General features: G+C 40.8%; 84 protein-coding genes (2 of these 84 only partly in view). 32 read left to right on the top strand and 52 right to left on the bottom strand.

The genetic code is table 11. The features are described from left to right. From LV85_RS01220 to LV85_RS01235, 4 genes are all read left to right on the top strand, one after another. On the top strand, positions 1-402 hold the 3' portion of the coding sequence (locus LV85_RS01220; protein WP_111316351.1) for a hypothetical protein. The gene continues 1,161 nt to the left of window position 1, outside the view; the window shows 402 of its 1,563 coding nt (coding positions 1,162-1,563); its start codon lies off the left edge, out of view; it ends in the stop codon at positions 400-402. A gap of 84 nt (positions 403-486) precedes the next feature. After that, positions 487-1,098, top strand: a complete 612-nt coding sequence (pnuC, locus tag LV85_RS01225) for a nicotinamide riboside transporter PnuC (RefSeq protein ID WP_111316352.1) — start codon at positions 487-489, stop codon at positions 1,096-1,098. Further along, on the top strand, positions 1,091-1,603 hold the full coding sequence (locus LV85_RS01230; protein WP_111316353.1) for an AAA family ATPase: 513 nt from the start codon (positions 1,091-1,093) through the stop codon (positions 1,601-1,603). Before pnuC ends, LV85_RS01230 begins: the two co-directional genes overlap by 8 nt. Positions 1,604-1,628: 25 nt before the next feature. Further along, on the top strand, positions 1,629-3,155 hold the full coding sequence (locus tag LV85_RS01235; RefSeq protein WP_111316354.1) for an arylsulfatase: 1,527 nt from the start codon (positions 1,629-1,631) through the stop codon (positions 3,153-3,155). A 24-nt stretch (positions 3,156-3,179) separates the two neighbouring features. On the opposite strand, the gene LV85_RS01240 is transcribed toward LV85_RS01235, so the two are convergent. The 5 genes from LV85_RS01240 to LV85_RS01260 form a co-directional block, all read right to left on the bottom strand. Then, on the bottom strand, positions 3,180-4,265 hold the full coding sequence (locus LV85_RS01240; protein WP_111316355.1) for a serine hydrolase domain-containing protein: 1,086 nt from the start codon (positions 4,263-4,265) through the stop codon (positions 3,180-3,182). Positions 4,266-4,468: 203 nt separating this feature from the next. Then, on the bottom strand, positions 4,469-6,010 hold the full coding sequence (locus LV85_RS01245; protein WP_111316356.1) for a M20/M25/M40 family metallo-hydrolase: 1,542 nt from the start codon (positions 6,008-6,010) through the stop codon (positions 4,469-4,471). Between the two features lie 178 nt (positions 6,011-6,188). Further along, positions 6,189-6,770, bottom strand: a complete 582-nt coding sequence (locus LV85_RS01250; protein WP_111316357.1) for a sugar O-acetyltransferase — start codon at positions 6,768-6,770, stop codon at positions 6,189-6,191. A gap of 26 nt (positions 6,771-6,796) precedes the next feature. Further along, positions 6,797-7,624: an alpha/beta hydrolase gene (locus tag LV85_RS01255; RefSeq protein WP_111316358.1), complete on the bottom strand. Its 828-nt coding sequence runs from the start codon at positions 7,622-7,624 to the stop codon at positions 6,797-6,799. A 35-nt stretch (positions 7,625-7,659) separates the two neighbouring features. Next, positions 7,660-8,559, bottom strand: a complete 900-nt coding sequence (locus LV85_RS01260) for a sugar phosphate isomerase/epimerase family protein (protein WP_211318356.1) — start codon at positions 8,557-8,559, stop codon at positions 7,660-7,662. Positions 8,560-9,278: 719 nt separating this feature from the next. On the opposite strand from LV85_RS01260, the gene LV85_RS01270 reads away from it, so the two are divergent. The 3 genes from LV85_RS01270 to LV85_RS01280 all read left to right on the top strand — a co-directional run bounded on the left by LV85_RS01270 (position 9,279) and on the right by LV85_RS01280 (position 15,717). Beyond that, on the top strand, positions 9,279-12,611 hold the full coding sequence (locus LV85_RS01270) for a SusC/RagA family TonB-linked outer membrane protein (RefSeq protein ID WP_111316359.1): 3,333 nt from the start codon (positions 9,279-9,281) through the stop codon (positions 12,609-12,611). 16 nt (positions 12,612-12,627) lie between these two features. Next, complete coding sequence (locus LV85_RS01275; RefSeq protein WP_111316360.1) at positions 12,628-14,343, top strand: RagB/SusD family nutrient uptake outer membrane protein; 1,716 nt, start codon at positions 12,628-12,630, stop codon at positions 14,341-14,343. A gap of 120 nt (positions 14,344-14,463) precedes the next feature. Next, on the top strand, positions 14,464-15,717 hold the full coding sequence (locus tag LV85_RS01280; RefSeq protein WP_245942094.1) for a sulfatase-like hydrolase/transferase: 1,254 nt from the start codon (positions 14,464-14,466) through the stop codon (positions 15,715-15,717). A 214-nt stretch (positions 15,718-15,931) separates the two neighbouring features. Here LV85_RS01280 and LV85_RS01285 read toward each other — a convergent pair whose 3' ends face one another. Continuing rightward, the gene (locus LV85_RS01285) at positions 15,932-17,047 is read right to left on the bottom strand and encodes a Fic family protein (protein WP_111316362.1); all 1,116 of its coding nucleotides are present in this window, start codon (positions 17,045-17,047) and stop codon (positions 15,932-15,934) included. Positions 17,048-17,217: 170 nt separating this feature from the next. Between LV85_RS01285 and LV85_RS01290 the strand changes: the two genes are divergently transcribed. Next, positions 17,218-18,249 carry a glycoside hydrolase family 43 protein gene (locus LV85_RS01290; protein ID WP_111316363.1) on the top strand — a complete coding sequence of 344 codons (1,032 nt, stop codon included), beginning with the start codon at positions 17,218-17,220 and terminating at the stop codon, positions 18,247-18,249. A gap of 102 nt (positions 18,250-18,351) precedes the next feature. Here the strand turns inward: LV85_RS01290 and LV85_RS01295 are convergent, their stop codons facing one another. Then, the gene (locus LV85_RS01295) at positions 18,352-19,596 is read right to left on the bottom strand and encodes a M28 family peptidase (protein WP_211318357.1); all 1,245 of its coding nucleotides are present in this window, start codon (positions 19,594-19,596) and stop codon (positions 18,352-18,354) included. Between the two features lie 72 nt (positions 19,597-19,668). On the opposite strand from LV85_RS01295, the gene LV85_RS01300 reads away from it, so the two are divergent. From LV85_RS01300 to LV85_RS01360, 13 genes are all read left to right on the top strand, one after another. Continuing rightward, the gene (locus LV85_RS01300) at positions 19,669-20,778 is read left to right on the top strand and encodes a TolB family protein (RefSeq protein WP_111316364.1); all 1,110 of its coding nucleotides are present in this window, start codon (positions 19,669-19,671) and stop codon (positions 20,776-20,778) included. A 77-nt stretch (positions 20,779-20,855) separates the two neighbouring features. Then, complete coding sequence (locus tag LV85_RS01305; protein ID WP_111316365.1) at positions 20,856-21,206, top strand: hypothetical protein; 351 nt, start codon at positions 20,856-20,858, stop codon at positions 21,204-21,206. Positions 21,207-21,293: 87 nt separating this feature from the next. Further along, on the top strand, positions 21,294-21,764 hold the full coding sequence (locus LV85_RS01310) for a hypothetical protein (protein ID WP_111316366.1): 471 nt from the start codon (positions 21,294-21,296) through the stop codon (positions 21,762-21,764). A 120-nt stretch (positions 21,765-21,884) separates the two neighbouring features. Beyond that, positions 21,885-22,796 carry a mechanosensitive ion channel family protein gene (locus LV85_RS01315; RefSeq protein ID WP_111316367.1) on the top strand — a complete coding sequence of 304 codons (912 nt, stop codon included), beginning with the start codon at positions 21,885-21,887 and terminating at the stop codon, positions 22,794-22,796. Between the two features lie 131 nt (positions 22,797-22,927). After that, positions 22,928-23,440 carry an RNA polymerase sigma factor gene (locus tag LV85_RS01320; protein WP_111316368.1) on the top strand — a complete coding sequence of 171 codons (513 nt, stop codon included), beginning with the start codon at positions 22,928-22,930 and terminating at the stop codon, positions 23,438-23,440. A 1-nt stretch (position 23,441) separates the two neighbouring features. Then, positions 23,442-24,101 carry a hypothetical protein gene (locus LV85_RS01325; RefSeq protein ID WP_111316369.1) on the top strand — a complete coding sequence of 220 codons (660 nt, stop codon included), beginning with the start codon at positions 23,442-23,444 and terminating at the stop codon, positions 24,099-24,101. Between the two features lie 134 nt (positions 24,102-24,235). Then, positions 24,236-24,847 carry a TetR/AcrR family transcriptional regulator gene (locus LV85_RS01330; RefSeq protein ID WP_111316370.1) on the top strand — a complete coding sequence of 204 codons (612 nt, stop codon included), beginning with the start codon at positions 24,236-24,238 and terminating at the stop codon, positions 24,845-24,847. A 48-nt stretch (positions 24,848-24,895) separates the two neighbouring features. Next, positions 24,896-26,185, top strand: coding sequence for a TolC family protein (locus LV85_RS01335; protein WP_111316371.1), 1,290 nt, complete (start codon positions 24,896-24,898; stop codon positions 26,183-26,185). Positions 26,186-26,192: 7 nt separating this feature from the next. Continuing rightward, positions 26,193-27,092 (top strand): HlyD family secretion protein, encoded by a 900-nt coding sequence (locus LV85_RS01340; RefSeq protein ID WP_111316372.1) that lies wholly within the window; start codon positions 26,193-26,195, stop codon positions 27,090-27,092. Positions 27,093-27,097: 5 nt separating this feature from the next. Continuing rightward, positions 27,098-28,009 (top strand): ABC transporter ATP-binding protein, encoded by a 912-nt coding sequence (locus tag LV85_RS01345; protein ID WP_111316373.1) that lies wholly within the window; start codon positions 27,098-27,100, stop codon positions 28,007-28,009. A gap of 1 nt (position 28,010) precedes the next feature. Next, on the top strand, positions 28,011-28,754 hold the full coding sequence (locus LV85_RS01350) for an ABC transporter ATP-binding protein (RefSeq protein ID WP_111316374.1): 744 nt from the start codon (positions 28,011-28,013) through the stop codon (positions 28,752-28,754). A 1-nt stretch (position 28,755) separates the two neighbouring features. Continuing rightward, on the top strand, positions 28,756-29,862 hold the full coding sequence (locus LV85_RS01355) for an ABC transporter permease (protein WP_111316375.1): 1,107 nt from the start codon (positions 28,756-28,758) through the stop codon (positions 29,860-29,862). Then, positions 29,859-30,980 carry an ABC transporter permease gene (locus LV85_RS01360; RefSeq protein ID WP_111316376.1) on the top strand — a complete coding sequence of 374 codons (1,122 nt, stop codon included), beginning with the start codon at positions 29,859-29,861 and terminating at the stop codon, positions 30,978-30,980. The genes LV85_RS01355 and LV85_RS01360 overlap by 4 nt, the downstream gene beginning before the upstream one ends. A gap of 236 nt (positions 30,981-31,216) precedes the next feature. Here the strand turns inward: LV85_RS01360 and LV85_RS01365 are convergent, their stop codons facing one another. From LV85_RS01365 to lysA, 5 genes are all read right to left on the bottom strand, one after another. Next, entirely contained in the window at positions 31,217-32,242 is a 1,026-nt protein-coding gene (locus LV85_RS01365) for a PorP/SprF family type IX secretion system membrane protein (RefSeq protein ID WP_111316377.1), read from the bottom strand. A gap of 4 nt (positions 32,243-32,246) precedes the next feature. After that, positions 32,247-34,286, bottom strand: coding sequence for a T9SS type B sorting domain-containing protein (locus LV85_RS01370; protein WP_158531118.1), 2,040 nt, complete (start codon positions 34,284-34,286; stop codon positions 32,247-32,249). A gap of 361 nt (positions 34,287-34,647) precedes the next feature. Next, the gene (locus tag LV85_RS01375) at positions 34,648-35,679 is read right to left on the bottom strand and encodes a PorP/SprF family type IX secretion system membrane protein (RefSeq protein ID WP_111316379.1); all 1,032 of its coding nucleotides are present in this window, start codon (positions 35,677-35,679) and stop codon (positions 34,648-34,650) included. Then, entirely contained in the window at positions 35,680-41,874 is a 6,195-nt protein-coding gene (locus tag LV85_RS01380; protein WP_211318358.1) for a PKD domain-containing protein, read from the bottom strand. It lies immediately after the preceding gene. A 267-nt stretch (positions 41,875-42,141) separates the two neighbouring features. Beyond that, positions 42,142-43,374, bottom strand: coding sequence for a diaminopimelate decarboxylase (lysA, locus tag LV85_RS01385; RefSeq protein WP_111316381.1), 1,233 nt, complete (start codon positions 43,372-43,374; stop codon positions 42,142-42,144). Between the two features lie 212 nt (positions 43,375-43,586). On the opposite strand from lysA, the gene LV85_RS01390 reads away from it, so the two are divergent. Beyond that, positions 43,587-45,308 carry a sensor histidine kinase gene (locus LV85_RS01390; protein WP_170125593.1) on the top strand — a complete coding sequence of 574 codons (1,722 nt, stop codon included), beginning with the start codon at positions 43,587-43,589 and terminating at the stop codon, positions 45,306-45,308. After that, positions 45,305-46,000 carry a response regulator transcription factor gene (locus LV85_RS01395; RefSeq protein WP_111316382.1) on the top strand — a complete coding sequence of 232 codons (696 nt, stop codon included), beginning with the start codon at positions 45,305-45,307 and terminating at the stop codon, positions 45,998-46,000. Before LV85_RS01390 ends, LV85_RS01395 begins: the two co-directional genes overlap by 4 nt. Before the next feature lie 128 nt (positions 46,001-46,128). On the opposite strand, the gene LV85_RS01400 is transcribed toward LV85_RS01395, so the two are convergent. Next, the gene (locus LV85_RS01400) at positions 46,129-47,142 is read right to left on the bottom strand and encodes a dipeptide epimerase (RefSeq protein ID WP_111316383.1); all 1,014 of its coding nucleotides are present in this window, start codon (positions 47,140-47,142) and stop codon (positions 46,129-46,131) included. A gap of 91 nt (positions 47,143-47,233) precedes the next feature. Here LV85_RS01400 and LV85_RS01405 point away from each other — a divergent pair, with 91 nt between their 5' ends. From LV85_RS01405 to rlmF, 3 genes are all read left to right on the top strand, one after another. Beyond that, the gene (locus LV85_RS01405) at positions 47,234-48,715 is read left to right on the top strand and encodes a M14 family zinc carboxypeptidase (protein ID WP_111316384.1); all 1,482 of its coding nucleotides are present in this window, start codon (positions 47,234-47,236) and stop codon (positions 48,713-48,715) included. Between the two features lie 95 nt (positions 48,716-48,810). Beyond that, positions 48,811-49,542 carry an SIMPL domain-containing protein gene (locus tag LV85_RS01410; RefSeq protein WP_111316385.1) on the top strand — a complete coding sequence of 244 codons (732 nt, stop codon included), beginning with the start codon at positions 48,811-48,813 and terminating at the stop codon, positions 49,540-49,542. Between the two features lies 1 nt (position 49,543). Beyond that, a complete protein-coding gene (gene rlmF, locus LV85_RS01415) occupies positions 49,544-50,503 on the top strand; it encodes a 23S rRNA (adenine(1618)-N(6))-methyltransferase RlmF (protein ID WP_111316386.1) in 960 nt (319 codons plus the stop codon). Between the two features lie 104 nt (positions 50,504-50,607). Here the strand turns inward: rlmF and LV85_RS01420 are convergent, their stop codons facing one another. The 32 genes from LV85_RS01420 to LV85_RS01575 all read right to left on the bottom strand — a co-directional run bounded on the left by LV85_RS01420 (position 50,608) and on the right by LV85_RS01575 (position 99,793). Beyond that, positions 50,608-51,021, bottom strand: a complete 414-nt coding sequence (locus tag LV85_RS01420) for an OsmC family protein (protein ID WP_111316387.1) — start codon at positions 51,019-51,021, stop codon at positions 50,608-50,610. An 82-nt stretch (positions 51,022-51,103) separates the two neighbouring features. After that, entirely contained in the window at positions 51,104-52,279 is a 1,176-nt protein-coding gene (locus LV85_RS01425; RefSeq protein ID WP_170125594.1) for a glycosyltransferase, read from the bottom strand. Further along, entirely contained in the window at positions 52,255-53,403 is a 1,149-nt protein-coding gene (locus tag LV85_RS01430; RefSeq protein ID WP_111316388.1) for a glycosyltransferase family 4 protein, read from the bottom strand. The genes LV85_RS01425 and LV85_RS01430 overlap by 25 nt, the downstream gene beginning before the upstream one ends. Positions 53,404-53,417: 14 nt before the next feature. Further along, positions 53,418-54,536, bottom strand: coding sequence for a glycosyltransferase family 4 protein (locus LV85_RS01435; protein WP_111316389.1), 1,119 nt, complete (start codon positions 54,534-54,536; stop codon positions 53,418-53,420). Between the two features lie 14 nt (positions 54,537-54,550). After that, positions 54,551-55,537 carry a PDDEXK nuclease domain-containing protein gene (locus LV85_RS01440; RefSeq protein ID WP_111316390.1) on the bottom strand — a complete coding sequence of 329 codons (987 nt, stop codon included), beginning with the start codon at positions 55,535-55,537 and terminating at the stop codon, positions 54,551-54,553. A gap of 107 nt (positions 55,538-55,644) precedes the next feature. Beyond that, positions 55,645-56,523: a class I SAM-dependent methyltransferase gene (locus tag LV85_RS01445; RefSeq protein ID WP_111316391.1), complete on the bottom strand. Its 879-nt coding sequence runs from the start codon at positions 56,521-56,523 to the stop codon at positions 55,645-55,647. Positions 56,524-56,575: 52 nt separating this feature from the next. After that, complete coding sequence (locus LV85_RS01450; RefSeq protein ID WP_111316392.1) at positions 56,576-58,003, bottom strand: O-antigen ligase family protein; 1,428 nt, start codon at positions 58,001-58,003, stop codon at positions 56,576-56,578. Further along, complete coding sequence (locus tag LV85_RS01455) at positions 57,994-58,929, bottom strand: glycosyltransferase family 2 protein (RefSeq protein WP_111316393.1); 936 nt, start codon at positions 58,927-58,929, stop codon at positions 57,994-57,996. The genes LV85_RS01450 and LV85_RS01455 overlap by 10 nt, the downstream gene beginning before the upstream one ends. Further along, positions 58,913-60,202 carry an oligosaccharide flippase family protein gene (locus LV85_RS01460; protein ID WP_111316394.1) on the bottom strand — a complete coding sequence of 430 codons (1,290 nt, stop codon included), beginning with the start codon at positions 60,200-60,202 and terminating at the stop codon, positions 58,913-58,915. Before LV85_RS01460 ends, LV85_RS01455 begins: the two co-directional genes overlap by 17 nt. Before the next feature lie 13 nt (positions 60,203-60,215). Next, positions 60,216-61,283: a GumC domain-containing protein gene (locus LV85_RS01465; protein ID WP_111316395.1), complete on the bottom strand. Its 1,068-nt coding sequence runs from the start codon at positions 61,281-61,283 to the stop codon at positions 60,216-60,218. Next, on the bottom strand, positions 61,283-63,862 hold the full coding sequence (locus tag LV85_RS01470; protein WP_111316396.1) for an SLBB domain-containing protein: 2,580 nt from the start codon (positions 63,860-63,862) through the stop codon (positions 61,283-61,285). Before LV85_RS01470 ends, LV85_RS01465 begins: the two co-directional genes overlap by 1 nt. Positions 63,863-63,981: 119 nt before the next feature. Beyond that, positions 63,982-64,986 carry a radical SAM/SPASM domain-containing protein gene (locus LV85_RS01475; protein ID WP_111316517.1) on the bottom strand — a complete coding sequence of 335 codons (1,005 nt, stop codon included), beginning with the start codon at positions 64,984-64,986 and terminating at the stop codon, positions 63,982-63,984. A 45-nt stretch (positions 64,987-65,031) separates the two neighbouring features. Beyond that, the gene (locus LV85_RS01480) at positions 65,032-66,072 is read right to left on the bottom strand and encodes an adenylate/guanylate cyclase domain-containing protein (RefSeq protein WP_111316397.1); all 1,041 of its coding nucleotides are present in this window, start codon (positions 66,070-66,072) and stop codon (positions 65,032-65,034) included. 11 nt (positions 66,073-66,083) lie between these two features. Continuing rightward, positions 66,084-66,467, bottom strand: a complete 384-nt coding sequence (locus LV85_RS01485) for a response regulator (RefSeq protein WP_111316398.1) — start codon at positions 66,465-66,467, stop codon at positions 66,084-66,086. Then, a complete protein-coding gene (locus LV85_RS01490; RefSeq protein ID WP_158531119.1) occupies positions 66,464-67,381 on the bottom strand; it encodes a sensor histidine kinase in 918 nt (305 codons plus the stop codon). The genes LV85_RS01485 and LV85_RS01490 overlap by 4 nt, the downstream gene beginning before the upstream one ends. Position 67,382: 1 nt before the next feature. Further along, complete coding sequence (locus LV85_RS01495) at positions 67,383-71,084, bottom strand: sensor histidine kinase (RefSeq protein WP_111316400.1); 3,702 nt, start codon at positions 71,082-71,084, stop codon at positions 67,383-67,385. Positions 71,085-71,086: 2 nt separating this feature from the next. Further along, a complete protein-coding gene (locus LV85_RS01500; RefSeq protein ID WP_158531120.1) occupies positions 71,087-74,848 on the bottom strand; it encodes a two-component regulator propeller domain-containing protein in 3,762 nt (1,253 codons plus the stop codon). A gap of 248 nt (positions 74,849-75,096) precedes the next feature. Further along, a complete protein-coding gene (locus LV85_RS01505) occupies positions 75,097-76,482 on the bottom strand; it encodes a sensor histidine kinase (RefSeq protein ID WP_111316402.1) in 1,386 nt (461 codons plus the stop codon). A 29-nt stretch (positions 76,483-76,511) separates the two neighbouring features. Beyond that, positions 76,512-80,384, bottom strand: a complete 3,873-nt coding sequence (locus LV85_RS01510; protein WP_158531121.1) for a sensor histidine kinase — start codon at positions 80,382-80,384, stop codon at positions 76,512-76,514. Between the two features lie 243 nt (positions 80,385-80,627). Further along, positions 80,628-80,930, bottom strand: coding sequence for an EthD family reductase (locus LV85_RS01515; RefSeq protein WP_111316404.1), 303 nt, complete (start codon positions 80,928-80,930; stop codon positions 80,628-80,630). A 29-nt stretch (positions 80,931-80,959) separates the two neighbouring features. Continuing rightward, positions 80,960-83,071, bottom strand: coding sequence for a 7TM diverse intracellular signaling domain-containing protein (locus tag LV85_RS01520; protein ID WP_111316405.1), 2,112 nt, complete (start codon positions 83,069-83,071; stop codon positions 80,960-80,962). Further along, entirely contained in the window at positions 83,068-83,736 is a 669-nt protein-coding gene (locus LV85_RS01525; RefSeq protein WP_111316406.1) for a transmembrane-type terpene cyclase, read from the bottom strand. Before LV85_RS01525 ends, LV85_RS01520 begins: the two co-directional genes overlap by 4 nt. Positions 83,737-83,754: 18 nt before the next feature. After that, on the bottom strand, positions 83,755-84,933 hold the full coding sequence (locus LV85_RS01530) for an oxygenase MpaB family protein (RefSeq protein ID WP_158531122.1): 1,179 nt from the start codon (positions 84,931-84,933) through the stop codon (positions 83,755-83,757). An 835-nt stretch (positions 84,934-85,768) separates the two neighbouring features. Then, entirely contained in the window at positions 85,769-89,062 is a 3,294-nt protein-coding gene (locus tag LV85_RS01535; protein ID WP_111316408.1) for a sensor histidine kinase, read from the bottom strand. A 485-nt stretch (positions 89,063-89,547) separates the two neighbouring features. Further along, entirely contained in the window at positions 89,548-89,739 is a 192-nt protein-coding gene (locus LV85_RS01540; RefSeq protein ID WP_111316409.1) for a hypothetical protein, read from the bottom strand. A gap of 18 nt (positions 89,740-89,757) precedes the next feature. Continuing rightward, entirely contained in the window at positions 89,758-91,791 is a 2,034-nt protein-coding gene (locus LV85_RS01545) for an alpha/beta hydrolase family protein (RefSeq protein ID WP_111316410.1), read from the bottom strand. Between the two features lie 182 nt (positions 91,792-91,973). Continuing rightward, positions 91,974-93,278, bottom strand: coding sequence for an APC family permease (locus tag LV85_RS01550; protein WP_111316411.1), 1,305 nt, complete (start codon positions 93,276-93,278; stop codon positions 91,974-91,976). Positions 93,279-93,523: 245 nt separating this feature from the next. After that, positions 93,524-95,221: a gamma-glutamyltransferase gene (gene ggt, locus LV85_RS01555; protein ID WP_245942099.1), complete on the bottom strand. Its 1,698-nt coding sequence runs from the start codon at positions 95,219-95,221 to the stop codon at positions 93,524-93,526. Between the two features lie 138 nt (positions 95,222-95,359). Further along, on the bottom strand, positions 95,360-96,058 hold the full coding sequence (locus LV85_RS01560) for a DUF2490 domain-containing protein (RefSeq protein ID WP_111316412.1): 699 nt from the start codon (positions 96,056-96,058) through the stop codon (positions 95,360-95,362). A gap of 177 nt (positions 96,059-96,235) precedes the next feature. Next, on the bottom strand, positions 96,236-96,595 hold the full coding sequence (locus LV85_RS01565; RefSeq protein ID WP_111316519.1) for a cupin domain-containing protein: 360 nt from the start codon (positions 96,593-96,595) through the stop codon (positions 96,236-96,238). A gap of 80 nt (positions 96,596-96,675) precedes the next feature. Further along, positions 96,676-98,670, bottom strand: a complete 1,995-nt coding sequence (locus LV85_RS01570) for a heavy metal translocating P-type ATPase (RefSeq protein WP_111316413.1) — start codon at positions 98,668-98,670, stop codon at positions 96,676-96,678. A gap of 10 nt (positions 98,671-98,680) precedes the next feature. Then, a complete protein-coding gene (locus tag LV85_RS01575; RefSeq protein ID WP_111316414.1) occupies positions 98,681-99,793 on the bottom strand; it encodes a DmpA family aminopeptidase in 1,113 nt (370 codons plus the stop codon). Between the two features lie 492 nt (positions 99,794-100,285). Between LV85_RS01575 and nth the strand changes: the two genes are divergently transcribed. From nth to LV85_RS01590, 3 genes are read left to right on the top strand one after another with little or no spacing between them, the layout of a single operon-like run. Then, complete coding sequence (gene nth, locus LV85_RS01580) at positions 100,286-100,954, top strand: endonuclease III (RefSeq protein WP_111316415.1); 669 nt, start codon at positions 100,286-100,288, stop codon at positions 100,952-100,954. Between the two features lie 2 nt (positions 100,955-100,956). Further along, positions 100,957-102,732 (top strand): asparagine synthase (glutamine-hydrolyzing), encoded by a 1,776-nt coding sequence (asnB, locus tag LV85_RS01585; RefSeq protein ID WP_111316416.1) that lies wholly within the window; start codon positions 100,957-100,959, stop codon positions 102,730-102,732. Then, positions 102,729-103,952 carry a glycosyltransferase family 4 protein gene (locus LV85_RS01590; RefSeq protein WP_111316520.1) on the top strand — a complete coding sequence of 408 codons (1,224 nt, stop codon included), beginning with the start codon at positions 102,729-102,731 and terminating at the stop codon, positions 103,950-103,952. Before asnB ends, LV85_RS01590 begins: the two co-directional genes overlap by 4 nt. On the opposite strand, the gene gldB is transcribed toward LV85_RS01590, so the two are convergent. The 7 genes from gldB to LV85_RS01625 form a co-directional block, all read right to left on the bottom strand. Beyond that, a complete protein-coding gene (gldB, locus tag LV85_RS01595) occupies positions 103,915-104,925 on the bottom strand; it encodes a gliding motility lipoprotein GldB (RefSeq protein ID WP_111316417.1) in 1,011 nt (336 codons plus the stop codon). The two genes, LV85_RS01590 and gldB, sit on opposite strands and share 38 nt — an antisense overlap. Before the next feature lie 66 nt (positions 104,926-104,991). After that, complete coding sequence (locus LV85_RS01600; protein WP_111316418.1) at positions 104,992-106,365, bottom strand: alkaline phosphatase family protein; 1,374 nt, start codon at positions 106,363-106,365, stop codon at positions 104,992-104,994. Position 106,366: 1 nt separating this feature from the next. After that, positions 106,367-107,578 (bottom strand): metabolite traffic protein EboE, encoded by a 1,212-nt coding sequence (eboE, locus tag LV85_RS01605; RefSeq protein WP_111316419.1) that lies wholly within the window; start codon positions 107,576-107,578, stop codon positions 106,367-106,369. Positions 107,579-107,761: 183 nt separating this feature from the next. Next, positions 107,762-108,916, bottom strand: coding sequence for a 3-dehydroquinate synthase (locus LV85_RS01610; protein ID WP_211318359.1), 1,155 nt, complete (start codon positions 108,914-108,916; stop codon positions 107,762-107,764). A gap of 71 nt (positions 108,917-108,987) precedes the next feature. Next, complete coding sequence (eboC, locus tag LV85_RS01615; RefSeq protein ID WP_111316421.1) at positions 108,988-109,902, bottom strand: UbiA-like protein EboC; 915 nt, start codon at positions 109,900-109,902, stop codon at positions 108,988-108,990. A gap of 2 nt (positions 109,903-109,904) precedes the next feature. Further along, entirely contained in the window at positions 109,905-110,810 is a 906-nt protein-coding gene (locus LV85_RS01620; RefSeq protein ID WP_111316422.1) for a TatD family hydrolase, read from the bottom strand. Between the two features lie 39 nt (positions 110,811-110,849). Further along, positions 110,850-111,731, bottom strand: coding sequence for an EboA domain-containing protein (locus LV85_RS01625; protein WP_111316423.1), 882 nt, complete (start codon positions 111,729-111,731; stop codon positions 110,850-110,852). Positions 111,732-112,019: 288 nt separating this feature from the next. Here LV85_RS01625 and LV85_RS01630 point away from each other — a divergent pair, with 288 nt between their 5' ends. The 3 genes from LV85_RS01630 to LV85_RS01640 all read left to right on the top strand — a co-directional run. Continuing rightward, on the top strand, positions 112,020-112,673 hold the full coding sequence (locus tag LV85_RS01630; RefSeq protein ID WP_111316424.1) for a transmembrane-type terpene cyclase: 654 nt from the start codon (positions 112,020-112,022) through the stop codon (positions 112,671-112,673). A 290-nt stretch (positions 112,674-112,963) separates the two neighbouring features. Beyond that, positions 112,964-114,064, top strand: a complete 1,101-nt coding sequence (locus LV85_RS01635; RefSeq protein WP_111316425.1) for a vWA domain-containing protein — start codon at positions 112,964-112,966, stop codon at positions 114,062-114,064. 5 nt (positions 114,065-114,069) lie between these two features. Continuing rightward, a protein-coding gene (locus LV85_RS01640) for a P-loop NTPase family protein (protein ID WP_111316426.1) crosses the window boundary here: on the top strand, positions 114,070-115,343 show its 5' portion. 250 nt of this gene lie beyond the right edge of the window; only the first 1,274 of its 1,524 coding nucleotides appear in the window; it begins with the start codon at positions 114,070-114,072; the stop codon falls past the right edge of the window.

Here is a 115,343-nt window from a genome sequence, read left to right on the forward strand (position 1 = left end):
AGAAATGATGGACTACCGTTTATTGCAGATATCAGTACTTTTCAGAAATCTAGCACTGGTACTTATCAGGAATTTATTCAGCCAGAGCCGATTGCTGGAAATAGACTCCTTGGCTCAAGTATCACGTTTATTGGAAATAGAAGCTTGGAAGCTGACTTAATGGCTTTTGATAATGGTGTGATTAAACTGAATAAAGTACCTGTCGGGGCTAAAATTTTGGCTGGGTACATCTATGGTGGCATCGAGGCCCAAAATCCTTTTCCAAGTATTCCCAATGAAGGAACCTGGGCTTCCAACACTCTTTTTGCAGTTTATGTGACCAATTCTCCATCAGGAGCTATTCCTGCTAGTTTTGCCACAAAAGCTAGAAATGGAGCACCTCTGACTAGATTGCCTCATTAAATTATGGCCTGCTTGGTATCTACTGAGCAGGCTTCTTTGTGTTTAAACTCTTCTTAATAGCACAAAAATTCGTTATTTCGAGCCATGGAATTACAATACCTGCTAGATGGCTTTGCGGAGGGTCTCCAGAATATGACTTGGCTGGAGGCAGTAGCAGTATTTTTTGGGATTGCCTCAGTGATTTATTCCATGAAGGAAAATATCTGGGTGTACCCTACCGGGATTATTTCCACCCTGATTTATGTCTGGATTTGCCTTCAATACAAGTTATATGCGGACATGGGAATCAATGCCTACTATTTCAGCATGTCGATTTATGGTTGGTATGTGTGGACTCATCCAAAAGAAGGAAAAGCTGAATTGCCCGTGACCTGGCTAAAGGCTCGTGGCTGGGCAGTCTCTCTCGGGATTTTTGCGGCTTCTTATTTTATTTTGGCCTTCGTGCTGGTCAATTTCACGGATAGCGACGTGCCTTATTGGGATTCATTTACCACCGCTTCAGCATTTGTAGGGATGTGGCTGATGGCAAAAAAGAAGGTGGAAAACTGGATATTTTGGATTCTGACTGACTTGGTGGCCGTACCACTCTATTTTTACAAAGGATTGATTTTGACCTCATTCCAATATTTGTTTTTCACCATTTTGGCAATTTTAGGATTAATTGCTTGGATCAAATCTGCGAGAAAAAATGCCTAGCCCAAAACGAATTTTAATCCTCGGTCCAGAATCTACTGGTAAAAGCACTTTAGCCCAGGATTTGTCAGCGTATTATAGAGAGCCATGGGTGCCTGAATACGCGAGAGAATATTTGGATAATTTAGGTAGAGAATACAGCTATGTGGACTTGGCAGAAATAGGGAAAGGACAAGTAGCTCTGGAGGATGAATTGGCTAAAACTGCTGAAAAATACCTTTTTGTTGATACCGATTTGAGAGTTATCCACATCTGGTCAGAGCATAGATTTGGAAAAACTGATCCTTGGGTTTTGGAACAGATCAAGGAAAGAAAGTACGATTTGATTTTGCTTACCGATACTGATTTGCCATGGACTCCAGATCCACAGCGAGAATATCCAGACTTGGAGATGCGCAATTACTTTCTTGACTTATACACAAAATTGGCAGAGGAAAGCGGGTTTCCTTATTACCTCATTTCTGGCAATAGGGATGAACGGCTTCAAAAAGCGATTAAATTGATCTAGATTTATGTCTTAATACTAGTAAGACATGACACGTAATATTCTCTCTCTTTTCTTTTTGCTCCTCATTTTTTCCTGCCAAAAAGCAGAGGAACAAATACCAGTAAAACCAAATGTGATCTTAATCCTAGCAGATGATTTAGGATTTGGAGAAGTAGGCTATCAAGGTCAAAAGAAGATTAAAACTCCTAATATTGATGCTTTGTCTGAAACGGGCTTGGTGTTTACTAATCACTATTCTGGGGCTCCGGTTTGTGCACCAGCTAGATGTGTGTTGCTTACAGGTAAGCATATGGGACATTCCTATATCCGTGGAAATGACGCGATGAAAGAACGTGGAGATGTCTGGGATTATGCCAAAGCATCCGCAGATCCCAATCTGGAAGGACAGCGAAATATTCCTGTGGAGACAGAGACTATGAGTAAGATGCTTCAACAGGCTGGATATAAAACAGGCATGGTGGGCAAGTGGGGGCTGGGTGCACCCTTAACGGATGGAATTCCAAATAACCTAGGTTTTGACTATTTCTACGGTTACAATTGCCAGCGCCAAGCACATAATCTTTATCCTACTCACCTTTGGGAAAACAGGGAGAAGGTGCCACTAAATAATGATTTGGTAATTCCAGGTACAAAATTGGACCAAGGAGCTGATCCAAATGATCCTGCGAGCTATACCAAATATGAACAAAATGATTATGCACCAGATTTGATGCATGATAAGGCTATGAACTTCATAGAGGAAAATAAAGATGAGCCATTTTTTCTTTATTATGCCTCACCACTTCCTCATGTTCCTCTGCAGATTCCAGCGAAGGATAGAGAAGACTATATCTCTGAATTTGGTGCTGAAGATCCCTACGACGGGAGTAAAGGATATTTTCCAAACCAGTATCCACATGCCACTTACGCTGCTATGATCACAAAGCTGGATCAACAGATCGGAGAGATCCAAGCTAAGTTGAAAGAGCTAGGACTGGAGGAAAATACCATGATTATTGTGACCAGCGATAATGGGCCTACATACAATGGCGGGGTAGATTTTGATTATTTCGAGAGCTCTACACCATTTACAAATGGATTCGGTAGAACAAAAGGCTTTGTGTATGAGGGAGGAATTCGAGTTCCAATGGTGGTAAGCTGGCCTGGAAAAATCGCACAAGGTACTTCAGAGCACATTTCTGTTTTTTATGACATTTTCCCTACGCTATCTGAATTGGTGGGAATGCCGATTTCCAATGACATGGATGGAAAAAGCTTCCTGCCTGAGTTGATGGGCAAGGAGCAGGAAAAACATGAGTATCTCTATTGGGAGTTTCCGGAAACTGGAGGTCAGCAGGCTGTGAGGATGGGCAATTGGAAAGCGGTGCGACAAAATATAGTGAAGGAAAATAATTTGGATATTGAGCTATATGATCTATCTAAGGATATTTTGGAGCAGAATAATATTGCTTCTGAGCATCCGGATTTGATTAAGAAATTCGAAGAGATAATGGCCAAAGAGCATGAGACTCCTGTTGTAAGTACTTTCAGAATGGCTGCATTGGGAGATTAATTGTATTGAGCACAATCTTATTGATTACCATTTCCCTAAGGAAAGCGTAGCGGCTTCCACTATTCTCATGAGGTCTGGATGGGCATTGTTGTTCAGGATGATGATCGTTTTATTTTCGTCGATGTATCTAACAATTATGGTCTTATAGCCTGGATTTCCACCAGTATGCATGACCATTTTTCCGAAGGGACTTTGTGGTTTGATCTCCCATCCGAATCCATAATAACTTAAAAACCCATCTCCTAATTTGATCGGTCTGAAGGCTTCTTCCAGCGTCTCTTTGGAAACTAGCTTCTCGGTATATAATGCTTGATCCCATTTCAATAGATCCTCAACAATGCTGCTGACTCTACCGGGCCCTTTTCTGTTACCTAGCCAAATGGTGTAATCTGAGGAGTGGAAATTATTAGCATTGACATAATGGCCAATATCGTCCTTGAGATGTCCAGCGGCAAAGGTCTGTACTTGGGCTTTTTCCTCCAGAGATCTGATGGCAGTGCTTTGCATGCCTAGCGGATCAAAAATCCATGTTTTGGAAAGGGCTACAAAATCTTCACCTGTTACTTTCTCTACCAAACTTGCCAGCATGACATAGCCGGTGTTGCTGTATTCATACTTTTCTCCAGGCTCAAAGGATTTTACAGGTGCATATTCGCGTAGGTATTCCAAGATTTCTGGGTTGCCAGCAACCTTACTTTTGTCCCAATGTGCATCCATGATCGCTTGATAATCCGGCAAGCCACTAGTATGGGTAAGAAGCTGACGGATGCTGATGTCTGGATAAGGGATCTCGATATAGTTGGAAAGCTGATCATCAAAATCGAGCAGACCTTTCTCCTTGCAGATCATCACCATCATAGCGGTGAATTGTTTGGAGAGGGAGGCTAATTCGAAGATGTCATCCTCATGGAGCAAAATTTGATTTTCGTATGAGCGCATGCCCATCGCTTCTTCAAAAAGTATTTTCCCGTTTTCGGCGACTAGAATTACCCCTGAAAAACCTTCCTTATCGGCTCGCTCTACAGCTTCTTTGAGGATTTTCTTCTGAGCATGAATAGTCGTCTGGAAGGAAACTAGCGCCAATAGAAAGAATGCGAGGAATCTGTACATGACAAGTGGGATTTGTCAGGAAATTACAAAACCTTTTGTTATGGCGCTAATGGGAAGAAGAACTGGCTTATAGTGAAATTCTATTTTAACCACGAGGGGCTCAAAGGTTTCACAAGCTGACAGAATGTTCTCTGCGATAAAAAAGTAAAAAAAGCCACGAGAAATTTCCCGTGGCTTTCAGTATATATAAGAGGTTAAATAACTTAATCTACTCCACCTTTTCTAGTTGGAGAACGTACAGCAGGCCATTCTGATGGCTGACCACCTCTACCCAATGGAATTCTTACTTCTCTTGAAACCATGTCATCTTCTTCACTTGCCATGTACACCATGATAGCTGCCATGATCACGTTGTTTTGAACATCGTCAAAAACAATTTTATCATAAGTATCCAAGTTGGTATGCCAAGTATAATTGAAGTATGACCAGTTCAAAGAGCTCAAAGAGAATGCTGGAACACCAGCTGCCACAAAGGAAGCGTAGTCAGATCCACCACCGCCTGGATTTCCAGGGAAGCTAGTTTCAATGTCTCTAGTGATGTCTCTAGGTACTTTAGACATCCAGCGGCCTAGGTACTCATAACTATGAATAAAGCCTTGTCCTGAGACGTTTGCCACACGACCTGTACCGTTATCTTGGTTGAAAAGCGCCTGGATCTTAGGCATCATTTCAGGGTGGTCTTCTACGAAAGCTCTTGAACCATTTAATCCCTGCTCTTCAGAACCCCAGTGTCCTACGATGATTGTTCTCTTAGGATTAGGATATACTTCTTTCAAAACACGCATTACTTCCATCATCATGATAGAGCCTGTTCCGTTGTCAGTGGCTCCAGTACCGCCATCCCATGAGTCAAAGTGAGCAGAAAGCATCACATACTCGTCAGGCTTTTCAGTTCCTTTGATTTCAGCAATTGTGTTGAAGGTAGGCACCATTCCATTTTCTTTGGATTGTGCATTTAGGTTGATAACTGGTTTCGATCCACCTTCAGCCAATCTGAAAAGTAAGCCGTAATCTTCAAGAGAAAGATCTACAGTTGGTACTTTTTTAGTAGATGCGGAGAAGATTTTGTTTGCTCCGAAACCTTGAGACCAGTAAGAAGTAATGATTCCCAAAGCTCCAGCATCTTCTAGGGCAGTAGGCAATTCTCTTCTACCTTTTCCAGTACTTCTTAGTCTGTTATTCCAATCTCTATTCATTTCATTACGATCTTCTTTCATTTTAGTGAAAGACTCTTCCGTCGCAAATTCTTCCCAATTGTAATCAGGACGTCCTGTTATCTGAGGAGCTGAGATCATTACATATTTACCTTTCACAGAAGGAAGCCATTTTGCGAAAGCTACTGAATCTGCTAATTCTGGAATCACGACCACTTCGCCCTTTGCACCACCCTGAGGTGAAGAAGGACTCCATGCGAGTTGCATACCAGCTAGAGATCTAGTCCAAGGAGCCACCATATCTATGTGGGTAATTCCTCTTTCCCAGCCTCTCCACTCGCCCCATTGTTCGTTACGCGCTTCTATGCCCCAGCCTTTATATTTAGCCACTGCCCAGTCATGTGCTTTTTGCATTTGAGGGGAACCTACCAATCTTGGTCCGATTCCATCCATCAACTCATGCCCAATTTGCTTAAGCTGGGAGTTTTCAGTTTCTTCTTTGATGATCTTATCGATCACCTCGTCTTGTGCTTGAACCTGTGTGCCTAGAAGCAACATCAAGCCCATGCCTAATAAATATCTCTTTTTCATGCGTTAATATTTGGTTTATTTTTGGCCAGATGGAATCTCACAGGGTCTAATCTTCCTAGTTTATTAAGAATAGAATATGCTCGATTTCATAACTGGTTTATTTAAGTCCTAAAATTATACTTTGCTAATATCATTTCCGAACCGTTGGTGGATTAGTGGAGCTGAGGAGTGATTCAGTTTAAAGATTGCGGATTACCTGACATGGGTTTCCTAGGGCAAGAACATCATTTGGAAGGTCTTTGGTCACGACTGAGCCGGCTCCGATGGTGACATTATTTCCGATAGTTACACCAGGAAAAATCAATGCATTACCGCCTATCCAAACATTATCTCCAATGAGCACTGGCTTGGAAGAGGTATGATAGCGAGTCTGATCGGCATTTTGGTAAATTCTATCGCTGGCTTTGATGGGATGTCTTGCTGTATAGATTTGAACCATGGGGGCAATCAAGCCATTTTTGCCAATTTTAATCAAATTGTCATCGAGGAAAATACAATTCGTATTAATAAAGGTATTTGCACCTATTTCTATATTCTCCCCATAGTCACAGAAAAAGGGGGCTTCAATCCAAACTCCCTCTCCTTTTTTAGCAAATAGCTCATTTAGAATCAGTTCTCTTTCCTTCAGATTTCTAGAGTCTAGCGAGTTGTATGTTGCTAAAAGTGATTTCGCTTTATGGTATTGTTCTAAAAGCTCTGGATCTCGAGAATCATATAGCTCTCCTGCGAGCATCTTTTGTTTTTCAGTCTTATTGGGCATTTAATTCCTTTTGGTAAAGCATGAAATTAATTCTGGCTTTCGAAATAATTATGGAAAAACAGTAACTGGTACTGAACTGCGTCTCTCCAATAGTCCCAGCTGTGACCGCCCGGCCCTGTCATGAATGTATGTGGAATATTGTTGTAAGCTAGCTTTTCATGCAGTTTCACATTCACGTTGTAAAAGAAATCTTCAGTGCCGCAACTGATGATGAGTTTCAGTTTGTTCGGTATAAGACGATTGCTCTGATACATCACAGAATATTCCTCCCAGCGCTCCGGGTTTTCTGCTTTGGTGCCCAGATACTTTTTCATTTCCCAGTTTTCTGGAAAAGGCCCAATATCCACACCTCCGCTTAAGCTTCCTGCAGTGCCATAGGTTTCCTGATGGCGAAATGCAAGATAAAGTGCGCCATGACCGCCCATACTCAGGCCAGTAATAGCTCTACCTTCACGGCTTTGAATTGTGCTGTACTTTTGGTCGATAAACTCCACTAATTCTTTTCCTACATAAGTCTCATACTTGGAGTCTTCATCCTCTGGACTGTCCCAGTACCAGCTGCCATAATTACCATCAGGACTTACGAAAATTATCCCATACTGATCAGCGTAAGATTCTAAATTTGGGACTTGATTGAGCCAGGCTTTATAATCCCCCGAATAGCCATGAAGTAAATACACTACCGGGTAATCTTTTGACTCAGAATAATTTGTAGGGGTAATTACAACTGCCTTGATCTCCTTTTGCATCACAGTGCTATAAGTAGCCACTGTGTCCACAGTTGCCAGTGTAGGAAAAGAGAGTAAGGTGATGAAAAAAATGACTGCTAAAGTAGAGGTGAATATGTGCTTCATTTCTAGGGGCGGGTGGGTTTGAGTGGTTAATTTTTTTAAGCAAATAAGTCAATCAGATTCTTTTTGAAATACTCAGCGCTGTCTTTTACACTTTGGATTGGATTCTGGGCAAAGTTTCCGCCTTGCTCTATGTAGTAATATTCCATTCCAGAGAGTGTAGCATCAGGGAGTATTTTGGTGTAATCTATAGAGCCATTTCCCATTTCGGTATAGTCCCTGCTGACTTTGTCCATGTCTTTGATGTGCCACATGACAAAGCGGCCAGGTTGCTCCAGAAATAGCTCATGTGCTGTACGTGGAGAGCTATGCGCTACCCAGTACAAATCTATTTGGAGTTTGACTAATTCGGGGTCAGTGTTCTGCACGATAATGTCGTAGCCTATCTCTCCATCATGATCTATAAACTCAAAATCATGGTTGTGATAAGCAAAGCCCAAACCTGCTTTATTTACACGTTCTCCGATCAAATTTAGCTTGTCGGCCAAGATTTTAAACTTTTCTATACTGCGAGAATCAGGGTCAAGCCAGGGCCAGGTGATATATTTTTGTCCCAATGCATGAGCGCCTTCGATACTTTGGTCGGTATAGCGCAGAAGCTCATCTTCTGAGCCATTGAAATACTTGATAAAATCGTAATGACCAGATGTGCTTTCAAGGGAATTGTCCTCCAAAACCTGCTTGAAATCCGTCGCTGGCATGCCATAGAAACTTTGTGTAGCACCATCATATCCATATGTTTCGGTGTCCTGATAGCCAAATCCAGCTATGGTTTTTAGCGCTTTTCTTGGATCTTCTGCCATAGGAACTCTAATGGTAAAAAGCTGAAGCCCCATTTTGTATTTCTTTGGCTTGAAGTTTTTGAAACTAGTAAGTCCAAAACTTGCAGCAGAAAGGGCAAGGCCAGTCTGTTTTATAAAATCTCGACGGTTAAGCATTGACTGAGTGTTGGATTAAAAATCAGCTTTCTTTGAGCTGTTGATTTTCTGAGCTGTCTAATATACTACTTGTAATTTCAAACCGCCTAACTCTAGATATTCAAGAGCAGAGAGGACAACAATTTGTCATTCGTATTTTGTCTAAAGTGGCTCAAAAATTCAACTGTGCCTGTATCCTCAAAAGGTTCCCTGCCTGATGATTATCCTGCAACTGAAAATCCTCATAGCGACGATTCGAAAAGGTGTACATCGCCACGTGTTCGAAGGCTTTACGGGGCTGCCATGCCAGCCCAAGTTCCAGTTCTTTCACCGTGTAGCTTCGATTAGCAAAATTTTCATTGTCACAAAAATAACGGACAATTCTGGAAAGAATTGGGAATGCAAAAATTATAAGGATGGTGGTTTATAGATGAATGCATATGATTTAGCCCACTTGATAAATACTCTTGGGGGTGATTTATAAATCCCTTTGGACTAGAAATATACAACTGAATCTGTAAAACTTTTATTGGCGAATGCTATGAATCCTGGTGAAAAAGATTAATAAATCGTTAATAATCAATATATTGTATATAGTATAGGTCAATAGCCCAAATTTTACAACCGGCCATAGGCCCTATTTACCACCTATAACAGGATAGTCTGCCTGATATAATCGCTCTGGTTAAGTTCAACTGAAAACTTCAACTTCTTAAAAATTTTAAACTAACCCACTTTATATGATGAAAATTATACTTAAAGGGCTAGCGTGTAAATCTAAGATCTTAGTACTTGTACTAGGTTTTCTTTCATTCTCGGCCTATTCCAACACGCTTGGCAATACTACACTTCTTGAGGCCAGCCCGACAATAAAGAAGAACTTGAGTTCTTCTACTGATGTCGAGGTAACGATTAAAGGTAAAATAGTAGATGCGGAGGGTTATGCACTCCCTGGCGCAACTATTACTGTACAGGGCACCACGAGAGGAACTGTATCAGATGGAGATGGTAATTACACCATTACAGTGGAAGAAGGAGCTATCTTGCAATTTTCCTTTATAGGTTATGCGACCCAAACAGTAGAGGTTGGAAACTCTAGTGAGATTAATATCACTATGAGTGAAGATGCTCAATCACTCTCTGAGGTAGTGGTAGTGGGTTATGGTACTCAAAAAGCGACCAATTTAACTGGAGCAGTAGATGTGGTAGATGGTAAAATGATAGAAAGCAGGCCATCTCCAACTGTTTCTCAGCTACTTCAAGGTACCTCTCCTGGCCTTACTTTCAGTGTAGGTAATAACGGTTTCCAACCTGGAGCAAACCTTGGAGTTCAAATCCGTGGAATGGGATCACTGAATGGTGGAGGGGAACCCTATATTATCATTGATGGGATTCCAGGTGATATGAATCGCCTAAACCCTGATGATATTGAATCTATTTCCATTTTAAAAGATGCTGCTGCCTCTGCAATTTACGGAGCTAGAGCACCATATGGGGTAATTGTGATCACCACCAAATCTGGAAAAAATCAAAAGTTGAGAGTTAGCTATTCTGGAAATGTATCCATACCAACTCCACAAAATCTTCCAAGTATGGTGAACTCATTGACATTTGCGAAAGCAATTAATGAAGCAGGCGTAGCAGGAGCTGGTGGTAGATTTTTTAGAGATGAGATCGTAGAAAACATCATTGCTTACCAAGCTGGAGACTTTGATTTCCTAAGAAGTCGACCAAATTTTCCACAGGATGCTACTTATTTTGAAACAACACCTAACCTTAACAGTCAGAACCAATGGGGTTTTAACCAATTTGGTAATGCTAACAGGGATTGGTTTGATGAGTATTATGGAACGGGATTTATCCAAAAGCATGATTTAACACTTTCTGGAGGAAATGATAAAACGGCCTATTACTTTTCTGCTGGGCTATATGGCCAAGACGGGGTATTAAACTACGGTACTGATACCTTTAATAGATATAATGTGATGGGTAAAATCACTACCTCAATTACTGAAAACTGGGATTTCACCTATCAGCCACGCTTCTCTAAGCAAATCCGGGAATTGCCTAATATGGATCGCCAAGGTTCTTATGATCTAATATTTCATCAAATTGCTCGTACCATGCCTACCAATGCCATGTATGACGGATTTGGAAATATTATGATTCAATCTAAAATCCCATGGGTAAATGATGCTGGAACAGATCGTACGGAGACTACCGAAAACTGGCAAAATTTTTCTACTGATTTCCGACCAATAGAAGGATTAACTGTTCATGGTGATTTTGCTTTTAGAAACGTAGATCAATTCTACCAAAGCAAGGAACTAACTGTTTACGATCACTTGGTAGATAAAACCTTAACTCCAAGTGGAAATACTGTACCTAGTAACTATCGATCTACACATTATAGTAATATATACTGGACAACCAATGTGTTCTCATCCTATGAGTTTAAAGTTGGGGAAAACCACAATTTTAAAATCTTAGCAGGTACACAATTCGAAAGAACCAAACTAAGAAACCTGAGCGGATTTCGAACAAATATATTGGTGCAAGACGTGCCTTCTTTAAATACATCTGATGGAGAGATCCAGATGGATGAAGGTCTTCTAACTTATAGTACACAAGGTTATTTCGGCAGATTCAATTATAACTTCAAGGAAAAGTACTTGCTTGAGGCAAATGCCCGCTACGATGGTACATCAAGGTTTAAAGAAGGCAGCAAATGGGGTTTTTTCCCTTCTTTCTCGGTAGGATGGAACCTTGACAAAGAGAACTTCTGGGAGTCTATCCAACCAGTTGTCAATAAATTGAAGATCCGTGGTTCTTGGGGTGAGTTAGGAAACCAAAACGTGAATCCTTATCTCGATCTTTTACTAATTCCACTTTCTGGCAATGCTGTAAACTGGATTTTCGAACAAGGAGGAAGCAGACCGGTAGGCTATGCTGGAACCCCATCCTTGGTAAGTAATAATTTGACCTGGGAAACAGCACGCACACTTGACATAGGAGCGGATATGTCCTTCCTAAACGATAGATTAAAAGTAGTGTTCGACTGGTTCGAAAGAACTACCTATGATATGATTGGTCCTGTGGCACCTGCGCCGGGAGTACTTGGTTCTAGTGTACCACAAACTAATAATGCCACCTTACGATCTAGAGGATGGGAGACTTCTATCAATTATGGACATACGACAAATAGCGGTTTCACTTACAACGTAGGTTTCAACCTCTACGACAGTAAAGCGGTTGTAACTAAATATTCAAATCCAGAGGGAGTTCTTTCCAATTGGTATGAAGGACGTGAACAAGGTGAGATTTGGGGGTATTCGGCAAACTCTCTATACCAAACACAAGAAGAAATAGACACTTACACCTCTCAGGTTGATTTAACAGACCTGACTGGTTTGGCATGGAATACTGGTGATGTAAAATACCTCGATACCAACGGAGACGGCAAGGTGGATAATGGAGCAAACACGCTGGATGATCATGGTGATCTTCAGATTATCGGAAATAGTACTCCTAGCTTTCAGTTTGGTTTGAACTTGAGTGCTGCATATAAGGGATTCGACTTGTCTATGCTAATAAGAGGAGTAGGTAGAAGAGACCTTTGGTTTGGTTCTGGTGAAAATATGTTCTGGGGTTTTAGAACTGGTAACCAAACTACTCTTACTGAAGATCATTTAGATTATTTCAGAGATCAAGTAGGAGATGCCTATACGGGTATCACTGAAGGCGAGGCTAACTTCAACACTGGAGCTTATTTCCCGCGTCCTTATATCAATAATGCTCAAAATAATAAGAATAGAATTGCCAGTACAAGATACCTACAAAGTGGCGCATATATGAGAATTCAAAATGTTCAATTAGGTTATACCTTCCCTAGACCGCTGCTTGATAAAATGAAAATTAGTAACCTCAGAGTCTATTTCTCAGGAGAGAATCTACTTACATTATCTAGCCTTCCTAAGGGAATAGATCCTGTCGCAGTAGGTGGGAGCTATGGTGTCGGCAAAACCTATGGTGCTGACCGTATATTTTCTTTCGGTTTAAAAATCACCAATTAATCAAACCACTACAAAAATGAAAAAGTTACTATATATACTTACAATAAGCACACTACTCTTTGGTACAATGGCTTGTGATGAGTTCATTGAAAATCCGCCTGAAGATCAGATTTCAGTTAATGACTACTTTAAGACTAGTAATGATATTGAAAATTACGTCAAGAAGTACTACGCTAATTTTCCCAGTCATGGGAGTGCTAATCTTCCTTTGTCTGAAAATAATTCCGACAACTTAATTGTTGCAATTCCAAATGCTGTAATTAATGGTACTCGCGCACCCAGAAATGGACAGTGGACAAATGAATGGTCGAATCTAAGAAGTATCAATATTCTGTTTGATAACCTAGATAATGTCCAAGCAGATATCAGTTCATATGGGCAATTCTTAGGAGAAGCTCATTTCTTCAGAGCTTGGTTTTACTATGATTTGTACAAGGACTATGGAGATCTTCCAATCTATGACCATCAGCTCTTCCCTGGGGACGAGGCTTTGCTTGATCCTCGTGCTCCTCGCACGGATGTAGCAGATTTCATTATCTCTGAATTGGACAAAGCGTTCCAGTACCTCGGAACAAGAGAAGCAGTGGGTAACACGAGACTTAATAAGGAAACAGCCCTTGCATTCAAAGCCCAAGTAGCATTATATGAAGGCAGCTGGCAGAAATACCATGCAGGCACCGAATTCGCTACAAGTGGTGCAAATCCAGACAAATATTTTCTTCAAGTAGTAGAAGCTTCGGAAGAATTAATGAACGGGAATTATACAGTGGGACTGATGAATACTGGTAATCCTAATGCAGATTACTACAACCTTTTCGGGCTGGATAATATGTCAAATGTCAATGAAGTCCTTTTCTATAAAATAGCTAGTACTGCAGAGCAATTAGGACATGAATTACAGTTTTATACTACACGTAGAACGAGAGATATGTCTCTTACTTGGTCACTGGTTACTTCCTACCTCGGGAAAGATGGAAAACCTTACGATTACTTAGGGCTTGCACAATCAACAAAGGGGAATGCATTTTTGACCCAAGTTGCAGCGGATGTTGATCCTAGGTTTCATGCTACAGTATGGGTACCTGGAGATTTGCGTGTAGGTAGTTCTGGACAATTATTTGATAAGCCATTCCTTGATGGAGGATCTGAGGAACTCAGTGCTACTGGATTTCAGGTGAAGAAATATTCCAATCCATATTCCTCAGGTGCTGGTGCTGATTTTGGGGGATATAGCCAAACAGGTAGAATATACTTTAGATATGCGGAGGTGCTTCTAAATTATGCTGAGGCTAAGTATGAACTGAATCAAGAAATAGCATTCTCAGAATTAAACATGATCAGAAGCCGAGTTGGAATGCCAGATTTTGAAGTGATTCCTCAAGAACAATATGGCGATCAATTGTTGGACTATGGATATGCTATAGATGATGCACTTTATGCAATTAGGAATGAACGTCGAGTAGAGCTTGCTCTCGAAGGACAGCGCATAGATGACTATAGAAGATGGGCTGCAGAGGGATTATTTGTAGGCCAAAGACCGCTTGGATATCCGTTTGAGCAATCAGAATTCCCAACCCTAGAGGTTAAGGTGAATGAAGATGGTTTGGTAGATTATTTCCAAACCGAAATTCCTAGTGGGTACGGTTTCAAGGCAAATCGAGATTATCTAATCTCAATTCCCAACGATGAGCTTACGCTCAATCCAAACCTAACACAAAATCCAAACTGGTAATTTGATAAAAGGAGAAGCTAATTGCTTCTCCTTTTATATTTTTAATCCTCCACAAGTAATACCAAAATGAAAACTTGTTCATTTCTTATTCTCAGCTGCTTTTGTCTTGCATTCCAAGCAATGGCTCAAGGGAGCGAGCATTCATCTCCCAATATTATCCTCATTATGGCTGATGATCTCGGCTATGAAACATTGGGTATTAACGGATCTGATGATTATCAAACTCCGAATCTTGACAAGCTTGCGAAGGAGGGGATGAATTTCACCCAAACGTATTCCATGCCACTTTGCACTCCTTCGAGGGTACAAATCATGACAGGTAAGTACAATTTTAGGAATTATATAGGGTTCGGATTATTAAAGCCAGGGGAGCTTACTTTCGCTGATTATTTGAAAAAATCAGGGTATAAAACCTTCATTGCTGGAAAATGGCAATTGTATGGGAATTCTAAGCAGCATGAGTTGGCAGGAGGGAAAATAGGAACGGAACCTACAGACGCAGGCTTTGATGAATATTTTCTATGGCAAATCAAACAGTTGGGAAGCAGGTACAAAGATCCGCTGATTAGCTCTAATTCAGGTACCCAAACCTATGAAGGAAAATTTGGTCCAGATCTCTTTACAGAGCAGATTAATCTGTTTATGGAGAACAATAAAAATGAGCCGTTCTTTATTTATTATCCTATGGTGATCACTCATGATCCTTTTGTGCCCACTCCATCTAATCCGGGTTTTGCAGATTTTGATGCCAAATCAAAGACCAATGACCCGATTTACTTTACCGAAATGGTTAAGTACATGGACAAACTGATAGGATCCATCGTAGACAAAACCAATGAACTTGGCATCCGTGAGAACACCTTGATACTTTTCGTCGGGGATAATGGTACCGATAGAAAAGTGACTAGTTCTCAACTTGGTGAATCCATTAAAGGAGATAAAGGTCATACTACTTCTGCTGGAACACATGTGCCATTTATTGCAAACTGGAAAGGAATAATTGAGCCGGGAAGCAAGAATGAAAGCCTGATTGATTTCACTGATTTTCTTCCCACTCTCCTTGAAGTTGCTCATTTCAAGAATCCTGAACTAGTGCCTACAGATGGCCTGAGTTTTTATCCTCAGTTAGTTGGGGATAATGCCAATAGACGTGAATGGATATACTGCTATTACGCACCTAATTGGGGACAATTTGAAAATAGCACTTACGTACAGGATACGGAATTGAAGCTCTATGGAGATGGTAGAATTTATTCACTTTTGGAAGATCCTTTGGAGCAAAATCCACTTGGCAAAAATGATCTTTCCGAAAAAGACAAACTGAAAATCTCAACTTTTGAATCTGTGCTTGAAGGATATGAAAAAGCAAATTAATCAGCTAAGGACTATTTTTTGAGTTTGGGTAAATGCAACCAATAGGGTTTTTATTATGGCTAATGTTGGCCAATAGAGCAAAAACTAGGCAAAATTGAATCTGTGAGGGATTAATATACTACTTGTCAAGAAAGACTTAGCTATCTAAAATGATCATTGAAAGTTCGAATAGAAAATTTTCGGTTTTCTGATAATCAGTTAGCCAGAAGCTGGATTATTGCTTATTGAATTCCAGTTCATAACTCACACTTCTTCCCCCGCCCTGCGGCAAAAAGATGCCTAATTCCACCAAAGCCTGTAAGTCCCGGGTGGCTGTCGCCTTTGAGGCTTTGCTGATCGCCATGTATTTCTTTGCAGTCATTCCTCCTTCAAAACCCGCTGGTCCTTCAGCCAGCATTCGATTGATAGCTTTGGTCTGGCGTTCATTTAATAATTCCTTAAATCGATCAAAGAATTTGACTTTTTGGAGCGTGAAATTGACCAATTGCTCGGCATTCAGCTGTGCATGAAAGACGGTTTCGGCAAAATAATCCAACCAATCAGAGATTTCGTTGGAGCTTTGTCCACTTTTCAAAGCCTTGTAATACTCATTCTTTTTCTCTTCTATGACACTGGAAAGACTAATCAATGTGGCATGTCCCAGTCCTTGATGCAACGATTTTTCCGCCAAAGCACGGCCAATTCGCCCATTCCCATCCTCGAATGGGTGAATAGATTCAAAGTATAAATGCGTAATAGCAGATCGTATCAGGGGATTATTTATAGGTTCAGCCTTGTTTGGAGCAGTTTTGTTAAACCAAGAGATAAAGGCTTCCATTTCCTTCGGAACCTTGGCCGACGGCGGTGCTTCGAAATGCACGACTTCTTTCCCAATAGCTCCCGAAACCACCTGCATAGGCGAAGAATCAGTCCGCCACTGGCCAGCTCGTACATAGCGATTGCCTTCCATGAGCAACTCATGCCATTTGAAAAGCATCTCTTCTGTCAATTCTTGAGCAAATTCCGAACGTACCTTGATCATAAGCTTGGCAATACCTTTTGCCCGCGGATCCTTTACAAGTAAGGGTTGCTCTTCGTGTATTCCAAGATTCTTTTTGATAGAAGACTTTACGTCTGCTCGACTGAGAAATTCACCTTCGATCTCTGAAGTTTTTATTGCTTCCACCACCATCATTTCCATTAGCAGTTCAGTCTGATTTCTCTCTGCCAGACCAGTGAGTACACCAGACATTTGCCTGGATTTCATGAGGAAATCAAGCAGTATTTTCCCAGATTTACCTTCCTTGTAAGTAAATGTTGGCCAATCCGACTGTTCCCAATTATAACTCATGAGCCGAATATACAGCTTATTCGGCTCATAATTCTAATGATTTTGAGCCGATTAGATGTTCTATTCGGCTCAAAAGTGTAAAATCAATCTATTTTATCGCTTTTACACCAAGCGCATTCTCATTTGAATCAAGCTGCTTAAATTTCCTATTCATTTGAAAATCCCAACTTATGAAAGTTAGTAACTCAATTCTGATTGGAGGCCTAGCATTGGCATTTGCCTGCTCTTCTCCAAAAACTACAGAAGAAACAGAAGCTCCCAAACGTTCAGGAAATCCTATTTTCGAAGGCTGGTATGCCGATCCGGAAGGGATAGTATTTGGAGACGAATACTGGGTTTATCCAACTTTTTCTGCTGGCTACACTGACCAGCTTCATTTCGATGCCTTTTCTTCCAAAGACTTAGTTATATGGGGAAAGCATGCAAATATCCTTGACACAGCCGCGATTAAGTGGGCTCGACAAGCCATGTGGGCACCAGCAGCTATCGAGAAAGATGGGAAATATTACTTATTCTTTTCCGCTAATGATATTCAGCGCCCAAGCCGAGATGGTTGGGATCCAAATAATGACATCAATCATTTTGGTGGATTGGGAGTAGCGGTTGCTGATTCACCTGGAGGTCCATTCAAAGACCACATTGGTAAACCACTTCTTTCCGAATTCTATAATGATGCCCAACCCATCGACCAGTTTGTTTTCAAAGATACCGACGGTACCTATTATATGCTGTATGGAGGCTGGAGTCACTGCAATATTGGTAAGCTTAACGCTGATTTTACAGGATTTGAACCTTGGGAAGATGGAGAGATTTTCCATGAAATCACTCCTGAGGGCTATGTAGAAGGTCCTTTCGTATTTATCAGAGAGGGAAAATATTATTTCCTCTGGTCGGAAGGAGGCTGGACAAATGACAGTTATAAAGTGGCCTATGCCATATCAGACAATATCAATGGCCCATGGGAAAGAATCGGAACTATCCTAGAAAATGATACGACTGTAGCAACTGGTGCCGGACATAATTCCGTGATTCAAAAGCCAGGCTCAGACGAATGGTACATGGTCTATCACCGTCGACCGATTCCAAATGAAGGTCGAGATCATCGCGTAACAGCAATTGACATCATGGAATTCAACGATGATGGCACTATAAAACCTATCAAAATGACTTTTGAAGGAGTGGAAGCGAATCCAATAAAGTAACAGAATATTTACTTTCGTGACTAAAACAAAACCCCGAAATCCATGAGATTCCGGGGTTTTGTATTTACATAATCTTGATTCTAAAATCTAGTTTCTTAGCTCCTAAAAAACCACCTTCACTTCCTTTTTCTCCCCACTTCTTTCGTAAGCTACAGTAGCTTCATCGCCTTTCTCAAAAGCACTTAGCGCACGCATGTAGCTCATCATATCCACTATGGTAGAATCTCCCATTTGCACGACTACATCACCTTTTAACAGACCAGCTGCTTGAGCAGGCTTGTCTTCAGACACACCATCGATTCGCATTCCTTTGCCATCATATAAGTAATCAGGAATTACCCCAAGTGAAACTGTGAATCGAGGAGAGTCTCCTGTGCTGTCTTTCGTCTTATTGAAAGCAAGCTTAGGTTCGGTATCCAACTGCCCAATTAAGCGGTCTATGTATTTTACTACAAGTAATAAACCATCGTAATTGATCAATTCAGAATCATCAGAAGGCTTGTGGTAATCTTCATGCTGACCCGTGAAAAAATGTAGTACTGGCAAATCTTGAAGGTAAAAAGAAGTGTGATCGGATGGACCTACACCAGATTCTGAGGTAACTAACTTCAGGCTATCAGCATTCGCCAATTCTAACGCTGGAACAAAGCTTGGGCTCGTACCAACTCCATTAATCGCGAGTGTCTTCTCATCATTCAATCGACCAACCATATCCATATTGATCATGTAATTGACTTTCGTCAGGTCGATAGTAGGATTTTTCACGTAGTAATTTGATCCCCAAAGACCATTTTCCTCACCTGAGAATGCGATAAATAGAATGTTGCTTTTGCGCTCTTCATGCTTCAATAGTCTAGCTAAAGCTACCAAAGCGGCTGTTCCACTGGCATTGTCATCTGCACCATTGTGAATCGCTGCTTCGCCACGATGGAGAGAACCTTCACTACCCATTCCTAGGTGATCGAAATGTGCTCCGATCACAATGGTATTTTCAGATTTGTTGTCCAAATACCCAATTACATTTCTACCAGTAACTCCTTCTCCATCAGTACCAATGACAGCTTCTTCATGAGGATTAGTAGGTTTTGACACTGTAAAAGGCTGGAAGTATTCCTCAGTTCCTTTGGGCTCCAATCCAATTTCTTTGAATTCAGCAGCTAAGTATTCAGCAGCCTTTTGTTCACCTTCAGTGCCGATTGCACGACCAGCAAGATTATCTGCAGCAAGGAAAATTACATCGTCTTTTAATCCAGCCTTTAGGCTTTCATCAGATGGTGCTGTGGTGCAGCTCCAGGTAAGCATTGCTCCTGCGAATGCAGCAAGCGTATAGTTAGAGAGATAATTCATGACATTTTTCATATTTCGACAAAGATAATAAATGGTAACTTTGCGCAGCAATTCTTAAAATTCAAATTAATAATGAGACAAATCCTTGTTGTGCTGTTGCTACTTTCTTTTGCCTGCAGCCCAAAAACAGACGTTCAAACGGAAATAGAAACTGAAGTTCACTCTGCATCCGATTCTTTATTGTTGACGCCAGAAGAAATGAAGTATTTGAAAAATATCAAACAACTGACTTTCGGAGGAAATAACGCCGAAGCCTACTGGTCTTTTGACGATTCTATGCTGGTTTTTCAATCCGACTATAACAAGTGGGGAGCTGAATGTGATCAGGTTTATTATACCAATTGGAAAACAGACGATTTGCAAAATAATGCTCCTAAGCTTCTAAGCACAGGCCTAGGCAGAACCACCTGCTCCTATTTTCTTCCCGACAATAAAAGCATCGTCTATGCTTCTACGCATTTGGGCGGGGATAACTGCCCAGCACCACCAGAGCCTAGAACTGACGGGAAGTATGTTTGGCCGATTTATGACTCATTTGATATTTTCACTGCCGATTTGGAAGGAAATATTCTTGCCCAACTTACTGATGATCCTGGATATGACGCAGAAGCTACTGTTTCTCCAAACGGTGATAAAATTGTCTTCACTTCATTGAGAACAGGCGATTTGGAACTATACACGATGAATATCGACGGTTCTGATGTAAAGCAAATTACTTCAGATTTGGGTTATGATGGCGGAGCATTTTTCTCTCCTGATGGAAGTAAAATTATCTGGAGAGCCTCTAGGCCAACCTCTGATGAAGATGTAAAGGAATACAAAGACTTACTCGAGGAAGGATTGGTCATGCCTACGAGCATGGAGCTATATGTAGCAAATGCTGATGGTTCAGATGTGAAGAAAATCACCGATCTAGGTAAAGCCAACTGGGCTCCCTTCTTCTTTCCTTCTGGAGACAAGATCATTTTTGCTTCAAACCATCAAACGGAAAGAGGATATCCATTCAATTTATTCATGATCAATATCGATGGAACTGGTCTAACGCGAATTACCCACGATGGGACTTTTGACGCTTTCCCAGTATTCTCCAACGATGGCAAATACCTAGTCTTTTCTTCTAATAGAAACAATGGCGGCACTAGAGATACTAACCTCTTTGTAGCTGAGTGGATAGGAAATTAACGCAGGCAGTCTTCCTGTCTTTGCTTTTCAAATAAGAATAAAAGCAGTATAATTATCCTTCACTTTAATAATGCTTAATGAAAATAAGATATACACTTCTCATATGTGCTTTCGGATTAATCACATATCAGTCCTGTACCAGTACTAAAAAAGCATCTAATAATACGCTTGCTTTGGTTACTTATGACAAAGACATACAACCTATCATGTTGGCACATTGTACACCATGTCATTACCCAGAAGGAGAGAAGGATCAATTAGATACTTACGATCGAGTATTGTCACGTATTGACGACATTTTAGATAGGACGCAAAGGGATACTTCAGAAAAGGGTTATATGCCTCATAAAATGAAAAAGCCTGCACTAAGTCAGGAAGAGTTAGCCGTTTTCTTCAAATGGATGGAAGATGGGATGCCTGAGAAATAGACTTAGACACAAATAGCATTTACAGAAAAGACCGTCATTTGGCGGTCTTTTTGTTTTTATTATGCTGTAACCAACTGTAAAACAGCCATGAAAGCTTTATATCCGCTAATTTTTACTGCTTTAATCCTTATCTCTTGTAAGGCTCCAAAAGAAGACTCCCCAATTGATGTAGCATTTTCCCCAGATTCCGAACATGTGGAAGAATTGAATACTGAGTGCTTTCGATATATAGGGGAAAAAGATGAAGTCTTTCTGACCACTCATGTGGATGGGACAAATATCACGGGCACTTTAGAATATGCACTTTTTGAAAAGGATCAAAACAGCGGGACAATCAATGGAGAAATCAGAGATGATATGATTATCGCTGAATATACTTTTGTTTCCGAAGGTGATACTTCCAAGCGTCAAGTGGTCTTCAAAAACACAGAAGCAGGCTGGAAAGAAGGATATGGTAAAATGGAGACGGTCGATGGAATTCCTGTACAAGCTAATATTGATGACTTGGACTATAGTCACGATATGATTTTATCACCAATACCATGTGATGATATGTAGTCATATTTTGGCTTTTTCCATTCTATTCCCTAATTTCTAAGCTCTTACCGCCCAGAATTACCTTTTTCTATGGCTGAATTATTTCAGTCCAACTACTTCTAACCCTTTTCAACTTAGCTTATGAAATACTATACCCGGTTGGTAATGCCACTATTGGTCACGCTTGCCTTAGCTTTTTCAAAGTTCTATTACGGTAACATATCTAAAGATTGGGAAGGTATCTGGGCTTATTTGCCTCATATCACTACCGTATTGATTGTCTGCGGATTTACTTGGTGTTTGTTGGTTTTGATGCAGATTTTGAAAAAAATCTTTATCAAGCAATATGACATTTCGCAAGAAGATAACCTCAAAGCCAGGAAGGTGCTCACTCAAATAAACATGATGGTGAAAATCGCAAACTTCATGATCATTTTGCTGGGAATTGGACTTATTCTACTTTCCTTCGAATCAGTCCGAAAAGTAGGTGTAGGTTTCTTCGCTTCTGCAGGTGTGGCGGGAATAATTATCGGCTTCTCTGCTCAGAAAGCAATCGGGACGCTGATTGCGGGGATTCAAATTGCTTTTACCCAGCCATTTCGTCTCGAAGATGCTGTGGTAGTGGAAGGTGAATGGGGCTGGATAGAGGAAATTAATTTGAATTACATCGTAGTTCGGATCTGGGATCTGCGCAGGCTAGTGCTTCCAACCACCTATTTTCTAGAAACTCCCTTTCAAAACTGGACAAGAACCTCTGCCGACTTACTTGGATCCGTTTTCTTATATACAGATTATACGGTTCCCTTTGAGGAGCTTCGCAAAGAGTTGGATCGCATCCTAGAAACAACTGAGCTATGGGACAAGAAAGTGAAAGTGCTGCAGGTCTCTGATGCGAAAGAATTCACAGTAGAAACACGTATTCTAGTCAGCGCCAAAAACTCTCCAACAGCTTGGGACCTTCGAGTGTTTGTACGGGAAAAAATGATTGAATTTATTCAGAAAAACTATCCAGAAAGTCTTCCAAAAACTCGTGTGGAAATGACTCAGAAATAAATCAATAAGGAAGTATTTTACTCCAAAACAGGAAGATAGTTACAGGCAATTTTTATAGTGCAGAAAAATATTTTCACCTTCTCTGTGATTTTTTCGAGTTTCTCACGAATCATTGACAAAAGCAACTTGGAATGCAGCCTACTACTGACCGATCTTCTGAATTCACAGCACTACTACAAGCCAATAAGGGTATTCTGTATAAGGTTGCTCGGACCTACTGCTTCAGCGAGGAAGAACAGAAAGATCTGATTCAGGAGATTTCATTTCAAGTGTGGAAATCATTTTCGGGCTATGATCCCAAGTACAAATTCTCTACCTGGCTATATCGTGTGGCGCTGAATGTGGCTATTTCAAATCTGCGAAAAGAGTCAAAACGCAAAGAAATCACTAGTCCTCTCCAAGATGAGATTGTTCAGTTTTCTATTCCTGATGCGGATCCGGTAAATGAACAAGTGGCACAGCTGTATGCTGCCATAGGCGAATTGAAATCACTGGACAAAGCGCTGATGCTACTTTACTTGGAAGAAAAAAGCTATGTGGAAATAGCTGACATCATGGGTATATCTGAAACCAATGTGGCAACAAAACTGAGTAGAATCAAAAAACTGATTAAAGAGAAACTCCTAACACTAAACCGACCATAACATGCAAAATCAAGATATTTTAAGCCTTTGGAAAACACAAGAAAGTAAAATTGATCAGCTTATGTCATTAAACCTACAGCTCTTGCGAGAGCAACAAAGCCAGAAAATGAAAAAGGCTATGTGGGGAATGAAAGCCGAGAAAATCACTGGAATTGCCTTTGGTAGTCTTTACCTACTGTTCCTTGGAGCTGTGCTGGGAATAGGATTGAAAGCCACAGATTTTCAACCTGACTTCTTTACAATTTCAGTAGCCGTGATTTTCATTGTAAACATTAAAGTGTTTTCGGATTACATCCGTCACTTGGTGATGGCAAACCAAATTCGTTATGACGGTTCAGTCGCAGAGATCCAAGCACAATTGATCGAGCTGAAGTTCTCTCTGATCAGAAGCATGCGCATCGTCGCTATCCAACTTCCATTTTACAGTACTTTTCATCTTAGCCTGAGTTATTTTCCTAGTCAGGCCCCAACTGTTTGGTTGATTACCCAGTTGATCATCACAGGTTTGTTTACAGTGTTGGCAGTTTGGATTTTTGTGAATTTCAAACCAGAGAATGCTGATAAAAAATGGGTGAAATGGATGATATCTACCGCTGGTGGTACGCAGATTGAAAAGTCGCTGGAGCAATTAGAAGAATTAGAATCATTTAAGAATCAGTAGATAATGAGATGGGAAGCAGTACTTCCCATCTATTTTGCTCAGTTTTTAATCATTTGATTAAATATTATGATTAAAACGTTTGATTATAATATTTCAGCCTTTTACTTTGTGCTAAATTAAGTACTACAGATACAGTGGCTAAAGAAAAATTAGACAGTTCCACAGAGGAAAAAATCAAGAATGCCGCACGGATTATATTCCAGCAAAAAGGCTATGCAGCTACGCGTACGAGAGATATTGCAGAAGAAGCTGGTATAAATCTAGCGCTTTTGAATTACTATTTTAGAAGTAAAGAGCGTTTGTTTGATTTGATCATGACCGAAAGTCTCCAGGGCTTTTTCCAGTCACTCCGATCAGTTTTCGATGATCCAAGTACGAGTTTCGAAGAGAAAATCGAGCTAATCCCAGAGAATTACATCGATAGACTTACTGAGAATCCTAACATCCCAATTTTCATCCTGAGTGAATTGAGAAACAATCCTGAGGAGCTCATCAAAAAAACGGGAGCGAAAAAGGCTTTTCTCAACTCAATTTTCATTCAACAACTCCAAGAGGAAATAGAAGCTAAACGAGTGAAACCTATCAAACCGCTGCATTTCATGATGAATATGCTAGGAATGACAGTGTTTCCTTTCGTGGCAAACCCAATGATAAAAGGTCTGGGTGATATCGATCAAGCAGAGTTTGAAGAACTGATGCAGGAGCGTAAAACTCTTATTCCAATATGGTTTAAGGCCATGTTATAAAATATGAGTTCTTCACAGTAAGATTATTCAAATGTTTAATAACTGAACATGAAAAGTAGTTTAAATCAAAAACAACGCATTATGGCCAGTGCTCTCTTGGCGCTGATACTGCTTCCGAATTTAGCTTTTTCTCAAAATGAAAAACAGCTCAGCCTGGAAGAATGCTACGAAAAAGCTAGGGACAATTACCCACTTCTAAGGCAAATGGAACTCATTGAGCAGACCAAAAACTATTCTGTAGAAAATATTTCCAAAGGGAATATCCCTCAGTTTAATATCAATGGGCAAGCAACTTACCAATCTGATGTTACTGGCTTGCCGGTAGATATTCCGAATATTATCATCGAGCCACTTGCCAAAGATCAATACAAGATCTATGGTGAAATAGTCCAGCCCCTGACTGATTTTGGCACTAATAGCCATCAGCAGGCAATTGCCGAAGCCAATGCGGAAGTGGAATCCAAAAACTTGGAAGTGGAGCTCTACCAGATCAAAAATAGAATCAATCAACTATTTTTTGGAATTATGCTCGTAGATGGACAATTACTTCAAACTGCACTGTTGAAGAAAGACATCCAAACTGGGCTAGACCGTGCAAATGCTGGTATAGCGAATGGCATCGCGCTAAAAAGTGATGCTGATCAACTAAAAGCGGAAATGCTAAATGCTGATCAAAAAACAGTAGAAATGGAAGCCAATCGAAAGGCCTTTATGGATATGCTCTCCATATTCATCGGGGAAGAGTTGGACGAAAACACACAGCTGATTCCTCCTGCACCACGGGAATTGGACGATGAGATCAACCGACCAGAACTCGCAAGTTTTGCCGCCCAAAAAGAGAGTTTTGTCTTACAAAGTGAATTAGTCAATAAGAGAAATAATCCTCATTTCAATTTATTTTTTCAAGGAGGCTACGGTAGACCAGGCTTGAACTTCCTGAGCAACGATTTTGAATTTTTCTACGTGACTGGCTTGAGACTAAATTGGAACATTAGCAATTTCTACACCTCGTCCAGAGAAAAAGAAATAATCCAATTGAACCAAAATGCTGTTCAGCTTCAAGAGGAAACTTTCCTGCTAAACACAAATCTGGCGATGACTCAGCAAAAGCAAGATGTCCTCAAATACCTCAAACTATTGCAGACTGACGATGAGATTATTACCCTCCGGGAAAAAGTAAAAACCACGGCTAATAACCAGCTTGAATATGGAAGCATCACTGCAAATGATTACCTGATGTACGTCAATGCCGAAGATCAGGCTCGACAAAATCAGGTTTTGCATCGCATCCAACTACTCATGGCGCAATATACCTATCAACTTACCACTGGAAATTAATCAAGAGATGATGAAAAACTTATCCCTATCCATACTGGCCCTAGCCACTATACTGAGCTTTGGCTGTCAAGAAGAAAAAACTTTCGATGCATCTGGAGCATTCGAAGCTGATGAGACAATCATCTCGGCGGAAGCTGCTGGAGTGCTGAAAGTATTTAAGTTAGAAGAAGGGCAAACACTTCAAGCAGGAGAACAAATAGGCTATGTAGATACTGTCCAGCTGTATCTCAGAAAACTACAGCTGGAAGCACAAATCACAGCGTTGACTGGCCGAAAACCAAACATTTCTCTCCAACTCGCCGCGTTGAATGAGCAACTGAAAACCGCCGAACGTGAGCAAACCCGTGTGAGCAATCTGGTGAAAGCTGATGCCGCTACTCCCAAGCAATTGGATGATGCTACTGCCCAAGTGGACCTGATCAAAGCGCAAATTCAGGCACAGAAATCAACCTTGAATATTTCAACACAAGGGATCAGCAACGATGCTAGTCCGATGGAAGTTCAGATCGCACAGCTAAATGATCAACTGGGAAAAAGCCAAATCATCAACCCTATGGCAGGAACCGTTTTGACTAAATACGCCGAGCAAAATGAAATGACCGCTCCAGGCAAACCGCTTTACAAAATCGCTGATTTGTCGAATATCATTCTCCGGGTTTATATCAGTGGAAATCAACTTTCGCAGGTGAAGCTTGGGCAAAAAGTGACAGTACATACAGATAGTGGTGATGGTGGTTTTGACAAGACAGAAGGCACAATTTCTTGGATCAATGACAAGGCAGAATTTACTCCGAAGACGATCCAAACGAAAGATGAGCGTGCCAATATGGTGTACGCCATCAAGGTAGATGTGCCTAATGAAGGCAAGTTCAAAATCGGTATGTATGGAGAAATCAATTTTCAGTAACATTCATGGTTACGCTCGAAAATATATCGAAAACATACAATGAAGGGGCTTTAACTGCGGTCGACAAGGTCAGTTTTGAAGTCAAAAAAGGCGAACTATTTGGGCTTATCGGGCCAGATGGGGCTGGGAAAACAAGCATTTTCCGCATGCTTACCACAGTGCTACTTCCTGATGGAGGCAACGCATCGGTCAATGGATTAGATGTGGTGACTGGCTACAAGGAAATCCGCAAGCAAGTGGGCTATATGCCGGGAAAGTTCTCGCTCTATCAAGATCTTACGGTGGAGGAAAATCTGAATTTCTTTGCAACCCTTTTCAATACAACTGTCAAAGAAAACTACGATTTGATCAAGGAAATCTACGTGCAGATCGAGCCATTCAAAACCCGAAAAGCAGGTAAGCTATCGGGTGGAATGAAACAAAAGTTGGCACTTTGCTGTGCTCTGATTCATAGACCGACAGTTTTGTTTCTAGATGAGCCAACAACCGGTGTGGATACGGTTTCCAGAAAGGAATTTTGGGATATGCTGAAGCGACTGAAAGTGCAGGGAATTACGATTCTAGTTTCGACTCCTTATATGGATGAGGCGACACTTTGTGAACGGATTGCTTTGATCCAAAGTGGAAAAATCATGTCCATCGATACGCCAGCAGCAATTATCAAAGCTTACCCTGAGCCACTGTTCGCAGTGAAATCAGAAAAAATGAGTGTGTTATTACAAGATTTGCGAAAGCAAGAATCCGTCAAAAGTTGCTTTGCTTTTGGAGAATACCATCACTTGACTTTTCAGGAGAATAGTCCAGAAGTCCAGCCATCTCTACGCAAGAACTTAGAAAAGCTCGGTCACGCTGCTATAGAATTGAAGGAAATAACGCCGACGATTGAAGATTGTTTTATCCAACTAATGAATCATTGATATGCAAAATGTAGTCATCAAAACGGATAAACTCACCAAGAAATTCGGGGATTTCACCGCAACCGACGCGATCACTTTCGAAGTCTATGAAGGTGAGATATTTGGATTTCTTGGAGCTAACGGAGCTGGCAAAACTACAGCGATGCGGATGCTTTGTGGCTTGTCTACACCCACGTCGGGTGAGGCTACCATCGCGGGATTTGATATCTACAAAGACACAGAAAAGATCAAGGCAAACATTGGTTACATGAGTCAGAAATTCTCTCTTTACGAAGATCTGACTGTGATAGAAAACATCCGCTTTTTCGGGGGAGTTTATGGACTCAGCGATCAGGAAATCAAGGAGAAAAGTGATCACCTGATTGACTTACTTGGATTAAAAGAAGAAAGCAAAAAACTGGTAGGCTCACTTCCACTAGGTTGGAAGCAAAAGCTTGCCTTCTCTGTGGCGATCATTCATGACCCAAAGATTGTATTCCTTGACGAACCAACTGGCGGTGTAGATCCTGTAACCAGAAGACAGTTTTGGGATTTGATCTACGAAGCTTCCAATCGCGGAATCACGATTTTTGTGACTACGCATTACATGGACGAGGCTGAATATTGCAATCGCATTTCAATGATGGTTGATGGGGAAATGAAGGCTTTGGATACACCAACTAACCTTAAGAAAACTTACAATGCAGCTTCCATGGACGAAGTTTTCTTTGAACTCGCACGAGGTGCAAAACGACAAGCAGACTAATATGAAGCAGTTTTTCACCTTTGTAAGGAAAGAATTCTACCACGTGTTTCGAGATCGAAAGACGCTTCTGATGCTCTTTGGGCTTCCCATTGCGCAGATTTTGCTCTTTGGATTTGCACTTACGAATGAGATCAAAGATTCCAAAATCGTGGTGGTAGATTATGCCAATGATCCGGCATCGAGAGAGATCACGCAGAAACTTGCAGCCAGTGATCAGTTTGAACTTCAAAGCTCATTGATGTCGCATAGGGAGATAGAAGCGGCATTTAGGAAAGGCGTAGTCAATCTAGCGGTAGTATTTCCAGCCAATTTCAATTCGGATCTTCTGGCTCAAAATTCAGCACAAATTCAGGTAATCGCTGATGCTTCTGATCCTAATAAAGCGAATACGCTGACGAATTATGTCAACAACATTTTGCGGGATTATCAGCAGGAACGCGTGAATGAAACCCAACTACCGTATCAAATCCAGCCAGAAATCAGGATGCTCTATAATCCCGAATTGAAGGGAGCAACGAACTTTGTGCCTGGTGTAATGGCCTTGGTGTTGGTATTGATTTGCGTACTGATGACCTCGATTTCTATTGTACGGGAAAAGGAAAATGGCACCATGGAAGTTCTGCTAGTTTCGCCCTTCAATCCCTTCTTAGTAATCATCTCCAAAGCAGTTCCCTATTTCGTCCTTTCTCTATTCAATTTGACAGTGATCCTTTTGATGTCCATATTCTTTATGGGATTGCCCTTCGAAGGAAGTCTATTGCTCTTCTACGCAGAAAGCAGCTTGCTCATTATTGCAGCACTTTCACTTGGGCTTTTGATCTCCAATAGCACGGATTCTCAGCAAACCGCCATGCTGATCGCACTGATGGGAATGATGATTCCGACCATGCTTTTCACTGGCTTTATGTTCCCCATCGAAAATATGCCAATGCCGCTTCGTATCATTTCTAATGTGGTGCCGAGTAAGTGGTATTACATTATCGTGAAGTCGATTATGATCAAAGGACTCGGCTTCTCTGCGATATGGAAAGAAACGCTGATTCTGGTCGGGATGACGGCTTTCTTCCTCTTTGTGAGCTTCAAAAAATTTAAAATCCGTCTGGCATGAGAACGCTTTTATTCCTGCTCAGAAAAGAGTTTAAGCAGATTTTCAGAAATAAATCTCTGCTTCCGATGATCTTTGCCATGCCGATGATCCAACTTTTAGTCATGCCTTTGGCAGCGGATTATGAGATCAAAAACATCAATATTTCCATCGTCGATCACGACAGAAGTCCTTATTCTCAGCAATTGATTTCCAAGATCACGGCTTCGGGATATTTTGTCTTGGCAGATTTTGGAGATTCTTTCGATGCTGCTTTTCAGCAAATTGAAGAGGAAAAGTCAGATTTGATTCTGGAAATCCCGGAAGGTTTTGAGAGAAATCTTGTGCGGGAAAACCGCGAGAAACTCTTCATTGCAGTAAATGCGATCAATGGTACTAAGGCGAGTCTTGGAGGTGCATACCTCAATCAAATCATCCAAAACTACAATGCAGAAGTACGCCTGGATTGGATTGATCCTTATCGTTACAATCCCATTCCTCAGATCGAAGTTGCTTCGTCCAACTGGTTTAATCCCTTTATGAATTACCGATTCTTTATGGTTCCTGGGATTTTGGTTTTCTTGGTGACAATGGTGGGAGCTTATATGTCCGCTCTGAATATCGTGAAGGAAAAAGAGATCGGAACCATCGAACAGATCAATGTCACGCCGATCAAAAAGTACCAGTTTATCTTAGGTAAGCTTATTCCATTTTGGATTATTGGCATAATCATTTTTAGCATTGGACTCTTTTTCGTTGCTAGGATCGTTTATGGAATTGTCCCGATGGGTAGTATTTTCCTCCTGTATGGATTTCTGGCTATTTACCTGGTTGCGCTTTTGGGAGTGGGCTTATTGATCTCCACCTATAGCGATACCCAGCAGCAGGCGATGTCAGTAGCATTTTTCATTATGATGATTTTTCTTCTGATGAGTGGACTATTTACTCCTATCGAAAGTATGCCAGGCTGGGCAAAAGTCATTGCCTACTCCAATCCCGTATCCTATTTCATAGAAGTAATGCGTATGGTAGTACTCAAAGGAAGTGGATTTCAAGATATCTCAAAGTACTTTTTGATCATGATCGGTTTCGCAGCATTTTTCAATACGTGGGCGATTTTGAAGTATCGAAAGACTTCTTGATCAAAGAATGATGGGGCTAAAAATCTTATACTCAGGATTTTGAAATAATTCGTAAAAAAACTGATTGGATAAAGTACGTTGTCTTCATAGCCAAAGGTCTATAGAATAGCCTTAACACAATACTATGTTACGAGTGGAGAAGGAGCCAAATTGTATGGTGCATAGCTAAAATTATCGAACCATTAATTTTGCAAAAAAGCTATAACCTTAACAACCATCCTAATGCTTTGCATGAGTCAATACCTAAAGCAAGGCATTGAAGTTTTTCTACCAGCACCCCGCTTCTTTGTAGCTAAGAAACTATATCTGACACTGACTTCATTAGCCCCTCCCGTGTTAGCATTTCCTAGTGAGGATAATGTGAAATCATGGCTATATCCTACATCTAGCCCATTTCCTAAAGAAACTCCCAGCACTCCAATGATCGATTCATGGTTTGTAAGTTCTGCCTTTGTCACTGGAATTCCCCGATACCAAAGTCCTAGAACTAGTGGCTGAAGATTCACCTGAGCGCCAATGTCCAACTGTTGAAAGCCACCTTGATTCTTGTAGTTGAATGCTAAAGTAAGTTCGCGGGTATTTTCCGTTTTATGCAAATATTGAACAGCACTTCCTCCAGATAAATCAAAACGAATTCCTCCTTGTGCAGAAAGCTTTAGAGGTAATTTGCTATCCAGATCTTCCAGAAACGAAATTGTAGGCTGTGTCAAATGATGAGCAGCAAATCCAAACCAAATATTGTCGTTGTTGTACATCATGCCAAAACTGTAATCCATGAATTGATGACTAATATCATCTCCGAGTTTTTCTCCGGAATAATCTTCTATATCTCCTGTTTGGCCATTGATTTGACTACCAAAAACCATATCTCCAAAATAAGAATCCCTAGTCATGTAGCTTACTTGGCCACCTACTCTCAAAAAAGATTTAGAACCCAATCTCATTCTATAGGAGTAGGTAGCTCCGATTTCAGTCATACTGAGATTTGCCATACTTTGTTCAGAGCGATTGACAATTAACCCGACACCACTATTTGCACTGAATATATAATGATCAGCATAGGCAGAATAAGCTCGAAAGGATTGATCCAAACTTGGCCATTGATTTCTATAATTCACTCCAAATCGAGTCATTTCAGATGCTCCTGTCATAGCTGGATTAAGATACAATGGCGCAGCGTAAAATTGTGAATATTGTATATCCTGCGCACTGACAGCGAGGCAAAGAAATAGAAGGGCCGTAAGGGTGAAATATTTTCTCATTTAATTAACGAATTAGGGTGATTCTGCCTGTACGGTAGTAGATTTCGCCGCTGAGAGAAGTATAGGTTATTTTGTACAGGTAATTTCCGCCAGGTGAAGCCTGACCTTTATATATTCCAGCCCAGCCTTGACTTTCCAGGCCGGAGGTGGAATAAATGTGCTCTCCCCAGGTATTAAAAATTTCCATAGAGAAAGTAGCAACTTCTCTAAGTTTAGGAAGAAAGGTGTCGTTTAGACCATCCCCATTCGGGGTGAATGCATTGGGAATCGTTATTAATTCTGCAGGCTTATTGACTTGAATGATGTTTTTTTCCACACTTGAACAGCCAAAAACATCATAGGCAGTTAGGGTAACTTCGAATGTTCCTGAATTGTCGAAAACATGAATTGGATCTTTGTCTGTAGATGCATTCCCATCACCAAATGCCCATTCCCAGCCGATGAATTCTTCAGAAATTTCACTTTCGAAGATGATCTCCTCGTCTACTTGTACTTTAGGCTCGCTGTTGATTTTTAGTTTTCTATACTTGAAGTTCAGTCTTCCAGATTTACTAATTGAAGTCGGAAAATCTACTCTCACTTCAGTTTGTGAAGAACATCCAGTTGCATCTGTCACATTCACTTTGATATTTCCAGCTTTACTAAAATTAATTTCCCGTAGGTCCTTTTCTCCAGTATTCCAGGTAATTTGATAGGGTTGGTTTCCACCTTGAATAGATACCCAAGCCACTCCAGTCACGGCTCCCAACTCACAGTCCACATCTAGTACTGTTTCGATTTTAGCTTGAAGAAGGTTGGGCTCGCTGATCGTGAAGGATTTTGAATTCTCACAACCACTTTCGTCTGACACGGTAAGTAAATATGTCCCTGCTCTCAGATTGTTTCTGTTTAATTCTGTAAATCCATCATCCCATAGAAAATTCAATCCTTTTTCTGCGGAATTTACTTCCAGCCTAATAGATCCATCATTTGCTCCCTGGCAACTGGCATTATTCATTTCGAGCAGTTTTATTTCCAAACTTGAAGCCGGAGCTAATACGATCTCCTTTTCCAGAGAACAGCCCATAGCATCGGTAACTACAACCGTATATTTGCCTGAACTGAGTTTAGAATTAATCGAACTAGTATTTCCATTATTCCAGCGATAGGTATAAGGGGCCTGTCCGCCAGAGACCTCAAGCTGAATTAGACCACTGGCAGAATCGGCGCAAGTTGGATCAGAGATTTTAGTTTGAATCTCCATGGAGGTTGGAGCTGTAATACTATAGGAGGCCTGGTATGAACAACCTTTCTGATCTTGGATTTGGACAGAATATTCCCCAGCACCGATGTTTTGAAGATTTTGAGAAGTTGAGCCATTGCTCCATTTATAAGTATAGGGGCCAACTCCGCCTGACACATTCAAAGTTATGCTGGCACTTTTCTCGCTAGCACAGCTCAGCGTTTGAATGGATTCTGAAACATTGATTCCTTCAGAGACAGCTTTGATTTCAAAAGTTGTTGTCACATCGCAGTGATACTTGTCCGCCACAGTCACTGAGTATACCCCAGGCTCCAGTCTATTTGCCTCCCAAGTGTTTTTGAGTCCATTGCTCCAAGTGATTTGATAAGGTTCCCCTCTACCTACCTTTACAGCTATTTTTGCATAGCCATCTTTTCCAGAACTACAACTTGCATCTTTTATCTCGGGCTCGCTTAAGATCAAAGGATAAGGAGGCTGAACAACAATCCTTTCAATATGAGTAGTCCCAGTGGCATCGGTAATTTCTACTGTGTAAGTACCTGCATTAAGATTCGTACGATCTTTACTTGTTTCAAGGGTATTCCAGCGATAACTGTATGGAGCTACTCCGCCTGCTACATTCAGAATAACACTTCCTTTCTCCTCATGTGAGCAAAGTGCGAGCTTACCTGTAACAGTCACCTTAATAGGCTCTGTAACTGATAAACTGTAATCTGAAGATGCATACATGGGGAAGGAGCATATCATGCTCAGCAAAAGCACCAGCCCTTTACTTCCACTTTTATGAATTCGAACTTGCATTCTCTTACTAACTCTCAGAATTTTAGGTGATTTTAATTTTATGAAAATTGCCTTATGAATTGACATTAATGCATTTCGCATTTAAGAATATTATTTTTTGTATATCACATACAACAAAATGATATTCTTCATTTTTCATAATAATCCAAAATAAGCATAGAAAATTCTTAATATGCAAGTATTGGGAATTCTTGGAAATCGGGGAAGCTGAATTAGCTTAAATAAGCAGTGTGCTTGAAAAAGTATATTTTCTATTAAAATATTACAATAGTCAAAAAACTTAGGAAAGGATGCTTTTTTCTAGGTGCCAAATAAAAAAGAGTGCTACAAAGACTCAAAAAAATTAATTTTAAAAATTTGGCTAGTATTTAAAACATGGCACAATACGACTTCGCTGTCCCCTGCTTTTGGAATCACCCCATAAAAATGTATAAGTGAGAGATACTTCATGAGCCCCTCCACTATTTTTCAAACCTAATTTGGAGATTGTCATATCATAGGAATAGCCAATATTTAGTCCGTTTTCCAGAGATACGCCCACTACGCCTATGACCGCATCATTATTTGGCAACTCATTTTTGGTAGGAAGTCCTCGATACCAAAGTCCCAGAACCAAGGGTTCCAAATTCAATTGTGCACCTACGTCTAGTTGATTGAAAGGGTCTTGCTGTTTGTAGTTGAAGGCAAAAGATATTGATCGCTCCGCATAGGCATGGGTGAAGTAATTTCTGCGTCCTCCAGCCAGATCAAATTTAATTCCTCCCTGTGCTGATAGCTTCATAGGAAGTTTTGAGATCTGATCATCTACAAAAGAGGTATTGGGTTCGGATAGATGATGGGCAGAAACGCCTAGCCAGATCTTATCGGAATAAAACATTCCTCCGACACTGTAATCTACAAAACTATAGCGACTGTCAATCGGGATTCCATTGAGCTCATCGGTAATGCCGCCTATGGTACCATTGGTGATATCGATCTGCGAACCAAAGACTAGATCTGTGAAGAGTGCGTCACGCTGCATATAGCTGACCATGCCGCCAATTCGGAAAAATGTCTCCTCGCTGAGTTTTAACCTATAGGCATAAGAAAGGCCAATTTCATTAGTTGATAGATTGGCCATACTTTCTTGACTTCCATTGAAAATCAAACCTATACCAGAGTTATAATCAAAAATATAATGATCGATGTATGCTGAATAGGAATTGAAATTTTGGTCCAAACCTGGCCATTGATTTCGGTAATTGATGCCTATACGAGTAAGTTCGCTAGCACCAGTCAAAGCAGGATTCAAATACAGGGGAGCAGCGTAGAATTGAGAGTACTGGGTATCCTGAGCTTTGGCCACACCAAAGATCAAGACGAATAAAACCCATATATACCTCAATTTCCTCATTTATCTAATCAATACAAATACACCGGCTTTCTCTACTTTTTGGCCAGAACGAGTTGTGAAGATAGCCTTGTACACATAATTCCCATTTGGAGTTGCTTTGCCTTTCCAAGTACCATCCCAACCCAATGTTTCTAGAGAATTAGATTCAAAGATCAATTCTCCCCAGGTATTGAACACATAGAAATCCATCGATGAGATCCCTCTAAATTGAGGTTTGAAATAAAGATTCTTGCTCCCTGTAGGAGTAAAGGCATTGGGAATTATGATCATGTAATCGTCCCTAACCTCAATAACGCGCTGGAAAGTAGCCACACAACCAATCTCATCAATGGTAGTCAAAGTCACTGTAAACATTCCCTTAGTATCGTAGATATGCGTAGGATTTTGTTCCAAACTATTCCTTCCATCACCGAAATCCCAATTCCAAATCACAACATCACCTTGGGAAGCATCCAAGAAATCTACTGGCTCTAAGATCTGAACTTCTGCATTGACAAGAATATTGCCTCCTCCTTGATCTGCTTCATAATTAAATTCGGGGATCAGTTCCGTTTCAGCAATTTTTACGAGTATTCGATTGATAGGCGTCCAGCATTTGGCACCTTTCAAACTACTTTGAACAAGGTAGGTTCCACTTTCATCCACTGCTTCGATCTCATCCAAACGCATAGATTCTCCAGTCGGACTTTCAATCTGATAATCATAAATAGTAGCATTGAAGCCTTCAATATATTCGGTCAAATCCACTGTTCCTGTAGGATCACATACAATCGAAGGGTTAGAAACCCTGAGATTTGGAATAGGGTAAACCATTACATCGACGGCTTTCAAAGGAGGTGGACAAACTCCAGCACCAGAAATCCCAACATAATAAGTGTATGGAGTAGCCTTGCCAGGTAATCCTGTGATGGACAATGTGCCATCAGAACCCAGTTGATATGTAATTCCAGCCGTAGTTCCAGAGGTGATTTCTCCGGTCCCATCAGAATTTTGATACCAGGTGTAGGAAGGTGATATTCCAATCTGTGTGGACGTAGGCGTAATGGAGGCAACTTCTCCTTCACAAATTTCTTGGTCTGGAGCTTCCAAAGGAGTTAATCCATCTACTAAATCTATTACATCAGCAACAGGATATATACAGCCTTTTCCATCGGTAATTTCAAAGCTGTAAGTACCAGCCGTTAGATTATGCAATTCAAAATTACCATCAGAAAGGTTTGTTGTGCCTATACTTTGACCGTTTTGGAAGGTTTCAACAGCATAATTCTCAAATCCGCCAGAAATCTGGAATGCGATTACTCCATTCGACTGTCCACAGGTAGGATTGCTCGTAGTAGGTGTAGAATTACTAATTGGAGTGGATGGCCCAGTGACTATGATATCGCTTGAGGTATTTTCACATCCACCACTTCTTACCGTAGCAGTATAGGTTCCAGAGGCCACGGTAAAAACATTTGAGGATTGGAAGTTGCTGCCGTCGAGTGAGTATTCATAAGTACCACTTCCGCCAGCTGCAGCTAATGTGATGGTGCCTCCCTCTCCAAAACAAATTTCATCTACAGGTACACCCGTGACAGTAGGTTGGTCAAAAACTCCAACTGTTGGATCTGCTACAAATCCTGGACAAACCCCAGCTCCCACAGCTCTTACATAATAAGTGACTGGTGAATCAGAATTATCTAATCCAGAAACAGAGAGCGTCCCATCAGCCGAGATTTCGAAAATATGACCATTTGCATCTGGATTGGGATCAGAAACAATTGGTATCGTGAGCGCAGAATTTTTAAACCATTCGAATGTAGCTCCTGGTGCAACTGGGTTGATACTTGGTTTCAACTCCGCGACACCACCTTCACAGATTTCTACATCATCTACCAAAATCTGAGATGGGCCATAGACTAGTGTGATGGTATTAGAAGAGATAATACATCCTTCAGCATCTTCTATACTCAAATAGTAATCGCCTGGAGCTAAATCCAGTGCTTCGTAATCTGATCCAGTAATATTCTGAGTATTCAGCGCAGTGCCATCTTTGAACAGGGTCACCTCATAAGGAGCCCAACCGCCGGTGATCTTTGTTCTAATAATTCCTATATCAGCACCACAGCCTGGATCGATCTGAGTCAATGGCTCTACATTCAAAGGTGCCGCTGGCCCTAAAACTTCTACTTGGAAACTTGCGGGACATCCTATTCCTATATGTTCAACACGGATATCGTATACCTTAGGAGCAAAGTTCAGATTCTCCAATTCTGCTTGAGTCAGGGCTGTTGAACTTCCATCCACAAAATAAATTTGACTTGCATTTCCACCAGATGCGACAGAGATTTTTCCATCAGCTGCATCAAAGCAAGTCTCTGGCGAAGATTCAAAAGTGACTACTGGAAAAGCGAAAATCTCCACAGCTACTGGGATCTCTTGTCCGGTACATACCACATAGAAGTAATAAGTATAGGAACCAGGAGCTAGACCATCGATTGTTATTTTCGGATTGACCCAATCTGTGTCATCTATAGTATAGACCACATCAGGATCCACTGGATCTGGTCCATTCTGAATTTCATTTGTTTGACCTGGGCCTTTGTACCATTTCACTTCTGTAGTTGAGCTTCCACTGACAATGTTTACAGGTGTTAAGGTGACTGGAGTTCCTTCACATTCTTCTTCTACGGGCACTACTTGATAATCAGGGAGTGGTTGTTCTTCTACCAAAAAATCGAACACTGTGCTGCAAGATCCATCCGCAGCATTTGTGATAATCGCAAAGTAGGTACCTGAAAGCAAGTCTTGTGCACCAGTCAGATCTCCAGGTACTATTGGCCCAGTTTCGGATCCTCTTCTCCATTCTATGGCGTAGGTACTAGAACCTCCTGTGATGACCAAATTATCTATACTTCCATTGGGCAAACCGCAAGATGCTCTGGAAATATCTGGTTGATTGACTTCAATTATAGCAGGCTCAGGTACTACAATTCCAGTGAGTTCTTTAAAGCAGCCGGTCGTTTTATTTCTGATTTGAATATCGTAAGTACCTGCAATAAGTCCTGAGAATGCATCTCCATTTTGGTAGGTAATTCCAGCATCAATGCTGTACTCATAGTCACTTGCTGTGGCAGGATCTGAAGGAATCAGGGTAATGATACCATCTGTGCCACCATTACAAGTCACAGGAGTTACTACTGGAGCATCTACTACTGGAGTTGGCGTAATGTTGACTGTTGCCGTGATAGGAGCTTGATTACAAACATCTGTCCCAGTTACCTGTAGATAATACTCGTAACTAGACTGGTCTTCCGTCAAACCGTCGATAATCAAATCATCCCCAGAAAAAGAATAAGTAACTCCATTTACGGTTCCAGCAGTGATTGGCTGGGTGAATGCTGCGTCAAAAAACCAGTTAAATACAGGCACACTGTTACTTTGATCAATGATTAATGGACTCAAGATTGCCGTTTCAGTAGGGCATATGTCCACATTGCTTGCTTCAAAGACTGGTACTGTTGTAGCAGTCAATGCCGTAGAATTTACTGTTGCATCACAGGAGTTTGCATCAAGTACTTCCAATGTGTAGCTAGCTGCGGGAGCCAGTCCAGTCAAGGTGTATATGTTGCCAGATACGGTGGAACTGAAATCGGAGAGGGGAAGTCCATTTACATTTATCGCGTAGGCAGATGTGCCACCAGCTACTTCGAATTCAATCTTTCCATTTTCTAATCCGCAAGTAGGATCTGTTTGACTCAGGATGGTGATGGAAAGTGCTTCATCAGGACCTTGAATTTCTTCTTGGGGGCTAGTGCTGATACAGGCAGGAGTTCCGGAAGTTACTCTTACCGCATAAATACCTTTTGCAAGCCCAGAAAATGATCCGCTTGTAGTGTTGATATTTTTGAATGATAGTACAACATCATTTTCATCCAGCAATTCCAATAAAAATGCACCATCTCCTCCTCCTAAATTACTAACTGTAATTTCTCCTCCATTTGCCAAGCACCAGTCCTCCTTCGTCACGTCAACTAAGTATGTTACCCCTGGACCTACAGTTACCTTAGCTGGAGTTAAGTTACCCGCTTCAGAAGCACATAAATTATCAGCTGGGTTATCTACTTCTACATAATAAATATAGGGAGTCGTATTGGGAGCTAGTCCTGTGACAGTCAATTCCCCTGTCAATGAATTGATTGTGTAAGTCACATTCCCTTCTTGAAGATTATTGGTAATCTCAGATCCCGGCACTTTATTGGCATCTTTGTACCATTTGTAAATAGGATTATTCCCGTCAGTTGGATCTTCTAATCTTGGAACAAAGGTGACAGGACCTCCCTCGCAAATTGCTTGATCATCCGCATCCACTACAACTGGTGTACCTCTCTCATCAGTTATTTCAAACTCTTGAATGACTGGGCAGCCATTTCCACCATTGCTGTTTGTTACCTCTAAGTAGTATTTACCTATATTTAGTCCTGTAATCCCAGTAATAGTACCTCCTTGGATTGGCACTTTATTGATAATCTCTCCATTGGTATCTATGCCATCGCCTTCATACCATTGAAATGAACTATTTGGACTAGGCAATAAGTCATTTACAATTACCCCAGTGATATAACCATCCGATTGACCATCGCATGTAGGACCTACAATTTCATCTGGAGCTGGAGGAATTATTGTTGGCAATGAAGTGTAAATAATTTTAATAGGCTGGGGATCAGATATTTGACCGTAATTATCTGTCACTGTATACCATACCTGAGCCACACCTGAGGTGAAACTAGGATTTGCAGTGAATTTTACATCTATCTCTCCAACGATATTACCATTGTCGTCTACTTCATCAATTCCAGTAATCTCAAAGTTTCCATAACCTTGAGCATCTTCTAAACTTTCATTACCATTTAAGCAATAATTATAGCTACATATTCCATCCACAGCACATGCATTATTTGGATCTTGATCTGGCCAGATCGGCGAAAAAGTTGGTGCCGATGGAACATCAGAAATGCTACGGTATAATTGAATACAGCGAATAAAACTATTTTCATTTTCAAGAGGGATTTTTAATATCAATTCTCTTTCAGATTCACCTTCACAAAATTCTTCATCAATTGGATATGTATTTAAAGGGAAAGTTGCTTCGGTTGAAACATCCACAGTTACATTACTAATTTCATGATAGCTAAAGTCTTGACCATTAGCGGCTGCAAAACCTATTTTTAAATTTTCAGGTGATGGAAAATTATAAGAAACGTTAGTGAAAATTGGCTCTATTCTGGGGTTACCATCGGTAGTTGTTACTAACATCCACATAGAAACATCATAAAAACCAGTCGAAGGATTAGGCTTTAAATCAATAAATACTTTTCGATATCCTGATTCATAACAATCCGTAACTCTATAATCTTTGGTGGTTCCGATTGTAAAAAAATCTAAGGGGTCGCTAAATAAATAATAGCCGAGATTTGTAGCGCCCAAGTTATAATCATCAAAGGATTGATTCAGTATTTTACCATCAATAAACTTATAACTATCATATTGGTAAGTTACATTTGAAGGGTTCGAATAATCGGGATTATTGTCTCTGTTTATATCATTAGTATTAACAGGGCCTCTAAGGGAAATACTATTAATGTATTGCTCTGTAGCAGGTGCTGGTCCAGTAAGAAATCCAATCGGGTCTCTGAATGATCCGACTTTTCCATTATACTCATTGCCAAAATTTCTCTGATCTAAACCAATGCCTAAATAACCACCTGTTGCCCCTGCTGAAGTTATTGTGCCAGAATTATACCTGTGTGCGGCATACCCTAGCGAGCCACCTAAACCGCCAATTTCAAAAGTAGATGCATCAAAATTTCCATCAAAAAGGAAGAAGCTAAGCCCATCTGCAGGATCTGTAGAGCCGCCATAGGCAAAATACTCAAACGAAGCTCTAATTCCATAAACTGGTGAAAAAGGCAAATCAATAAAAGCATATCCTGTTTGATCAGGAGATTCAGAAGTTAACTGCAATGCTCCCCCTGGTAGCATTGAAGAAACTGATTTTGGAGTTTTTTGCGTTCCAGAATAAAAATACCCTCCTATTACTGTATTTGCCCTAGGAGATGTATTTGTAAATGGTTCGCAGTAAGGAAAGCCTTCTCTTGGCACTACCACCTGCGCATAAGTAGATATCCCCGAAAGCACAAAAAGCAAAAGGGTCAATATCAGTAAAAATTTATGCTGTATAGTTCTTGTCATGCACTACGCCTCCAATTCCTTCTCTTCAAATTTACTTATTTTCATTTGGGCAGAAGGTTATTTGAACATGAATTATAGGTTTTGAAACTACTAGGGCTTTTGATTGGGGCGTACAATCGAATGAGTTTCAGACCTTTTCTACTGTAAATGGGCAGCTGGATTGTTATCTGCTTAATGAGCACTGTGGGTCAATAACTATACCAAAGGGAATGTGGCTATAGAAATATGGAATTAAATGTCTAAAACGATCTGATTTCTAATTAAATCCTCAAAAACTTCACGTTTTCTGATCAATTGGGCCTTGCCTTCCCATACCAAAACTTCCGCAGGACGTAGCCTAGAATTGTAATTGGAGGACATACTGATGCCATAAGCCCCAGCATTTTTGAAAACCAATAAATCTCCTCTGCTGACCGCTGGGAGCATTCGATCTTTGGCAAGCGTATCCGTCTCGCAGATATAGCCAACTACATTGTAAGGTTTTAGCTCTCCGTCTGGATTACTCAAATTATATACATCATGGAAAGCATCATACATCATAGGCCTGATCAAGTGGTTTAATCCTGAATCTACCCCTACAAAGGTGATTTGAGGAGTCTTCTTGACCACATTAGCTTCTACTACAAAGTAGCCCGATTCACTTACTAGAAACTTGCCAGGCTCAAGCCAAAGCTCTAATTTTCTGCCATACTTGTCACAGAACTCATTGAAGGCAGCAGATACTTTTGTGCCTACTTCTGCCATATCTGTCGCGGGATCACCAGCCTTATAGGCTACTTTGAAACCTCCCCCAAAATCTAGAAATGTAAGATCCGGGAAATTCATGGCTGCCTCAAACAGCACGTTGCCTCCTCTTAGGAATATCTCAGCATCAAGAATGTCGGAACCTGTGTGAATATGAAGACCGACGATTTTAATATCAAACTTCTTCACCAGATCCAAAATCTCTGGGAGCTGCTGGATAGATATCCCAAACTTACTTTGAATATGGCCAGTAGATATTTTAGCATTTCCGCCCGCCATGATATGTGGATTGATCCTAATACATGCTGGCATCGTATTGCCATATCTAGCACCAAATTCCTCCATCAGCGGTAAGCTGTCAATATTAACCATGACCCCCAATTCCACTGCTTCTTTAACCTCACGGAAATTTACTCCGCTAGGCGTATACATGATCTCAGAGGCCGCAAATCCTGCTTCCATACAGATCCTTACTTCTTCGATGGAAACGGCATCTACTCCTCCTCCAGCCTTTTTCACCAACTTCAAGATGCTGATATTGGAAAGGGCTTTAGTCGCATATTTGATCTTCAAAGGAACGGTAGCGAAGGCAGATTGTAATGATTTGATCTGACTCACAATCTTTTCACCATCATATATATATACTGGCGAACCGAATTCTTGAGCTATGGATTCTAGGGCTATGCCTTGGAGTTGAATAGGATGTTGAGCTGCTGACATTATCTGGAATTTGCGGGCAAAGATAGCCAAATAACAAAAAAAGGAGGCATTGCTGCTCTATTTTCATAAGTTATCCTCTAATTGAGAAAATGCTGTTTTCACACCAAAATGCAGGAGAAATAGAAAGAATAGAATGCCCTTTCAGCTGCTTTGTGGAGGTTAAATGTTGTTAAGCTCCCTTCATGGCCTGATTATAGGATTAAATTTGCATAATGTCGAAAAGTAATATCATCCTTATCGTTGTCTTGATGTCCTTGGCCAGCTTTGGTCTGATGGGATTCCAATTCTATTGGGTGAAAAATGCTATCCGTATTAATAGGGAACGTTTCGATCAAAATGTCCACGAGGCGCTTACATTCACGATCGAACAAGTCGAGAAGGGCGAAAACTCAGATTTATTTTACAGCACCTTGATACAGGATTCGGCCATACAGAAATCCTTATTTGAAAAGATAGACCCTCTTGAATTTCAGATTCGACCTAGAAGGGTTACAAACGCTAGACCATCACTAGTCGATACTTTTTTTCAGGAACCAGCGCCTCAGGTCAGCCCTACTTTCAGAAGAATCCTAGAATCTCGGGGTGTAGATAGCAAGGTTCTGGAAGATCTGGAAACCTTCTTTACCTATATGACTCCTGAAGTTGCCTCAGAACTCTTTACTCCAGATGAAATGGAGGTATTGCTCGAGGAAAAAGTACGGCAATTACAGTACCTAAGTAGGGTTGAAAATTCGACCAAGCCACAAAGGCCAACTATTGCCCAGCCTAGTTTGCAGTATGGTTTGCCCGAAATGAATCTTACTCCTGATGCCTTAGAGAAAATTGCCAAGGCAAATATGAAGATCGATTTCTTCAATAAGCTTTGGGATGAGACGGCAGCTGGTCAGCAGGCTATTTTGGATAGATTAGATACTGCTCAGGTAAGAACATTACTCAAAAGATACCTGATTGAGCAGAATATTTTAGAAGATTTTGAACTGGGTTTACTCAAAGATGATGGGCTGATCATGCCTATCGGGAATGTAAAGGAGCAGTTTACCTTGGTACAGCAAGGCATTCAAGCAAAGCTTTTTCCCAATGATATTTTGGGGAAAAGCAATTACCTATACGTGTATTTCCCTGAAAAAAACAGCCATGTAATCAGAGAGGTCTGGCTCCCGATATCCAGCTCATTGCTTTTCATTTTTGTGATTATCTTTTGTTTTGTCTATGCAATCAAAGTGATTATTCGTCAAAAGGCACTTTCGGATACAAAGAACGATTTCATCAATAATATGACCCATGAATTCAAGACTCCGCTGGCGACGGTGAGTCTGGCTGTGGAGGCACTTCAGGATCCCGAGCTATCCAGTCAGGATAAGTTTCGCTCGAGATATTTGGGAATTATCAAGGATGAAAATAAGCGCTTGGTGTCCCAGGTAGAGAACGTTCTTCAGGCTGCTGCGTTGGATAAAAAGGATTTCAATCTAAAAATAGAATTAATAAATCTAACAGAGATTTTGGAGAGTACTGTGGATCATTTTAGTCTGCAGGTGGAGAAGAATGGTGGTCAAATCACCTTTAACAACTCAATGACTTCGCCGATAATAGAAGGTGATCTTTTTCACATCTCTCATATATTGAACAATCTGCTGGATAATGCAAATAAGTATTCCCCTGAAAATCCTTTCATAATTATTGAGGCCAGAGATGATGCTGATCAGGTGTATATCACCATCAAGGATGAAGGAATTGGGATGAATAAAGATGCACAACGGAAAATTTTTGATAAATTCTACCGAGTTCCTACAGGGAATGTACATGATGTTAAAGGCTTTGGCCTTGGATTGTCCTATGTCAAAACCATGCTGGAAGCTCACAAAGGCGGAATTCAAGTAAGTAGCGAACTTGGAAAAGGTAGCTCATTCACCATTAACTTACCAAAGAAACAATGAGTAAAGCAAAATTATTAGTGGTCGAAGACGATCCAAATTTAGGAGATATCCTACAGGAATATTTGGAAATGAAAGGGTATGAACCTACGCTTTGCCGTGATGGTGAAGAAGGTTGGAATAAGTACAAAAAAGGGAAGTTTGATCTATGCCTGCTCGACATTATGATGCCGAAAAAGGATGGATTTACGCTGGCGAAGGAAATTAAGAAGGTAGAAGAAAACATGCCTATTCTGTTTCTTACCGCCAAAAACCAAAAAGATGACATCATCGAAGGACTGAAGATTGGGGCTGATGATTATCTCACCAAGCCATTCAGCATGGAAGAATTACTCCTTCGTGTCAATGCAATCTTGAGAAGAACTCATAAGAATGAAGAGGTCAATCCTTTGAAAGTTTATTCTTTTGGAGGATTTACACTGCACTACGATGAACAATTCCTGGATGGGCCAAAAGGTCGTCATAAATTGACCTCCAAAGAAAACGAATTGATCAGGCTTCTTGCCTCTGAGATCAACAATCTGGTAAACAGAAGTCATGCGCTGAAGCAAATCTGGGGAGACGACAGCTACTTCAATGCACGAAGTATGGACGTCTATCTTAGCAAAATCCGTAAACTCCTGAAGGACGATCCAAAGGTGCAAATCATCACCGTTCACGGGGAAGGATTTAAACTGATCGTGAGTGAAGGGTGAAACTTTGTAAAAAGTGAGCAGTAATTGTAGTAAGAGGTATATCCCTTAACACAAAAAGCCAGAGCGATAAGAATTGCTCTGGCTTTTATAATTCTAAGATCTTTGATTTAGATTCTACTACTAGATTCTCAAACAATCATTTCCGCTCCGATCCCATTTCCTTCTGGGAAAGTGACTTTTTCGGCTGTGATCTTGACTCCCTTTGCTGGGTCTTTGGAAAGTAACATCGCTCCGTCCATATCAACATAATCTAACAATGGAGCAATATGCGCAATGGCAGTGATCCCTACGGAAGATTCGGTCATACAACCAACCATAGTTTTCATCCCAAGTTTCTTGGCCTCATGAATCATTCTCAGTCCTGGAGTGACTCCTCCAGCTTTTACCAGTTTTACATTGATTCCATGAAAAAGACCATGACATTTCTTAACATCAGATTCTACAATGCAACTTTCATCTGCGATCACTGGTAGTTTACTGTGTTTGAAGACTTCTTTCATCCCTTCCAAATCATCCTTTCCAAGCGGCTGCTCCATAAATTCAACACCCATTTTCTCTAGCTCCACGGAGTAGTCAATTGCCTGCTCTGCCGTCCAAGCACAATTGGCATCAATTCTAAAAACCGCATCAGTATGCTTTCTGAGTTCGCGAATAATAGACAAATCATCGGAAGTGCCCAGCTTGATCTTGTAAATCGGCCAGTGCACCTCCTTCATTTTGGCCACCATCTTTTCCACCGTATCGATTCCAATTGTAAAATTAGTAGTAGGAATATGGGCTGGATCCAATTTCAAAAGTTCATAAAGTTTCTGCCCGCATCTCTTGGCATATAGATCCCATGCAGCCATATCCAATGCGCACTGTGCAAATGGGTTTTCTTTAAAAATATCTTTACCCAAATCCCAGAGCTCAGCTGGAGTTTCCCAAACACCTTTTTCGACGATTGGCCTGAATTTGTCCAAACATTCCGACATATTAGTAATAGTCATGCCGTAGAAAGGATTAGTGGTGGATTCACCTAGGCCGTAGATTGCACCATCTTGCAGTTTTACAATAAGAGTGTCTTGCACATCTCTGCTTTGATGAGCAATGGTAAAAGTATGCTTGAGCGGAAGATCTACGACTTGATAGGATAAATTCATTGGAGTAAAATTCGATTTGAAGCAAAATTAACGTGTTTTTTGCTCGTATGATATTAGTATTGCGTTTTATTCAAGGTAAAAAGAAATAATTATGAAAGCCAATTCCACTCAATCAATTAGCCTGTTTTTGCTGTTTTTGATTTCAGTACTTAGTTGTAAAACAGCAACTGGCCCAATTGCAGATACTAGTTCTGTAGCTACGCTTGAATCCGCCTATTCAAAATTCAAAGAGCCAGCCATTACTCACAGAAGATTTAAGCATGCAGATCTTCAGCCCTTGATTCAGAAGCACAAAGACTCTTTTCAGCTTACCAAGCTTGGTGAGTCAGTGGAAGGCAGAAGCCTTACGAGTTTGGGCTGGGGTGAGGGCAAAACCAAGGTGCTGCTCTGGTCGCAAATGCATGGAAATGAGAGCACGGCTACTATGTCACTTTTTGACTTATTCAATTTCTTGGAGGCGAGTGGAGATGAGTATGATGAACTCCGTGGTTTATTGAAAACTAACCTGGATCTTAAGTTTATCCCAATGATTAATCCTGACGGAGCAGAAGCTTTCAAGAGAAGAAATGCTATTGATATCGATTTGAACAGAGATGCAATTTCTCAAATTTCTCCTGAAGCCGTAATCTTGAAAGGAGCGAGAGATGACTTTGAACCTGAATTTGGATTCAATTTACATGATCAACAGATCTATTACAACGCTTCCGGATCTGCCAAACAAGCTACGATATCAGTGTTGGCACCTGCTTACAATTATGCCACCGATGTCAATGATGTACGAACTAGAGCCATGCAAACCATCGTAGGTATGAATGAAGTTTTGCAGCAAGTAGTGCCAGGTCATGTGGGAAAATATAATGATGCTTTTGAGCCGAGAGCCTTTGGTGACAATATCACCAAGTGGGGAACAAGCACCATTTTGATTGAGTCTGGAGGATATCCGAATGACCCAGATAAGCAATATATCAGGCAGTTGAATTTTATGATTATCCTCAATGCGTTGGAACAAATAGCGACCAGAAGCTATGAGCAGTACAGCACGGAGGAATACTTCTCTATTCCTGACAATGATTTACAACTCGTAGATTTGTTACTCAATGAAGTTCAGATTCCAGTAAACGGGAAGTACTTTCCGGTGGATCTAGCAATCAGACGTCGAGATAGCAGCTCGGGAGATACCTATTATATGACTGGATCAGTGGATGATTTGGGAGATATGCAGGTGTATTATGGGATGGAAGAACTTGATGCCACAGGCCTGAAATATGCAGAAGGAAAAGTTTATGATTTGGCTTTTGAGGCTGTATCGGAAATTGATGAAGCAAAAGCGATGGACTTACTAAAGCAAGGTTATTTGGCCGTGAAAGTAAAAAATGGGGCAAAAGGAGATTTGCACCAGTTGCCGATATTAGTGTTGAAAAGTACAGATAGTTTCTCTGCAGGTTGGAAAACAGGAGAATCCACCAATTTCTTTTTGGAGAAAGATGGGAAAAGAAAATATGCTGTACTGAATGGCTATCTGATCGACTTAGAGAATCCGAAAGATCAGGAATTTAAGCAGCGGGTTTATTGATGTTGCTGGTCTCCTTACTCTAAATACCCATTTATTGGCGGGTTATTTGTTAGTTGATCAGTAATCTTTCATTCCATTTTTAACTCGTAAAACTCATGAAAAAAAACCTATCTGCTATCTTTTTCGCTGTGGCCATCGTGATTGCTTCGATTGTTTTGGGAAATGCTGTGATCAATAGAAATCGACCTCAAGGTACCATCAATGTTACCGGTTTGGGAGAAAGTAATTTTACCTCTGACTTGGTCGTCTGGGAGGGGAATTTCAGTCGCGAAAGCCTTGACTTGAAATCTGCCTATGCAGACCTGGAGAAGGATAGAAAACTTGTTTCTGAGTATTTGATTTCAAAAGGAATTCCTGCCGAAAAATTGATTTTTAACGCAGTAAGTACCAATCCAAAGTATCAGCAAAACTATGCCAATGATGGACGATATTTGGGTCAGACTTTTGACGGATATACCCTCAATCAATCCTTGAAAATAGAATCTGCCGAGGTGGAAAAAGTAGAGAAGATCTCTAGAGAAATCACAGAATTGCTTAATCAGGGAATAGCATTCTACTCACAGTCTCCGCGCTACTACTATACCGAACTGGAATCTTTGAAGTTGGAAATGATCGCCAAGGCCACCGAAGACGCGAGAATCAGAGCTGAGCGAATCGCCGAAAACTCTAAAGGGGATCTCGGCGATCTGATCTCAGCAAATATGGGTATCTTTCAGATCACTGGACAAAACTCCGGGGAGGATTATTCTTGGGGTGGCACCTTCAATACGGCCGACAAAAACAAAACCGCTTCGATTACCATGAAGCTTATCTTTGAAGTAGATTGATTTGAAAGAACTAGAAAAAATAAAAACTGCACTTCATCCTAGAAATGCCCATCGGGAGCGTTACGATTTTCCAAGCCTGATCAAGACTCAGCCAGAGCTTGAGCAGTTTGTCTCGGAAAATAAGTATGGGGATCTCAGCATTGATTTCGCCGATCCTAAAGCTGTCAAAGAACTCAATAGAGCTTTACTGAAGCATTTTTACCAAATTTCTGACTGGAATATTCCTGATGGCTACCTCTGCCCACCTATCCCTGGAAGAGCTGATTACCTTCATTACTTGGCAGATTTGCTAGCAGATAGCAATGGGGGCAAGTTACCTGAGGGTGAAAAAATTAAAATTTTGGATATTGGCACTGGGTCTAATTGTATCTACCCCATGCTGGGAAACACAATTTACGATTGGCAAGTAGTGGGTTCGGAGATAGATGAAATAGCGATCGATTCGGCTCAGACCAATTTGTATGCAAATCCGCAATTTCGTGGGAAGGTTACCTTACGTCTTCAGGAAAACCCAAAGGAAATTTTAACAGGAATCATCAAGTCAAACGATGTATTTGATATGGTGATTTGTAACCCTCCGTTTCATGAATCTCTTGCTGCTGCTGAAGCTGGTAGCATGAGAAAAGTGAAAAACCTAAAAGGAAAAGTAGGCAAGAAGCTCACCTTGAATTTTGGTGGTAAGAACAACGAACTATGGTGTGAAGGTGGTGAGTTGGCATTTATCCATAAGATGATCCGGGAAAGTATGACTTTCAAGTTCAATTGCCTGTGGTTTACCTCCATCGTTTCCAAAGAAGAACACCTAAAGGAACTAGTGATAGCCTTGAAGAAAGCAAGAGTGGCTGATCGGAAAGTCATCCAAATGGCGCAGGGAAATAAGAAAAGTAGGTTTATCGCATGGACATTTCTGAATCCTGAGCAACAGGAAAATTGGAGAAAAATGAGATGGAAAGAAATTTAGAATTTGGGAATTTATAATTGCCAAACCCAGAAATAAGAAAGTCGATTTGAATTTCCCCAAATCGACTTTCTTGTGTCTAAATACTTGATACTATAATCTAGTATTTATGCATTAAGCGTGCTCTCCACAGTTATTTCCAAATCTAAAACTCTAGAAATTGGGCAATTTTCCTCAGCGTCTTTCACCAGCTCTGCGAATTTTTCTTCAGAGATGCCATCCACTTTTGCCTTAAGCACCAAGTGAGATTTAGAAAGAGTGCCTTCTTCAAATGTGATATTGGCAGTCACATCAAGTTCTTTGGCTGTATAGCCAGCCTCTTGCAGGTTGAAACTCAATTTCATGGCAAAACATCCAGAGTGAGCTGCTGCTATTAATTCTTCAGGGTTGGTACCCACTCCGCTTTCGAATCTTGATCCAAAAGAATATTGAGTTTTGTCTAAAACAGTACTTGGCGTAGTCAATGTACCTTTGCCGTCTTTACCGGTTCCTTGCCATATGGCGGTTGCTTTTCTGATCATAATTTAAAAGATTTTAGGGTTAAAAGTTATACCTATGAAAGCAGAAATTGATGCCGAAAGTTCAGGAAAGCGCAAGTAATTCTCAGGATTTTACTTTTTCCAATGTGGGTTTTGCAGAGGAAATTGCATGTGCTTTTTTTCCAGTCAAATTCTCAAAAACTTCCAGGTATTGATCTGTTACGTAATCCCAAGTATAGCGCTGAATTAGTCCCTCTCTGGCTATACTACGGAAATAACTCATTCTTTCCTCACTGCTTTCAGCAGCTTCCACAATATCCTGAACTGATTCGATTGATTTTTTGAAGTACCATCCATGCTTGCCATTTTGGAGCATTTCTTGGTTGAATGGAGTATCCATAGCTAGGATCGCACAGCCAAAACCTAGGGCTTTCAACATGGCAGGATTGGTGCCACCATACTCGTGACCGTGGAAATATGCATAGCAATGCGAGTACCAGGCAGCCAATTCATTTTGATCTGTCACATAGCCCAAGAACATAAGCCTTTCATCCTCCATGTTTTTCAAAATGGTCGCATAATCGTCATCAAAGGGCACGTCTCCTACGATGACTAGCTTTCTCTTAGAATCAGATTTCAAAAAACCTTCGATAATAAGGTCTGCATTATTGTCTGGGATCAGTCTGCCGACAATAAGAAAATAATCACGTGACTTTATTCCCCACTTCTCGATAGGCTCCGGATCCACATCAGCACGTGGATTTGCACCATAGGCGATGACCTTCGAATCAGCATTGAATAGTTCTTTATAGACACGTTGCATTTCATCCGAGTCGTTGATAAGCTGATCATAATATTTTGTAGCCATTTTGGAAGCCCAGAAAAAATATTTGGAAGCAATGCCATGCCATTTTGGTCTTAGCCACTCCAGACCATCGACATTGATGACAGTCTTCTTTCTAAAAAATCTCGGTATCACCCCGAATGGTCCATTCGCACTATTGACTACCAAAATCACGTCAACATCTGAGAAGCACGCATGTACCATAGCAAAAAAACTATGTGACAGCTGGGTAAGTTTTTTGGATTCTATGGCTATAGAATAGATGCATTCAATACCATTTACATAGCGTGGTTTTAGGGGAAATAAGGCTCTATGATTATAAACACGTACGTGCACGCCTCTTTTGACAAGACGTTCACCAAGTTCTCTAATCATCGTATCATATCCACCGTAAACATAGGGATACCCTTTTGCACCCATTATGGCTACTTTTAATTTCTTTTTAGCTGCTGCCATAAATGGTCTTCAATGTTTTTACCAAAACTTTCCAAACTGAATTCCTCCAACACACGATTTCTACCTGCATTTCCAAACTTTTCTCTAAGTTCCGGATGCAAAATTAACTTAATTAAAGCATTTACGCCTTGGTCTAGTGCGTTTATTGGAATTAAAAATCCAGTTTCCCCATTTATAACCATTTCTGCAGCCCCGCCTGAGCGTGTAGCTACGACTGGACAGGCAGCTGCCATGGCTTCCAAAATAACCGTGGGAAGTGAATCAGGTAAAATTGATGGTAACACGAAAACATCAGTAAGCTTCAGGATATCGGCAATGTCTTCCCTAAAACCAAGATTGGTTACGAAAGTTTCAAGCTTATTCTCCAAAATATACTTAGTCAGCTCAGCTTCGATAGGTTCATATCCTGGATAGGGATCGCCTACCAATACAAAATGACACTGTGGATAAGTGTCTATAATTTCTTTAGCCATTTGCAAAAAGAATAATTGCCCTTTTCCAGGATTTATTCTTCCAATCATCGTAATGATTAGCTTGTTTTCGGGGATTCCAAGCTCCTGAATGGCTATTTCTGGGAGATTCAGAAATTTCTCATAGGAGATGGCATTGTGGATAACTCTCGGTTTAGATGTCTTTAAGCGCAGATCCCAATGCTTCTTGACGGCTTCTGAGACTACTATCGGAGAAGGCGTAGTACCATCCAATAACCTTCGAAGAAGTCCCACTAGAGGTGGAGGTCCAAGTAAAATTTCATGAATATGCCAGATGTGTGGAAGTTTATTCCATTTGGCCCACTGAGCTCCGACTACTACCGCTAGGGTATTGGAGTAAACAAGCTCAAAGTTAAATTCACGATGTAATCGATCTAAAAATCTATAAGCTTTGAAATTTTTACTTAGCCTGTTGATGAGTCCTGAGGGATTGACATACTTGCGGCGTAATATCCCTAGGTTTTGGATGCGTACAACTATACCTAAATCGGTTAGGAGGGACTGCAAAGGACCAGGTTCAGACAGCACCACAACTACCGTCAAGCCGGCGTTTTTATAGATTTTTACTACTTCAGTCAGAATTCTGGATGAGCCATAAAGATCTGATGAACTATTAAGGAATAGTACTGTCAATGGGTTACCGGTTGTTATTTTTTAAGGATTACATTTTGAAATCCCTCAATAAACTTTTGAGCAGAAAATTTTTTGGATTGCTCAAGACCGTTTTGGATCATTGAATTGAGCTGCGCATTATCCAGGCTCAAAATTATCATTTTTTCCATCAAATCCTGCTGATCACCAGTTTTGAATGCTAGCCCAGCAGCTCCAGCCACTTCTAGCAATGCCGGCTGATCTGAGTGTATCACAGGTACACCTGTCCCCATTGCTTCTACGACTGGGATTCCAAAGCCCTCATTCTCCGAAGGAAATACATAAGCAAATGCATTTTTGTATAAGGTCCTAACCTGTTCGTCATTTACATAACCAGGAAGTAGGACCTTGTCTTGAATACCAAGTTCTTCAAGGAGTTTTTCTACTATAGGAAAATCATTCATTTGCACGCTTTGCCCTGCCCCTCCAGCTAAAACCAGTTTAAAATCTGTTTTCGTTTTTTTAAGAAATTGATCAAAGGCCCGAACGAGCAAGGGGAGATTCTTGCGCTTATCGAAGGTTCCAATATGCAGGAAATATTGCTTGGTTGCCAAGTCATTTTCTTCCAGAAAGGTAGTATCCAAGCCTGAATCCAAGCTCTTTGGAGCTTGATAAATAACTGTAATAGGGTTTACCTTGCCTAGGTATTCTTCTAGAGAGCGCTTGGAGTATTCAGTAGTGGTAATCAATTCAGTGTTTTTCTTTATTCCTTTTCTAAGTAAACTTAAGAAGTATGTTCTCCACCATTTTGGATAATTCTGAGGCATCTGCCAGAAGAATGCATCATGTATCACCGTCAACCTGCGACATGGCAAACTTGCTGCAGGAGAAATAAAATCAAGGCAAATCAGGACGTCAGGCTTATGTTTTTTGATCAAATCGGGTAGTTGAAACTCCTTCCATCGAAAATAGTCCAAGTGGTAATTGAGACGTTGGATTTTAGATTGTGGACCTTTGAAAGTCTGATCAGCACTTTGATTTTCAGGATCATGTGAAAAAACCCACTCAATATCAGGATGTGGATAAGTTAGCGCGGCATGCGCCAATTCCATCATATAGGTTTTGATACCTGTAGTGGCGACGTTGAGGTATTGTAGATCGAGGAGTACTTTCATTTGTAACTTTACTCTTACTGAATTAATTTTTTTAATTCTTCTTCTTTTGGCAAATAGAGCAAGTACTTGCTTGCAAAAATCTGCTTATTATCTTTTGGCAAGGTGATTTCTACCATAGTATCTTTTTTATCCTTACATAGAATAATTCCTATGGTAGGCATTTCGTCTTGAGTTTTTACAAATCTATCGTAATAGTTTACGTACATCTGCATTTGACCGAGGTCCTGATGTTTCAACTTTCCTATTTTAAGATCTATTAGGACGAAACAGCGAAGCAAGCGATTGTAAAAAACTAGATCAATTCTGAAATGTTCTTCGTCGAAAGTAAAGCGTACTTGGCGACCTACAAAAGTGAAACCCTTTCCCAGCTCCAATAAAAAATTCTCAAGTTTGTCAATTATAGCTTGTTCTAATTGAGACTCTGAGTAACTATGCCTGTCTTCAAGATTCAGAAATTCCAGCACATATGGATCTTTGATGGTCTGTAAGGGTGAGTTCAAAATGCTGTCTCCTTGATCTTCTGGAGGCTTTATTTTATTATTATCTTCGTCAAATACAATTCGCTGAAATAAACTGGAGTTTATTTGCCTGTCTAGCTCTCTTACACTCCAGTGGTTTATCTCGGTTTGTTGTTGGTAATAAGACCTTTCTTTTTCATCTCCTATCCGCATTAATTGTATATAATGAGTCCAGCTGAGATTTTGCGAAATCGGTGATTTCGCATTCTTGTAGGTTAGGTAAAATTTACGGATCAGTTCAAGGTTTCTTTTTGAATAACCTTTCCCAAATTCTGATGTCAGTCGCTGAGATAATTCAGATAGAATATATGATCCATATTCAGCTTCCTCACTTCCATTTTGTTCTTGTTCAACTATTTGTTTACCCATTTCATAATAGGTAGAAACCATGATGGAATTTACTTGCTTTACAACGCCTTGCTGAGCTTCCAAAAGCAATTTTTTAATCTTTTCGAAGAAGGAGGATTCCAGTTTTACGTTCATTTACAGGCTTTTAGGTAACTTTTCATAGGTGGATCATGATAAAGTTCTAGTTTAATTACCTTCCCCAATCACTTATCACTATTTTCTAGCAGTCAAAAAACAGATTTCTATTTCTTCTTACTAATAAGCCACTGATTCACTTGAAAAGCATTCTGGATTAGCCGGTTTACTTTTTTCTTCCAAGGCATGTTGTAGCTAATCAAATTACTGAATTTCTCACCAAAATTGTGGGTATAGTGATCAACTGTCTCCAAGTCTTGCTCTTCGCATAACTTTCCTAGCAAGTCTTTAGGGAAAATGAAGGTGTGCTCTAGACCATCTATTACATCTGGAACCTTCAATTTTAGCAGTTTTGACCATCTGTGAAAGCGATACAGGTTGCTGGACATATTGGGAGTGCCAATGGCCAGATATCCTCCAGGTTTTAAAATTCTCTTCATCTCTGAGATGTAAGCCTTCGGGTCTAGTACATGCTCGATCACATGGGAGATATGGATAAAGTCAAAGTGATTTTCGGGATACTGCGCTTCCCATATATCTCCTTGGAAGGTTTCTACAGCAAAATGCTCCTTCACAAATTTAAGAGCGCCCGTATCAAACTCCGTGGCATATAATTTACAGTTCAGTTGACTAGCATATGCCAATCCCAAACCCAAGCCACAACCTACATCTAAGAATTTAGATCCACTTTCTAGTCTAGATAGAAACCTAGCCTCCTTTTTAATTTCGTTTTCAGTTAAGCTTTCTATTCGACTAAAATGATTTAGAATAAGGTTCTTATAGTCAACCGCCTCGTAATGATCCTTTTCATAATAATTGGTGTAATAATCTGCCAACTCTTGGCTATCTGCCATAGGATTGGCAAATACCAATTTGCATTTCAGGCATTGAACTCTCGATATATGTGGTCCTTTTCTGTGTGTATCTATGGCATAACCCTTAAGGCTTTCAGATCCACAAATCGGACAGTTTCTATATAAGATCATAAAACTAAATTACTGTATCGTTTTTGTAATCGGGGATTCTAACTCTTCAACTTTACTCGGGCAGAGCAGTGTTCAGATTTTGTACATCTCTTCTTTTACTTAACTGAAGTCTGGAATATTCATTAACACTTAGACCAACCATCCACCAAGAAATCCAAGAGACGTAGGTATAGATTTCTACATTGGCAGTAAATAAGGGAAGCAATAATCCTGCTTTCACAGTCCCAGCTACAAAAGCCATTCTTGCTAGATTCAGATTAGTAGAATTTTTGAATACATAGATTGAATTTCTGATACCCGTGAATAGTGTCCCGATATACAGAAACATTCCTATCCAGCCTAATTGTACTCCATAGATCAAGAACTGATTTTCACCACCTACACGCAGTTCATCTGACACACTTCCAAAATTCCCACTCATTGCTAGTCCTATTCCCTGTGGATTAGCTACCATGGATTCCAATGCTAAGGCCCACTCTACCACGTGGCCTATGCTGGAAGAATCCGCAAGTGTCAAGGTATCTACTACATAGAAGTAAAAATCTTCGGATGCAAAGAAGACCACATAGACTATCCCTAGGAGCAAGCTTAAGAAACCAAAGCCAATTAGTTTGTAGAGTTTGAAAACCAAGGCAATAAAAAATATCATCAGGAAAAATGCCGCAAATGATGCTCTAGATGAAGCGAAAATAAGGCTTCCAATGCAGCATAGCATGATGAGCAAATATTTCCATTGATGAGTTCTCTCGCTGGTTAAATACCAAATCAGGGCGGCAGAAAATCCCATCAGGACTGAACTAGCCAGTTCCAGTGGATCAGAGAAAAAGCTACCAAGACGTTTCATAGCATTGGTAGTTTCAAAGGTCCAAGTCAGATTATAATTTCCCTCAGGCTTGATATCATTGACCACCTCATTGAATAGGGCATATCCAGTAAATTGTTGCAAGTGAGCATTTAGTAAATAATTTTCTATCAAATTCATCAGAAATGCTCCTACGGCAATGACAAAAATAATCTGAAATAAGCGCTTCAATTCTAAGTCCCCAAACTGGGTGTTCCTCCCTAGTAAATAAACCAAGCTAGGAATTAATATGCTTTTGAAGTACAATGCCTTATTGATGAAACTCGCTTGACCTATTGGCAGAAATAGAAAAATAAGGGACAAGCATATAAATGCCAATATAAACCAATCGGTGGATTGCAGTCGGAAAGGATAGTTCGCTAGTTTTCGCTGGTAAATAACAAGTACTAAACCTGCAATTAGAACGATTACTTCCTTGCTCATCTGGAATAGACTCACCAGAAAGGTTGACCTAGTTGCCAAATAAACAACACTCAGCGTAGTAATGTAAAATGGCAGAAAGGCAGCCAGAAAGAAGATAAAATAAGTCCATTTTCCTTTGAATACCATTTGCTGTACCGTCCAGAGAAATCCGGTAGTCACAGCAAATGCGATTATAAGGAAAAATATTAAGGCCATAATTCTGCTTTTTGAAGCGGTAATGTCCAGCCATCCTTGATGCCACGGGATACAGCTTTTAGCTTTTGGAATCTACCTCTCAGGCAAAAATAACCCATCCATAGGACAAATCGAGTAAGGTGATACGAGGAAGCAATTAATCTACTTAGACCCGTTGATTGCGCGCGAATCAGATAGAACTGATTGCGAACATGGAAGTAAAACACCCTAGGACTTAGGGTTCCCTCGGAGTGTTTTTTCTTGGAAGATGCTCCAGCCTCATGATAGATCATCGCCTGAGTAGCCAGCTCAATAGTATAGGCTTTTGCCCGAAAGCGTAAGGACCATTCCACATCTTCGAAATAGGCAAAATAACTTGCATTAAGCAGGCCGACCTCTAAGAGGGCATCTCTAGATATGAGCATACAGCAGCCAGTTGCCCAATCCAGTTCTTGGTCTTGAGCTTGGTATTCTTCTTTGAATTTTCGATCTCCGAGAGTGATGGCTCTGCACCATAAGTGATTCCATTTTCCTCCAGCACTCCATATTTTAGTTCGATCATGAAGAAAGAAAATCAATGGCTGCACTACACCCAATCTTGGTTTGCCTTGAAATTTGAGCATCATCTGTGCAAGAAAATCAGGAGCCACTAGGGTGTCATTGTTCAACAACATCACATGAGAATATCCATCCTCCAGGGCTTTTCTAATCCCAACATTATTCCCAGCTGAAAAACCTAGATTGGAGTCGTTTTCGATTAAATCAATTTCAGGAAACTCAGTTTTCAGTTTTTTCCCTTCCGCAATATGCGAACCATTATCTACTACAATAACCTTGTAATCTGGGAATTCTAGCAATCGGAGTGACAACAGGCAATCTGCAGTAAATGCATACCCGTTCCAATTCACCAAAATAATCGCGACTGAAGGATCAGGAGTAAAAGCCATAGAAAAGTTTTCGATTTCGCTTGTACAAAAGAAGCATACAAATAATGTAGGCTACTATTTCTGTTGACAGAATACCAAGGCATAGCCCTACGCCCTGATAAAGATAAGTCAAAATAGATGTCACGATGATCATATAAAGGCACATCATCCAACTTGCTTTGAAGAGTAGTTGCTTAAGATCTGCCACCAGCATCATGGTAATATTCGGAATGTTCAAACAAGAAAGGAATAAAATAGGGGACAAGAGTTGCAGATAAGTGACCGATTCTGCCAGTTCTGATCTAGATAATACTCTAATGATCCATGGCGCTCCGAGATAAGTTAATGTTGCGATCAGTGCTCCTACCAGTAAAACTCTGATGTATACTAATTTCAAAAAACGATAGAAGGAGTCTTCATTATTTTTATAGAGCTTGGAAGCATTCGGGAATATCGCCTGTATAATCATTGCTGGGAATAGACGTAACACCATCACTACCCGCTCTGCCAGACTGTACATCCCTAGGGTCTCCGCTCCTGCAAAAAAACTGAAAATTATTAATCCACCATTAACGGATATATAACCGGTAAGATTACTGAAAAAGAATAAAATGTTCTCTTTCAAACTTGCCCAAATCGCAGAAAACTGCGGTCTATAGAAGCGGATTTCTAAGAAGGTGTGGATGTAAGCGAGTAGAAATAGGTTGATTATTAAGCCGGTGAAACCCATCATAAAATTTACCCATTTGCTAAGTTCTGGACTGTGGATAAATAGTACAATCCCCATCAGGAAGAGTAATTTGCTGAAAATGTTTGCGATGCTGATCAGCTTCATTTTTTCCATTCCCTGAAAAAACCAAAGGGGTAAAGTGGCCTCCGAAAAAAGCAAGAGTACCGAATACACCAGGATTAACTGGTATTCTTTAAAGAGATTTAGGCCAAATACTCCGATCAAAATCAAAACAGTAGCAAAACTTGCAAGTAGGATTTTGGCGGAAAAAATATTAGAAACTAGATGTGAGAGTGCTGTCTTATCATTCTGATTGACGGCAACTGCGCGAGGTGCACTCAGATTGTAGCCGAAGCCCACTAGAATATTCAAGAGGATAATGATGGAAAGGGCGAGATTGACCAAGCCAAACTGATCCACTCCGATTCCTTGAATAAGTAGGGGCATCGAAATAATGGAAATCAACACATTGGATGATTGAATAATCGCCAGAAACAAAAAATTCTGAATCGATTTATTCTTGATAATGTCGCTGATGGGAATAAGACCGAGTTTTTCTAGCATGCCAGCTTATAGTTTAGCTTTCCTGCACATGCTTCTGATATAATCGTCGGAAATAAAGCCAAAAAATCGTTAGCATTCCTATAATCGCACAGCCATAGACCATGCCTTTTACCAGTCGGATTTCAGATCTTTCCAATGGGAACCTAGGAGAATCTATGATCTGAATTAATGGAGAATTGTTGCGATGATTGACTTTGGCGATTTCCAGATTTTTAACAACTTCTTCATAGACTGCACCTGTCGCTTGTACGTCTATTTGTTTCTTGCGAGTTTCGATGGTTGCAGTCGATAGCAGCGGGTTTGCATTGGGAACTCGGTCAGTAGCAGAGGCAAAAGAATCAATACTTTGATCCAATATTTTGCGAACACTATCTGCCTGAGATTGAAGAATAGACAAGTTTTCACTCGTCTTTTTAGTCTTAGTCTCTCTGTAGAATTCATTTACATTTTCTACCAAATGCTCATTGAATGATTTCGCATATGCTTCATCCTTTGATAAAACAGTCACTTGTATGATTGTCAATTTCCGATCTGGCTTAGCCACAGAAAGTTGATTTTCACGCACAAGTTTGGCTACTTCTTTGACCACCGAATCCTGAGTAACTGTAAAGCTTTCTCTAGGGATAGAAAAGTCCATGCTAGCAATATCGACTTTGGAGGCCCACTTTTTGTCAAGCTCTTCAAATTGGATAAAACGGTCTATTAGTAATTGATTCTCATCAAAAGGGCTCAATAATGCTTCGTCAAGCATGCGTTCAGAACGGTAGAGCTCCATGATGTTGTCTCCCTGAAAAAGCCCGCTAGTTCCACCCATGGAACCAAGGTTTACGCCTACCAAGGAGGCAAGACCAGACATTTGCCCCATTCCACCGGAATCGCCATCTTCCAAAACAAAGGAAGTCGTGGCGATGAAAACGGGTTTTTTGAATATGGAAACCAGTGCTCCTAAGGCTAAGCCAAGGATGCCAGCTAGGATAAGAACCTTCCATTGAGAAATGAAATAGGATATCCAGGAGGAAATATTTTGAATGACCTCTTTGAAGGTAAATTGATTCTCAGAAAAATGATTTGATCCAGCCATTACTGCCAGTTGATTTGTGAAAGGACTAATCCCAGTGTAGCTAATCCAGTAGTAATACCTACTATCTCCCCTAAGCGCAGTGGCACTTTTGGCCCTTTGGTTGGCACGATGACCTCGGCTCCTGGTTCTACTGGAGGATAGTTTTTAATTCCCAAAAATCCCTTTGTACGCTTTACAGCTCCATTCGCATACACCACATAAGTTTGCTTTCTATTGGCACGGCGTTCAAAACCGCCAGCGCCGTTGATGTAGTGTTTCAAACTTCTTCCTGACTCATGTCGAAGGGTAGTAGGATAGACCACATCTCCTCGCATTCTCACCGTCTGAAACAATTTGGGAACGGATAAAATATCTCCTTCTTCTAGAAGAAGATCATCTTCAGAACCAGGGTTTTTCAGAATTTCTTCCAAGTTGATTGCTACCGCCTCGGTTTCTTTCAACTTGATGGCAAAGCCAGGCGTTTCTGAAGCGATTTGATCTAGAGATTCTTTTTTGGATTGCGCCAACTGGTTATCTACGGGAGATACCGACGTAGGGAAATCAGTGATTAATCGCTGTAACAATTCGGACTGAGCTTCTGAATTGCTTGGGTTCTCCGCAAGTTTCATACGCAAGCCTTCCAGATTTCTCTGACGACGCAGTTGCTCAGATTCTGTGTTGAAAAATTCAGTTCTTCGGATCAATGTTGCTCCTTTTGCATAAGCAAACTGATTGAGGCCACCAGCTCGTTTGATTAGATCTGAGATGCGTTCTCCACTGCTTTGGATGGCAAATATTCCAGGGGAATTCACCTGACCTTCCACTGCTGTCAATTTCTGCATGGTGAAGCTTGCTCTTTTCCTTACGATAACTTGGTCAAAGGCTACTAGCGATGGGGAATTTGGATTGTAACCTAAGTCTGGATTTACCTGCGTAGGAATGATATCGGCTAAAGTTCCCAAGTCAGAATCTTCCAATCTTCTGGCTATTTCTATGTCTTGTGAGTTTGCAGATTCCTGAAAACCTCCGGCCATTACGATCAAATCTTCCACCTTCATTGCTGCTGAATAGGGATAAACACCAGGTTTCTTGACTTCACCTAGAATCTGCACATATTCCTCATTATTGATATCGTAGATACTGGCAATTCGAACCACATCTTCACGCTGAAGTGGAATATCAGGGCTGGTCCCCTCCAAAACTTCTCGAAGCTTTACCTGAATCATCTCGGTGCTCAGATCATCTTTTGTTCTCAAAATACTTGCCTGAGTGGTATAAGCATCTCCTCGTAGACCTTCTGCATTTTTTACCAATTGGGATAGGGTAAGACCTTCGTCCAAAGCAAATGTGCCTTCTCGGTACACTGCGCCCTTGATCTGCACACGATTGGAATAGCGATCCAGAATTCGTTGAACAGTGATTTCATCTCCACCTTTTAAGAGGAAGAGATCAAATTGATTTTGATAGACATCAGAAACGGAGCGTTGATTACCGGTGATCCGGGAAATCGCTACACGGTCTTTGAATGCATGGTCAGTAAATCCTCCTGCATACTGCAATAGATCAGTAAAATTGTCATCTTCTTTTGCCTCAAAAATCATCGGACGCTTGACCTCTCCTTTTACCTTCACATGAGAAAGATAAGGAGGCACCAAAATCACATCCTGATCTTGTAATTTAAGATCAAGTTGAGCACTGCCATTGATCAATAAATCATAGACATCTATCTCTGCGACAGCCTTATTATTCCTTACCAATTTGATCTTACGCATGGAGCCATTTTCATTGGGGCCCCCTGCAGCGTATAAGGCATTGAAAACAGTGGAAAATGCGCTTAACGTAAAAGTGCCTGGCAGGCGTACTTCACCTAAAATATTCACTTTGATGGTACCTACATTTCCTAAAGTTACCTGAAGAAAGGTATTGGGATTGTTTCCCAAAAGACCCGAGTAATACTTCCCAATTCGATTTTTTAGAATTCCTGTGGCTTCTTCTATGGACTTGCCAGAAACGGACACGGGTCCGATATTATCCAAAAGCACAAAGCCATCTGGGCTGACCGAGGCTTCGAAATACTGCTCTGATTGCCCATAGATATCCACATATATCAGATCTCCAGGACCTAGAATATAGCTTTTAGGAGTGGCTTGGTTAAGGTTTGGCTCAAAGCTTAGGCTTCTATCTTTCTGATAGAAAAGTGAAGAACCAAATATTTCATTTCCATTAGGTTTATTTGAAACATGAGAGGAGGGTTGATACATACCCAGGTTTATCTCATCCAAATCCACCTGTTCACGGGCATCCCGCTTAGATATTTTGGTGTTCCGGCCTGCTACGTCTTTCTCTTCGCCTATTCTTGTTCTCATCTTCGCCAACTCGCTAGGGGGCATTCCCTGGAGTTCTAAGGCTTTAAGAAACTCTGCCTTAGTCAGCCCAGAATCATAAGCACGGTCTAGTAAATCCTGAACTTGCTCATCAGATAGTTCGTCCACTTTGATTTTTTCGGCTTCGTTTACTTCCTGCGCCAAAGTTTGCGGAATAGCCAGGCCTAGATAGGCTAGAAATATGAAAAAGTAAGAGAATTGCTTAATTGAAATCATATAGAAAAGGTAGTTCCAGGTGAATCAAGAACAAATATGGGGATTAAAAATCCATGAATTTCTTAATTCTACCAAATATAGTTCCAAAAACCTGAGATCTCATTTCCTTCTGCCTATACTCACTCCGTACAATTCCTGCATATTTCGATCTGAGTTCGGTCATTTAGCAATTGTTTTCTGAAGTTTTGATAGGGGGGTGATGACCAGATGGAGGATAAGGATTGGGATTTTAATTCTCCCATGACATACGCTGCATCCTTGTCGAAGCAGCAGGGCACGATCTTTCCATCCCAAGTAGACACAGCTCCTTGCCACATACGCCAGCATTTGTTTTCTAGCTTTTTCTTCAGCTTCCACTTGCCATTTCCCGTAGGCACATATCTGGAATAGCCCAAGTCTGATGGAATCAGCTCAGAACCATTCTCATAGTCATAAATCTGAGTGGTTTTAAGTTGCAGCTCATCTACCTGCATTTCTTTCGCCCAGCGCTTCAATTCTGGCAACTGGTGTTCGTTTTGCCCAGTAACCAAAAATTGTAGGACCACCCTCGGGAAGTTTTGCCTGGACTTTTCACGTTCAGATAAGAGTAATGTGATTCCTTTCTGTACTTTATCGAGCCTTCCTCCCACTCGGTATTTTTCATAAATATCCTGCGTGATTCCATCCATGGACACTATCAATTGCTTCAAGCCACTTTGAAGAACTTCGTTGACTTGCTTTTCCTGCAAGTAATGTGCGTTGGTAGAAGTGGAGGTGAAAATATCTTTAGAATCTGCATAGGCAACCATTTCCAAAAATCGTGGATTCAAAAAGGGCTCTCCCTGAAAATATAAATGTAGCCAGGTAAGATACCCTTGTACTTGATCAATGGTTTTCTTGAAAAGTTGCTCCTGAAGCATGCCCGTAGGACGAGAAAAGTCTCGCAATCCTGATGGACATTCGGGACATCTCAGGTTACAGCTGGTAGTAGGTTCTATTGAAAGTGTCGTGGGTTTTCCCCATAAAATTGGCTTTCCTATAATCCTGGAAAGCTGAAAGGAACTTGCCAACAAGAGGTAATTGAAGATTTTCTGAAAAGTCAGAAGACTTAAAAATGCTTGTGCCGTGGTCAGCTTATTTTTCACGCGGTCAAGTAAGGCATAGGATAGGGAAGAAGCAATTTGTAACACTTATTTTACTACTTCCAATACTGACACAGGTTTGGCTTTATTCTTTAGGCTGATTTCACCTAATTTTTGAAAAGTGAATTTATCTGAAATTCCTTCTGCCCACTTCTCCAATAACAAAATTTGTCCAGGATTTGCAGCGTTCTGAAGTCTGGAGGCCACATTGACAGCATCTCCGATGACCGTGTAGTCCAATCTTTTTAAGGATTGTGAACCGATATTTCCTGATACCATTTCACCCGAATTCAGGCCTATAGATACCTTGGGGTTGAAATTTGATTTTTCGGAATACATCGGTAAGGCATTTATTTTGTCTCTGATAGCGATGGAAGCTCTCACAGCTCTTTCCACCTGATCTGGTCCTTTGAAAACAGCCATTACTGCATCTCCGATGAATTTGTCTACAGCCCCTTTTTCCTCGATAATTTCACGCACCATCAGGTCAAAATATTCATTGAGCAGAGGTACCACTACATTTGGTTCTTCATTTTCTGAAATTTTAGTAAAGCCACACAAATCCACAAAAGCAACTGTAGCTACTACCGTTTCATTTTCCATCAAGGAGTTTTCGGATTCCTTACCCACCATGAAATTGAGCACAGTTTCGTCCACATACATTTTCAGGATGTTATTTTCCCTCATCGCAGTAATGGTAGATTTGATCTGATTGATATGCTGAAGGGTCTTCTCAATAGTGATTTCCAAATCCTGAAAATCAACTGGCTTGGTGATGAAATCAAATGCACCCCGATTCATCGCTGTACGGATATTTTCCAAGTCTCCATAGGCTGAAATAATCACAGCTTTGAGCAGGGGGTTTTGTTCCTTAACCTTAGTTAATAAGGTCAACCCATCCATTTCAGGCATATTGATATCACTCAAAATCATCTCGATATCAGGCTGCTCATGAAGAATCTCCAATGCCTCACGTCCATTCAGCGCAAACACAAAATTGTATTCTCCTGCTCGAATCTTTCTTCTGAATTTCTGTGTGATAAGAACCTCTAAATCCGCCTCATCGTCCACTACAAGTATTTTAGCCATAGCTTAATAATCTACTTTTGATTGATTATTCTTCCGATTTCTTTTCGAAGTGCATCGAAATTTATCGGTTTCGTGAAAAATTCTTTAGCTCCAGAATCCATTGCTTTCTTAAAGTTTTCAGTGTCTCCATATGCTGAGATCATGCTCACGTTGATGGAGGGAAACTGACTTTTGACTTTATCCAATAATTCTAGTCCTGTCATGCCGGGCATATTGATGTCCGAAAATACATAAACAACTGCAGGTGGATGCTCGCTATCAAGTAACTTGAGCGCCTCATCGCCCGAAAAAGCAAAGGCAAGTTCTAACAGCCCGCTTCTAACTTCCTTTCTAAACTTCTGACGAAAAAGTAATTCTACATCTCGCTCGTCATCGACGATTAATATTTTTGTCATAGTGTTGATGATATGGGTGGTAATGTGATTTCAAATTTGGTAAACTCTCCCTCCTTGGAGGTGATAGCCAAAGTGCCATTGTGCGCTTTCAGTATATCATGTGTAATCGACAAGCCTAGGCCTGTACCTTCTTTTCCTTTTTTGGTAGTGAAAAAAGGCTCTAAAATTCTATTCAAAATAGGTTCAGGAATGCCTGCACCATTGTCTTCTATTTCTATAGTAACCTTGTTCTTGTCTTGGCTAGTTCGGATCTTCAATACCGGTTGATAGGAGGATTTCTCCTCCTTATCCATCTCTGAATTGAACTTGCTACGCATCGCATCAAAAGCATTATTGCAAAGGTTGACTATCACTCTACTAAAATCCTCTGCAATGATCGCCACCTGCCCGAGCTCTGGATCTAGGTCCCAAACAAAACTTACATTGATGGGGTTTTTTCCAGCTCGCATGCCATGAAAAGCAAGATTCACAAACTCTTTCAGCAGGGTATTCAGATTGGTGGGCACGAATTCTCCTTGACCACCTCTAGAATGCATCAACATAGATTTGACTATTCCATCCGCTCGCTTACCATGCTGGAGGGTTTTCTCTAGATTCGCTTTGATATCCTGTAGTAGCTCATTGATTTCAGTAATGGTATCATTTTGCTCCAGTTTTTTTAACTCTTCCGCTATTTCCTCCACATACTCTATACTCAGCTCGGAAAAATTATTGATGAAATTGATCGGATTCTTAATCTCATGAGCAATCCCTGCCGACAACTGGCCAAGACTTGCTAACTTCTCCTGCAACAGTAACTGCTCTTGGAGTTCCTGACAGTTTTTCAGAGATTTTTCAAGTTCAAGCGTACGTATTTCGAGCAAGCGCTTCAGCTCTTTGTTTTTTACAATCCAATCTTCTTGTACCTTATCCATATTATTGGGCATCTATCGGTAATCGAACACAAAACTCAGTTCCTTCTCCTTCTTTGCTTTCTACTATGATTTCTCCTCCGTGAGCTTTCACAATATCGTAACTTATTGACAAACCCAAACCAGTACCTTTCCCAGTGGGTTTGGTGGTGAAAAATGGCTGGAATATTTTCTCCACTACTGACTTTGGAATTCCCTTTCCATTGTCTTTGACTTTGATCTCCACCCAATCAGTTAATTTCTTTGTACTCACCTCTATTAATGGTTCATACCCTTCCTTACCATCACTCTTTTTATCAGTTACTGCGTAAAAAGCATTGTTAATTAAATTAAGTAAAACCCTACCCAGTTCCTGTGCGACAAGATCCATGTTCCCTACGTTAGGATCAAAATCTGTTTTCATAGAAGAATTGAATGACTTGTCTTTTGCTCGCAGGCCATGGTAAGCTAGTCTTAAAAATTCATCTGCGAGCATGTTGACATCGGTCGAAACCCTATTTCCTCCACTCACTCTACTATGCTGTAGCATCGCTTTTACTATGGCATCCGCGCGCTTCCCATGTTGATTTATTTTATCTAGATTTTGCTGAACATCAACACTGATGGCTTTCGCTTCATCAATATCCCCATTCTCTAATTCTTCCCGCATTTCATCGATAAGTTCACTGCTAAGTTCAGAGAAGTTATTTACAAAATTCAAAGGGTTCTGTATTTCATGGGCAATTCCTGCCGTCAATTCACCCAGCGAAGCCATTTTCTCGGATTGAACTAGTTGGCTCTGCGCATTTTTCAACTCGTCTATGCTCTTTTTAAGTTGTGCTGTACGATGTGTTACGCGCTCTTCCAAAATACGATTTTCCTTTTGAAGATATTTCGATCGCAGCTGGACGATTAAATAGATAAATCCCGCCACTAGAGATGCAAAAATCACATAAGCAACCCAAGTCTGCCACCAAGGTGGAGAGATTGTAAATTTGAAACTTGCCGGTTCAGACCAGAGTCCGTTAAATCCCCTACTAGCTACCTTGAAAGTATATTCTCCTGGAAGAAGATTGTAATAATTTTGAGTCGTACTTCTTGAATTAATATTAGACCAGTTCTTATCCTCTCCTTCTAGAATATATCGGTAAACAATCTTATCCCTACCCTGAACATTAGGATTCATAAATGAGAAATTCATCGAATTCTGATCGTATGGCAAAACTAGACCAATGGGCATTTTCGTGATCATATCTACACTATCCCAGGTAATATTTTTTTGAATCAGATAGGACGAATCTTTAGGTATATCCTTTTTAGTATAATAAACCGTGTGATCAGTATTCCACAAGGTGTCATCATCAGTAATCTTTGTTCTAACAAAGTCGCTCCCCAAAAAACTAGGGTTTTGATCCATAATGTTGATATGAGTCAAAATAATCTTAGGAGGGATTGAATCTGTTTTTGGTTTCTGCAGATTCACAGTCATGATGGGGGCTGCTCCCCACCATACATTTCCTTTGCTGGTATAAGTGGCAGTAGCTTGATTGTAATCATTAAAGGGGAATCCCTCTCTTTTGCCAAAATTGTAAAACCTCCATATATCTCCATCGATATCCTCCCTGGGACGCTTTGCCACTATAATACCATTGTCCGAACCTATGTGTAAGTCCTTACCCACTTCTACCAAATCGTACATTACCGGCGGTATTAGACCTTGGGAAGGAGTCAAGTTGGTGATTGTATTCTTCTGAAGATCGAAGATGGACATGCCCGAATCTGAGCCAACGATCATTTCACCTCTTTTAGTTTGTAGTAAAATAGAAGTATAATCACTAGTGAGACCTGTCTGTGCACTTATGTAGGAGACCTTGTCCAGAGTAGAATCGATTACGTCCACACCAATGTCGTTTCCCAGCCAGGCCCGATTTTCAGAATCAAACTCTATTAGCCAGACACGGCTAGAAGAAAGCCCAGAGAAATCATCTGTCTTTTTTAATGAATTCATTTCAGGGTTAAAAATCAAAACTCCATCATCCGAGCCCAACCAGATATTGCCTTTGGCATCCTTTAGGGCTTTCCATGTTATCCTAGCGATTCGCTCATCTAACTTATATACTGTTGCGATATTCGTATCGACATTGATAATTACAAATCCCCCATAACTACCTACCAAAATCTCGTTATCGCTTATAATAGAAACGGATCTGTGGTCATTTCTAGAATATTCCTTAGAAAATTTTAGTAAAAAAATTCGATCCTTTTCAGGGTCATAGACATTGATTCCTTCATAAGTAGCCATCCAGATCTTGCCTTTTGGGCCTTCTTTAATTCCCCATACTTCATTACTTGCTAGGCCATTGATCGTGCTAAAGTGCTCAGAAAACATCCCGTCTGGATCAATTAAAAGTATACCTGCCCGATCAGTGCCGACCCACACATTTCCCTTCTGATCTGTAAGTGTGGCTGAAGGAAATCCGCTTGTATTGAATTTAGCATTTGTGATAATTTTTTTGATCTGCTGGTTAGATGGATTATATATAGTGAGGGTGTCGTTGTCCGTAATCCATACTCTATCATGCAAATCAAAAGTGACAGATCGGGCAACACCATTAAATCCTTGTTCCTTACCTAGCCTAGTGATTTCTCTCTTTTCCAAAGAAATACCTATAGCCTCCCCGCTAAAAGATGAAAGCCATATCTCTCCCTTAGTATTCTCTGAAAAATCATAAAAAGGATCTGTGGAGTTGTTGTTGAAACCTTCTTGTAAAATCTTTATGGATGTACGTTCCGGATTAAATACTCCAACTTTTCCTTTCATTCCAAAAAGCACATTGTCCTGAGCATCTACAAATACTCCAATAGTACTGCCTGCTTCCATCTCTTCAGGAAGCCATATATGATGGAGCTTTTTGGTAGTTCGATCTAGGAAATAAGGAGAGTCCCCACTTTTGCCCAGCCAAATTAAGCCTGCCTTGTCCTCATATAGTCTCGCATACTGACTTCCGATCTGATAATTATGAATGATCCCTGACTCTAGATCCAATTCATATAAGCCAGACAAATTGGAGAGCATCAGTAAATTACCATCCTGGGTAAGTTCTAAATCACCTATGATGTCAATCAAACCATCAGGGTTACGCGGAATTACATTATAATTTTCGAATTGATCTCCAGTAAATTTGGAGATACCCCGATCAGTAGAAATCCAAATCATTCCATTATTATCTTGCACTAGTGCATAGATCTGAGTTCCGAGTAGTCCCTCCGTCTGCCCTACTCTTAGAATACCTGTAGAACCGAGCTCAGATTTACCTAATGTTCCTAATTTAGAGATTACCGGTTGTTCCAAAATTTGCTTTTTCACATTGACCGTTTGTCCAGTGATCGTATCCAATTGATAAGGAATCTCTGGCTGGGCATCCCAATTCATCGAGGTTTTATAAATAGGTGATTTAAGAGGCTTAAAGTCATGAAGGAAGAATGGCCTAGATGGTAGTTTGTCGAAATCAATTGGATAATCAACTCCTATTGGTAAGTCTTCAGTATGAATAACATTCCATGTCAAAGGTTTACCCTTTGGCATCTCAAAAGGCTTAACCTCTGGATTCTGATAATCAGATGGGTTTTCTGGAAAAGCGACCTCATGATTTTGCTGACAAGCTGACACTAACAATAGCCAACATAAGCAGATAAAGTAAGTAGAAATATGATAAAACTGCTTCATAGTTAGCTAAGATTGGAAGGGATAGATAGGCTAATAATGAAAGTGGTTCCTTCACCTTCAATAGACTCTACTCGGATATCACCATCATGAGCTTTGATAATATCGTAGCTCAAGGACAATCCAAGTCCAGTTCCCTGCCCTGTTGGTTTGGTAGTGAAAAATGGCTGAAAAACCTTCTCTATATTAGCTTTTGGGACGCCCTTGCCATTGTCAATCACTTTTATTCGAATTGTTTTTTTGTCTTTAACAGACTCAATTAGTTCTGTTTTCACAATTACGTTCGGTTTATAACTATCATCAGCCACTTTTTTCTTTTCATTGACTGCATAGAAAGCATTATTAAATAGATTCAAAAGCACTCTTCCCATATCATGTCCCAATAGAGGTATTAATGGAAGGTTTGGGGCAAAGTCCATTTCAAAATCAGAATTGAAGGAGCTATCTTTTGCCCTTAGTCCATGGTATGACAAACTCAAATATTCATCCGCAAGTGCATTGATATTTGTAGGTTCTTTTGATCCTTTACCTGTTCTACTATGTTGGAGCATGCCTTTCACAATTTCCCCAGCTCTCTTCCCGTGCTTATTGATTTTCTCAAGATTACTCGCAATATCCTCTAATATATCGTTTTCTAATTCAGGATCTCGCTCCTCATCAGGCCGGTCTCTTTCTTCCTTGATTTCCTTCACCAATTCATTGGTCACTTCGGAGAAGTTGTTTACAAAGTTTAAGGGATTCTGAATCTCGTGGGCGATTCCTGCCATCAATTCACCCAACGAGGCCATTTTCTCTGAATGCAGTAACTGCGCTTGGGTATCCTTCAGATTTTCATGCGTGGTGGCTAACTCTGTGTAGGCAACTTCTATCGCCTTTGCATGTTCCAGCTCACGCTCCTTGGTTCGTTCATTTTCAGCTTTGAGCACTTGGTTTCGCTGATATATACTAATCGGGTAAATCAAGGAAATGAAGAGTAAGCCATAGATCAAATAAGCCCACCAAGTTCTATACATAGGAGGGAGAACTTCGAAACTGTAACTAATAGGAACTGTCCAGTCTCCCACACCAGCATCTACAGATCCGGTAAATCGTGCTTTTACTTTGAAAGTGTAGCTGCCTTCCTGAATGTTTCCGAAGTTGGCAGTGGTTTTTTTGAGCACAGGACTCCATTTTTCATCATATCCTTCGAGTATGTATTGATACTCTACCAGGTAAGGTTTGGCGAGTTCATCTGTACCGAAATCAATGTTGATGTCATTACTTCGATAGGGGAGGGTCAGATGATGGGGTAGAGGGTAAAAACTTGAAATGCTATCGAATTTGATTCCATTGAATTTGCCTTGCAATTCCTCTCGTTCAGTGTCACTTAATTTTTTACCGTATACGATCAATTCATCTATGGTTCGGGAAAAAGTATTGACATTCGTTCCCTTGTACTCTTGGCTTAAGCTATGCCAAGATATGACCTCTTCGTTAAGTCTAAGCTCTTTGATTAATACGGATGGTGGCCTGTGATTTCTTTTTAGAGACTGGTAATCAAAGCGGACTAGGGCTGTTTTGTTATTGCCTGTTCCTGCCCAAATAACACCTTTCTTGTCCACAAACATGCCGTTTTGCCCGTCGACAAGATCCTTCACAGGAAATCCTGTTTCAGAATTAAAAATCTCAATATTTCGCAGCGAGTCAAGTGGCTTTCCCTCTTTTGCACCATCAAAAATGGCAATTCCTAAATTGGTGCCTACAGCCATTTTTCCCTCTGGCAATTCTGTGATTTGAAGAATTACATTGTCAGGAAGTCCTTCGGCAGTGGTGAAGGTTTGGAAAAGTGAAATGGAATCTTCCAAAATTGATTTGTAATCATCGAGTTCAATAACATTTTCGATTTGATGGATTTTTTCAGAACTCAAAATGCTCAAACCATTTTCAGTACCGATCCAGAGATTGCCTTGAGAATCCTTTATGAGTCGAATTACAGCATTGTCGGCCAGCCCCTGATCTGAGCTGAAATTCGTGAAGGAAATCCCATCAAATCTACTTAATCCACCATCCGCAGCTCCAAACCAGAGCTTCTTGAAATTATCCTCTGCAATTCCCAAGACAACGTCTCCGGCTAGGCCTTGCTGGCTGGTATAAGTAGTAAATCCCTCTCCATCAAATTTGCTAAGCCCTCCACCATCGGTACCAAACCACAAATTTCCTTGTTGATCTTCATTGATATTGTATACATCATTGGCAGCCAAACCTTGACTGGTCGTATAGCTGGTAAATGATTCTCCATCAAACATGCTGACTCCTCCTCCTACAGTGCCAAACCACAGCTGATTTTTTTGATCACGATGGCTGCTGCTGATTATTTCACTAGCTAGCCCTTGGGACGCAGTGTAATTGGTGAACTTCTCTCCATCAAATCTGCTGAGGCCTCCACCAGCAGTTCCAAACCATAAATCACCAGCCTTATCCTCTACCGTACTCAGCACGATATTGCTGCCTAAGCCCTGTGAGGTAGTGAAATTGGTAAAACTGCTTCCTTCAAATCTACTGACGCCACTACCATCTGTACAAAACCATAATTTGCCATTTGCATCAATTACGATGTCCAAAATAGAGTTGCTTGCTAAACCCTGTTCGCGGGTATAGGTAGTAATTCGCTTGCCATCATAGCTACTTGCTCCATGCTCGGTAGCAAACCAGAGTGTTCCATCACTGGTTTCGACAATCGTGCGGATCACCAGACTGGCAAGTCCATCTTCCAAACCAAAAGTTTTGAAATTCTCCCCATCAAATCGGCTCACCCCGCCACCTACCGTACCGAACCAAATGATCCCTGAATGATCGACAGTAACACTTCTTACTCTATTAGATGGAAGCCCTTGCGAAACCGTGTAATTGACAAATGAATTTCCATCATATTTACTAGCTCCTCCACCGAAAGTGCCGAACCAGATATTTCCAGAATGATCCTGAGCAATACCAATCACCACGTCATGCGGTAATCCCTGAGCGGTAGTGAAAGTGGTGAAGGCTTTACCATCAAATTTGCTCACTCCAGCACCATAGGTTCCAAACCAGATATTGCCATCGCTATCTTCCATGATGCTTAGAATGTCATCATTCCCCAATCCATTTTCGGTAGTGTAGGTGGTAAATACATTGCCATCATAGCTACTTACACCGCCTCCAATTGTGCCAAACCAAAGGACTCCTTTGCTATCTTCAAGGACTGCTCGAACAGTATTGCCTGCTAGTCCCCGTGCGGTACTGAAATTGGTAAAAGCTATCCCATCAAATCTACTGACTCCTCCGCCATTGGTAGCAAACCAAAGGTGACCTCTGCTGTCTAGCATGCCGCTGTTAACGGCATCTAAGGCTAAGCCATTGTCTGTACTGTAGTTTTTGAATTGTGAAATACCTCCCTTGCCTTGGATATATGGCTTTCCTGCAGAATTTCTTACTATTTGACCGCTTTCATCGGTCAAGAAGGACAAATATTGGGAACTTGGTTTTTCCAAATTGACCTGCGTCATGGTGCCGGATTCGCTCACATGAGAATAAGAACCGACTGATTGGCAGGGTACTTCAATGCGAATTGGCTTTGGGACATCTTTTAACTCAATTCTTATGGGCTTCTCAGCAATAGATAGCTCATTGAGGGAAATCATTTCTGGAACTGCGACCAAGCTATTTGTGGGTACAGGCTTGTCGTCCTGCCTAGTAGTGCAGGAAAAAAGAAATATCAGGCTTCCTACAAATAATAGAAAGTTTTGCATGTAAAAATTCATTTTGGTAAAGATCTGTCCACTCAGATACTCAAAAAAGAAAAGCAAAAGGTAAATATATTTTAAGCTATAAAAAACGCTTTACACAAAACAATTTTTGTACTTTTTCAATGCTGTGCCTAATATTTCCTGTTTTCAAAAATGCTTGATACTTATTGAATTCAGTTTTTTGCTGAAAAATGAAGTTCAAAAAATCCAATTAAAATGGTAAAATTCCTAGACTAGGATTTCCCTAAATCCTAATCATTCGAAATAGAAATTATAAATTCAGTCCAGGAATCTTCCCCTTTTTTCGAATCTCCAGTTTGACTAGTTACAGTTAATTCACCGCCATGTACCTTCACTATTTCATAACTCAGAGAAAGTCCTAAGCCAGTACCAATGCCAGTAGGTTTAGTAGTGAAAAAAGGCTGAAATATTTTTTCCTTTACGGAGTCAGGCATTCCTGTCCCATTGTCTTTGACTCTGATTTCAATGCCATTTTTGGTGGCCTTCGTACTTAGCCAGACTGTGGGTTTGTAATTACTCACAAGTTCTGGGTTGCCAAGGTTCTCCAATAGCTTTTTCTTTTCGGACACAGCATAAAAGGCGTTATTAACCAAATTCAAAATCACTCTGCCTATTTCTTGCGCAACGACATTGATCATCCCTATTGACTCGTCAAAATCAGCCTCCATATTCGCATTGAAAGACTTATCCTTCGCCCTCAGTCCATGATAGGATAGACGAAAATATTCATCTGCCAGCTCATTGATGTCGGTTGCTTCTTTGATGCCGGCACTACTACGGCTGTGTTGCAGCATGCCTTTGACGATGGCATCAGCACGCTTGCCGTGATGGATAATCTTCTCTTCATTACCCACAATATCACTTACAATTGACCTGATTTCTTCCAGATCTCCTTTATCCAATTCTATTTTCAATTCGTCTAGTAGCTCTTTATTCAGCTCAGAAAAGTTGGTCACAAAATTCAGCGGATTTTGAATCTCATGTGCAATTCCAGCTGTAAGCTCTCCTAGAGATGCCATTTTCTCCGATTGGATCAGTTGGGACTGGGTTGATTTTAGCTCATGCAGGGTTTTTTCCAAGGATTCTTTTTGTGCTGTGATTTCTGCAGTACGCTCAGCCACTTGAATCTCTAGTTCGTCCTTTCGTTTTTGAGAAAGATTAAATTGGATTTCTTGCTGCGCAGCTTTGATTCGCTCTGTCTCCAGTGCCTTACGTTGTTTCCTACTGATAATAAACTGAGCACCCAGCCATATCCAAGCAAAAAGCCCAGCAGTACCAAACCAACTTTCCCATTCGTGGAAAAAGTCAGGAGCTACGAGTCTGGTTAGATCCTGTAGAAAATGAACCAAAATAATCGGGGAAAAAGCGTACACAAATGGCTTGAGTGGCGAAAATTCCTTTCGATTATAGGCAGCATAAATGACAGACAAATTGATAAAATGTGCGGTCCAGCGCATTAACCCATCTGTACTATCAAAAACTATCTGTATTGTCAAAAAAGCACAGGCAGCTAGCAAACATTTAAAAAATATCCCTTGCCAATCAGGATACAGTACTTTGGTTTGAGTATGGGTTTGAAGAAACCTAAAGGCAATGATTAGCAGTATAAAATCCATTAAAACAGGGCTCGCATTAAAAATTGAAACTAAGCAATAGGCAAAATAAGAATAATTTCAGTAGATGACTCCATTGGATTTTCGGAGCTAGCGGTTTTACTGTTTACCTTAAGCTCTCCTCCATGAGCCTTCACTATATCATAGCTCAGAGACAAACCAAGTCCAGTGCCTGAACCAGTAGGCTTTGTAGTAAAAAACGGCTGAAAGATTTTCTCCTTATTGGCATCAGGGATTCCATTCCCATTGTCTTTGATACTTATTACTACGGACTTGTCTTTTCGCTTGGTAGTCAGAACCACCATAGGCTTATAATCGTCTTTCTCATCTTTTACAGCAGTACGATTACGCTCAGCACAGGCGTAGAAAGCATTATTTACTAAGTTGAGTAATACGCGTCCGATATCTGAAGCTATAACTTTTACTTTAGGAAGATGAGAGTCCAAGTCAAGTTTGAAATCTGCATTGAAAGTCTTGTCTTTGGCGCGCAAGCCATGATAAGAAAGTTTCAAAAACTCCTCTGCAAGCAAATTAATATTAGTAGGAGATTTTTTGCCGGAATTGCTTCGGCTGTGCTCTAGCATTCCTTTGACAATTAAGTCCGCCCGCTTGCCATGATGGTTGATTTTACTCAGGTTTTCTTTGATGTCTGCCAAGATCTCTGTCACTAATTTTTCGTCTCTTGATGCTAAATCCTTGCTTCTTTCCTCTTCTATTTCCCCTATCAACTCGTTGCTTAGCTCTGAGAAGTTGTTGACAAAGTTCAGCGGGTTTTGTATTTCATGGGCAATACCAGCGGTTAGTTCCCCTAGCGAAGCCATTTTTTCAGAATGAATAAGCTGAGTTTGGGTTGCTTTGAGATCAGCATAGGCCTTTTCAATCTCTTTGGCATGAGCTAATTTCTGTTCTCGATTTCGCTCACGTTCTCTTAATTGAAGACGTTTTCTCAAAATCCCAATTACTCCCAACACCAATACTACAGCAAGTAGGAAGTAGGCCGTATACGCCCACCAAGTCCGCCACCATGGCGGGCTAATCGTGATCAGGAGCGTTTTTCCTTCCTGATTCCAAACACCATAAGCATTCGAAGCGATTACCTTGAATTCGTAGGTGCCTGGATCGAGATTGGTATAGGAAGCAAAGTTTCGGTTGTTGTAAATCCAGTCATCGTCCAAACCGACCATCATGTGTGCATATTGATTCTTTGCAGGATTGGCATAGTGTAAGGCTGCAAACTCAAAGCTCAAGTCATTCTGATCGTAATTCAGCTGAATAGAGTTGGTAGAAAGTAGATTTTCTTGGAGTGGAGAATCTTCCTGCATATCATACACTGATCTATTGGAAATAAGGAGATTAGAGATAATCACCTTAGGCGGTACGCTGTTGGAAGCGACGGTAGAAAAAGTCGTCACTCCATGATCTCCACCGAAATAGAATTTGCCAGAAGGGCTTTTGACTGCAGCTAGCGAAAGAAATGTTTCTCCACCTAGTCCATCTTCTTTATTGTAATTAATAAAAGTGACTTTATTGAGTGCTTCATTTCTGACCATCTGATGCAGTCCGTTTTGGGAGGCTATCCACATTTCCCCATTTTCTCCAGGAAGAATAGCCTCTAAGAAATTGGTTCCCAAACCATCTTCCTCTGTGTATCGCGTGATCACATCGGTCTTTGGATCGATTATATTAAGACCTCCATAAGTAGCGACCCAAGCTCGTCCTTCCTTATCTTCATAGATGTCAAAAATCTGATTACTAATCAATGAAGCAGGATCCGAAGGGTCAGCAGTATAGTATTTTACCGTGTTTGTTTCGGGGTCTATTCTGTTTATACCTGCAAAATTACTAGCCACCCAGATGTATTTTGCACCCATTTCTATGTCCGTAATGTTTGGCCCTAGTATGACAGATTCGGAACCTTCTTCGCTCACTTTCACAATCATAGCCTGAGCATCTTGCTGCGTCTCTTGCTTAAAAAGCGCAATCCCATAGAGAGGGAGCAAGGTAGGCGGAGCAGCATTCCAACTGTCGTAATGATGACTATCATCAGATTGGTAGTGAAGATTGTATTTGCCAGGGCTGAGTTGGATTTCTTTGATAAGTAACCGGTTTTTTGGATCGCCACCTGCAAAATAACTTGTTCCAAAGTCTTGCATTCCTGCCACTTCTTCATCTTTGGAATTAGTCAACCAGCCAAAATCTGCCATGGATTCCTGATCTCCTTCTCCCGCCACTGCAAGAAAATAACTACCTGATTCAGTAATGTTGACTTCCTTAGCCAAATCCTGATTAGCGACTACTTCATTAATTATCGCGATTTGTCTATCTGATTCCAGCCACTCACTTACACGTTCTATAATATCCGAAGCATAAGCCTGAGTATACTGGCTTTGCACTTCGTGGAATACTTCTGTCTGTGGATCAAAAATATCCAGTCCTCCATTGGTTCCTATCCAAAGTTTACCCTTGCTGTCTTCTCGCATGACCCTTACCTGATCATTGATCAAACTATTTTTCTCTCCAATTTTTTTCTTGAAGCGTTTGACTTCATTATAATTCTGATCTAGTTTGATCATGCCATCCCCCCAAGTACCCAACCAAATATCCCCTGTGCGAGCTTCTGCTATAGATCGGACTGATCCACCAAACATATCATTGGAAGAGGCATATTGGTGTTTTTCAAGTGAATTATCACGTTCATCGAGCACGGTAAGTCCATCTCCACGGGTCCCTATATATACTTTCCCTGGATTAAGTTGTGAGGCACTCATCCCATAAACTCCCTCTGGACTTAAGCTTTGGGGATTCCCTTCTTCATGGCTCATAAAAGAGAAAGGCTTATTGACAGGATCATACTTCAATACTCCTTTTCCTAAAGTGCCGAACCAAATAATCCCACTATTATCCACTAACAATCGTCCTATAGTTACTTCCCATCCACCACGTATTTGTAGCCGTCTATTTCCAGGAATAATTACTTCTTGATAGGTATCAGAGTTTCCTTCAAATTTCAGAATTCCTCGGGAATTATTTGAAATCCAGATGTTGCCTTCCTGATCTTCTGCTATACTGTTTAATCGGTTATATGGATCGTCAACATTGTAATCATATTCCTGAATGGTTGTTAAGTTGCCAGTAGAAAGATCCAAGTTATATACCCCTAATCTACTTGTGAGCCATAGTTTATCTGCTTTGTCAAAGTAGATAGCCGAGAGATCATTCAGAAATGAATTAAATCCAACATCTGAATTTACCTGCACCTGCGAAAATTTGGACTCGCCCTTGGCCATGTGCATCAATCCATAAGTACTAGATCCTGCCCAGATTCCGCCGACAGCATCCTCAGTTATTGCAATCGATAAGCCATTATGAGAGGGATCATCAGTTTCTTTCAGCTGATAGGGAGAATGTACCCAGGTGTTATTCTCAGGATCAAATTGTACAAAATCTACGGCTATAGTTCCTGCAAAAATTCTTCCTTGAGAATCGGCAAATACCTTAAACACTCTTCCAGACCCAAGAGATAAATCAAAAATTTTGCTGAAATCATAGTTCGTAAAACTGTTGTTGGTTCTATCGAATTTGGTCACTCCCAAATCATTGGCAATCCATAGGTTATGATCCAAGTCTTCAGTAATATCATTTGTACCGCTATGCTGAATACTATTGGGATTACCTGGGATATTTCGATAAGTCTTCCAGGTATAGCCGTCGTAGCGTTGAACTCCATTGCTAGTGGCGAGCCATATCAATCCGTAGCTATCTTGCATTACAGACATCACGTTTGGAGAAGCCAATCCATTAGCAAGAGAGATCGTTTCTATGCTGATTTCTTGCGAAAATGCTGGGTGATTACTAAGTGAAAAAATAATGAAAAGAACTAAGGTATACTTTCTAAAAGTGCTCATATCAACTAATTGTGTGGCCAAAGTAAAAAAAACAAGATAAGAGTCTCTTGGTTTAAAATGTTGTTTTATCCCAAAAAACATTCGGAAAAAGTATTTCACATTTAGTTTAATGAATTTAAACTAAAGATCATGCAGTGATATCAATGCTAGTTCATGTTTGTAAAGAAGATTTTCACTAGCAAGTAGCGTATGATTTATCAAGTTGTTTCTACCATTGCTAGTGAAAATTATCTCATCTGAATATTAACCTACCATTCCCACTAAAATCTTGAATCCGCCAGTCGCGAAATTAGGAAGATCCCCAGCTGTGGCTTGTCCTTCATCAGATCCCATGGATTGCTGCATAGCCTCTGGGCTCTCGAAATAGAGTTCTGCCATGCGATAATATGCAGGATTGGATCCATCTGCTTCTGGGAGAAACTTGGTTACTTCAGCTCTAAGTACCCCTTGGATTTTGCCTACAAGTGGCATATGAGTCGCTGCATAGTAGCTTTCGAAAGCGGCTGGATCTGCCGGATGATTGTAGATGACTGTTAATTTGATCATGATATAGTAGAATTAAAATATGCGTTTAATTATTTCGACATAGGTAAGGTAATGGTAAAAGTTGAGCCATGACCTGCGATACTATCCACTTTGATCTCTCCGCCATGAGCTTTCACAATATCATAGCTCATCGAAAGTCCCAATCCTGTACCTGAACCAGATGGTTTGGTGGTAAAAAATGGATTGAAAATCTTTTCCTTGATCGAATCAGGAATTCCGCTACCATTGTCTTTGACCTCTATTATGATACTTGATCTCGCTACTTGAGTAGATACGATTACTTCAGGATTGTAGTCATCAATTTTTTCCCTTACCGCAGTTTGACTCCGCTCAGCACAGGCATAGAAGGCATTATTAATCAAGTTCAGCAGTACCCTTCCTATATCCTGTGGAATTACATTGATCTTGGGTAGATCAGGATCAAGATCTAATTTGAAATTTGCATTAAAACTTTTGTCTTTCGCACGTAAACCATGAAAGGACAAGCGAATGAATTCATCGGCAAGTCCATTAATGTCCGTAGGCAATTTCTCTCCGGAATTGGTTCGGCTATGCTCCAGCATTCCTTTTACAATAGAGTCAGCCCGTTTGCCATGGCGGTTTATTTTAGATAGGTTTTCCTTGATATCTGCCAAAATTTCTGAAATCAAACCTTCATCAATAGCAGCTTTATCTTTAGCTCTTTCCTCCTCGATTTCTTGAATCATCTCAGTACTGACTTCTGAGAAATTGTTTACAAAATTTAAGGGGTTCTGAATTTCATGAGCGATCCCTGCCGTCAGTTCACCCAAGGAGGCCATTTTTTCAGCCTGTACTAACTGTGCCTGCATGGTTCTCAATTCGTTTAGAGAGCGCTCTAGATCTATAGTACGCTTCCGTACTTTATCTTCCAGATTGGTATTCTCAGCCTTTAGAATAGACTCCTTTTCTTCTATTAGGATTCTGATTTTGGTTGCTACTGCCAAGGAGAAGAATATAGCTTGAAGCACTACTCCGATAAGCAGGCTATTGTGAATCACCCAATAATATTCCAATAAACCATAAATATATAGACTAAGTATAATGACTGAAATACTTGCTGGAATGTATGCTGCTAAGTAAATAGCCGCTGGCTTAAATCCATCCTTGTACCTTCTAAATCCCAGATAAAGTAAGAAAATAGAGGTAGGCGCAGAAAGAAAATAACTGGTTCTTTCCAAGAATGGGACTGAAAAAAGTGAAAATAGAATGGCGAAAATATACAGTATCTGAAAAGCTGTGTAAATCTTCCAGTAGCGAGGGTTTTTATCCTTCTTGATCCCTAGGAAAACTATGCTAAACCATAAGCTGAAAATGGAGGTAAAGGGGCCAAGAATATTAAACAATTTGTAATTCCAACTAGGATCTGAAAAGCTCAGTATGCCATAGCTAGCTCCAGATATGGAAGCAATCAGGGCAATTAGAAAAATCATATAAATGCTGAGCAGTAGGTATTCTCGTTCTTTGACTCTTATGAAAATTAGAATGTGATAAATGATCACTCCAAGAATAATTCCCAGTAAAATCCCTTCTGCAGTGAAATTCCTTTGCTGTAAGCTTATCAGTTTTTTCCCACTAATAACTCTTGCAGATAAGGTCTTATAAAGTACTCTGTTGATGCGAAGCAGATAACTTGCTGACTCAGCCTTTTGTACTTCCATATCAAAAAGCTCACCTGGGTATTTTAGATACCTTTCCTTGTCGAAGCTGTCCGTACCTCCTTTACTTAGCAGCCTTGGTTGATTGCCTTCGATTTTATATAATTCAATCTTCGAAATGAAAAGTTGTGGAATGGATAAAAATAGCTGCGATACCTCTGATTTGAGCTCAAAATAAAACCAATAGTCCGTTTCACCATCTGGATCAATGGTGATTAGACTCAGATCAAAGTCTTTGAATTCTGCCTTCCGTTGCAAAACCTCTGCAGCAGTTGAGCCCTCAGGTGTACGGAGCATTGTTGCATGATCTCGCACCCAATAAGCTTCATGATCACCCACAGGTACCTGGCCATCTCCTGCTTGTGCAAAGGAAGGCTGCGATGCCAAAAAAGATAATAGTACCAACATCAATATCGAAAATCCTTGTTGTCGGATTTTGATGAATTGAGGAATATTTAACATCATTCTACTGAAGGTGCATTTGAAAATGATTTTTTAGAAACCTGTATAATATAGATGATGTTCAGGACAAATACTGCAATGGTAAGCAAATGAAGGAAGTGCGCTTCTGGGTGATGTAGATACACAAACACTGACATAAGTAAATTTCCTATAAACTTCAGCCATGCGACTTGCTTGGTCCCAATCAGTCCAGAACCTTTCCGAGCTGCATTGAATACAAATAAACTAGCCATGACTACGGTGATCATGTAGGCAGAGGTAGTACCCATTTTAGTATCCAAACCTTCCGTCTCAAAAAAGTAAAAGAGAGGCGTCCACCAAACAACCAAAAGCAATAAAAAGGGAACAAACTTCTTCCCAAAAATATCTATGCCCATTTGTTTTGCACCATACTTCACGGTGTAAATGAATATACCCACATCCATGAAAAACCACACGCGCAATCCCCATTCGAACAGCCTACCGAGATCTGTATAGAGCAACCAAGCCCAAGCAAATTCCCAAGCTATATTGGAGCAAACTGCCAGAAAGGGCATCTCCATTTTTTTATAGCGAATGGCATTTTTGATAATTATGAAATAGGCAACGATCCACAAAATCGTCCCAGCCGCTAGAAATATGATTTGGGTGATGGTGTAAGTCTCAAGATTGATCCATGGATGTTTCATCGCGCTATCTTAGGTGGTTCAGGGTTGATTTCTGGCTCTCCAGTCTTGGGTCAGAGATTTTGGCAAATAGAAATTGATGATAGAAGAATTGGACATTCTTCTGAGCAGCAATAGCAATCCGAATTTGGTGAAGAATTGAAGTACCATCGAAAATACCAAGCTCTTATCCAATACCTCTCCGATCTTAGTCAGGAAAGTCATTCTCTTTTTCATCTTGGTGATTTTCTCTGGAGATACAGACGGAACAGCCAGCAAATCTGACACTTCATCACCCATCATCAATCGCATCAAGGCGGTGTTGGAATCCTCACCTAGGATTGGCTTGGATTTTAGATTTTGAAAATCACGAAGAGCCTTGGTCAAGGCTTTAGCCTGCTCACTTGGCGCTTTTTCCTTATCCAAAATGCTATGACCTAGCTTCAGTGCATCTGCGGAATTTATTGGGATCATATCATCATCTAATCCTACAATATGTCCAATAACTCTCCAGCAATGTATGTAAGCTTCCAGTTCTACTGGCTCAAACTCGATCCCGATGATTCCAAGACCTTCGATCACCAAGGCCGAAAATGACATCAATGTACCTGCCAAATCTTCTTGGTTGATAGGCTCCCCATATTTCTCAGCATCCCAGTTGTGCTCCTTTAGGTAATAGCGGATTACGGCATGGATTAGTCTGACTTTTTGGGTAGCAATCAATCCTTTCCCTTTGGGATCAAGGCCATCTGGTGACATGGAGAAAACAACAAATTGAGCTGTTTCGGCTATCCTTCGTGAGAAAGCTTTCAATGAACCGTGGTTTTCATTGAGGCGGGCAGTCCTATGTAATACCTCGGCACCATTAGCGCAGGCATAGCACTCAGGCAGAGATTTGTAGCAAAGTAATATGCCTATCCAAATCCCATGTCTCAAATAGATTTGCTGACCCATGTTGATCAGATCTTGATCTGCCCATTCAGGCAAAATTGCTGATTGCTTAAAAAAATCCCTTAGCTCTTCAGGGGCATCATCAGGAAGTTTATTCTGATCCAACACTATGGATTCAAATAAGTGATTGATGGTATTAACCTCCTTTTTGGCCATGATAGCTGCAACAGTTTTGTCGGCCAGCGGATCCATCACATGACGCTTGGCAGCTAATTTCTCTGTAGTCCAGTCTGTTGTTTCAGCTGTATTGATATTCTTCAACTTTTCCAACGCTCGCTTTTTGATGCGTCTATTTTTAATTATAAAGCTGATGGAGAGGCCTATAAATACAATTAGAAGAATGAGAAAAATTTTTGTGAGCATAAAAGATGAAAAGTTCTAAAGGTTGGGAAATATCAGTGCTAAAACCATTTACATCATGTCTTCCAAAAATCCAATACCTACAGATTCCGTTAAACAATTCTAAGGAAATCAAGCTTAAGTATTGTATTTATCCTAGAAAGCATAATCAATAATACTTAAAAAATGGGTAAGAATTCTGATTTGTGAAGATAATAGGTGGATCTTATTGCTAGAAAAGTGTTTTACATAGGCTTTATTATGCACTATGATCTTTTGAAAGAATCTTCTTTATATGTACCGAGCCTAAGGCTCTTTGGAGGTTTATTCAGCTTCCTCATTCAACGGATTGAAATCCGTCGTTACAGTATTGATCGAGCCTATGGCTCTGGTTTGATTAATGTATTTAAGCTTAAAGGTTTATTACTAAGCTGTTGATCGAGTCCGCATGGCATTTTGCTTAAGCTGAGGCTTTAGTTTTTAGAGGCTTCAATTTTGGCTTCCGCTAGTTTCAACGGATTGAAATCCGTCATACAGTATTGACCGTGCCTACGGCTCTGGTTTGATTTAAATATTTAACTTAAAGATTTATTATTAAGCTTTTGATCGAGTCCGCATGGCATTTTACTTAAGCTGAGGCTTTAGATTTTAGAGCTTTCGATTTTGGCTTCTACTAGTTTCAACGGATTGAAATCCCTCGTTATAAAATTGACCGAGCCTACGGCTCTGATATGTTTCATTTTTTACCGTTTTAGCTTCATATGGTTTAAGTGTGGATAGGCAAAAAGATGATCATTTCTGTACCTTCGCCTTCGATACTTTTCACTCTCATATCTCCCCCATGTGCTTTGATGATATCATAGCTTATGCTGAGCCCGAGGCCTGTTCCACTTCCGGTAGGTTTGGTGGTGAAAAAAGGCTGGAAGATTTTGTCTTTGATGGCTTTGGGGATTCCTCCGCCATTGTCTTTTATGCAAACCTCTATTCCTCCCAGATCTCCAGCTAGATCGATAAGCCGAGTTTGAACAATAACTTTTGGGTTATATGTGCTTTTCCCATTAGTAGATTCAGACTTGTTGTCGTTTTGAGTTAAAGCATTTCGACTTCGATCTGCACAAGCATAGAATGCATTATTGATCAAATTCAAAATCACACGTCCCACATCTTGCCCTACCACATTTATTTCAGGAATATTGTAATCTAAATCCGAATCAAAATCAGCATTAAAGCTTTTGTCTTTGGCACGTAGTCCATGATAACTCAATCGTAGAAACTCTTCTGCAAGGGCATTGATATTGGTTGGTTTTGCATCGTTTGTGTTGCTACGGCTGTGGGCTAGCATTCCTTTTACGATGGAATCTGCTCTCTTACCATGGTGTTTGATCTTGGAGAGGTTTTCCTTTAGGTCATTTGATATTTCCAATACCATTTTCATATTTCCTTTTTCGTATTCCTCCTTCATTTCGTCAATGAGTTCCTCACTGACCTCAGAGAAGTTGTTTACAAAATTCAATGGATTCTGAATCTCATGGGCGATACCCGCGGTAAGCTCACCCAAGGAAGCCATTTTCTCGGAGTGGATCAGCTGAGATTGGGTATTCTTGAGGTCTTGGTATGCTTTTTCTATTTCTTTGGCATGGGCCAGCTCTATATCTCTATTTTTATTCTTTTCTCTAGCTAATACACGGCCCGTTTGGAATCGTACCAGTGCATATACTAATAAGCCAAAGGCGATAAAATACAGTATGAAAGCCCACCAAGTAGCATACCATGGAGGAAGAATTACAAAGTTGTAGGTGATTTCGTCAGAAATGGTATTGAAGGTGTTTTTGGCGCGTACTCTAAAGCTGTATGTGCCGTAGGGAAGATTACTGAATTCCCGGTTAGTCTTACTTTCCCATTCAGTCCAGTCCTCGTCCAGACCCTCTAGAAAAGTTTGGTACTGCATCCTATTTTCCTTGACGAAAAAAGGAGAGATATACTTGAAATTAATTTTGTTTCCTTTGTATTCAAGCTCAGGGACTTCATTTTCAAAAAATTCCGGTAAAATTAATTTATCATTTCCCGAAACCACAGAGTTGAAATACAAGAGTGTGGGATAATCTGTTTTGTAATTACTGTTAGGATCCACCCGTAGGAGTCCTTCGTCAGTACCAAACCAAAAAATACCAGTTGGCTCCGTGTACCCTGAACCTGTAAAACTCGCGGTAATCAAATTGTAGGGATATTCCTGTAGAATGTAGCTGCTGTCTGGTTGAAGTAAGGCAAGTCTTTTTTCTCCGATGAAATCAAGAGTGACATTCCCAAATTGGTTTGCTCCCAGCCCATAGGTATCTAGGTTGATATCGGCAACCTCATCTGAAAAGCTGAATACATTATCTCTAATGAATGATTCGGAAGCATGATCGAAATAATAAAAGCCATCAATTCCCGATGTATAAACCCTTCCACTTACATCGACAATTTGACCAGAAAGGCCTCGGACGCCATCCTTATCGCTGTATTCCGTCACTTTGGAATTGTCCACATCTAAATTTCCAGAAGCAGTATTAGGGATTTGGACTCGATATAAGATACCAGCCTGTGTTCCTCCCCATATTTCACCATGCGCATCTTCCATTAAGGAGTATATGGACCGCTGAACTTGGGAAACTTGCCCAATAACCTCATACAGATATTTTCCAGACCCAGTCAAGCTTCGCTTTAATACATGAATCCCATCGTTTCCACTAATGATTACATAACCCTCGTGTTTTTTAGAAATCAGTACTTGAAGCGATTGAAAATCTTCCGTTCCTTCGACTATCGTAGCTTGATCTCCTCGAATCTCGTATAGACCAACCCCGGTAGCTATCACCTGATTGCCATCATCTTCTAAATCAAAAACTTGTGTATTTGGCAGATTTTTGACAGGCTTGATCAAACCATCTTCCTTGTCTATATATAGGACAGTGGTAGATCCTCCGATGTACAAATCTTCCCCGTAGGCATTAAGAGACAGGAGGTTTCCAACTTCATATTGGTCAGAATCAAATCGGGTAACAGGCGAAAACAACTCGATTTTGGAAAGTCCAGCATTTGTTCCTACCCAAAGGTTCTGGGTGTTGTCCAGAAAAAAGGAATAGACACTTTGATCTGGAATGGAGTTTTTGGTAGTAAACTGTGATAGTGCTTTACCGTCTTGATCGATGATGAAAAAGCCATGCCCTAGGATACTCATAGCATAGGTATTATTAGGTAATGCTAGGGCTTTATATAAACTCCTGACTTGGAGTAGGGAATCAATGTCGGTTTTGAAGGGCTTAAAATTTTCTCCATCAAAAAGATACAATCCCCCAGCAAATGCCCCAACCAAAAACTCTCCTGGATTTTTGTGAGGCAAAAGTACCTGTACCCGTTCTTCTCCTAAAAAATCACTTCCCGGAATAAGCTCCAAGATTTTGTTGGTTTCCCGAAATAGCCCAAGGTCCATTTGATGGGCATAATACCTACCCTCAAATGAAAAACCGTACATAAAGGAGGTATCTGGTTTCCATACCCGAATTCGAGAGCCTTCGTTTTCGGTTTCAGGAGTGTATATAAAAATGGCTTCTCTAGCCTGGAAGTAAATATCACCGCCAGCTTCCCGTATTGTCCATATATCATTGAATATAAAGTCCTCAGGTAAGCCTTCAATGACAGATTTAAGAATGGTATTCCCGAGTGAATCACTGCTGATATACCCAAAATCTCCAATCGAGCCATAGTAGTATGTTCCTGATGTGGAGAGATAGGTAGCTCTCACATTGGTATTAAAATCCTGAATAGGAGAGGAGAGCAATTCCCAATTTACTCCATCAAATCGCTGTAAACCACTAGATGTGCCAACATATAGATAACCAAATTTATCTTGTCCTAAATCCCAAACTTGCTGTCCAGCAGCACTCAGATCTCCGACGACATAATTGGTGAAGCTAGGCACCCCTTTCGAAGCATTGATTTGCCCATACGAAACTGCGCTAAACAAGAGCAGCAAAAGAATACTCAAGAGGGTGAAGCATTTCAAAAAGTAACTTTTCATGAGGTCATTATTTTTAAATAAAAATTAGGTTTCGACAGCTGGGGCTGAGGCTTGTTTCGCTTCGGATAATATTGTCGATAAATAAGGGATGGGAAAAGTTGGCTTTAATCGCTTTAGGGATTCCGACCCCCTTGTCTTTGACTAAGAGTTCTTCTTTTATTTCACTACTAAACTCCATAAAACAACAATTAATAAACAAGTTTAAAATCCCATTTTGTATTCATAATATCCACTAAAAAAGACACCTCTTATTTGGAGTCGCGGATTAACTATAAAGGCATTACCATTAGATAAACTATAAATGATCCCTTAGAAATTATCAAAAAGACTCGGAATTATGTTCTTAGAAACAAAAGCCATCCCTACCTAAAAGACACTAGTCTTTTGATTTTTAAATAATTAAGGAAAAATTTCTTAGAAAAAATACAAAAAACGACTTTTAAAATACATTAAAAAGTAATTGGCGGAATGGAAAAGCCGATCAATCAGCCTATTTTTCCATCTCCATCAATGTCTTTGCCTGATTGCTCCTCAAGTATTTTGAGGGTTTTGATCAGTAATTCTTTGGTATGTGCCAATTCCCACTCCAAATTCCTAACTCTAGCTTCCAGCGTTTCAGCTCTAGATTTATGATCTTGAATTTGGCTTTGCTGGATAAGGTTCCAAAATAGTCCCATAGCTTATTTCAATTGGGTTTACTTTTTATTCAAATAGTGATTGAACCAACTCAAGATCGAAGCCGACTTGCTCATCAGCATACTTGGACGATTCACTAATCCGTGAGATGCATTGGGAATACGTACCATCGCTGTTTCTACTCCTTGAAGTTTTAATGCAGCATAAAATTGCTCAGATTCTGCGATTGGAGTGCGGTAATCAGCTTCTCCTCCGAGTAGCATGGTAGGCGTAGTCACATTTCCAACAAAAGTAATTGGAGAGCGCTTCGCATAGTTTTCAGCTTCCTCCCAAGGGTTGCCTGGGAACCAATATTTCGTGAAAAATGCAGGGTTATCCGCATAAAGCACATGGGTTGACCAGTTGATCACAGGCTTAGCTACTACTGCAGCTTTGAAGCGTTTGGTTTTGCTTACGATCCAAGCCGTCAGCAATCCGCCACCACTTCCTCCTGTCACGAAGAGATTATCAGTATCTACATATCCTTTTTCGATCAAAGCATCTACGCCAGACATCAGGTCTGCATAATCATGGTTTGGGTAATCGTGGTGAATGGAGTTGCCAAATTCCTGTCCGTAGCCAGTACTACCACGAGGATTGGAATACAGCACTACATATCCTGCTGCGGCATATTGCTGGACCTCATAGGAAAAGGCGGTGCCATACATCGCAAAAGGGCCTCCGTGGATCTCTAAGATCATCGGGTACTTTTTATTTGGGTCGAAATTAGGAGGAGTCACAATCCAACCCTGAATATCCAGCTGATCGTAGGAAGATTTCCACCACATTTCTTCTACTTTCCCGAGGTTTCGGTAAGAAAAGACATCGTCATTCACTGCTGTAATTATTTTTACCTCACCATCTGACCAGACAGCCAGATCGGCAGGATGATCGGTGCCACCTAAGGTGAAAGCAAACTTAGCATTGTCAGATACCGTGAAATCGCCGGCATTGTATGGTCTTCCCAAATCCAATCCGCCCAAACCTTCTACTATTGTTCGGATTTTTCCAGTCAGCGCAACATGTCCAATTTTGGTGTCACCTTTTTCGTCGTATTGAAAATAAATTCCTTTTCCATTGGCTTCCCACTGTGGATTGGCTGCATCACGATCCAAGTCTGCAGTAAGAGTTTTGACATCCGAACCGTCTAGATTCATCACATACAGCATATTCACCTGGTAGCCTTGGTAGGTATCATCGTAACCTATGAATGCGATTTTTGTACCATCAGGAGAAAGTTTGGGATTGGAATCTGTCCCAAATCGAGAAGTCAATGCGGTCACCTTACCATCTGCAAAATCAAATCGATAGACTTCAGAATTCCCAGGCTCTAGCTCATTATCATCGTGGAGGTTGGCAGAGAATAGCAAGCTTTTGCCATCTTTTGTCCAGCTAGGATTGCCATAATTTTTATCATCAAAAGTCCATTGTCTTGCTGTACCACCGTCCAATCCAAGTGTGAAAATCTGGCGATTTCCAGGTTTGGTATACCCACCACCATCACTTCTGTAATTCATTTCATCGATGAAAATTGGAACTTCATTCCAACTCGCTCCTGCTGGTTTGGAAGGTATCTTCAGAAGTGACTTTGGAGCGGTAGCGACAAACTGAGTGAAGGCAAGCTGCTTATCATCTGCAGACCAAGATACCGCACCTGGAGGAGTAGCTGAATTGGTCAAAGCCACCGACTCGCGAGTATCTAAGTATAGAACAAAAAGCTTCGTTTTATCATCCTGCTGATTGGAATGATAAGCGACCTTCGTTCCATCATTGGACCATGTTGGATTAGAATCTCGCTGATTTCCCTGAGTAAGAGGGCGATTTTGAGTACCATCTATATTGCAGATCCAGAGGTTAGCATAATCACGATCTGTCATCACATCTTTGAAATTCCGAACGTAGATCACTTTGCTTCCATCTGGGGAAATCTCAGGATTGGAAATATATTCCAGATCAAAAAGATCCATCAACTCCATGTTGGTTTTCTGCTGGGAAAATGTGTTTTCCTGTATAAAGAATGTAATGACAACTAGCAATAAAAGTTTAGCCTTCATAGTTTTAAAATTAGCAGTGATGAATAATTATTAGCCGCAGAAAAATATACTGAGGACACAGTTTAGCAGGTAATTTAGGTTTTTTTGTATAAAGATCAGCAAAGCCAAGAACTTCCTACTTTAGGTAAGAGAGTACTTGCAATTTGGAATATATCGGCGATTTTAAATCAAATTTCAGTTCACTAATTTCTTTGCTTTCCTTTTGCAATAACTTTCATCAAAAAGTAGATCAAGGTCAGCACCAGCACAAATACTAGGATGCCTATTTTTTCATAACCGGTTAGATTGGAAAGAAAAAACAGGATAATTCCAGCTGCAAAAATTGGAATTGTATAGCCGAATGGAATTTTGAAATTTCCAGTTTCAGAATTATCCATCCTCCGAAGCTTGATCACAGATAGGGTTACACCGAAATAAACAAGAAGCATACTGGCCGAAGCAATGACAGCTAACTGCCGAAATCCTCCTACAGCAGCAATTGTAAAACCAAAGCCTGCGTAGAGCAAAATTGACAAATAAGGAGTTTTGAATCTAGGATGTATTGCGGCCAATTTGTCTAAAGGGATAATTCGGTCACTTGCCAAACCAAACAATACTCTAGGCATATTCAATATTTCCCCACTCAGCATGCCAAACATGGAGACTCCGGCAGCGATTAGTAAAATCGTATAACCGATAGGTCCAAAAACTACACTGGCTACGGAAGCTAATGGAGCTTCTTTAAGCTCAGGCAATTGATCGCCCAATACTCCCTGCGCAGCAGTCTGAATCAGAATATACAAGAACAGCACGAAGGTTATTCCTATGAAAATAGCCTTTGGGACAGTCTTTTGAGGGTTTTTGATTTCTCCACCTACAGTTAGGCCTGCATCGCCACCTTGAAAAGCGAAGAATAGAATCAGAGAAGCAGCACCAAAATTCTTGAAGGAAGGTGCATTCTCAATATATAAATTTGCTAACGAAACATCTTTCCAACTGAAAAATATCAGCAGTATCAAGGGTGTTAATTTGGCGACGGTATTGATTTTTACCAAGCCAATTCCCTGCTTGACCCCGATTACATTGAGGTAGGCCAATCCACCAAAAATCAAAAACAACAGTAAGACTCGGATGATTTGATTAGTGAACACTGGAAAAGCTAGGCCTATCAATTCTACCAAGGCATTGGCAACTGCAGCATCCGAAAAGGCAGACCCCAGAATCATAAATACCGCGGCCAAAAATCCTGGATATGGCCCAAATGCTGTTTCCACATAGGCATAAGCTCCTCCTGATCGGGTTACTTTGCTTCCTGCTTCGGCAAAACACAACATCACCAAAGCAATCAGCAATCCACAGAATAGGTAAACAAAGATTCCGGAAGAACCCATGATTTCAGCAACAATAGCCGGCAAAACAAAGATTCCTGCACCGACGATGATATTTACTATGTTGGCCGAGAGTCCCCATACACCGATCTCTCTTCTTAAGCCTGTATCTTTTTCCACAAATATATTTTTATCTCTATTGCTGCTATTAATAATTTGGTGATCAGTCTCGTCACTTCAGGATGTTACTTCTCAATTCCTACTCTTATTTACTATTTTGGGTGAAAAAGTGTGATTGGATCCTCTGCCCATTAGAACAATAAAACCCCAGCATTTACAATTCATCACTTAGTTATAAGTACCATTATAACCTTGGACCTTTTACATCTAACCACTCACCTTTTACCACTTACAATATTTACATTCTAGTACCCTCTAGCTCCTCCATCTTCACTGGAAGAATCAGAAGAACCTGTGTAGAGCTTAGTAGATGCATCATAAGTGATACCCATGAGCACTCCAATATTGGTAGTCGGTCTGAGTGTGTGGCCCATTTTCTCAAGCGCATCCCGCGTATCTGGCGAAAGTAGATTGCGCTCATACAAGATCTGATCTGGCAGCCATTGATGATGAATTTTCATTGCCTCAATCGCTCGGTCAATTCTCATATCGTATGCAAGTACATTCAATACCGTCTGAAAAACCGTGTTGATAATAGTTCTTCCTCCTGGGCTACCGATCACCAAGTATGGTTTGCCGTCTTTTGCGATGATTGTCGGTGTCATACTGGATAGCATACGCTTCTCAGGAGCGACCAAGTTGGGGTCCGAACCGATCTGCCCAGTAGCAGTAGTTACTCCTGGTACTGGATTGAAATCACCCATTTCATTGTTGAAAATAAAGCCCAATTTATCCGAGCCCATTTTCACACCGTAGGAATTTTCCAAGGTATAAGTCAGCGAAATAGCATTTCCTTCTTTGTCCACTATGGAAAAATGTGTGGTATTATCTCCACCGTAAGGATGTCCAAATTGAGCAGGATCAGAAATGGAAGCCTTATTCATATCAATATTTTCGAACCTAGTCTTTGCAAAATCCTTAGATAGTAGTCTGTCCAAAGGCATGTCAAGATTGAAGTCAGGATCGCCTAGGTACTCTGCTCTATCCGCAAAAGCTCTTCTCATCGCTTCGGCAACCAGGTGAACATAAGCTGTGGAGTTGAATTCCACGCTTGAAATATTGGCTTGCTCCATCAGATTCATCATCTCGATCAGCGCAACTCCCCCAGAGCTAGGTGGAGGCATGGAGTAAATATCATAGCCATTGAATGTGCCTTTCAGGGGCTCACGCTCTACAGCTTCATATTTTTCCAAATCTTCCTTGGTGATAATTCCACCATTGGCTTTCATGTAATCTTCGATCTTCTGAGCTACTTCACCCTTGTAGAAGCCATCTCTTCCATGCTTTTCTATTTGCTTCAGTGTGTAGGCTAAAGCAGGCTGCTTCCAGGTTTCACCAGGTTTTACTACCTCACCATCTTCACCACGGAAATAATTTCTCATGATATCTTCAGCAGGATCACGCTCTGACATTCTCACTGCTACATTATACAGACCATAAGTCATCGTGAACCCTTTCTTTGCCAATTCCACAGAGGGTTTTACTAGTTCTGCCCAAGGCAACTTTCCATACTTTTGATGTGCTTGGTAGAGTCCAGCTACTGTTCCCGGGACTCCTACAGCTAATAGTCCTTGGTGATTTGAATTATTCTTTATCTCGCCATTTTCATCTAGAAACATACCTGGGCTTGCTGCCAAAGGGGCTTTTTCTCGAAAATCAAAGGTGGTCACATCTCCATCTGATTTCATAAATACGATGAAACCTCCACCACCGATGTTCCCGGCTTCAGGATGTGTGACCTCTAGCGCGAATGCTGTGGCCACGGCGGCATCTATCGCATTTCCACCCTTCTTCATAATATCGACTCCCACTTGTGAGGCAATCACGTTGTCGGATACGACCATGCCATTTTCAGCGTAGGTCTGGGCTTTGGTAGAGCTGATAAAAAATAAAAGCAGCATTGTTAATCCAAATGCTGCATGTCTGGAATTGATATTTATCATCTGATTTTACGGTTGAATGGTGGTTTGAGTAAAAATAAGATAAAATACCAGATCATTGACAAGAGTTCTGATAAGTGGAACCAGCCGATTCTAGATTTGATAACCATCACTGGAAAAGTAAATAAAAGAATCAGCCGGTCAATCTTTCGATTTATTGCTGGTAAGACGGTGATTCATAGTTAATCTCAAAATATCTCGGTTGTAGTAGCCTCCATTTTGACGCTGGTTTATCCATTTTTGATAAGCTATTTCCACGTTCAAATCAGGGGAGAAAGCATAGTTTAATCCTGCTATTAACCGATTTTGATCAAAGATGTAAGAAACTTTATTGCCTGCCTGAACCAGCAATTCATCTCCAGCAATCACCTTCAGCACTTGATTTTCCTTACCCTTCCAAATAGGATAGGAGACCATAATTCTATAGCGAAATCTGAAACTCCCAAAGAAAAAGCCATCTACCAATTCATCCTCTTCCAAATCTAGATTATGAAAATAGCGGGCTTCTGCTCTGTAGCGATGATCAATTGTTAGTTTGCTCAATTTCTGCTTATAGGTTATTTCTATATGAGCTCTTAGTTCTGGCTCTACCAGATCCAGCTCAGATCGGGGATTGTTGGGGCTTTGAAAAAAGGTAGCAAAACCGGCTGTAGCCGTCCATCCGCTTTTACCAAGTTTTCGGTTCACATGAGCACGTAAAGAAAGTTGATGCTGCGCAAAAGGACTTACAAAATGCCTCTCTTGAACTTCCGCCATTACAGACCAATTCTCATCAATTGGTAGCGTAAGAAAATAGCCATACCAGATGAGTTGCTGGTGGGTGACATCCTTCTGAGCCATAGATGACTTTGGGCAAAAACTCAGAATCAGAAGAAGGGAAGTAGTAGCTAAAACTTTCAATAGGGTGAATTAAGCTGCAATTTTACGCCAATTCCTAGTGAATTAATAGGGTAATAAATAATAATTTCTTGAGGATAGCATTTGCATATCCCGACCCTTATAGGAAGTTTCTCTTATCTATATTTTTTCAAATTTATCTACAGTCAAATCAGACTTTACTTCTCCTGTATGCTTTGTGTTTTGAGGTTCGAAAAGCAAGATCCAAGTCTCTTCTTCTGCAACTGGTTTATGTTCTACTCCTCGTGGAACGACGAGCATTTCACCTTCATTTAGTCTGATAGATTCACCTTCGAAATCAATCTTCAGAGATCCCTTCACTATCAAAAAAAGCTCATCCTCATCGGTATGATTATGCCAAACAAACTCTCCTTTGACTTTGGCAATTTTCACATCCTGGCCATTTAGCTCGCCAATAATCTTAGGGGTCCAAAGTTCTTTAATCAGCCCAAACTTCTCGTTGATATTTACCTTTTTCATAGTTCTGACTTTACTTGGATCATTTGACATCTTCCTACTTTCAGCTACATCGGACATCCTACATCTAACACCCTACTTTATCAATCAAACTTCATCTTCTGAATTCGTATAGCATTCAGAATGGCCAATAAAGCCACTCCCACATCTGCGAAAACTGCCGCCCACATGGTTGCCATGCCTAATGCTCCAAGAATCAACACAATAACTTTTACTCCGAAGGCAAAACCTATATTCTGCCAAACAATCATCTTGGTCTTTTTCCCAATAGCAATCGCCATCGGGATTTTGCTTGGTTTATCATCCTGAATGACCACATCTGCAGTCTCGATTGTAGCATCAGATCCCAGGCCACCCATCGCAATTCCCACATCTGAAATCGCTACCACAGGAGCATCATTTACCCCATCTCCAATGAATGCTACAGTTCCTTTTTGAGTTTTGATTTCCTTGACTTTATTCACCTTGTCTTCTGGAAGCAAGTCGCCAAAGGAATTGGGAATGCTGAGCTCATCAGCGACAAATTGGACCACATTGCTCTTATCTCCGCTGAGCATCGTAATGCCAACGCCCATGGACTTCAAGCGATCAATCGTCTGCTGTGCATCCGCTTTTATTTTATCGGAGATAGTCAGATATCCTGCGAATTTTCCTCCGCATGCTATTGCCACCAAGGTGTGAACAATGCTTGACGGTTCGAGAGAATATGGGATAGCAAACTTGTCCATTAGCTTGAAATTACCGACTAGCACTTCCTTGCCTTCCACCTGAGCTTTCAAGCCATGTCCGGCAATCTCTTCTACGCTTTCTAAAATAATACTTGAATCAATCTCACCCACATGATGCTTTATTGCGGTTGCAATTGGGTGCGTGCTTTTGCTTTCAAGGGCATTGACAAACTCAAGGATTTTTGTAGCCTGAAATTCAGGTTGAAGATGAACTTCCTGCACATCGAAAACCCCTTCGGTCATCGTACCAGTCTTGTCCATCACCACCTCTTTGATCTCGGCGAGACTGTCTAGGAAATTACTTCCTTTGAAGAGAATCCCGTTTTTACTGGCTGCTCCTATTCCTCCAAAATATCCGAGCGGTATACTGATTACGAGCCCACAAGGACAGGAAATCACCAAGAAAATCAGGGCACGATATAACCATTCACTGAATACATAATCATCCACAAAAAGAAAGGGCAGAAAACAGATAGCTATCGCCAAATAGACTACAATAGGCGTGTAAATCTTAGCGAATTTTCTAATGAATAATTCAGTAGGGGCCTTCTGAGCAGTGGCATTCTGTACTAGTTCTAAGATTCTGGAGAGCTTACTGTCTGTGTAAGCGGTCGTTACCTTCACTTGGGAAACAGTATTTAGATTCACCATTCCAGCCAAAACCACAGCTCCTTTTCCTTTGGAATCGGGCTTACTCTCTCCTGTCAAGGCGGCGGTATTAAAGGAGGCTTTTTCTGATAAAAGCTCCCCATCCAAACCCAGTTTCTCTCCGGGTTTCAACTGGATGATATCGCCGATGTTTGCTTTTTCAGCCTTGATGGTTTTAGTCGTATTCCCTTCCAAAATTGTCACCTCATCAGGTCGCTGATCGAGTAGTGTTTTGATATTAGTTTTGGCTCGGGTCACTGCCATGCCTTGAAAAACTTCTCCTACAGAGTAAAAAAGCATCACCGCCACTCCTTCAGGATATTCTCCAATGGCAAAAGCTCCCAAGGTTGCGATTCCCATGAGGAAAAACTCTGAAAATACATCGCCCTTCAAAATGCTCTGAAAAGCCTCTTTTAATACAGGAAGTCCAACGGGAAGATAGGCCAGAATGTACCAGACCAATCTTATATAGCCTGTGAACCAGTCCTGAGGAAAAACATTATCCATCAAGATGCCCGCAAGCATCAAGACAAAAGAGAAGATAGCAGGTAGAAAAAACTGGATAGAGCTCGGGTCTCCATGTGAATGATCATGCCCATCGTCGTGGGAATGTCCCTCATGGGAATCCTTTCGATTCACTTTTGCATCCACAGCGCAGCAATCGTCGGCTATCAAATTCTCACTTTTAGCTTTTGTTGTCATATTTTAATTTCTATTTCATCCAGTCCATTACCTGATCCAGAGGAAGTTTTGATACTGTGTGTCCATCTTTTCCAGTCATACTTTCTGCTGCGAAAAGTGAATTGATAATGGCCTCTTCAGTAGCTTCGATAACGGCCATAAAGAGCGAAGTCATATCGTCATTTTGCACGAATTCGGCTTTTTCTAAGGTCTGAGCTTTTAAGACATACGGAATTCTAAGGCCTTCAGCCGTACTGAATGCAATCACATAATCACCAGAACCATTGGAAGCAATCCCGCCGGTTTTGGCCAATCCCATCATGGCACGCTTGGCCATTCGCTCCAGATTCCTGTCCAGCACAGGAGCATCAGTTGCCACCACAATCATGCAGCTCCCATCAGATTTTTCCATCGAATCACGAAATGGATACTTACCCATTTTTTCTCCCACAGATACGCCGTCGATTTGAAGATTCCCTCCAAAATTAGTCTGAACCAATACGCCGACTGTGTATCCTCCCAAACTCTCGGGAAGCTTGCGTGAAGCCGTTCCGATGCCTCCTTTCCAGCCAAAACACACTGTACCTGTTCCTGCTCCTACATTTCCTTCAGCTACTTTTCCAGACTCAGCCGATTTTATCGCCTGAATTACCTCATCGGAAGAAATATGCATGCCTCGGATATCATTCAGGTAGCCATCGTTCGTTTCACCGACTACAGCATTCACAGATTGGGCATTTTCATTTCCTTCTTGTTCTAAAGAATACCGAACGGCACCTTCAATTCCAGCAGCCACACTTAGCGTATTTGTAAGGATAATTGGCGATTCGATGTTACCCAGTTCCTGTACTTGGGTAGTGCCAGCAATTTTCCCGAAGCCATTTCCTACATATATCGCAGCTGGTACTTTTTGCTGAAAAATATTCCCGCCATGTGGCAAGATAGCTGTTACTCCAGTGCGGATATTATCGCCTTCGATCTTGGTGAGATGCCCTACTTTTACTCCAGGCACATCAGTAATTGCATTTAGCGAACCTGTAGGAAGAACGCCGATGATGATTCCTTTTTCCCGGGGTCTTTCTTGAGAAAATGAGTGGGAGCTGTGCAGGATCAAAAATACAATTAGAAGGCTTAGGTATTTCATGGAAGGTCGTTTCCCGAATTTAAAGCTTATGTCTTCAAGGAAAAATAATGGAGGCTATCAATCAATGAAAAACTCCTCATTATCTTGTATTCTCATTTTTTTGAAAAATATCATACCTTTTGTATCTAAAAATGGGATTGGTCCAAGCATCTTATAAATTAGCAGTCCACTCAGAAGAAAATTTTGAATCGTGACTTCGACTTCGCTACCAATGACAGATTGATTTGAGGACATCAAAAGCTGGTCAGTTCGAGCGAAGTCGAGAACCTTTCGACTTCGCTCAAGGTGACCATGATTATGGTTCCAAACCAAATTACTGTCATTTCATTTTTGTATGTTCAAAGAATATTTAATACTCAGCCTGACAGTGGCTGTTGTCAATGATTTATAAGGTGAGATGACTATTAAATTTGGAATAGAACTCGAATTAGTATTTCATAGTGCTCTCTGCGTTAATCTCTGTGATCTTCGTGGTTAAATTACCCTACTAAAATGCTGAAAAAAGAAAGATACGAAGCCATTATCAATCACTTCCGTGAGAATATGCCCATCGCTGAGACGGAACTTCAGTATGAAAATCCCTTTCAGCTATTGATGGCAGTGGTGCTTTCTGCTCAGTGTACTGACAAGCGGATCAACATCATTACCCCAGCTTTATTCGAAAAATTCCCTGAGCCAGCCTTTTTGGCGGCTTCGAATTTTGACGAGCTTTTCCCCTATATCAAAACCGTTTCTTACCCAAACAATAAAACCAAGCACCTCTTAGGTTTGGGGAAAATGTTGGTGGAGGACTTTGGTAGCGAAGTTCCTTCTACCGTAGCGGAATTAATCAAGTTGCCGGGAGTTGGTAGAAAAACTGCCAATGTGATTACTTCGGTGGTGTGGAACCAGCCAAATATGGCTGTTGACACGCATGTTTTTCGAGTTTCGAAAAGGCTTGGCTTGGTGTCTCAAACAGCCAAAACTCCACTGGAGGTAGAAAAGCAGCTTATCCGACACATTCCAAAAGAGTACGTGCACATCGCGCATCATTGGCTGATTTTGCATGGAAGATATGTTTGCTTGGCTCGAAGACCGAAGTGCGAAGAATGCACTTTGACTCATTTGTGCAAGTATTTTGAGAAGAATCAAGGTAAAATCACCAAGGTCGAAACTGAATAATAATGTGCGGTATTCATCTGATTTGGGGTAAGGGAGCGAATGAGGAAGCAATTGATAGTATGCTTCAGCAAAGTCGGCATCGCGGCCCAGATCAGGAGGGGAGTTTCAGTCCTTGGCCGGGACTTTGGATCGGTGTAAATCGTCTGAAAATCATTCATACAGGTTCTGAAGCAGATCAGCCTTTTTGGTCTCCAGATGGAAGTTCGCTGTTGATTTGGAAAGGCGAACTTTACAATTATCAAGAAATTCGCAATCTCCTGATCCACATGGGGATTACTTTTATTACGCAGTCAGATACGGAAGTTGTATTGCATGTGCTGCGAGTTTTTGGCGAAAAAGGCTTAAGTAAATTGAGCGGGATGTTTGCCTTGATTTTTGTGGATTTAAGTGAAAAATCGGTGCTAGTAGCTCGGGATAAAAATGGAGAAAAGCCGCTCTATTATGCTCAAAATCCTGACACATTAATCGTTTCTTCAGAATGTAATAGCATTCAAAGTCTAAAGAATTCAGCATTGGATACAAGACAGTTGGAGCCCTATTTCTATCTGCGCGCGCCGCTTTTGGGAAATACTTTTTATAAAGGCATTCATGAATGGAAGCCTGAACGTTACAGTAAAATGTTAAGTCATACAGCATTTCACTGGGCTCATATTCACAGCGAATCCAAGAATGTTCTAGAACCCTCATTTGACACCTTCAAAGAGACGCTTACTGATGCAGTTTTGAATCAGTTTCACGCGGATGTCCCGTTAGGTATTCAGCTAAGTGGGGGAGCGGACAGCTCGCTTTTATATGCACTTTGGTATCAGGAAACGGGAACGCCATTGCCATCTTTTACGATTCAAGTTGAGGCAAAGTATAGAAAGAAATATGCCGATGGAGACTCTGCTAGTCGTTTCGTGAAACAATTTCCGTCTAATCATCAGTTGATCGAAGTAACTCAAAAGACCTTTTGGGAAAACTGGGATGATTATCTAAAAAGCCTGGATCAACCTGTGGGAGATTCCGCTGGATTTCTAAATTGGATGATAGGAAAGGAGGCTAAAAAGTCTGTGAAGGTACTGATTTCTGGAGCTGGTGCAGATGAGCTTTGGGGAGGATATCAGCGACATAAGGCTTTTGATGTTTACCAAAAACGAAAAGATTTGCTGCTGAGATTTCAGGGTATTTTGGGGAAGTTGCCACTAGGAAGGAGCTATCAGAAATTCATTTCTGCGATAGATTCAGACCCGCGTAAGACCTTTCTCAATTTCTCAGGATTGGATAATTTTCCGGATGATTTGACTGAGGACTACGACAGGATTTTCAATAGAAATTTTCCTGAATACAGGCAGATGCTGGATTTTGATAGGCAGGTTTATCTCGTGCAGGATGTATTGAAAATCCAAGACAATGCCTTGATGGCGCATAGTATAGAAGGCAGGTCCCCGTATTTGGATGCGTCAATGTTGGACTTATGGAGAATTGTAAAAGACGAGGAATTGCTAAAGGGCAAGCCTTGGATTAAGCAAAGTTTGAGAGAACTTGACCTATCATGGATCTCTGAGCGTAAGAAAATGGGCTTTGGATTACCATTGCAAGAATGGTTTGCTGAGAATGGAGAATTTGCTAAATGTGTATTTAGTGCTATCAAAGCATTCGAAAAAACGCATGGCGAGCATTTCCCTGTAAAAATGAGAGCTCTCGCCGCTAAACCAGAACTTGGCGTGAAACATCATTTTTTGACACTTTACAATCTGTTTCTTCTGGCAGAATGGGTGAAATTGCACAAGCTATGAGGATAATCTACATCCATCAGTATTTCAAAACTCCCTCTGAAGGTGGGGCTGTACGCTCTTACCACTTGGCTAAAGGATTGGTGGAGGCTGGGCATTCCGTAGAAATGATTACGGGGGGAGCCCAAAATGGCTATGATCAGCAATGGATAGATGAGATTAAGGTTCATTATTTACCAGTTGCTTATGATCAGAATTTTGGGTTTTTCAAGCGTGTTTTGTCCTTTCTGAGTTATGTTCGAAAAGCCAAAAAACTAATCAAGAAGCTTTCAAGACCTGATTTACTTTACGTCACTTCTACTCCGCTTACGACAGGTTTACTTGGGCTTTGGGCGAAAAAAAGCTTGGCAATTCCCTACATTTTTGAAGTTCGTGATCTCTGGCCGCAGGCACCTATAGAAGTTGGGGCGATCAGAAATCCCGCGTTAAAACGCATTTTGATTTCCTTGGAGAAGAAGATCTATCAGCAAGCGTTGACTTTGGTAGCCCTTTCCCCAGGTATTGCTGATCACTTACGGAAAGTCTCTCCCAACCAGCAAGTTCATCTGATCCCAAACTTCTCAGATCTGGATAGGTTTTATCCCATGGAGAAGAGCGAAAAATTACTCCAGAAATACAGTCTTAATAAAGCTTTGACAATCGCCTACACAGGAGCTTTGGGACAGGTAAATGCTGTGGAAGAACTTCTGAATCTTGCCGAAATGGCTAAAGAAAGAGGCAAAAATTGGCAGTTTCTGATTTTGGGAAAGGGGAGTTCTAAGGCTCAATTAAAAACAATAGCTGATGAAAAATTACTTTCAAATGTGTATTTCATTCCATTTGGATCCAAGGAGAAAGTCAATGAGGTATTGAGTTTGGCTGATTTTGCATGGATTTCTTTTGCGCACTTACCTGTATTGAAAACCAATAGTCCGAATAAGTTTTTTGATGCTCTGGCTGCTGGAAAAGCCATTTTGGTCAATCATAAAGGCTGGGTTTTTGACTTGATGAAAGCTCATCAACTAGGGATTTCCTGCCTTCCTTCAAAAATTGAAAATGCTTTTGCGAAGCTTGAAAAGCTAGAACAAAATCCTGCAGAGCTTGCGAAAATGGGAGAGAATTCAAGAAAGTTTGCTGAGCAGCATTTCAGTAAGGAGCATGCTATTTCGCGCCTCAATCAGGTAATTGAACCAAGTAAAAATCCTCCTAATTCGCAGGGCGAGGTCTATATCCTGACTGCCTAAAAATCTTCTCAGCATCAGGTTCTGCCATAAGCACATCTAGCGGAACATCTTGATTGACCTGGTAGTCATCCACGATGTTCCATCCCAGCCAGCGTCCCAATCGTCCAGGAGCCTTCGTGCTGATAGCATCTGTGAAGGGTGCTTCTCCTATGTATTTTCTGATTTCAAAAGGATTGGTCTCGTAGAGTAATTCATTTTCCACAAAGTGAGACCATATCAATTCTTCATTATCAAAACTCTCAGAAATGGCCTCAGGAGTATATCCAATGATGTATTGGTCGGAGGTGCAGGGCAAAATGGCTTTGGTGAAATGATAAGTTTTGCCATAATAGATCATCTCGGCAAGTAAGGTGTTGTCTTGTGGATTGGTTTCATTAAATCTGGCGGAAATTGCCATCACGATCATCGGTACGATATAGGGGCGATCATAACGTTCAGCCATGTAGCGTGGCAGTTCTGGCTGGAAAGTATGTGTTGGAGGCAAGAAGTAGTCCAAGCCAATGACGATCAAATCATCTGTAACGATCAAATCAGAATTAAATCCAGAGGTAAAAGTGTAAACTTTCGGCATCTGAAATTGCGGGAAATAGTATTTGATGGCTTTGAAGGCATTTTCAAGATCTTTTTCCACATCCGAGAAATCACTAAAAGCCACTTCCACAGAATCGTAAAGCACTTTCATCGAAGAATCCTGATGAATTGCCAGCAACTCGGAAGCTAGACTATCTGAATTAGGGTAAAGATCCATCTGCAGATATTCCTTTGTGAATTCTGGGTGCTCCTCGAAGAGAAACTTGAATTCCTCTGTTGATTGAGCAGTGAAAAAATCCTTCTCCAATCGAGTGATGTTGACAGTCAGGTCTTGATCTAGGATTTCGGTAGACAGTTCACAGCCTTCTTCCTTTTTGTCGCAGGCGAAAGCTAGAATCAGTATAAGAGAAAAGAATATTGGTCGAGTGCTGGTGAGACGCATGAATGAATTTTTTTCAAAAATAGGGATTGGAATGGTAAGAGACTCAACGAACGTATTTTAAAGCTATTACCCTCTGACAGCCTTTAATATCAAATCATACACATCCGTAGGTTGAACAGTGTCTGAATTCACCAAGCCTTTATCTTGAGAAACCAAGAGCGGTTTGTCCAGATCGTCCTCACTTAACCTGCCATGAGCGCCTTTTACTAAAGTTGCGTCCAGGGGAATTACATCCATCAAGTATCTGAAACCTAGTTTTTTCTTCAAGACTTTTGATCCGACGGTAAGCATTGGAATTTTAATGTCTGGATTCAAAACTAACTCAACTGGATCGTAACCTGGCTTTTTGTGGATATCCACACAGCGGGCGTAATCTGGCGCTTTCGCATCATCTAGCCAGAAATAATAGGTAAACCATGAATCTTTGTCAGCCATCACCACCAAATCGCCAGAGCGCGCATGGTCTAAGTGATGCTTCTTTTTACCCTCTTCATCCAGTACCAATTCCACACCGGGAGTATCTTCCAGAATCTTCTTCACCTGCGGTAAAATAGCGGGATCGTTCACATGCACATGGGCAACTTGATGATCTGATACCGCAAAAGCTTTGGAAGCTCCAGCATCCATAGTCTCCAATCCCTGCTCGTCTTTTACCTGAATCCAGCCTTGTTTCCTAAAAATTCTATTCAAATGGATAGGCTTGCTGACTGTCGTGATCGCATATTCTGATAGCAAAATTACTTGTGTGCCTTGTTTTTCGAAATACGTAATCAGGTCCTCACATAGCTCATCAACCTCTTTGAGATGCTTGCCAATTTTGTCGAAATCGATGCCATACTTTTGAAGAGAGTAATCCAAATGCGGAATGTAGATTAGATTAAGCGTAGGATTGTACCACTCATCGACTTTTTTCGAAGCTTCAGCGATCCACTTGCTTGATGCAATATTTGCATTAGGTCCCCAGAAGGAAAACAGTGGAAATTGCCCCAGTTCTTTCTGAAGTCTATCGCGCAATTCCATTGGCTGACTATGGCAATCCGGTTCTTTTCGGCCATCCGCGAGATAAAGTGGTCTGGGCGTCACGGCATAATCTGCGCTGGAGTACATATTATACCACCAAAACATGTTTGCAATGGTGAAGTCAGGATTCTCTTTCTTTAGCGTTTCCCAGACTTTCGGCGACTGCACCAACTTATTGGATTGCCTCCAAAACTTGATTTCACACTCATCCTGAAAGTACCACCCGTTTCCGACGATCCCGTTTTCGTTAGGCATCTTTCCCGTCAAATAAACAGATTGAGCTGAGCATGTTACTGCTGGTAAAACTGGTTCTACCACTGCTCGCTTCCCTTTTTCAATCCACTTTTTCAAGAAAGGAGTATGCTCACCAATCACTCTTGGAGAAAGCGCAACTATATCTAAGACAACAGTCTTCTTCATGTTAATTCATTTTTTCGATTACCCATGCCAGTTCCCTGGATATGGATTCACCCAAACTTAAGCGTGTGTCTTCTGGCAAAACTTCCCAAGTATAAGTCTCAATTTCCAGATGATTTGTCAAAGAAGTATTTTTTAAAATTTCATTGAGAACAATTGAAATTTGATCTTGAGTGGAAGCTAGAGCTCCGTAATTATCCAAGAAGACTGGAACGTGAAAATGGATTCTCCACTCTTCTTCATCCGTTGTTTCCAATACCTTGAGTGCTTCTGGCAGGTCTGAATAGGACTGCAAAGTGCCGTCCTTTTTCCTCGCGACTACTTGATGTAGATAAGTAGATTCTTCAAATGGCAGCAATTTAAGCTTCACTAAATCCCTAGCTTCAGGTTCTGCTGGGATCAGAACTTTCAAGGCTGCCGAAATTTGAATCTTGCCAATCTTGATGCCTGCTTTATCAAATTTGGCAAAGGTATCCGCTGGCTTTTCATAGACTATCGCGAAGTGACAGACATCATAGCAAACTTGGATGTGCTCCTTCAAAACCTCCTCAGCCTGATCTTCAGATATATCTAGTTTCTTAGCAAGCCAAGGTTTTCCGATCGGTAGCAGCCAATCTGAAAATAGCCAGATCATCTCATCTGAATTTTCAAGAATCCCATCCGGTTCTGGCTCTATATCCAAATGCAACGATTTTCCTGTTTGTTTTTTAATCTCCGCCAATTCTGCAACCACTTCTAACAAATGCTGCGTGGCAGTTTCCATTCCAGCGTTCAGAGCTGATTCAGATTTGAACCAATGTCTATAAGAAATAGGGGAAGTGGAAATGCCACCATCTAGTCCTTCAGGTAAAAGCTGGGATAAAATTCGAAACGATCTGATTGTATAATCCCGTCGATCTTTGGTGGTCCAGTCTGGAAAGTGAACTTGGTCTTTTACTGTAGTGCGATGGAAATCTCCGTAGGGAAATCCGTTCAATGTAAACACATATGCATTTTCAGAATCCAACCAATCCTTGAATTGAGCGAGTTGTTTAGGTTTTGCAAGAATAAGACTTGCTTCATGAGAAAGGCGCAGACCAATACCAAAGGACTTATCCACATCCAATCGCTCTTTTACTTCAGGAATGTATTTCTTTAGATTTTCGAAAGTCGCCTCCCAACTTTCTCCTGGGTGAATATTGCTGCAGTAACTGAGGTGAAAATCGTTGACTTCCATGAATATGACTGATTTTTTAATGAATTAATTAGTGTGGTTACCTCCATGATGCCAGTCACCTTAGATTCTTTGCTCATCTGGTTGGAAGACCGAAGACCGAAGACCGAAGTGGCCTCAATTATAAATATTAACGTATCCTAGATTGCTTTTCCCTCTTAATTGATAGAAAAGCGGATATACATATTAATTAGTAACCAAATTTTCGGTTTGGTTAAAACTTTTAAGCATTTCTACGGACTGATAAATTAGCTCATGATCCATTTCATGGACTTCTTCTCCTTTTCCTAAAGCTTTCAAAAGCATAATAGTGAGTTGACCACCTAAGTGCTCTTGGAATTCCTGCAAACCTTTGATAAGACTCTCCCCTCCTAATTCTGGAGCAAAGACCTGAAACCCTAGCGTTTTGAAAACGGCAATAATTCTCAAAAGGTCGGCCTCTGAAATCCATCCCTTCAAGTGTGAATAAGTAGAATCCAATGCAATTCCAATTGCCACAGCCTCTCCATGACGAACTCTAAAGTCAGTCAAATGCTCCAGCTTGTGAGCTGCCCAGTGTCCAAAATCAAGTGGTCTAGAGGAACCGAATTCAAATGGATCCTTCCCAGAAATATGATCCAAATGCATCTGTGCGCAACGAATGATCAATTCTTGCATAGGTTTCATTTCTCGCTTAGCAAGTGCAGCAGAATGAGCTTCAATCCAAGTGAAAAAGCTTAAATCTTTGATCAAAGCCACTTTGATAGCTTCAGAAATTCCTGATCTCCAATCTCTGTCGTCAAGGGTTTTGAGGAAGTTAAAATCATTCAAAACAGCATAGGGCGGAGTGAAAGTCCCTAGGTAGTTCTTTTTGCCAAAAAGATTGACCGAGTTTTTTACCCCGACTGCCGAGTCGTTTTGAGAAAGAACAGTTGTAGGAATGCGAATTAAGCGAATGCCTCTGTGAGAAATCGCAGCGGCAAATCCAACCATATCGATCACCGCTCCACCACCAATCACCGCGATATATGAATGTCTATCGATTCCATACAAATGTGTCGCCTCGACAACCTTTTTGTAAATGGATTCATCATTTTTGGAAGCTTCGCCACCTACTACAACGATAGGATCACAAGGGATAGAGAAGGAATCAGAATGGGCTTCAGCATAAGCATTCAATTGTGCTATTAAATGCGGATGAGCCTCATTTACTCCCTTGTCCACCACAAAAAGAACCTTGGCATGTCGGTCTTTAGCCAGTAGATCTACAAATAGTTTGTTTTCAATAGAGAAAATATCCTCTGAAAAACAGACTGGATATTTGAAAGGCACTGAGAATGATTGCTCAATAATCGTATTCATGATCTATAAGGTATGGGACTATGCTGTTTGCTGGAATAAATACAATTCCGGGGTTCTTTTAGTTCTTTGTTTCAGGTAACAGCGAATTTCTTGGCTAACCAAAGGGAAATTGGTAGCAACAATAGCACAATTAATCCAATCATCCATCCTGCGAAAGCTGCAGCAATGGAAGCATTGACAATAATTAAGGAAATTACGGCAGCTTTGACAGATTTTCCTATGAGTTTTGGGTCTTGGCTACGAATAGCTTTGATCAAAGGCGGGAAAATCATGTAGCAGAGTAAGGCTAAGAAAGGAAGTACTTCCCAGATCTCTGTACCATGTACGATGGGCATCGCAACAATAACAAAAATCACAATCACATACATGGATAATCCGCCGTAGAGTGCATTTCTATTTTTTCCATGAACCTCTCCACGGCTGATCATGGTAATCGCCGCGACAAAGACTAAAGGAATTAAGCCTAATGGCCAAAATGTGGATAACATTTCAGGAATAACTGATACACCAAGTAATAAATTGCCAGTTCGGCATAGTCCCATATTAATGGGTCCTAGGATATTCTGGTGTTTTCCCCAATAGTCATACAAAACAGCCAAAACAGCCACTGCTAAAGCGATTACTGCTGAAATCAAATTCACCTGAGCTGCTGCGGCTACACCTACTACTAATAGCAAAAAGGACATCCAAGCTGCGGAACTTTTGCTCACTCTTCCACTAGGAATGGGACGCTCTGGCCTTTCTACTGCGTCTAGTTCAGCGTCAAAGACATCATTGAATGCTACACCTCCAGCATACAATCCAATTGTGCTCAATGAAAGCCATGTTAATTTTATCAGAAATTCATTTGCTCCAGAGCCCCAATCAGATATAATAATTGCCCAGGCTCCAGCGATAGCAAAGCCAGACCAGATATCAGCAATGGCAGTAACCACGTTCGCTGGACGTGTGAGTTGGAGGTAAGGAAAAATGCGGGATGAACCCATAATTAATTCTCTACAATATCAGATGAACCTTCCACTCTTGGTGTTTGGCCACCGCGAAGTACTGAGTTACCACCCATTTTTTTGGTTTGATCCAAAGGTGCTGCGTTTAACCAATCCTGCTCATCCATTTGACCACTTTGTCCAAAGGCAGTCAAAGCATTTTGATAAGTAACCAATTTGATATGCTCCTCAGGAATTCCTGATTTGCGCATCAAATCAGCAGTTTTTGGCACAGCCAAAGGATCAGAAATACCCCAATCCGCTGCGGAATTGACGATTATTCGTTCTGGGCCATATTGCCTCACAATTTCTACCATGCGCTCAGAGCCCATCTTGGTATGTGGATAAATCGTAAATCCAGCATAATATCCTCGATCCAAAACTTCCTTCACAGTTTCTTCATTGTTATGATCTACGATCACCATTTTTGGATCCAATTTATGTTCCTCAGATACATCCATGCTTCGGATAGTACCCTTTCTTTTATCTCTATGCGGAGTGTGGATAAGTACTGGAAGATCCACCTCCTTTGCCAACTCTAGCTGCAGTCTATAAAACTTGTCCTCTGCTTCTGTTTGATCATCGTAGCCGATTTCTCCTATAGCAACCACGCCTTCTTTGCCCACATAAAGCGGCAACAATTCCATCACTTGCTCGGCCAAAGCTTCGTTGTTTGCTTCCTTAGAATTCAACCCCATCGTACAATAATGCACGATACCAAACTGGCTGGCGCGAAAACGCTCCCAACCTACCAGGGTGCTGAAGTAATCTTTGAAACTCCCAACTTCTGTACGTGGCTGACCTAACCAAAATGCAGGTTCAATCACTGCTACTATACCAGCTTTTTGCATGGCTTCGTAGTCATCAGTAGTTCTGGATACGACGTGGATATGTGGATCTATATACATGGTGTGTGAATTTAAAATGAGGGAATGTAAAATTAGGGATTAAACCCGAGTTCGCTGGAATTCCGAGCCAATGCTTTCCCAGGCAATGGCATCCATATCAAGAGAGGCTACCTGTTCAGGATAAGCTTCCAAAAGCTCTTTTGCTGGCAAATAGGCAGATTCTCTCAAAGCCAGCAATGCTGATTTGACCTGAAGTTCGTCCTTGGTTGATAAAGTTTTTTTCAGATCTTCCAAGTACATTTCATCGACAAAAGGAGAAACCAATCGCCAAATTTCTGGCATTACTTCTCTTCCGGCAGCCCAACGCTCATGTGCAAAATCACGTGCTATCGCTGCTAAAGCTGGGTTTCTTCTTTCTTCCAAACCTTGAATTCTATACAGTGGTCGCTGCATAAAGATGGCTTTCAGTACCATCTGGTTCCAGTTGGCCTCAGGGAAATACTTGGCTGGAAAAGGATTGCTTAGAGCAATGGCATCGAAGACCAGAGAAATATTCGTTCGTAGGCCATCAATCGCTCTAGGGATTAAATCCTCCTGAAATGGCATCAATGGTAAAGCTGCGAATAGCGCTTGATGCTCGTTCATGTCTGCAGTTTCAAAAAGCTGGTTCATCGCAGTAAACCAAGTCTCTTTTTCCTGTGGATAACTCAGCATTAATACAGTGCGTGCACTCTGCAATTGATCCCAAAATTCTGGTTGAAATCCTGTGGACAGCTCATTTGCCTTTTTTATTTCTTGATCAGAAAGCGAGAGTTTTTCCTTTTTGAAATACCTTGAGGCTTGGCTGAAAGCCAAAAAGAACTGGGAAGGAGTGCCTTCGGAGCTGATCTTTTGGCTCTTAACTTTTAGCCAGTCTAGTCCTTTTTGATTATCTGTGCTTTCTAGTAGTAGGGAGAGAAAGCCGGTTATTTGGTTTTGCATGATATGAGTTGCCGTTTGTGTATGGCGCCAACTTTGGTATGAATCTTTAAAATACGTGGAAATCTGTCAGAATATCCAGCTAGAGAATGCTAAACGGCTATAAAAAGTGCAATTTTTGATGAAAATCACTTTATCGGAAATTCCATCATCTGTTTTTGTGTTTTACCTTATCTTTTTAAGACTTTTGAAAATAAAATCACCTCTTTTGTGTAGAAAATGAAGCTTGATTAAGTATGTGTAAGCTTTCTTTCTCGACTAGTAGCTTAGCTTGTAGAAAAAATAATTGGTATGACTCTTAGTTCACTTTTTATTACCATCTGTGGAATTGGCTGGATCATAGCATATACAGAAGCCTTGAGAATAGGATTCAGAGATAAATCCTATGGAATTCCTTTTATGACGCTGGCGCTAAATTTCTCTTGGGAAGTATATTATACCTATCAAGGCTACCTGGTTTTTGGCTCCCATGTTTCTACCTATGTCAATTGCATTTGGATATTACTCGATGTAGGAATTTTATATACGTATTTCAAATACGGCCACAGAGAAGTCAAAACGAGTAAATCGACATTTTACTTACAGGCTGGCCTATTTGTAGCTGCATGTTTTATCATTCAGCATGTAGCTTTCCAGCAAGTAGGAATAGTAAATGGGGCCCTTTACGTAGGTTATCTGATTAACTTTTTGATGTCTTTCTTATTTGTTCGAATGTACTTTCGTCGTCCTGATCTCAAAGGACAATCTTTGCTGATCGCGATTCCAAAGTGTATCGGTACCTTTTCAACCACTATTTTGTTTGGAATAATAGGGTCAAAAACTGCAGGCGGAGTACACGAACCAATTCTCTACATCGGACTTTTCATTTTTGTGACGGACTTAGTCTATATTTCCTTAGTAACTAAGAAAAGAACGGCCTTAAAGCCATTAAAGACTTATAATTAGATTTTACACAATTTTATCTATTGCAATTATAAATTATACGGATCCAATTCTTGCCTTTGTATAAATCAAGATCGGGAGTCCCACATCTCCCCATGGGAATACTTTAGTTTTTATTTATTTTGAGTTTTTACGCTTTTTATTAAACTCCCATACCCTTCTGTTTGTTACCTGCATGGCTGGAATGAAAAGAGCTCTAGTTGTATGTACAGGGTCTTTTTCCGGACTGCTTTAATTTCAAATGAGCGAAATAAAAGTCTTGTATCTTAGTTCTAGCATCTAACTATTAATAAATGAAAGGATTTCGATTTACTCAGTTCGTACCAACTCAAGATCCTGAGAAGAATACGTTTGAGAATCTGCTGAATATATTTTTGCAACTCGTCACCATGACTGGAGGTGATGTGGCGGAAGCTTTAAGTTGGCTGACCAATCTGGACAATCGTTACAACATGACCTACCCTAATTATGGAATTGGTGATTTTATCGAGGATCTGAAAACCAAAGGATACCTTACTGAGGAAAATAGAAAAGGGGAATTTAAGATCACGGGAAAAGCCGAACAAACCATCCGTAAATCAGCTTTGGAAGAGATTTTCGGCAAACTCAAGCGTGGTAAATCAGGACAGCATAAAACCACCCATTCTGGACAAGGTGCGGAACGTGGCACAGATCGTAGAGCCTATGAGTTTGGGGATAATCTAGACCAGATTGCGCTAACTGATTCGCTCCGAAATGCCCAAGCAAACCATGGGTTTTCGGGTGATTATCTGTTGACCGAAGATGATCTGGAAGTCGTAGAAACTGAATTTAGATCTCAGACTTCCACAGTCCTGATGATTGATATCTCGCACTCCATGATTTTGTATGGTGAGGATAGAATCACTCCTGCTAAAAAGGTGGCCATGGCTTTGGCAGAGCTCATCAAAACCCGCTATCCTAAAGATACCCTAGATATCATAGTCTTCGGAAATGATGCCTGGCAGATAGAAATCAAGGATTTACCTTATTTGCAAGTTGGGCCCTATCATACAAATACCGTTGCTGGATTGGAATTGGCGATGGATTTACTGCGCAGAAGAAAGAATCCAAACAAGCAGATTTTCATGATCACAGATGGTAAGCCAACCTGCCTGAAAGTGGGAATCAAATACTATAAAAATGCTTTTGGGATAGACAGCAAGATTCTGAGTGAGACGCTGAAACTTGCAGCTCAATGCCGTAAACTGAAAATACCAGTGACTACTTTTATGATTGCTTCGGATCCTTATCTGAAGGAGTTTGTGAAGGAATTCACCAAAGTCAACAACGGGAATGCCTATTACAGCAGTTTGAAAGGACTCGGCGACCTGATTTTTGAAGATTATAGACGAAATAGAACGAAACGCTTTTAAGCAATATGGACTACCAAAAACTGACACCACAAGAACTTAGACAGATTAAAACGCTTGGACAACTAAAAGCTGCTGGCTATCAATCCAAAACCATCAAAGAGGAACTTCGCGACAACTTGATCTTAAAGATTAAGAGGAAGGAGAATGTCTTTGAAGGAATCTGGGGCTTTGAGGACACGGTGATTCCGGACATTGAGCGTGCGATTCTTTCCCGACACAATATCAATTTGCTTGGACTACGCGGTCAGGCAAAGACTAGAATTGCCCGAATGATGACACAGCTATTGGATGAGTATGTTCCTGTAGTTTTTGGTGCGGAGCTGAATGATGATCCTTTGGAGCCTTTGACCACTTTTGCGAAGGAATTAATCGATGAAAAGGGTGATAATACGCCGGTTTCATGGTGGCATCGAGATGATCGCTATACAGAGAAATTAGCGACACCTGATGTATCTGTAGCCGATTTGATCGGTGATGTGGACCCTATCAAGGCGGCCACGATGAAATTGAGCTATAATGACGAGCGTGTAATTCACTACGGTTTGGTGCCAAGATCGCATCGTTCCATTTTCGTAATTAATGAATTACCGGATTTGCAGGCCAGAATTCAGGTGGCCTTGTTCAATATTCTTCAGGAAGGTGATATCCAGATTCGTGGTTTCAAATTGAGACTGCCGCTAGATATTCAGTTTGTATTCACTGCAAACCCAGAAGATTACACCAACAGAGGAAGCATTGTTACGCCGCTGAAGGACAGAATTGAAAGTCAGATCATCACACATTATCCGAAATCCATTGAGATCGGTAGAAGAATTACTGCTCAGGAATCCAATCTTAAAGGCAAACCTGTGGATAATATCTATGTGCCTGAATTGATGAAGGACTTAATCGAGCAGATTGCTATCGAGGCGAGAGGTTCTGAATTCGTGGATGAGAAGAGTGGTGTTTCTGCGCGATTGACTATTTCAGCTTATGAAAATTTGATTTCTGCTGCGGAGCGTAGAATGTACATGAATGGAGAAAGTAATACCATAATACGGATTGCTGATCTGATCGGAGTGATCCCAGCAATTACTGGAAAAGTAGAGCTAGTCTATGAAGGCGAGCAAGAAGGAGCTGGTTTGGTTGCTTATAATTTGATAGGGAAAGCTATTCGCTCCCAGTTTGTAAACTATTTCCCATCTCCTGAACAGAAGAAAAAGTCCAAAGAGGGCAATCCCTACGTGTTGCCACTGGCATGGTTTGGAGAAGGAAATGAGCTGGACATTCTAGCTTCTCA

This window comes from Algoriphagus chordae (genome assembly GCF_003254055.1).
Lineage (GTDB): Bacteria > Bacteroidota > Bacteroidia > Cytophagales > Cyclobacteriaceae > Algoriphagus > Algoriphagus chordae.

What these genes read in the sequence shown, in the direction of transcription:
- pnuC (WP_111316352.1), top strand. Translation starts at nt 487, where the DNA reads ATGGAATTACAATACCTGCTAGATGGCTTTGCGGAGGGTCTCCAGAAT.
- LV85_RS01230 (WP_111316353.1), top strand. Translation starts at nt 1,091, where the DNA reads ATGCCTAGCCCAAAACGAATTTTAATCCTCGGTCCAGAATCTACTGGT.
- LV85_RS01235 (WP_111316354.1), top strand. Translation starts at nt 1,629, where the DNA reads ATGACACGTAATATTCTCTCTCTTTTCTTTTTGCTCCTCATTTTTTCC.
- LV85_RS01240 (WP_111316355.1), bottom strand. Translation starts at nt 4,265, where the DNA reads ATGTACAGATTCCTCGCATTCTTTCTATTGGCGCTAGTTTCCTTCCAG.
- LV85_RS01245 (WP_111316356.1), bottom strand. Translation starts at nt 6,010, where the DNA reads ATGAAAAAGAGATATTTATTAGGCATGGGCTTGATGTTGCTTCTAGGC.
- LV85_RS01250 (WP_111316357.1), bottom strand. Translation starts at nt 6,770, where the DNA reads ATGCCCAATAAGACTGAAAAACAAAAGATGCTCGCAGGAGAGCTATAT.
- LV85_RS01255 (WP_111316358.1), bottom strand. Translation starts at nt 7,624, where the DNA reads ATGAAGCACATATTCACCTCTACTTTAGCAGTCATTTTTTTCATCACC.
- LV85_RS01260 (WP_211318356.1), bottom strand. Translation starts at nt 8,559, where the DNA reads ATGCTTAACCGTCGAGATTTTATAAAACAGACTGGCCTTGCCCTTTCT.
- LV85_RS01270 (WP_111316359.1), top strand. Translation starts at nt 9,279, where the DNA reads ATGATGAAAATTATACTTAAAGGGCTAGCGTGTAAATCTAAGATCTTA.
- LV85_RS01275 (WP_111316360.1), top strand. Translation starts at nt 12,628, where the DNA reads ATGAAAAAGTTACTATATATACTTACAATAAGCACACTACTCTTTGGT.
- LV85_RS01280 (WP_245942094.1), top strand. Translation starts at nt 14,464, where the DNA reads ATGGCTCAAGGGAGCGAGCATTCATCTCCCAATATTATCCTCATTATG.
- LV85_RS01285 (WP_111316362.1), bottom strand. Translation starts at nt 17,047, where the DNA reads ATGAGTTATAATTGGGAACAGTCGGATTGGCCAACATTTACTTACAAG.
- LV85_RS01290 (WP_111316363.1), top strand. Translation starts at nt 17,218, where the DNA reads ATGAAAGTTAGTAACTCAATTCTGATTGGAGGCCTAGCATTGGCATTT.
- LV85_RS01295 (WP_211318357.1), bottom strand. Translation starts at nt 19,596, where the DNA reads ATGAATTATCTCTCTAACTATACGCTTGCTGCATTCGCAGGAGCAATG.
- LV85_RS01300 (WP_111316364.1), top strand. Translation starts at nt 19,669, where the DNA reads ATGAGACAAATCCTTGTTGTGCTGTTGCTACTTTCTTTTGCCTGCAGC.
- LV85_RS01305 (WP_111316365.1), top strand. Translation starts at nt 20,856, where the DNA reads ATGAAAATAAGATATACACTTCTCATATGTGCTTTCGGATTAATCACA.
- LV85_RS01310 (WP_111316366.1), top strand. Translation starts at nt 21,294, where the DNA reads ATGAAAGCTTTATATCCGCTAATTTTTACTGCTTTAATCCTTATCTCT.
- LV85_RS01315 (WP_111316367.1), top strand. Translation starts at nt 21,885, where the DNA reads ATGAAATACTATACCCGGTTGGTAATGCCACTATTGGTCACGCTTGCC.
- LV85_RS01320 (WP_111316368.1), top strand. Translation starts at nt 22,928, where the DNA reads ATGCAGCCTACTACTGACCGATCTTCTGAATTCACAGCACTACTACAA.
- LV85_RS01325 (WP_111316369.1), top strand. Translation starts at nt 23,442, where the DNA reads ATGCAAAATCAAGATATTTTAAGCCTTTGGAAAACACAAGAAAGTAAA.
- LV85_RS01335 (WP_111316371.1), top strand. Translation starts at nt 24,896, where the DNA reads ATGAAAAGTAGTTTAAATCAAAAACAACGCATTATGGCCAGTGCTCTC.
- LV85_RS01340 (WP_111316372.1), top strand. Translation starts at nt 26,193, where the DNA reads ATGATGAAAAACTTATCCCTATCCATACTGGCCCTAGCCACTATACTG.
- LV85_RS01345 (WP_111316373.1), top strand. Translation starts at nt 27,098, where the DNA reads ATGGTTACGCTCGAAAATATATCGAAAACATACAATGAAGGGGCTTTA.
- LV85_RS01350 (WP_111316374.1), top strand. Translation starts at nt 28,011, where the DNA reads ATGCAAAATGTAGTCATCAAAACGGATAAACTCACCAAGAAATTCGGG.
- LV85_RS01355 (WP_111316375.1), top strand. Translation starts at nt 28,756, where the DNA reads ATGAAGCAGTTTTTCACCTTTGTAAGGAAAGAATTCTACCACGTGTTT.
- LV85_RS01360 (WP_111316376.1), top strand. Translation starts at nt 29,859, where the DNA reads ATGAGAACGCTTTTATTCCTGCTCAGAAAAGAGTTTAAGCAGATTTTC.
- LV85_RS01365 (WP_111316377.1), bottom strand. Translation starts at nt 32,242, where the DNA reads ATGAGAAAATATTTCACCCTTACGGCCCTTCTATTTCTTTGCCTCGCT.
- LV85_RS01370 (WP_158531118.1), bottom strand. Translation starts at nt 34,286, where the DNA reads ATGCAAGTTCGAATTCATAAAAGTGGAAGTAAAGGGCTGGTGCTTTTG.
- LV85_RS01375 (WP_111316379.1), bottom strand. Translation starts at nt 35,679, where the DNA reads ATGAGGAAATTGAGGTATATATGGGTTTTATTCGTCTTGATCTTTGGT.
- lysA (WP_111316381.1), bottom strand. Translation starts at nt 43,374, where the DNA reads ATGTCAGCAGCTCAACATCCTATTCAACTCCAAGGCATAGCCCTAGAA.
- LV85_RS01390 (WP_170125593.1), top strand. Translation starts at nt 43,587, where the DNA reads ATGTCGAAAAGTAATATCATCCTTATCGTTGTCTTGATGTCCTTGGCC.
- LV85_RS01395 (WP_111316382.1), top strand. Translation starts at nt 45,305, where the DNA reads ATGAGTAAAGCAAAATTATTAGTGGTCGAAGACGATCCAAATTTAGGA.
- LV85_RS01400 (WP_111316383.1), bottom strand. Translation starts at nt 47,142, where the DNA reads ATGAATTTATCCTATCAAGTCGTAGATCTTCCGCTCAAGCATACTTTT.
- LV85_RS01405 (WP_111316384.1), top strand. Translation starts at nt 47,234, where the DNA reads ATGAAAGCCAATTCCACTCAATCAATTAGCCTGTTTTTGCTGTTTTTG.
- LV85_RS01410 (WP_111316385.1), top strand. Translation starts at nt 48,811, where the DNA reads ATGAAAAAAAACCTATCTGCTATCTTTTTCGCTGTGGCCATCGTGATT.
- LV85_RS01420 (WP_111316387.1), bottom strand. Translation starts at nt 51,021, where the DNA reads ATGATCAGAAAAGCAACCGCCATATGGCAAGGAACCGGTAAAGACGGC.
- LV85_RS01425 (WP_170125594.1), bottom strand. Translation starts at nt 52,279, where the DNA reads ATGGCAGCAGCTAAAAAGAAATTAAAAGTAGCCATAATGGGTGCAAAA.
- LV85_RS01435 (WP_111316389.1), bottom strand. Translation starts at nt 54,536, where the DNA reads ATGAAAGTACTCCTCGATCTACAATACCTCAACGTCGCCACTACAGGT.
- LV85_RS01440 (WP_111316390.1), bottom strand. Translation starts at nt 55,537, where the DNA reads ATGAACGTAAAACTGGAATCCTCCTTCTTCGAAAAGATTAAAAAATTG.
- LV85_RS01445 (WP_111316391.1), bottom strand. Translation starts at nt 56,523, where the DNA reads ATGATCTTATATAGAAACTGTCCGATTTGTGGATCTGAAAGCCTTAAG.
- LV85_RS01450 (WP_111316392.1), bottom strand. Translation starts at nt 58,003, where the DNA reads ATGGCCTTAATATTTTTCCTTATAATCGCATTTGCTGTGACTACCGGA.
- LV85_RS01455 (WP_111316393.1), bottom strand. Translation starts at nt 58,929, where the DNA reads ATGGCTTTTACTCCTGATCCTTCAGTCGCGATTATTTTGGTGAATTGG.
- LV85_RS01460 (WP_111316394.1), bottom strand. Translation starts at nt 60,202, where the DNA reads ATGCTAGAAAAACTCGGTCTTATTCCCATCAGCGACATTATCAAGAAT.
- LV85_RS01465 (WP_111316395.1), bottom strand. Translation starts at nt 61,283, where the DNA reads ATGGCTGGATCAAATCATTTTTCTGAGAATCAATTTACCTTCAAAGAG.
- LV85_RS01470 (WP_111316396.1), bottom strand. Translation starts at nt 63,862, where the DNA reads ATGATTTCAATTAAGCAATTCTCTTACTTTTTCATATTTCTAGCCTAT.
- LV85_RS01480 (WP_111316397.1), bottom strand. Translation starts at nt 66,072, where the DNA reads ATGGCTAAAATACTTGTAGTGGACGATGAGGCGGATTTAGAGGTTCTT.
- LV85_RS01485 (WP_111316398.1), bottom strand. Translation starts at nt 66,467, where the DNA reads ATGACAAAAATATTAATCGTCGATGACGAGCGAGATGTAGAATTACTT.
- LV85_RS01490 (WP_158531119.1), bottom strand. Translation starts at nt 67,381, where the DNA reads ATGGATAAGGTACAAGAAGATTGGATTGTAAAAAACAAAGAGCTGAAG.
- LV85_RS01495 (WP_111316400.1), bottom strand. Translation starts at nt 71,084, where the DNA reads ATGAAGCAGTTTTATCATATTTCTACTTACTTTATCTGCTTATGTTGG.
- LV85_RS01500 (WP_158531120.1), bottom strand. Translation starts at nt 74,848, where the DNA reads ATGCAAAACTTTCTATTATTTGTAGGAAGCCTGATATTTCTTTTTTCC.
- LV85_RS01505 (WP_111316402.1), bottom strand. Translation starts at nt 76,482, where the DNA reads ATGGATTTTATACTGCTAATCATTGCCTTTAGGTTTCTTCAAACCCAT.
- LV85_RS01510 (WP_158531121.1), bottom strand. Translation starts at nt 80,384, where the DNA reads ATGAGCACTTTTAGAAAGTATACCTTAGTTCTTTTCATTATTTTTTCA.
- LV85_RS01515 (WP_111316404.1), bottom strand. Translation starts at nt 80,930, where the DNA reads ATGATCAAATTAACAGTCATCTACAATCATCCGGCAGATCCAGCCGCT.
- LV85_RS01520 (WP_111316405.1), bottom strand. Translation starts at nt 83,071, where the DNA reads ATGATGTTAAATATTCCTCAATTCATCAAAATCCGACAACAAGGATTT.
- LV85_RS01525 (WP_111316406.1), bottom strand. Translation starts at nt 83,736, where the DNA reads ATGAAACATCCATGGATCAATCTTGAGACTTACACCATCACCCAAATC.
- LV85_RS01535 (WP_111316408.1), bottom strand. Translation starts at nt 89,062, where the DNA reads ATGAAAAGTTACTTTTTGAAATGCTTCACCCTCTTGAGTATTCTTTTG.
- LV85_RS01540 (WP_111316409.1), bottom strand. Translation starts at nt 89,739, where the DNA reads ATGGGACTATTTTGGAACCTTATCCAGCAAAGCCAAATTCAAGATCAT.
- LV85_RS01545 (WP_111316410.1), bottom strand. Translation starts at nt 91,791, where the DNA reads ATGAAGGCTAAACTTTTATTGCTAGTTGTCATTACATTCTTTATACAG.
- ggt (WP_245942099.1), bottom strand. Translation starts at nt 95,221, where the DNA reads ATGATAAATATCAATTCCAGACATGCAGCATTTGGATTAACAATGCTG.
- LV85_RS01560 (WP_111316412.1), bottom strand. Translation starts at nt 96,058, where the DNA reads ATGGCTCAGAAGGATGTCACCCACCAGCAACTCATCTGGTATGGCTAT.
- LV85_RS01565 (WP_111316519.1), bottom strand. Translation starts at nt 96,595, where the DNA reads ATGAAAAAGGTAAATATCAACGAGAAGTTTGGGCTGATTAAAGAACTT.
- LV85_RS01570 (WP_111316413.1), bottom strand. Translation starts at nt 98,670, where the DNA reads ATGACAACAAAAGCTAAAAGTGAGAATTTGATAGCCGACGATTGCTGC.
- LV85_RS01575 (WP_111316414.1), bottom strand. Translation starts at nt 99,793, where the DNA reads ATGAAATACCTAAGCCTTCTAATTGTATTTTTGATCCTGCACAGCTCC.
- nth (WP_111316415.1), top strand. Translation starts at nt 100,286, where the DNA reads ATGCTGAAAAAAGAAAGATACGAAGCCATTATCAATCACTTCCGTGAG.
- asnB (WP_111316416.1), top strand. Translation starts at nt 100,957, where the DNA reads ATGTGCGGTATTCATCTGATTTGGGGTAAGGGAGCGAATGAGGAAGCA.
- LV85_RS01590 (WP_111316520.1), top strand. Translation starts at nt 102,729, where the DNA reads ATGAGGATAATCTACATCCATCAGTATTTCAAAACTCCCTCTGAAGGT.
- gldB (WP_111316417.1), bottom strand. Translation starts at nt 104,925, where the DNA reads ATGCGTCTCACCAGCACTCGACCAATATTCTTTTCTCTTATACTGATT.
- LV85_RS01600 (WP_111316418.1), bottom strand. Translation starts at nt 106,365, where the DNA reads ATGAAGAAGACTGTTGTCTTAGATATAGTTGCGCTTTCTCCAAGAGTG.
- eboE (WP_111316419.1), bottom strand. Translation starts at nt 107,578, where the DNA reads ATGGAAGTCAACGATTTTCACCTCAGTTACTGCAGCAATATTCACCCA.
- LV85_RS01610 (WP_211318359.1), bottom strand. Translation starts at nt 108,916, where the DNA reads ATGAATACGATTATTGAGCAATCATTCTCAGTGCCTTTCAAATATCCA.
- eboC (WP_111316421.1), bottom strand. Translation starts at nt 109,902, where the DNA reads ATGGGTTCATCCCGCATTTTTCCTTACCTCCAACTCACACGTCCAGCG.
- LV85_RS01620 (WP_111316422.1), bottom strand. Translation starts at nt 110,810, where the DNA reads ATGTATATAGATCCACATATCCACGTCGTATCCAGAACTACTGATGAC.
- LV85_RS01625 (WP_111316423.1), bottom strand. Translation starts at nt 111,731, where the DNA reads ATGCAAAACCAAATAACCGGCTTTCTCTCCCTACTACTAGAAAGCACA.
- LV85_RS01630 (WP_111316424.1), top strand. Translation starts at nt 112,020, where the DNA reads ATGACTCTTAGTTCACTTTTTATTACCATCTGTGGAATTGGCTGGATC.
- LV85_RS01635 (WP_111316425.1), top strand. Translation starts at nt 112,964, where the DNA reads ATGAAAGGATTTCGATTTACTCAGTTCGTACCAACTCAAGATCCTGAG.